This window comes from Caulobacter sp. FG7 (assembly GCF_057808875.1).
Window position 1 is genome coordinate 1 of the sequence record NZ_JBMDIW010000012.1, and the last position, 109,899, is coordinate 109,899.

At 69.4% G+C, this 109,899-nt stretch carries 105 protein-coding genes (1 of these 105 only partly in view); 47 read left to right on the forward strand and 58 right to left on the reverse strand.

Features of this window, described 5'->3' with window-relative positions:
• Window positions 1-119: 119 nt before the first annotated feature.
• Together ACODR1_RS11470 and ACODR1_RS11475 are read left to right on the forward strand one after the other, a co-directional pair.
• The gene (locus ACODR1_RS11470; protein WP_488880563.1) at window positions 120-863 is read left to right on the forward strand and encodes a hypothetical protein; all 744 of its coding nucleotides are present in this window, start codon (window positions 120-122) and stop codon (window positions 861-863) included.
• Window positions 864-892: 29 nt separating this feature from the next.
• Window positions 893-1,288, forward strand: a complete 396-nt coding sequence (locus tag ACODR1_RS11475) for an OsmC family protein (RefSeq protein ID WP_488880564.1) — start codon at window positions 893-895, stop codon at window positions 1,286-1,288.
• 214 nt (window positions 1,289-1,502) lie between these two features.
• On the opposite strand, the gene ACODR1_RS11480 is transcribed toward ACODR1_RS11475, so the two are convergent.
• Genes ACODR1_RS11480 through petA form a run of 3 tightly spaced genes read right to left on the reverse strand, consistent with a single transcriptional unit; the run spans window position 1,503 to window position 4,233 of the window.
• Entirely contained in the window at window positions 1,503-2,357 is an 855-nt protein-coding gene (locus tag ACODR1_RS11480; RefSeq protein ID WP_116487869.1) for a cytochrome c1, read from the reverse strand.
• 5 nt (window positions 2,358-2,362) lie between these two features.
• On the reverse strand, window positions 2,363-3,682 hold the full coding sequence (locus tag ACODR1_RS11485) for a cytochrome b (RefSeq protein ID WP_488880565.1): 1,320 nt from the start codon (window positions 3,680-3,682) through the stop codon (window positions 2,363-2,365).
• A gap of 5 nt (window positions 3,683-3,687) precedes the next feature.
• Window positions 3,688-4,233, reverse strand: coding sequence for a ubiquinol-cytochrome c reductase iron-sulfur subunit (petA, locus tag ACODR1_RS11490; protein WP_101718219.1), 546 nt, complete (start codon window positions 4,231-4,233; stop codon window positions 3,688-3,690).
• A 201-nt stretch (window positions 4,234-4,434) separates the two neighbouring features.
• On the opposite strand from petA, the gene ACODR1_RS11495 reads away from it, so the two are divergent.
• Window positions 4,435-4,911: a tRNA (cytidine(34)-2'-O)-methyltransferase gene (locus ACODR1_RS11495; RefSeq protein WP_101718220.1), complete on the forward strand. Its 477-nt coding sequence runs from the start codon at window positions 4,435-4,437 to the stop codon at window positions 4,909-4,911.
• A gap of 120 nt (window positions 4,912-5,031) precedes the next feature.
• Here the strand turns inward: ACODR1_RS11495 and ACODR1_RS11500 are convergent, their stop codons facing one another.
• From ACODR1_RS11500 to prmC, 8 genes are all read right to left on the reverse strand, one after another.
• Entirely contained in the window at window positions 5,032-5,610 is a 579-nt protein-coding gene (locus ACODR1_RS11500) for an OmpA family protein (protein WP_109099216.1), read from the reverse strand.
• A 429-nt stretch (window positions 5,611-6,039) separates the two neighbouring features.
• Window positions 6,040-8,625, reverse strand: coding sequence for an ATP-dependent chaperone ClpB (gene clpB, locus ACODR1_RS11505; protein WP_488880566.1), 2,586 nt, complete (start codon window positions 8,623-8,625; stop codon window positions 6,040-6,042).
• A 100-nt stretch (window positions 8,626-8,725) separates the two neighbouring features.
• Complete coding sequence (locus ACODR1_RS11510; protein ID WP_488880567.1) at window positions 8,726-9,475, reverse strand: M48 family metallopeptidase; 750 nt, start codon at window positions 9,473-9,475, stop codon at window positions 8,726-8,728.
• Window positions 9,476-9,680: 205 nt separating this feature from the next.
• A complete protein-coding gene (locus ACODR1_RS11515; RefSeq protein WP_488880568.1) occupies window positions 9,681-10,274 on the reverse strand; it encodes a DUF4893 domain-containing protein in 594 nt (197 codons plus the stop codon).
• Between the two features lie 62 nt (window positions 10,275-10,336).
• Window positions 10,337-10,675 carry a response regulator gene (locus tag ACODR1_RS11520; RefSeq protein WP_488880569.1) on the reverse strand — a complete coding sequence of 113 codons (339 nt, stop codon included), beginning with the start codon at window positions 10,673-10,675 and terminating at the stop codon, window positions 10,337-10,339.
• Window positions 10,675-11,706 carry a sensor histidine kinase gene (locus ACODR1_RS11525; protein ID WP_488880570.1) on the reverse strand — a complete coding sequence of 344 codons (1,032 nt, stop codon included), beginning with the start codon at window positions 11,704-11,706 and terminating at the stop codon, window positions 10,675-10,677. The genes ACODR1_RS11520 and ACODR1_RS11525 overlap by 1 nt, the downstream gene beginning before the upstream one ends.
• 86 nt (window positions 11,707-11,792) lie before the next feature.
• Entirely contained in the window at window positions 11,793-12,938 is a 1,146-nt protein-coding gene (locus tag ACODR1_RS11530) for a DUF4167 domain-containing protein (protein WP_488880571.1), read from the reverse strand.
• A gap of 252 nt (window positions 12,939-13,190) precedes the next feature.
• Window positions 13,191-14,060 carry a peptide chain release factor N(5)-glutamine methyltransferase gene (gene prmC, locus ACODR1_RS11535; RefSeq protein WP_488880572.1) on the reverse strand — a complete coding sequence of 290 codons (870 nt, stop codon included), beginning with the start codon at window positions 14,058-14,060 and terminating at the stop codon, window positions 13,191-13,193.
• 100 nt (window positions 14,061-14,160) lie between these two features.
• Between prmC and ACODR1_RS11540 the strand changes: the two genes are divergently transcribed.
• Together ACODR1_RS11540 and ACODR1_RS11545 are read left to right on the forward strand one after the other, a co-directional pair.
• Window positions 14,161-14,424, forward strand: a complete 264-nt coding sequence (locus ACODR1_RS11540; protein ID WP_488880573.1) for a type II toxin-antitoxin system ParD family antitoxin — start codon at window positions 14,161-14,163, stop codon at window positions 14,422-14,424.
• A complete protein-coding gene (locus ACODR1_RS11545; protein WP_488880574.1) occupies window positions 14,421-14,711 on the forward strand; it encodes a type II toxin-antitoxin system RelE/ParE family toxin in 291 nt (96 codons plus the stop codon). Before ACODR1_RS11540 ends, ACODR1_RS11545 begins: the two co-directional genes overlap by 4 nt.
• Here the strand turns inward: ACODR1_RS11545 and ACODR1_RS11550 are convergent.
• Window positions 14,708-15,472 (reverse strand): MOSC domain-containing protein, encoded by a 765-nt coding sequence (locus tag ACODR1_RS11550; RefSeq protein WP_488880575.1) that lies wholly within the window; start codon window positions 15,470-15,472, stop codon window positions 14,708-14,710. The two genes, ACODR1_RS11545 and ACODR1_RS11550, sit on opposite strands and share 4 nt — an antisense overlap.
• 86 nt (window positions 15,473-15,558) lie before the next feature.
• On the opposite strand from ACODR1_RS11550, the gene ACODR1_RS11555 reads away from it, so the two are divergent.
• Together ACODR1_RS11555 and ACODR1_RS11560 are read left to right on the forward strand one after the other, a co-directional pair.
• Window positions 15,559-16,803, forward strand: a complete 1,245-nt coding sequence (locus tag ACODR1_RS11555; RefSeq protein WP_488880576.1) for a YihY/virulence factor BrkB family protein — start codon at window positions 15,559-15,561, stop codon at window positions 16,801-16,803.
• 41 nt (window positions 16,804-16,844) lie between these two features.
• Window positions 16,845-17,369 (forward strand): GNAT family N-acetyltransferase, encoded by a 525-nt coding sequence (locus ACODR1_RS11560; protein WP_488880577.1) that lies wholly within the window; start codon window positions 16,845-16,847, stop codon window positions 17,367-17,369.
• Window positions 17,370-17,513: 144 nt separating this feature from the next.
• Here ACODR1_RS11560 and prfA read toward each other — a convergent pair whose 3' ends face one another.
• Window positions 17,514-18,575 (reverse strand): peptide chain release factor 1, encoded by a 1,062-nt coding sequence (prfA, locus tag ACODR1_RS11565; protein ID WP_488880578.1) that lies wholly within the window; start codon window positions 18,573-18,575, stop codon window positions 17,514-17,516.
• Between the two features lie 189 nt (window positions 18,576-18,764).
• Here prfA and ACODR1_RS11570 point away from each other — a divergent pair, with 189 nt between their 5' ends.
• Window positions 18,765-19,292: a DUF1993 domain-containing protein gene (locus tag ACODR1_RS11570; RefSeq protein ID WP_488880579.1), complete on the forward strand. Its 528-nt coding sequence runs from the start codon at window positions 18,765-18,767 to the stop codon at window positions 19,290-19,292.
• Window positions 19,293-19,343: 51 nt separating this feature from the next.
• Here the strand turns inward: ACODR1_RS11570 and ACODR1_RS11575 are convergent, their stop codons facing one another.
• Genes ACODR1_RS11575 through ACODR1_RS11585 form a run of 3 tightly spaced genes read right to left on the reverse strand, consistent with a single transcriptional unit; the run spans window position 19,344 to window position 21,447 of the window.
• Window positions 19,344-20,186, reverse strand: coding sequence for an alpha/beta hydrolase (locus ACODR1_RS11575; RefSeq protein WP_488880580.1), 843 nt, complete (start codon window positions 20,184-20,186; stop codon window positions 19,344-19,346).
• A gap of 59 nt (window positions 20,187-20,245) precedes the next feature.
• On the reverse strand, window positions 20,246-20,722 hold the full coding sequence (locus ACODR1_RS11580; protein WP_488880581.1) for a molybdopterin-dependent oxidoreductase: 477 nt from the start codon (window positions 20,720-20,722) through the stop codon (window positions 20,246-20,248).
• A 56-nt stretch (window positions 20,723-20,778) separates the two neighbouring features.
• Complete coding sequence (locus tag ACODR1_RS11585; protein WP_488880582.1) at window positions 20,779-21,447, reverse strand: LysE family translocator; 669 nt, start codon at window positions 21,445-21,447, stop codon at window positions 20,779-20,781.
• A gap of 96 nt (window positions 21,448-21,543) precedes the next feature.
• Between ACODR1_RS11585 and ACODR1_RS11590 the strand changes: the two genes are divergently transcribed.
• Window positions 21,544-22,926, forward strand: coding sequence for an aminotransferase-like domain-containing protein (locus ACODR1_RS11590; protein ID WP_488880583.1), 1,383 nt, complete (start codon window positions 21,544-21,546; stop codon window positions 22,924-22,926).
• 120 nt (window positions 22,927-23,046) lie between these two features.
• On the forward strand, window positions 23,047-23,529 hold the full coding sequence (locus tag ACODR1_RS11595) for a hypothetical protein (protein WP_488880584.1): 483 nt from the start codon (window positions 23,047-23,049) through the stop codon (window positions 23,527-23,529).
• Window positions 23,530-23,614: 85 nt separating this feature from the next.
• On the opposite strand, the gene ACODR1_RS11600 is transcribed toward ACODR1_RS11595, so the two are convergent.
• The 6 genes from ACODR1_RS11600 to ACODR1_RS11625 form a co-directional block, all read right to left on the reverse strand.
• Window positions 23,615-24,190 (reverse strand): YajG family lipoprotein, encoded by a 576-nt coding sequence (locus ACODR1_RS11600; RefSeq protein ID WP_488880585.1) that lies wholly within the window; start codon window positions 24,188-24,190, stop codon window positions 23,615-23,617.
• Between the two features lie 89 nt (window positions 24,191-24,279).
• Window positions 24,280-25,419 (reverse strand): flavodoxin-dependent (E)-4-hydroxy-3-methylbut-2-enyl-diphosphate synthase, encoded by a 1,140-nt coding sequence (ispG, locus tag ACODR1_RS11605; RefSeq protein ID WP_488880586.1) that lies wholly within the window; start codon window positions 25,417-25,419, stop codon window positions 24,280-24,282.
• A gap of 73 nt (window positions 25,420-25,492) precedes the next feature.
• Entirely contained in the window at window positions 25,493-26,575 is a 1,083-nt protein-coding gene (locus tag ACODR1_RS11610) for a helix-turn-helix domain-containing protein (protein ID WP_488880587.1), read from the reverse strand.
• Between the two features lie 156 nt (window positions 26,576-26,731).
• Complete coding sequence (ptsP, locus tag ACODR1_RS11615; protein WP_101715050.1) at window positions 26,732-28,996, reverse strand: phosphoenolpyruvate--protein phosphotransferase; 2,265 nt, start codon at window positions 28,994-28,996, stop codon at window positions 26,732-26,734.
• A 179-nt stretch (window positions 28,997-29,175) separates the two neighbouring features.
• Window positions 29,176-29,583, reverse strand: coding sequence for a hypothetical protein (locus ACODR1_RS11620; RefSeq protein WP_488880588.1), 408 nt, complete (start codon window positions 29,581-29,583; stop codon window positions 29,176-29,178).
• Window positions 29,584-29,825: 242 nt separating this feature from the next.
• The gene (locus tag ACODR1_RS11625) at window positions 29,826-30,782 is read right to left on the reverse strand and encodes a DMT family transporter (protein ID WP_488880589.1); all 957 of its coding nucleotides are present in this window, start codon (window positions 30,780-30,782) and stop codon (window positions 29,826-29,828) included.
• 130 nt (window positions 30,783-30,912) lie between these two features.
• On the opposite strand from ACODR1_RS11625, the gene ACODR1_RS11630 reads away from it, so the two are divergent.
• On the forward strand, window positions 30,913-31,188 hold the full coding sequence (locus ACODR1_RS11630; RefSeq protein WP_488880590.1) for a hypothetical protein: 276 nt from the start codon (window positions 30,913-30,915) through the stop codon (window positions 31,186-31,188).
• Here ACODR1_RS11630 and ACODR1_RS11635 read toward each other — a convergent pair.
• The 3 genes from ACODR1_RS11635 to ACODR1_RS11645 all read right to left on the reverse strand — a co-directional run bounded on the left by ACODR1_RS11635 (window position 31,185) and on the right by ACODR1_RS11645 (window position 33,830).
• A complete protein-coding gene (locus tag ACODR1_RS11635; protein WP_488880591.1) occupies window positions 31,185-31,922 on the reverse strand; it encodes a helix-turn-helix domain-containing protein in 738 nt (245 codons plus the stop codon). The genes ACODR1_RS11630 and ACODR1_RS11635 overlap by 4 nt on opposite strands.
• 18 nt (window positions 31,923-31,940) lie before the next feature.
• A complete protein-coding gene (locus tag ACODR1_RS11640) occupies window positions 31,941-32,405 on the reverse strand; it encodes a hypothetical protein (RefSeq protein ID WP_101718247.1) in 465 nt (154 codons plus the stop codon).
• A gap of 177 nt (window positions 32,406-32,582) precedes the next feature.
• Window positions 32,583-33,830, reverse strand: a complete 1,248-nt coding sequence (locus tag ACODR1_RS11645; RefSeq protein ID WP_101718248.1) for an aspartate kinase — start codon at window positions 33,828-33,830, stop codon at window positions 32,583-32,585.
• Window positions 33,831-34,002: 172 nt separating this feature from the next.
• Between ACODR1_RS11645 and ubiG the strand changes: the two genes are divergently transcribed.
• The 6 genes from ubiG to ACODR1_RS11675 all read left to right on the forward strand — a co-directional run bounded on the left by ubiG (window position 34,003) and on the right by ACODR1_RS11675 (window position 38,496).
• Entirely contained in the window at window positions 34,003-34,779 is a 777-nt protein-coding gene (ubiG, locus tag ACODR1_RS11650; protein WP_058348752.1) for a bifunctional 2-polyprenyl-6-hydroxyphenol methylase/3-demethylubiquinol 3-O-methyltransferase UbiG, read from the forward strand.
• 68 nt (window positions 34,780-34,847) lie between these two features.
• A complete protein-coding gene (locus tag ACODR1_RS11655) occupies window positions 34,848-35,225 on the forward strand; it encodes a hypothetical protein (RefSeq protein ID WP_488880592.1) in 378 nt (125 codons plus the stop codon).
• A 121-nt stretch (window positions 35,226-35,346) separates the two neighbouring features.
• Window positions 35,347-36,396 (forward strand): glycine zipper 2TM domain-containing protein, encoded by a 1,050-nt coding sequence (locus tag ACODR1_RS11660; protein WP_488880593.1) that lies wholly within the window; start codon window positions 35,347-35,349, stop codon window positions 36,394-36,396.
• 107 nt (window positions 36,397-36,503) lie between these two features.
• Window positions 36,504-36,815 carry a glycine zipper 2TM domain-containing protein gene (locus ACODR1_RS11665; protein WP_101718253.1) on the forward strand — a complete coding sequence of 104 codons (312 nt, stop codon included), beginning with the start codon at window positions 36,504-36,506 and terminating at the stop codon, window positions 36,813-36,815.
• 88 nt (window positions 36,816-36,903) lie between these two features.
• The gene (locus ACODR1_RS11670) at window positions 36,904-37,677 is read left to right on the forward strand and encodes a hypothetical protein (protein ID WP_488880594.1); all 774 of its coding nucleotides are present in this window, start codon (window positions 36,904-36,906) and stop codon (window positions 37,675-37,677) included.
• Between the two features lie 120 nt (window positions 37,678-37,797).
• Window positions 37,798-38,496: a dienelactone hydrolase family protein gene (locus tag ACODR1_RS11675; RefSeq protein WP_488880595.1), complete on the forward strand. Its 699-nt coding sequence runs from the start codon at window positions 37,798-37,800 to the stop codon at window positions 38,494-38,496.
• A 3-nt stretch (window positions 38,497-38,499) separates the two neighbouring features.
• Here ACODR1_RS11675 and ACODR1_RS11680 read toward each other — a convergent pair whose 3' ends face one another.
• Genes ACODR1_RS11680 through ACODR1_RS11700 form a run of 5 tightly spaced genes read right to left on the reverse strand, consistent with a single transcriptional unit; the run spans window position 38,500 to window position 41,427 of the window.
• Entirely contained in the window at window positions 38,500-39,018 is a 519-nt protein-coding gene (locus ACODR1_RS11680) for a hypothetical protein (RefSeq protein WP_488880596.1), read from the reverse strand.
• Window positions 39,019-39,062: 44 nt separating this feature from the next.
• A complete protein-coding gene (locus ACODR1_RS11685; protein WP_488880597.1) occupies window positions 39,063-39,497 on the reverse strand; it encodes a DUF1178 family protein in 435 nt (144 codons plus the stop codon).
• 18 nt (window positions 39,498-39,515) lie between these two features.
• Complete coding sequence (locus ACODR1_RS11690) at window positions 39,516-40,349, reverse strand: carbon-nitrogen hydrolase family protein (RefSeq protein ID WP_488880598.1); 834 nt, start codon at window positions 40,347-40,349, stop codon at window positions 39,516-39,518.
• Window positions 40,346-40,600 carry a glutaredoxin 3 gene (gene grxC / locus ACODR1_RS11695; protein WP_101718258.1) on the reverse strand — a complete coding sequence of 85 codons (255 nt, stop codon included), beginning with the start codon at window positions 40,598-40,600 and terminating at the stop codon, window positions 40,346-40,348. Before grxC ends, ACODR1_RS11690 begins: the two co-directional genes overlap by 4 nt.
• A gap of 29 nt (window positions 40,601-40,629) precedes the next feature.
• Complete coding sequence (locus ACODR1_RS11700) at window positions 40,630-41,427, reverse strand: ComF family protein (protein ID WP_488880599.1); 798 nt, start codon at window positions 41,425-41,427, stop codon at window positions 40,630-40,632.
• On the opposite strand from ACODR1_RS11700, the gene ACODR1_RS11705 reads away from it, so the two are divergent.
• On the forward strand, window positions 41,426-42,337 hold the full coding sequence (locus tag ACODR1_RS11705; protein WP_488880600.1) for a methyltransferase domain-containing protein: 912 nt from the start codon (window positions 41,426-41,428) through the stop codon (window positions 42,335-42,337). The genes ACODR1_RS11700 and ACODR1_RS11705 overlap by 2 nt on opposite strands.
• A gap of 216 nt (window positions 42,338-42,553) precedes the next feature.
• On the opposite strand, the gene ACODR1_RS11710 is transcribed toward ACODR1_RS11705, so the two are convergent.
• Both ACODR1_RS11710 and mutT read right to left on the reverse strand, forming a co-directional pair.
• Window positions 42,554-43,948: a family 43 glycosylhydrolase gene (locus tag ACODR1_RS11710; protein WP_488880601.1), complete on the reverse strand. Its 1,395-nt coding sequence runs from the start codon at window positions 43,946-43,948 to the stop codon at window positions 42,554-42,556.
• 45 nt (window positions 43,949-43,993) lie between these two features.
• Window positions 43,994-44,419 carry an 8-oxo-dGTP diphosphatase MutT gene (mutT, locus tag ACODR1_RS11715; RefSeq protein WP_488880602.1) on the reverse strand — a complete coding sequence of 142 codons (426 nt, stop codon included), beginning with the start codon at window positions 44,417-44,419 and terminating at the stop codon, window positions 43,994-43,996.
• 86 nt (window positions 44,420-44,505) lie between these two features.
• On the opposite strand from mutT, the gene ACODR1_RS11720 reads away from it, so the two are divergent.
• The gene (locus tag ACODR1_RS11720; RefSeq protein WP_488880603.1) at window positions 44,506-44,841 is read left to right on the forward strand and encodes a PRC-barrel domain-containing protein; all 336 of its coding nucleotides are present in this window, start codon (window positions 44,506-44,508) and stop codon (window positions 44,839-44,841) included.
• Between the two features lie 108 nt (window positions 44,842-44,949).
• On the opposite strand, the gene ACODR1_RS11725 is transcribed toward ACODR1_RS11720, so the two are convergent.
• The 3 genes from ACODR1_RS11725 to ACODR1_RS11735 are packed head-to-tail and all read right to left on the reverse strand — an operon-like array spanning window position 44,950 to window position 47,417.
• Window positions 44,950-45,990 (reverse strand): beta-eliminating lyase-related protein, encoded by a 1,041-nt coding sequence (locus ACODR1_RS11725; protein WP_488880604.1) that lies wholly within the window; start codon window positions 45,988-45,990, stop codon window positions 44,950-44,952.
• Window positions 45,991-46,044: 54 nt separating this feature from the next.
• On the reverse strand, window positions 46,045-46,461 hold the full coding sequence (locus tag ACODR1_RS11730) for an OmpA family protein (RefSeq protein ID WP_488880605.1): 417 nt from the start codon (window positions 46,459-46,461) through the stop codon (window positions 46,045-46,047).
• Window positions 46,462-46,520: 59 nt separating this feature from the next.
• On the reverse strand, window positions 46,521-47,417 hold the full coding sequence (locus ACODR1_RS11735; protein WP_488880606.1) for an EamA family transporter: 897 nt from the start codon (window positions 47,415-47,417) through the stop codon (window positions 46,521-46,523).
• 264 nt (window positions 47,418-47,681) lie between these two features.
• Between ACODR1_RS11735 and ACODR1_RS11740 the strand changes: the two genes are divergently transcribed.
• The 3 genes from ACODR1_RS11740 (at window position 47,682) to ACODR1_RS11750 (ending at window position 54,275) form a co-directional block, all read left to right on the forward strand.
• Window positions 47,682-49,901 carry a putative bifunctional diguanylate cyclase/phosphodiesterase gene (locus ACODR1_RS11740; RefSeq protein WP_488880607.1) on the forward strand — a complete coding sequence of 740 codons (2,220 nt, stop codon included), beginning with the start codon at window positions 47,682-47,684 and terminating at the stop codon, window positions 49,899-49,901.
• Between the two features lie 402 nt (window positions 49,902-50,303).
• Window positions 50,304-51,767, forward strand: a complete 1,464-nt coding sequence (locus ACODR1_RS11745; protein ID WP_488880608.1) for a DEAD/DEAH box helicase — start codon at window positions 50,304-50,306, stop codon at window positions 51,765-51,767.
• A gap of 267 nt (window positions 51,768-52,034) precedes the next feature.
• Window positions 52,035-54,275: a sensor histidine kinase gene (locus ACODR1_RS11750; RefSeq protein ID WP_488880609.1), complete on the forward strand. Its 2,241-nt coding sequence runs from the start codon at window positions 52,035-52,037 to the stop codon at window positions 54,273-54,275.
• Between the two features lie 157 nt (window positions 54,276-54,432).
• Here ACODR1_RS11750 and ACODR1_RS11755 read toward each other — a convergent pair whose 3' ends face one another.
• The 4 genes from ACODR1_RS11755 to ACODR1_RS11770 all read right to left on the reverse strand — a co-directional run bounded on the left by ACODR1_RS11755 (window position 54,433) and on the right by ACODR1_RS11770 (window position 57,553).
• Window positions 54,433-55,983 carry a hypothetical protein gene (locus ACODR1_RS11755; RefSeq protein WP_488880610.1) on the reverse strand — a complete coding sequence of 517 codons (1,551 nt, stop codon included), beginning with the start codon at window positions 55,981-55,983 and terminating at the stop codon, window positions 54,433-54,435.
• Window positions 55,980-56,738, reverse strand: a complete 759-nt coding sequence (locus ACODR1_RS11760) for an ABC transporter ATP-binding protein (RefSeq protein WP_488880611.1) — start codon at window positions 56,736-56,738, stop codon at window positions 55,980-55,982. The genes ACODR1_RS11755 and ACODR1_RS11760 overlap by 4 nt, the downstream gene beginning before the upstream one ends.
• 121 nt (window positions 56,739-56,859) lie before the next feature.
• Complete coding sequence (locus ACODR1_RS11765) at window positions 56,860-57,273, reverse strand: OsmC family protein (RefSeq protein WP_488880612.1); 414 nt, start codon at window positions 57,271-57,273, stop codon at window positions 56,860-56,862.
• 85 nt (window positions 57,274-57,358) lie between these two features.
• Window positions 57,359-57,553 (reverse strand): hypothetical protein, encoded by a 195-nt coding sequence (locus ACODR1_RS11770; protein WP_488880613.1) that lies wholly within the window; start codon window positions 57,551-57,553, stop codon window positions 57,359-57,361.
• 283 nt (window positions 57,554-57,836) lie between these two features.
• Between ACODR1_RS11770 and ACODR1_RS11775 the strand changes: the two genes are divergently transcribed.
• The 4 genes from ACODR1_RS11775 to ACODR1_RS11790 all read left to right on the forward strand — a co-directional run bounded on the left by ACODR1_RS11775 (window position 57,837) and on the right by ACODR1_RS11790 (window position 60,206).
• A complete protein-coding gene (locus ACODR1_RS11775) occupies window positions 57,837-58,799 on the forward strand; it encodes an acetyl-CoA carboxylase carboxyltransferase subunit alpha (protein ID WP_488880614.1) in 963 nt (320 codons plus the stop codon).
• Window positions 58,800-58,954: 155 nt separating this feature from the next.
• Window positions 58,955-59,386, forward strand: a complete 432-nt coding sequence (locus ACODR1_RS11780) for a carboxymuconolactone decarboxylase family protein (RefSeq protein WP_488880615.1) — start codon at window positions 58,955-58,957, stop codon at window positions 59,384-59,386.
• 65 nt (window positions 59,387-59,451) lie between these two features.
• Window positions 59,452-59,754, forward strand: coding sequence for a hypothetical protein (locus ACODR1_RS11785; RefSeq protein ID WP_488880616.1), 303 nt, complete (start codon window positions 59,452-59,454; stop codon window positions 59,752-59,754).
• 89 nt (window positions 59,755-59,843) lie between these two features.
• Window positions 59,844-60,206 carry a hypothetical protein gene (locus tag ACODR1_RS11790; RefSeq protein WP_488880617.1) on the forward strand — a complete coding sequence of 121 codons (363 nt, stop codon included), beginning with the start codon at window positions 59,844-59,846 and terminating at the stop codon, window positions 60,204-60,206.
• 119 nt (window positions 60,207-60,325) lie between these two features.
• Here ACODR1_RS11790 and secA read toward each other — a convergent pair whose 3' ends face one another.
• Window positions 60,326-63,091 carry a preprotein translocase subunit SecA gene (gene secA / locus ACODR1_RS11795; protein WP_488880618.1) on the reverse strand — a complete coding sequence of 922 codons (2,766 nt, stop codon included), beginning with the start codon at window positions 63,089-63,091 and terminating at the stop codon, window positions 60,326-60,328.
• A gap of 371 nt (window positions 63,092-63,462) precedes the next feature.
• On the opposite strand from secA, the gene ACODR1_RS11800 reads away from it, so the two are divergent.
• A complete protein-coding gene (locus ACODR1_RS11800) occupies window positions 63,463-64,449 on the forward strand; it encodes a peptidylprolyl isomerase (RefSeq protein WP_488880619.1) in 987 nt (328 codons plus the stop codon).
• 308 nt (window positions 64,450-64,757) lie between these two features.
• Entirely contained in the window at window positions 64,758-65,969 is a 1,212-nt protein-coding gene (argJ, locus tag ACODR1_RS11805; protein ID WP_488880684.1) for a bifunctional glutamate N-acetyltransferase/amino-acid acetyltransferase ArgJ, read from the forward strand.
• 193 nt (window positions 65,970-66,162) lie between these two features.
• Here the strand turns inward: argJ and ACODR1_RS11810 are convergent, their stop codons facing one another.
• A complete protein-coding gene (locus tag ACODR1_RS11810) occupies window positions 66,163-66,690 on the reverse strand; it encodes a hypothetical protein (RefSeq protein WP_488880620.1) in 528 nt (175 codons plus the stop codon).
• A 106-nt stretch (window positions 66,691-66,796) separates the two neighbouring features.
• On the opposite strand from ACODR1_RS11810, the gene ACODR1_RS11815 reads away from it, so the two are divergent.
• Window positions 66,797-67,483 carry a type 1 glutamine amidotransferase domain-containing protein gene (locus tag ACODR1_RS11815; protein WP_488880621.1) on the forward strand — a complete coding sequence of 229 codons (687 nt, stop codon included), beginning with the start codon at window positions 66,797-66,799 and terminating at the stop codon, window positions 67,481-67,483.
• Window positions 67,484-67,604: 121 nt separating this feature from the next.
• Here ACODR1_RS11815 and ACODR1_RS11820 read toward each other — a convergent pair whose 3' ends face one another.
• Entirely contained in the window at window positions 67,605-68,999 is a 1,395-nt protein-coding gene (locus tag ACODR1_RS11820) for a nicotinate phosphoribosyltransferase (protein ID WP_488880622.1), read from the reverse strand.
• A 201-nt stretch (window positions 69,000-69,200) separates the two neighbouring features.
• Between ACODR1_RS11820 and ACODR1_RS11825 the strand changes: the two genes are divergently transcribed.
• Window positions 69,201-69,629 (forward strand): hypothetical protein, encoded by a 429-nt coding sequence (locus ACODR1_RS11825; RefSeq protein ID WP_488880623.1) that lies wholly within the window; start codon window positions 69,201-69,203, stop codon window positions 69,627-69,629.
• On the opposite strand, the gene ACODR1_RS11830 is transcribed toward ACODR1_RS11825, so the two are convergent.
• From ACODR1_RS11830 to ACODR1_RS11845, 4 genes are all read right to left on the reverse strand, one after another.
• Window positions 69,617-70,666 (reverse strand): HpcH/HpaI aldolase/citrate lyase family protein, encoded by a 1,050-nt coding sequence (locus ACODR1_RS11830; protein WP_488880624.1) that lies wholly within the window; start codon window positions 70,664-70,666, stop codon window positions 69,617-69,619. The genes ACODR1_RS11825 and ACODR1_RS11830 overlap by 13 nt on opposite strands.
• Window positions 70,667-70,756: 90 nt before the next feature.
• Entirely contained in the window at window positions 70,757-71,011 is a 255-nt protein-coding gene (locus ACODR1_RS11835; protein ID WP_488880625.1) for a hypothetical protein, read from the reverse strand.
• Between the two features lie 2 nt (window positions 71,012-71,013).
• Window positions 71,014-72,033: a mechanosensitive ion channel family protein gene (locus ACODR1_RS11840; protein ID WP_488880626.1), complete on the reverse strand. Its 1,020-nt coding sequence runs from the start codon at window positions 72,031-72,033 to the stop codon at window positions 71,014-71,016.
• A gap of 206 nt (window positions 72,034-72,239) precedes the next feature.
• Window positions 72,240-73,238 carry an aldo/keto reductase gene (locus ACODR1_RS11845; protein WP_488880627.1) on the reverse strand — a complete coding sequence of 333 codons (999 nt, stop codon included), beginning with the start codon at window positions 73,236-73,238 and terminating at the stop codon, window positions 72,240-72,242.
• Between the two features lie 119 nt (window positions 73,239-73,357).
• On the opposite strand from ACODR1_RS11845, the gene ACODR1_RS11850 reads away from it, so the two are divergent.
• From ACODR1_RS11850 to ACODR1_RS11865, 4 genes are all read left to right on the forward strand, one after another.
• A complete protein-coding gene (locus ACODR1_RS11850; protein ID WP_116487802.1) occupies window positions 73,358-74,245 on the forward strand; it encodes a LysR family transcriptional regulator in 888 nt (295 codons plus the stop codon).
• 178 nt (window positions 74,246-74,423) lie between these two features.
• On the forward strand, window positions 74,424-74,909 hold the full coding sequence (locus ACODR1_RS11855) for a VOC family protein (protein WP_488880628.1): 486 nt from the start codon (window positions 74,424-74,426) through the stop codon (window positions 74,907-74,909).
• 103 nt (window positions 74,910-75,012) lie between these two features.
• Window positions 75,013-75,324, forward strand: a complete 312-nt coding sequence (locus ACODR1_RS11860) for a PadR family transcriptional regulator (protein ID WP_488880629.1) — start codon at window positions 75,013-75,015, stop codon at window positions 75,322-75,324.
• Window positions 75,321-75,977, forward strand: a complete 657-nt coding sequence (locus ACODR1_RS11865; RefSeq protein ID WP_488880630.1) for a hypothetical protein — start codon at window positions 75,321-75,323, stop codon at window positions 75,975-75,977. The genes ACODR1_RS11860 and ACODR1_RS11865 overlap by 4 nt, the downstream gene beginning before the upstream one ends.
• On the opposite strand, the gene ACODR1_RS11870 is transcribed toward ACODR1_RS11865, so the two are convergent.
• The 3 genes from ACODR1_RS11870 to ACODR1_RS11880 form a co-directional block, all read right to left on the reverse strand.
• On the reverse strand, window positions 75,974-78,043 hold the full coding sequence (locus tag ACODR1_RS11870) for an ATP-binding protein (protein ID WP_488880631.1): 2,070 nt from the start codon (window positions 78,041-78,043) through the stop codon (window positions 75,974-75,976). The genes ACODR1_RS11865 and ACODR1_RS11870 overlap by 4 nt on opposite strands.
• A gap of 107 nt (window positions 78,044-78,150) precedes the next feature.
• On the reverse strand, window positions 78,151-78,372 hold the full coding sequence (locus ACODR1_RS11875; protein WP_116487796.1) for an alkylphosphonate utilization protein: 222 nt from the start codon (window positions 78,370-78,372) through the stop codon (window positions 78,151-78,153).
• A gap of 91 nt (window positions 78,373-78,463) precedes the next feature.
• Window positions 78,464-79,885 carry a purple acid phosphatase family protein gene (locus ACODR1_RS11880; RefSeq protein ID WP_488880632.1) on the reverse strand — a complete coding sequence of 474 codons (1,422 nt, stop codon included), beginning with the start codon at window positions 79,883-79,885 and terminating at the stop codon, window positions 78,464-78,466.
• Window positions 79,886-80,088: 203 nt separating this feature from the next.
• Between ACODR1_RS11880 and ACODR1_RS11885 the strand changes: the two genes are divergently transcribed.
• Entirely contained in the window at window positions 80,089-80,427 is a 339-nt protein-coding gene (locus ACODR1_RS11885; RefSeq protein ID WP_488880633.1) for a hypothetical protein, read from the forward strand.
• Between the two features lie 9 nt (window positions 80,428-80,436).
• On the opposite strand, the gene ACODR1_RS11890 is transcribed toward ACODR1_RS11885, so the two are convergent.
• Together ACODR1_RS11890 and ACODR1_RS11895 are read right to left on the reverse strand one after the other, a co-directional pair.
• On the reverse strand, window positions 80,437-81,369 hold the full coding sequence (locus ACODR1_RS11890; RefSeq protein WP_488880634.1) for a site-specific tyrosine recombinase XerD: 933 nt from the start codon (window positions 81,367-81,369) through the stop codon (window positions 80,437-80,439).
• The gene (locus ACODR1_RS11895) at window positions 81,366-82,841 is read right to left on the reverse strand and encodes a hypothetical protein (protein ID WP_488880635.1); all 1,476 of its coding nucleotides are present in this window, start codon (window positions 82,839-82,841) and stop codon (window positions 81,366-81,368) included. The genes ACODR1_RS11890 and ACODR1_RS11895 overlap by 4 nt, the downstream gene beginning before the upstream one ends.
• Before the next feature lie 230 nt (window positions 82,842-83,071).
• Here ACODR1_RS11895 and ACODR1_RS11900 point away from each other — a divergent pair, with 230 nt between their 5' ends.
• The 6 genes from ACODR1_RS11900 (at window position 83,072) to ACODR1_RS11925 (ending at window position 90,733) form a co-directional block, all read left to right on the forward strand.
• Window positions 83,072-85,510, forward strand: coding sequence for a membrane-bound PQQ-dependent dehydrogenase, glucose/quinate/shikimate family (locus ACODR1_RS11900; RefSeq protein WP_488880636.1), 2,439 nt, complete (start codon window positions 83,072-83,074; stop codon window positions 85,508-85,510).
• Window positions 85,507-86,778: a carbohydrate porin gene (locus tag ACODR1_RS11905; RefSeq protein WP_488880637.1), complete on the forward strand. Its 1,272-nt coding sequence runs from the start codon at window positions 85,507-85,509 to the stop codon at window positions 86,776-86,778. Before ACODR1_RS11900 ends, ACODR1_RS11905 begins: the two co-directional genes overlap by 4 nt.
• Before the next feature lie 113 nt (window positions 86,779-86,891).
• The gene (locus tag ACODR1_RS11910; RefSeq protein WP_488880638.1) at window positions 86,892-87,467 is read left to right on the forward strand and encodes a shikimate kinase; all 576 of its coding nucleotides are present in this window, start codon (window positions 86,892-86,894) and stop codon (window positions 87,465-87,467) included.
• A 4-nt stretch (window positions 87,468-87,471) separates the two neighbouring features.
• A complete protein-coding gene (gene aroB / locus ACODR1_RS11915; RefSeq protein ID WP_488880639.1) occupies window positions 87,472-88,587 on the forward strand; it encodes a 3-dehydroquinate synthase in 1,116 nt (371 codons plus the stop codon).
• Window positions 88,588-88,778: 191 nt separating this feature from the next.
• Window positions 88,779-90,359, forward strand: coding sequence for a sensor histidine kinase (locus ACODR1_RS11920; RefSeq protein WP_488880640.1), 1,581 nt, complete (start codon window positions 88,779-88,781; stop codon window positions 90,357-90,359).
• Window positions 90,360-90,364: 5 nt separating this feature from the next.
• On the forward strand, window positions 90,365-90,733 hold the full coding sequence (locus ACODR1_RS11925) for a response regulator (protein ID WP_101714994.1): 369 nt from the start codon (window positions 90,365-90,367) through the stop codon (window positions 90,731-90,733).
• 175 nt (window positions 90,734-90,908) lie between these two features.
• Here the strand turns inward: ACODR1_RS11925 and ACODR1_RS11930 are convergent, their stop codons facing one another.
• A complete protein-coding gene (locus ACODR1_RS11930; RefSeq protein WP_488880641.1) occupies window positions 90,909-93,911 on the reverse strand; it encodes a TonB-dependent receptor plug domain-containing protein in 3,003 nt (1,000 codons plus the stop codon).
• Between the two features lie 411 nt (window positions 93,912-94,322).
• Here ACODR1_RS11930 and ACODR1_RS11935 point away from each other — a divergent pair, with 411 nt between their 5' ends.
• Window positions 94,323-96,338: an alpha/beta hydrolase family protein gene (locus ACODR1_RS11935; protein WP_488880642.1), complete on the forward strand. Its 2,016-nt coding sequence runs from the start codon at window positions 94,323-94,325 to the stop codon at window positions 96,336-96,338.
• A 58-nt stretch (window positions 96,339-96,396) separates the two neighbouring features.
• On the opposite strand, the gene ACODR1_RS11940 is transcribed toward ACODR1_RS11935, so the two are convergent.
• A complete protein-coding gene (locus ACODR1_RS11940; RefSeq protein ID WP_488880643.1) occupies window positions 96,397-96,969 on the reverse strand; it encodes a methylated-DNA--[protein]-cysteine S-methyltransferase in 573 nt (190 codons plus the stop codon).
• A gap of 79 nt (window positions 96,970-97,048) precedes the next feature.
• Here ACODR1_RS11940 and ACODR1_RS11945 point away from each other — a divergent pair, with 79 nt between their 5' ends.
• Entirely contained in the window at window positions 97,049-98,683 is a 1,635-nt protein-coding gene (locus ACODR1_RS11945) for an amidohydrolase (protein ID WP_488880644.1), read from the forward strand.
• Between the two features lie 7 nt (window positions 98,684-98,690).
• Here the strand turns inward: ACODR1_RS11945 and ACODR1_RS11950 are convergent, their stop codons facing one another.
• The 3 genes from ACODR1_RS11950 to ACODR1_RS11960 form a co-directional block, all read right to left on the reverse strand.
• Window positions 98,691-99,080, reverse strand: a complete 390-nt coding sequence (locus ACODR1_RS11950; protein ID WP_488880645.1) for a type II toxin-antitoxin system VapC family toxin — start codon at window positions 99,078-99,080, stop codon at window positions 98,691-98,693.
• A 3-nt stretch (window positions 99,081-99,083) separates the two neighbouring features.
• A complete protein-coding gene (locus ACODR1_RS11955) occupies window positions 99,084-99,323 on the reverse strand; it encodes an antitoxin (RefSeq protein ID WP_488880646.1) in 240 nt (79 codons plus the stop codon).
• A gap of 61 nt (window positions 99,324-99,384) precedes the next feature.
• Window positions 99,385-101,619, reverse strand: a complete 2,235-nt coding sequence (locus ACODR1_RS11960; RefSeq protein ID WP_488880647.1) for an ATP-binding protein — start codon at window positions 101,617-101,619, stop codon at window positions 99,385-99,387.
• 180 nt (window positions 101,620-101,799) lie between these two features.
• On the opposite strand from ACODR1_RS11960, the gene ACODR1_RS11965 reads away from it, so the two are divergent.
• Both ACODR1_RS11965 and ACODR1_RS11970 read left to right on the forward strand, forming a co-directional pair.
• Entirely contained in the window at window positions 101,800-104,364 is a 2,565-nt protein-coding gene (locus ACODR1_RS11965) for a helicase-related protein (RefSeq protein WP_488880648.1), read from the forward strand.
• Window positions 104,361-104,660, forward strand: coding sequence for an RNA-binding S4 domain-containing protein (locus tag ACODR1_RS11970; protein ID WP_488880649.1), 300 nt, complete (start codon window positions 104,361-104,363; stop codon window positions 104,658-104,660). Before ACODR1_RS11965 ends, ACODR1_RS11970 begins: the two co-directional genes overlap by 4 nt.
• Before the next feature lie 5 nt (window positions 104,661-104,665).
• Here the strand turns inward: ACODR1_RS11970 and ACODR1_RS11975 are convergent, their stop codons facing one another.
• The gene (locus ACODR1_RS11975; RefSeq protein WP_488880650.1) at window positions 104,666-105,268 is read right to left on the reverse strand and encodes a hypothetical protein; all 603 of its coding nucleotides are present in this window, start codon (window positions 105,266-105,268) and stop codon (window positions 104,666-104,668) included.
• 223 nt (window positions 105,269-105,491) lie between these two features.
• Here ACODR1_RS11975 and ACODR1_RS11980 point away from each other — a divergent pair, with 223 nt between their 5' ends.
• Together ACODR1_RS11980 and ACODR1_RS11985 are read left to right on the forward strand one after the other, a co-directional pair.
• Entirely contained in the window at window positions 105,492-106,331 is an 840-nt protein-coding gene (locus tag ACODR1_RS11980; protein ID WP_488880651.1) for a hypothetical protein, read from the forward strand.
• A 145-nt stretch (window positions 106,332-106,476) separates the two neighbouring features.
• Window positions 106,477-108,282: an FAD-dependent oxidoreductase gene (locus ACODR1_RS11985; protein ID WP_488880652.1), complete on the forward strand. Its 1,806-nt coding sequence runs from the start codon at window positions 106,477-106,479 to the stop codon at window positions 108,280-108,282.
• Here the strand turns inward: ACODR1_RS11985 and ACODR1_RS11990 are convergent.
• Window positions 108,279-109,899: the 3' portion of a putative bifunctional diguanylate cyclase/phosphodiesterase gene (locus ACODR1_RS11990; protein ID WP_488880653.1), read on the reverse strand. It continues 458 nt past the right edge of the window; 1,621 of the gene's 2,079 nt are visible here — the last part of the coding sequence; its start codon lies beyond the right edge, outside the window — the gene reads right to left on this strand; its stop codon occupies window positions 108,279-108,281. The genes ACODR1_RS11985 and ACODR1_RS11990 overlap by 4 nt on opposite strands.

Consider the following 109,899-nt stretch of genomic DNA (forward strand, 5'->3'; position numbering starts at 1 on the left):
CGCCGGACGCACCAGCGTCCGCCCCCTTTCCGTTCAAGCCATGCGCGATGCCAGGGGCTATGGCTGGGTCATCCACCCGACGCTTTCCACTCCGCCCCCACACGCTCTAGTCTGCTCCCATGCGCGCCCCGCTTCTCGCCCTGGCCCTGACGCTAGCGACCGCCGCCTCGGCGCGGGCCGGCGAGACCGCCTGCTGGTTCGAGAACGGCGCGGTCGTCGCGCCCGCCGCGATCGGCGACATGAGCGGCGACTTCGTCATCGACCTGTCGGCGCCCCACACCCTGCTGCACGACACCAAGGCCCAGGCCGGCGGCTTCGAGGCGACCGATCTTTCACTGCCCGTCCGCGTGGCCGGCCAGGCCCTGCCGGCCCAGCCGGTGACGGTGGTCGACCTCGACTATCGCGGCGTCGGCTTCGTGGCCCCGATCGCAGGCGTCATCGGCGCCGACATCCTGGCCCGCTACACGGTGGTGATCGACTTCGCCCCCTGCCGGCTGCGGCTGGAGCCCGCCGACGGCCTCTCGCGCCCCTCAGGGCCCTCCCTGCCGGTCGAGATGGTCGGCGGGGTGCCCACGGTGCGCGCCAGCGCCTCCGACGGCTTCTCGAGCGTCCAGGGGGCCTTCGCCCTCGACACCGCCTCCGGCGGCGCCCTGCGCGCCCGCGGACCGGCCGACGGACCGCGCCAGGCTCCGGCCGGCACGGTGGCGGGCCTGGCCTTCGACGGCCGGCTCTATCCCCGCGCCCGCGCGGTGAAAGCCGGCGACCTGCCGCCCGGCGTCGTCGGCGCCCTGGGCGTCGAGGTGCTGGCACGGGGCCGCCTGCGGCTGGACCCGGCCGCCCACGCCCTGTGGCTGACGCCCTAGATCAGATCATCCCTACACGGAGTTTACCCATGGCCTCGCGCGTTCACGCCGTCACCGTCGACCCGCGCCACACGATCGAGCTCGACGTCAACGGCCACAAGCTGGTCGGCGACGAGCCTCCGGCCCTGGGCGGACAGGACGCCGGCCCGCCGCCCTTCGGCTTCGTCCTGGCGGGCCTGGCGGCCTGCACCGCCACGACGCTGCGCATGTACGCCGACCGCAAGGGCTGGGGAGAGGTGACGATCACCGTCGACCTGGTGCTCGACAACAGCGGCGACAAGCCCCGCATCGATCGCAAGGTCTCAGCCACGGGCGACCTCGACGAAGCCGCCATCGCCCGCCTGCGCGACGTGGTCGAACGGACGCCGGTGACGCTGGCGCTGAAGAGCGGGTTTGGGATCGATACAGTGCTGGATCGGGGGTGAGCGACAAGATGCTCCCCCTGAAGGGGGAGCTGTCGCGGAGCGACTGAGGGGGAAGTGGCTGCGGCCCGTTGGGTGAACAGCCCTCATCAGGAACTCCCCCCTCCGGCCCTCCGGGCCACCTCCACCTTCACCTTCAGGGGGAGGATCTTGGAAAACAAAAAAGGGCCCGGCGTCGCCGCCGGGCCCTTCTTCATTTCCGGTCCGAACGCGCCGCTCAGTGCGACTCGTTCTTCCAGACCTTGCGGTAGCTCGCATAGAGCAGGCCGGCGAAGAGGATCAGGTAGATCATCACCGCGAAGCCCGTCTGCTTGCGCTCTTCCAGCTTGGGCTCGGCGGCCCACATCAGGAAGGCCGAAACGTCGCGGGCCTGCTGGTCGACAGTGGCCTTGGTCCCGTCGTCGAAGGTCACGCCGCCCTCGGTCAGCGGCGGGGCCATGGCGATGAAACCGCCCGGCGGAACGTGGGCGTGGTCGCCGCTCCAGTAAGCCGCCAGGTCGCCCGGCATGTACGGGTTGTAGTGCTGGCCCGGACCGACCTTCAGGCCCGCCGGCGGGTTCTTGTAGCCCGTGACGATGGCGTGGATGTAGTCGGGACCGCCGGTGCGGGCCTTGGCCAGCAGCGACATGTCCGGCGGGAACGCGCCGCCGTTGCTGGCGCGGGCCGCGGCCTCGTTCGGGAACGGCGAGGGGAAGCGGTCGGCGCTGGTGGCCGGACGCTTGATGGCGTCGCCGGTCTCGGAGTCGATGTCGGCGACCTCGAACTCCTTGGCGATCGCCTTGACCCACGGGTTGTCGTTCGAGTTCGGATACTTCTCGTTATAGAACGGGCCGCCCTTGTCGCCGAGGTTCCGGAAGCTGACCAGCTTCATGGAGTGGCACGACGAGCAGACCTCGCGATAGACCTTGTAGCCGCGTTGCAGCTGGGCCTGGTCGAACTTGCCGAACGGGCCGTTGAACGACCAGTGGATCTTTTCCGGTTCCAGCGGATGACCGGCGGCCAGGGCCGGGGCGGCGGCGAACGACGCCATCAGACCCGCGACCGCTGCGATGACGGAGAGTTTGCGCAGCATCGGGATCAGCCCTTCATTTCAGGCGCGGCGGTCGCTTGCTCCGGCGCGGACGCCGGGTGCGACAGGACGGGCGAGGCGATGGAGTCCGGAACCGGCAGGGTCTTCTCGACCAGGCCCAGCACCGGCAGGATCACCAGGAAGAACGCGAAGTAGTAGAGCGATGCGAACCGGCTCAGCCACACGAAGCTGTTCAGGTCGGAGTCGATCAGGATGAAGGTCTTGAAGTGACCCAGCACCGGATCGTCCGGCAGCTTGGCGCCGCAGAGGCCCAGGATGCAGCAGACCACCACGAAGATGATGAAATACAGCTTGGCGGTCGGGCGGTAGCGCATCGAGCGCACCTTCGAGGTGTCCAGCCACGGCAGGGCGAACAGGCAGGCGATGGCGCCGAACATGGCCAGCACGCCCGCCAGCTTGTCCGGAACGGCGCGCAGGATCGCGTAGAACGGCAGGAAGTACCATTCGGGCACGATGTGCGCCGGCGTCACCAGCGGGTTGGCCTCGACGTAGTTGTCGGCGTGGCCGAGGGCGTTGGGCAGATAGAAGACGAAGGTCGCGAAGAGGATCAGGAAGACGCTCATCGCAAAGCCGTCCTTCACCGTCGCGTACGGCGTGAAGGGCAGGGTGTCGGCCTTCGACTTGGGCTCGACGCCGGTCGGGTTGTTCTGGCCGACCACGTGCAGGGCCCAGATGTGCAGGATCACGACGCCCGCGATCATGAACGGCAGCAGGTAGTGCAGCGAGAAGAAGCGGTTCAGCGTGGCGTTGTCGACGGCGAAGCCGCCCCACAGCCAGGTGGTGATCGACGGGCCGACCAGCGGCAGGGCGCCGAACAGGTTGGTGATCACGACGGCGCCGTGGAAGCTCATCTGGCCCCAGGGCAGCACGTAGCCCATGAAGGCCGTGGCCATCATCAGCAGGTAGATCACGCAGCCCAGGATCCACAGCACCTCGCGGGGCGCCTTGTACGAGCCATAGTAGAGGCCGCGCAGCATGTGGACGTAGACGGCGATGAAGAACATCGACGCGCCGTTGGCGTGCATGTAGCGGATCAGCCAACCGTAGTTCACGTCGCGCATGATGTGCTCGACGCTGGCGAAGGCGTGGTCGGCGCTGGGGGTGTAGTGCATCACCAGGATGATGCCGGTGATCAGCTGGCTGGCCAGGCACAGCGACAGGATGCCGCCGAAGGTCCACCAGTAGTTCAGGTTACGCGGGGTGGGGTAGTCGACGAAGCTGTCGTAGCCCAGGCGCACGATCGGGAGACGGGCGTCGAGCCAGCGCTCGAAACCGGTCTTCGGCTGGTAGGTCGAATGTCCGCTCATCTGGCTTACCCGATCTTGACCTTGGTGTCGGACAGGAACTCGTACTCCGGAACCGCGAGGTTCAGCGGGGCCGGCCCCTTACGGATGCGGCCCGACGTGTCGTAGTGCGAGCCGTGGCACGGGCAGAACCAGCCGCCGTAGTCGCCGCCGCCGAAGGTGGGCACGCAGCCCAGGTGCGTGCACGAGCCGATCAGCACCAGCCATTGGGCCTTGCCCGGCTTCACGCGGTCGGCGTCCTTCTGGGGATCCTTCATCGACGCGCCGTCGTCGGCGACCGCCTTCTGGATCTCGGCCGGGGTGCGGTTGCGCACGAAGAGCGGCTTACCCCGCCACTTCAGCGTCACCTGCTGTCCGTCGGCGACCTTGGTCAGGTCGAACTCGGTCGAAGCCAGAGCCAGCGTATCGGCCGAAGGGTTCATCTGGTCGATGAACGGCCAGGCAAGCGCCGCTGCGCCGCCGGCTGCGGCGGTGATCGCGGCAATGTAAATGAAATCGCGTCGGCTGGGATCGGACCCAGGCCCTTTCGTTGCGCCCTCGGCGGTGTCGGCCACCTTGTTCCACCCTTTGAAATCCGTCCGACCGCGAACGGCCAGACCAGGAAATGCGCCATTCGGCGCGATATCTTTACCTCGACCCGCGAGCGGATCTTCGCCACAAGGGGCACGCTCCCTATCGGATGGGCGAACAGAGTTCGCAAGCCCTATTCGATGTGCAGCAATGCCCCTACTAGCCCCATGGTTGGTTTCGTTAGAATGCGTCTCGCGCTTTTTCAACCCGGCATTCCCCAGAACGTGGGCGCGGCGATTCGGCTTTCGGCTTGCCTGGATGTCGGGCTCGACGTCATCGAGCCCTGTAGTTTTCCCTTGGACGACAAGAGCTTGAAGCGCGCGGCCCTCGACTACGGCCCGCTCGCGCACCTCACGCGGCATGATTCGTGGGAGACCTTTCTGAAGGCGCCCGAGCGCGCCCACGGGCGCCTGGTGCTTTTCACGACCCGCGGCGAGCAAAGCTTCCACGACTTCGCCTTCCAGGCCGGCGACACCCTGCTGTTCGGCAACGAGAGTCGCGGCGCGCCGCAGGAGGTGCACGACGCCGTCGGCGCCCGTGTGGTGATCCCGCTGCGGTCGCAGGCCCGCTCGCTGAACGTCTCGGTGACCGCCGGCATGGCCCTGGCCGAGGCCCTGCGCCAGACGGGCGGGTTCCCGTCGCTGAGCACGCTGCAGACGTAAAAAAGGCGGCCCCGTTTCCGGGACCGCCCAAGTTGAACCATCGGCGCTCGGATGCGAGCGGCGGGCAAGGTGTGGAGTCTTCGCCCGCGCTCGGCGTCCGTAGCGGCCAAGCCTCGCGGCTTAGGCCAGCACCATGATCACGACCCGGCGGTTCTGCGCCCGGCCTTCCTTGGTCTCGTTCGGGGCCACGGGATCTTCCGCGCCGTACGAGATGGTCGCCATGCGGTTCAGGGCGACGCCCTGACGCGACAGGAACTTGCGCACCGCGTCGGCGCGACGTTGGCCCAGCTTTTCGTTGTAGCCTTCCTCGCCGGTGGCGTCGGTGTAGCCCTGGATTTCCAGGTACACGTTCTTGTTCTCTTCCTTCAGCTTCGCCGCGAAGTCCGCCAGGCGCTGTTCGGCCTCGGGAGACAGGGCGTCCTGGTCGGTCGGGAACTTCACGGAGTCGTCCGACAGAACCATCGAATACATGAACTTGCCTTCGGCGAGCTTGCCGGCGGCGGTGGCGCGATCGAGGGCTTCGCGGGACGTCTTGTCGAGTTCGGAGATCTGGGTGTCGTGACCGTCCACCCGCGTGTTCACCGCTCCGACCTGAGTGTTGACGTACTTCTTCGTCGCGCAGCCGCTGACCGCCAGGCCCCCAGCCACCAGCGCGACGACCGTCGCCATCTTCAAGCTGCCTTTGACTTGGCCGATCATTGTTCGCATCTTCTCCTATTGATCCAAAGAAAGCTTGACCTTGGACCTACACACTCATCCGGGTCGTTCAGCTTTCGCATTACGAAACCGTCAGGTGACAGAGGCGAAAAATAGGCGTGTTCTTGTCGCGATTGGCGCCGCTTGCAGCCTATGCTTATGGTCACTCTATTGACCGCGCGCGATCGCTCGAACCGCGATTTGGTTCCATAAATTATTTTCAGTTCGAAGAGGATTTTTGAGGGGGCCTGACGGCCTTGGAGCCCTCGACTCGGGCTCCGGGCGCGTCCTGCAAGAATCGAGGAAACAGCGCCGGCGGCCAGGAAACACGCCCGGCTCACCCTCCAGATGTAGGGAGCTTTCGCGCCACCGCAAACAAAAAACGCGCCCCGGAGGACCGGAGCGCGCTTCTCGTCGAATTCAGGCCGGAGCCTATTGCAGCGTCGCCTTGCCGAAGGACAGGCCGGCGTCGTCGGCCCCGACGGCTATGACGCCGCCGTCCTCCAGCTCACCCGCCAGCAGCCTGCGGGCGATCGGGTCGACCAGCTCCTTCTGGATCACGCGCTTGAGGGGGCGCGCGCCATAGACCGGGTCGTAGCCCTTGTCGGCCAGCCACTGCAGGGCCTCCGGCGCCAGAGCCAGGGTCATGCGGCGATCGGCCAGCAGCTTCTCGACCCGCCCGAGCTGGATACGGACGATGTCGCTCATGTTCGAGCGGTCCAGCCGCTTGAACAGGATGATCTCGTCGATCCGGTTCAGGAACTCCGGACGGAAGTGACCGCGCACCGTGGCCATGACCAGCGGGCGCACCTCCTCCACGTCGGCCCCGTCCTCCTGGTTGGCCAGGAACTCGGCGCCCAGGTTGGAGGTCATGATGATGAGGGTGTTGCGGAAGTCGACCGTCCGCCCCTGCCCGTCCGTCAGACGGCCGTCATCCAGCACCTGCAGCAGCACGTTGAAGACGTCCGGGTGGGCCTTCTCGATCTCGTCGAACAGCACGACCTGGTAGGGACGCCTGCGCACGGCCTCGGTCAGCGCCCCGCCCTCGTCGTAGCCGACATAGCCGGGAGGCGCGCCAATCAGGCGGCTGACCGAGTGCTTCTCCATGTATTCCGACATGTCCATGCGGGTGATCGCATGCTCGTCGGCGAACATGAACTCGGCCAGGGCCTTGGTCAGCTCGGTCTTGCCCACGCCGGTCGGGCCCAGGAACAGGAACGAGCCGATCGGGCGCGTGGGATCGTGCAGGCCGGCGCGGGCGCGGCGGACGGCGTCGGACACGGCCTCCAGGGCCTCGTCCTGGCCGACCACGCGCGAGCGCAGCGCGACCTCCATCTGCAAGAGTTTCTCGCGCTCGCCTTCCAGCATCTTCTCGACCGGCACGCCGGTCCAGCGGCTGACGACGGCGGCGATCTGCTCGGCGTCGACCACCTCGGGGGTCAGGGCCTTGTCGCCGTTCTCGCCGGCCTCGGCGTCGGCCAGGCGCTTTTCGAGCGCCGGGATCTCGCCGTACTGGATCTGGCCGGCGCGGGCGAAGTCGCCGGCGCGCTGGGCGTTGGCGAGGTCGGCCCGCAGGCGGTCGAGGGCTTCACGGGCTTGCGCCGCGCCGCCGACCTTGTCCTTCTCGGCCTTCCAGCGGGCGGTCATCTCGTCCGAGCGGAACTGCAGGTCGTCGATCTCGACCTCCAGGTTCTCCAGGCGCTGCTTGGAGGCGGCGTCGGTTTCCTTCGACAGGGCCTCGCGCTCGATCTTCAGCTGCACCAGGCGGCGGTCGATCTCGTCGAGCTCCTCGGGCTTTGAGTCGATCGCCATGCGCACGCGGCTGGCCGCCTCGTCCACCAGGTCGATGGCCTTGTCGGGCAGGAAGCGGTCGGCGATGTAGCGGTTGCTCAGCGTCGCGGCGGCCACGATGGCGCTGTCGCTGATACGCACCCCGTGGTGGACCTCGTACTTCTCCTTCAGGCCGCGCAGGATCGAGACGGTGTCTTCCACCGTCGGCTCCTGCACGAACACCGGCTGGAACCGGCGAGCCAGGGCCGCGTCCTTCTCGACGTGCTTGCGGTACTCGTCCAGCGTGGTGGCGCCCACGCAGTGCAGTTCGCCGCGCGCCAGGGCCGGCTTGAGCAGGTTGGAGGCGTCCATCGCCCCGTCGCCCTTGCCCGCGCCGACCAGCGTGTGCATCTCGTCGATGAACAGGATGATCGAACCTTCGGCCGCGGTCACCTCGGCCAGCACGGCCTTCAGGCGCTCCTCGAACTCGCCGCGATACTTCGCGCCGGCGATCAGGCTGCCCATGTCGAGCGACAGGAGCTTCTTGTCCTTCAGGCTCTCGGGCACGTCGCCGTTGACGATGCGCTGGGCCAGGCCTTCGACGATGGCGGTCTTGCCCACGCCGGGTTCGCCGATCAGCACCGGGTTGTTCTTGGTGCGGCGCGACAGGACCTGGATGGTGCGGCGGATCTCTTCGTCACGGCCGATCACAGGGTCGATCTTGCCGTCGCGGGCGGCCGCCGTCAGGTCGCGGGCGTAGCGCTTGAGGGCGTCATAGCCTTCCTCGGCGGTGGCGCTGTCGGCGGTGCGGCCCTTGCGCAGGGCCGCGGCGGCGGTCTCCAGGCTCTGGGCCGAGACACCGGCGTCCTTCAGCGCCTTGGCGCTCTCGGCGCCGTCCTTGGCAATGGCCACGAGCAGGCGCTCGGTGGTGACGAAGGCGTCGCCGGCCTTCTTGGCGCCGTCCTCGGCGGCCGCGAAGACCCGGGCGGTGTCGGGCTTCATGTAGAGCTGGCCGCCGGCACCGTCGACGCGCGGGTTCTTGGCCAGGATCGCGTCCACGGCGGCGTCGGCCGCGTCGGGGCGGCCGCCGGCGTTGGCGATGATGGTGCGCGAAAGCCCGTCCTTTTCTTCCAGCAGCACCTTCAGCAGGTGCTCGGGCCCAAGTTGCTGGTGACCGCGGGCCAGGGCCAGGCTCTGCGCGGATTGCACGGCCTGCTTGGCGCGGTCGGAATAGATGTCGATCTTCAAGTTGGCGTCCCCTTCACTAGGCGGATCAGATCGGGTCGCCTCAGATGAGCACGGCCCGACCTGTCAGGGGATGTAGTGTGGCCCTAGAGCCACACAAGGCTCACCAGCCCTGGCTCGCCAGATAGTTTTCCAGCGCCTGGATGCGCGTGGCGTCCGAGGGGTGGGTCGAGGCGAACTCGGGCCGGCCCGAGCCCCCCTGGGCCTGCATCTTGCGCCACAGGGCCACGGCCTCGCGCGGCCGGTAGCCGGCGCGCTGCATGATGTCGACGCCGATGCGGTCGGCCTCCAGTTCGTGCTTGCGCGAGAACGGCAGCAGGAAGCCCATCTGCGCGCCCGCCCCGCCCAGCGAGGCCACCGCCCGGCCGCCGTCGCTGCCTCCGCCGCCGGCCGCGGCCTGGGCGATGGCCAGGACCAGCTGGGTGCTCATCTGCTGCGAATAGCGCTCGGCGGCGTGGCGGCCCAGCACGTGGGCGGCCTCGTGGCCCAGCACGGCGGCCAACTGGTCGTCGTTGTCGACCAGGCGCACCAGACCCGAATTGACGCCGATATGGCCGCCCGGCAGCACGAAGGCGTTGGGGGTGTCGTTGTCGAACACCACGTAGTCCCACGGCCGGTTGGCCAGGCCCGCGGCCTCGATGATCCGCTGGCCCACGGTGGTGACCCGGGCGTTCATCCGCGCGTCCTTCGAAATCTTGCTGGTCCGCAGCGTCTGCTCCCAGGCCTGCTCACCAGACCGCGCCAGGCTGGCCTCGTCGACCATGGCGAACTGGTCGCGGCCGAGCTCGGCGTTATAGGCGCAGCCCGAAAGCATCAGGCCGGCGATCAGGACCAGCGACGGACGAAGGCGCATGAACGGCTCGCGTTATTGTTGTCGACGGCCCGACTTAAGGCGCGGCGACGGGGGCTGGCAACAAGATCCTCCCCCTCTGGGGGGAGGTGGCCCGGAGGGCCGGAGGGGGGAAGTTCTCAGCTTGCTGGACGCCGGAAGTTCATCAGCGCCCTCCCCTCTCCGTCCGCTTCGCGGACACCTCTCCGACAGGGAGAGGATCTTGAGGTCAGCGCTTCAGTTCGAGGATGTCGAGCTTCGACTCCTGCTTGGGCCAGGGCATGACCAGGCGATAGCGGTTGGGACCGATGCGCTCGAACACGCCGGCCTGGTCGCGCTCGGGATCGCGGCGGTAGGTCGCCCGGCCCTCGCGGTCGCCCCAGGCGACAGCGCCCAGGAACACGAGGCGCCGGTCGCTGTCGGGATAGAGGTTGCCGGCCTGGCGCTGCGAACCCGTGGTCTTTTCCAGCACGAGATCCCCACCCGGCGTCAGCTGCACCCGGCAGCGGAACCAGCCGTAGGCGACGTAGGGCAGCCCCCGGCCGCCCGGGCTGCCCAGCTTGATCGTGCGGCACTGATAGTTCCCAGGCGTCGGCTGCGGGCGCGGCAGGGCCGCGCGCGGTTCGACCAGCGCGCCCAGCGCCCGCAGGTCGCGGGCATGGCCGCCGCGCCGGGCCTCGGACAGCGCGCCTTCCCAGGCCGAGTTCAGCCGCTCGATCCGCTGCATGTCCTCGCGCGTCGCATCGCGCCGCCAGTCGCCGGAGGCGGCCAGCACGGGCGTTGCGGCGATGAGGGACAGGACGAGAGCGGTGGCGGCGCGCATGGGCGGCTCCTCGGGAACGTCGAAGGAGCACGGATAACTCGCCAGCGGCCGGAGGGTTCGCCTCAGCGGGCGGCGGCGATGGTGCGGGCCAGTTGCCGGGGATCGACCGGCTTGCTGAGGATCGGGGCGTCGCGCAGGTCGGGACGCACGCCCTGGTCGCCATAGCCGGTGACGAAGGCGAAGGGCACGCCGCGCTCGCGCAGCACGTCGGCGGCCGCGAAAGAGGTGCCGCCGTCGAGGTTCACGTCCAGCAGGGCGAAGTCCACGAGCTCTCGCCGGGCCGCCTCGACCGCCGACTCGGCGGATACCGCCGGGCCGGTGACGTCGCAGCCCAGGTCTGTCAGCAGGTCCTCGACCAGCATGGCGACCATGATCTCGTCCTCGACGATCAGCACGCGCATCAGGCGGCTCCCCTGGCCTGCGCCGGCTGGGCGGCCGGGCGGCGGCGGATGCGGGCGACGATGGTGCAGACCACGCCCTCGGGCGGGTAGTCCAGCGCCGCCTCGCCGTCGAGCTCCAGGGCCAGGCCCCGGGTGATCAGGCGGCTGCCGAAGCCCTGGCGCTCGGGCGGCAACACCGGCGGGCCGCCGGCCTCCTGCCAGAGCAGGCGCAGCCGCTCGTCGTCGCCCTCGCCTTCCCGGCTCCAGCCCACCCGCACCAGCCCCGTCGATTGCGACAGCGCCCCGTACTTGGCGGCGTTGGTGGTCAGTTCGTGCAGGGCCAGCGACAGCGACAGCGCGGTCTTTGGCGACAGCCGCACCGGCGGCCCGGCCAGTTCGAAGCGAGAGGCGTCGCCGTAGGAGTCCACCAGCCCCGCCATGATGTCGTGCAGGTCCGCGCCGTCCCAGCTCTCGCGGGTGAGGATGTCGTGGGTGCGGGCCAGGGCCAGCAGGCGGGTGGTCAGCGACTCGCGCGCGTCGCCCAGGTCGGCAGCGTTGCGCAGCGTCTGGCCGGCCACCGACTGCACGGTGGCCAGGGTGTTCTTGACCCGGTGATTGAGCTCGTTGACCAGCAGCCGTTGCAGCTCCTCGGTCCGCTTGCGCTCGGTGACGTCGCGCATCACGCCGGTGAAGAAACGCCGTCCGCCCGACCGCCATTCGGCGATGGAAAGCTCCAGGGGAAAGGTCGTGCCGTCCTGCCGCCGGCCGAACACCTCGCGGCCGATGCCGATGATCCGGCGCTCGCCGGTGCGGCGGTAGGTGTCGAGATAACCGTCGTGGGCCGCGTGATGCGGCTCGGGCATCAGGCCATTGACGTTGGATCCGATCATGTCGGACGCCGCATAGCCGAACAGGCGCTCGGCGGCGGGATTGAAGGCTTCGATACGGCCGTGCTCGTCGATGACGACGATGGCGTCCACCGCCGTGTCGACGATGGCGCGATAGCGGGCCTCTTCGCCCGCGCCGCCGGACTGTGCTCCACGCCCGCCCATGGCTGGCTCCCCTGTGGTCCAAGGGAGCCTAGCCTATGGGTTGATCCGACGCCAAGTCCTCGCGGCGGATGATCTCATGCAGAGCTTCAGGCGTCTTCCGACTCGGGCGCCGGGGAGTCGCCGCCTTCGAAGCTGCGCGGGGCGCGGCGACGACGGGGCTTCTTGACCTCTTCGCCGGCGGCCTCGGGGGCCGGAGCGGCAGGCGCCTCGGCCGCCGGAGCGGCTTCGGCCTTGGGTTCGGCCGCCGGCTTGGGCTCGGACTTGCGACCCAGGAACGCCGGCGCATGGCTGACGGCGCCATCCTGGCCGCGCAGCACCGGCGAGCTTTCGGTCGCCTGCGCCTCGCCGCCCAGCGGGGCGGCTTCCGGCTCGATCACGGCCAGCGGATCGCGGTCGCTGCGGTCGCGATCGCGGTTGCGGTCACGATCCCGGTCGCGGCGCGAGCGGCGGCCTTCGCGGGCCTCGCCCTGGAACTCGCCGCCTTCGGCCGCCGGGCGGTCCTCGCGCGGCTGGCGCTCTTCGCGCGGACGGTCGTCACGCGCCCGGTCGTCTCTGGGGCGGTCGTCCCTGGGGCGATCATCCCGGGGGCGATCATCCCGGGGGCGATCATCACGGTCGCGGAAGCGGTCTTCGCGCGGGCGATCATCACGAGGACGATCGTCGCGGGGACGGTCATCACGGTTGCGGTCGCGGTCGTCGCGGTCACGCCAGCGGTCACGGCGGCCTTCGCCCTGCTGACCATCGCGGTCACGATCGCGGTTGCGGTCGCGATCACGGTTCTCGAAGCGGTCGCGGTTGCGGTCGCGGCGTTGCTCGCCCTGACCTTCGCCGCCCTCGCCGCCTTCAGCGCCCTCGGCGGGCGTCTCGGCGGCCGGCGGGGCCTCGGGGGCCTCTTCCGGTTCGGCCTCGAAGTCGATCTCGTAGGCCGAGTAGGCGTCCTTGCCGATGATGTCGCTGACCGGACGATTCGGCTGGATGGCGCGCAGGACGCGGAAATAGTGCTCGGCGTGCTGCAGGTAGTTCTCGGCCAGCACCCGGTCGCCGGACGACGAGGCGTCGCGAGCCAGCTGCTGGTACTTTTCGTAGACGCTCTGGGCCGCGCCGCGGACCTTCACGCCGTCGGGACCGTTCGAATCGAAGGCCCGGTTGGCGTTGTGCTGCTGCGGCTTGCCACCACCGCCCCCGCGGTTGTTGCGGCCACGCTGGCGCTTCATGCCCTTGAAATCTCTCATCTTCTTCTAAACCTGTCCGATCTGGACACTTTAGCCCGATCGGTATTCGGTCTCTTGAGACTGGGTGCGCCCGTCTCGGGCTCGCCTTCGATGTTCTTGAGACCTGGGTTTCCGTAGAGTCTCCGTCCGGATCGGGCGCGGCTTTCGGCCTCGTCGGCCGTTCGCGCCTGCCGGATGCGTCTAGCGGCCGTCGAAACGACCGCTCTTCCCGTCACCCGGCGATTTGGAAGGAGACCCTTTCCGTCTACCGCCTCACGCCGGCGTTTCCAAGGGGTTTTTGAAGCCCGTGACAACACGGTCGTGGGTGGACAGATCCTTGACCGTCCGCACGTTCTGGGCGCCGGCCGCCTTGAACAGGATCTCGACGTCGGCCGACTGGTCGAAACCGATCTCGACGCAGAACAGGCCGCCGGGCTTGAGCACCCGCAGGATCTCCGGCGCCAGGGCGCGATAGGCGGTCAGGCCGTCGGCGCCGCCGTCCAGGGCCAGGCGCGGCTCGTGGTCGCGCACTTCCGGCTCCAGGGTGTCGATGTCGGCGGTGGGGATGTAGGGCGGGTTGGAGACCACCACGTCGAACGAGGCGTCGCCCAGGCCCGTCGTCCAGTCGCCGCGCATCAGCGCCAGGCGATTGTCGAGATCCAGGTTGGCGGCGTTCTCACGCGCGACGGCCAGCGCCTCTTCGGAGATGTCGATGCCCAGGCCCTTGGCGGCCGGACGCTCGGCCAGGATGGCCATCAGCATCGAGCCCGAGCCGACGCCCAGGTCCAGCATGTTGAAGGCCATGGTCTCGGGGAAGGCCTTGAGCACCTCGTCGACGATGACCTCGGTCTCCGGGCGCGGGGTCAGGACGTCCTTGGTCACCGACAGCAGGATCTTCCAGAAGCCCTTGCGGCCGATGATGTGGCTGACCGGCTCGCGGCGGGCGCGGCGCTCCAGGTACTCGTCCAGCGTGGCGACCTGCTCGGCGGTCAGCTCGCGATAGGGGTCGGTGATGATGTCGGTGCGGCTGACGCCGGCGGCGACTTCCAGCATCAGGCGCGCGTCGATGGCGGGCTGATCGATGCCGGCTTCCTTCAGGCGCTCCTTGGCGCCGTTCCAGGCTTTGACGAGAGTGAGGGTCATGGCGGCTCCAATAACGTGTCGCGGCCCGCAATGCGAGATCGGGGACGACATTGCAGATGGATACCAAGAATTGGTATGCTGGGTCTTGGAGGAGCCTGCTATGAGCAAGAACACCTCGGTAAGCCTCGGGCCTCACTTTCAGGACTTCATCGAAACACAGGTCGCCCAAGGCCGCTACGGCTCGGCCAGCGACGTGATCCGCGCCGGCCTGCGCTTGCTGGAAGAGCATGAGGCGAAGCTGGAGGCGCTGCGCAATGCGTTGGCCGAGGGCGAGGCCAGCGGCTTCGCCGAAGAGTTCGACGTCGAGGACTTCCTGTCGGACATCCATGACGAACAGACGCAAAGCGGCCGCCTGAAGCCATGACGCGCCTAACGATCCGTCCGCTGGCCCGGAAGGATCTTCGGGACATCTGGCTCTATTCTCACGACCATTGGGGCGCGAGACGCGCTGACGCCTATATTCGCGAACTGGACAGAGCCATGAAGCGGCTGGCGTCAGATCCTTCAACCGGAGAGGCTTGCGACCAGATCCGGAGCGGCTACAGGCGACGCGCTAGCGGATCGCACATGATCTACTACCGGCTCGTGGACCGGGGCATCGAAGTCGCGCGCGTCCTCCACCAGCAGATGGACGCTGCTTCGAACCTCTAGTCCTCGACCGCCACCGCATCGCCCTGCCCCACCGCGCCGCCGGCGGTGACGTTCAGATAGATGCCGCAGAAGGTGTGGCCGTAGTTGTCGAACAGGGCCTTCACCACCTCGATGTCGCGCTCGGCGGTGACCGGGTCGACGTGGGTGGCCGCGCAGCGGACGATGGGTTTCAGCACCTGCGCCGTCGCATCGCCAATCCGCACCGTCCTGCCCGTCCAGCCGTTCTCGACCCAGGCCGGCCAACCCTCGACATAGAGGTTGGCCCGGAAGCGCAGCGGATCGACCGGATGGCCGATCTTTTCGGCGAGGTCGCGCACGCTGGCCAGGTTCACGATCGAGACGAAGCCCTGCTTGCTGTCCATGAACCGGTGCGCGCCCTGCCCCTCCAGCACCCGCAACGGACCTTTCGCCTCTTCGCCGAGCAGGGCCGCCAGCCAGGCCTCGAAACCGCGCCGCCCCTCGTCGCTGGAAAGATCGCCTAAGAACGGCGCCAGCCCCTCGGCCGAGGCGGTCAGCACGCCGCTGGCCTCGTCATAGGCCGTGCGAGCCTTGGCGACCGCCGGGATCTTGGCCAGCACCGTGAACTTCATCTTCGACAGGTGCGACGGCGCGTCGGTGTCGAAGCCGCTGGGGCCGTCCTCGACCGCATAGAGACGGTCGCAGGGAAAGCAGGCGCCGGCCTCCAGCGTCGCCGTCGAAAGCCGCTCGGGCGTGAACCCCTTGACGGGATGGCGGTAGAGCGAGGCGACCTGGGCTTGCATGGCGGCAAGGTGGTCGCGGCAGGCGAGCTTGGCAAGGCGGGAACACCCTGCGAGCTGACGGATTTGACCTACAGGGAGGCCTGTTCATGACCGACACCACGCCGCGACGCCCTGTAAGGTCGTGGCTGGCCTCGCGGCCCTATCACCTGGCGCCCTGGATCCTGCTGCTGGCGGTCGCTCCCTTCGCCTTTCCCAAGCGCCTGGAGCCCCAGGTCGAACCGCACGCGCCGCCGCCCGGCCTGTCGGAAGACCGGACCATGCCGCCGCACGAGTTCGACCAGGCCGAGCCCCGCCGCGGCCGGGCCGCCCGCCATCCGCACGGCATCCCCCTGCTCGGTTGGCGCGACATCCTCTGGCGCACGGCGCGCGAGATCAGCGTCGACAAGCTGCCGTCGGTGGCCGGGGGCGTGACCTTCTACACCCTGCTGGCCCTGTTCCCCGCCATCGGCGCCTTCGTCTCGCTGTACGGCCTGTTCGCCGACGTGGCGGCGGTGGAAAAGCAGCTGCAGGAGATGGCCACGGTCTTTCCGGCCAGCGTAGTCCAGATCGTCGGCGAGCAGATGCTGCGCCTGGCCAGCCAGGAGGGCGGCAAGCTGGGCGTGGCGTTCGTGGTCAGCCTGCTGCTGTCGATCTGGAGCGCCAACGCCAGCATGAAGGCTCTCTTCGACGGGCTGAACGTCGCCTATGACGAGGACGAGAAGCGCAACTTCGTCGGCAAGACCCTGCTGACCTACGGCTTCACACTCTGCGCCCTGCTCTATGCGGTGTTCATCGCCGCGGTGCTGATCGCCATGCCGATCGTTCTGGAGCGGGTGGGCCTGGGCGCGATCTCGGCCTTCTGGATCCCGCTGCGCTGGCTGGCCGTCTGGCTGGTCACGGCGCTGGCTTTCGCCATGCTCTACCGCTTCGCCCCCTGCAGGGCCCGCCCGCGCTGGCGCTGGGTGGTGCTGGGGGCGCTGTTCGGCGCGGCGGCGTGGCTGGTCGGTTCCCTGGGCTTTTCGATCTACGTCAACCGCATCGCCCACTACGACGCCACCTACGGACCGCTGGGCGCGGTGATCGCCTTCATGGTCTGGGTGTGGTTCTCGATCATGACCGTGCTGGTCGGCGCCGAGCTCAACGCCGAGATCGAGCACCAGACCGCCCACGACTCCACCACCGGCCCCGAAAAGCCGATGGGCGCACGCGGCGCGGCCATGGCCGACACCGTGGGTCTCGCCTTCCATCCCTGGGAGATGATCAAGCGCGAGGCCGGCACGGTGAAGCGGATCGGCGGCCGCTACTGGGGGCATGCGACGCGGCTGGGCAAGAAGGCGCCGCCAGAAGCCTGACCGCTTGGCGCCGCGCGCGACGCATGGCTTAGCTCGCCGCCATGATCTTCGCTCCCGCCGCCCCGTCCGAACACGAAGCCCTCGTCGCCCTGGTCAATTCCGCCTATCGCGGCCAGGGCGCCCAGGCCGGCTGGACCACCGAGGCCGGCTATATCGACGGCCAGCGCATCGACCTTGAAAGCCTGCGCGCCGACCTGGCCGCAGCGCCCCAAGCGCTGATCCTGACCGCCCGCGACGATGCGGACGGCCCCATTCTCGGCTGCGTCTGGCTGGAACCGGCGAAGGCCGGCGTCTGGTACCTAGGCATGCTGACCATCCGCCCCGACCTGCAGGACCGGCAGATGGGCCGCACCCTGCTGGCGGCCGGCGAGGCCTATGCCCGCGAGAGCGGCGCAAGCCGCATGCAAATGACCGTGGTCCACATCCGCGACACCCTGATCGCCTGGTACGAACGCCGCGGCTACGCCCTGACCGGCGAGACCCGCCCCTTCCCCCACGGCGACGACCGCTTCGGCAAGCCGCTGCGGGAAGATCTGGCGTTCGTGGTGATGGAGAAGGCGCTCTGACAAGATCCTCCCCCTCTGGGGGAGGTGTCGCCGAAGGCGACGGAGGGGGGTGTGGTCGCGAGTCGGGAAACTTCAGCGAAAGCTGAAAACGTCCCCCCTCCGGCCCTTCGGGCCACCTCCCCCAGAGGGGGAGGATCTCAGACCTCAGTCTTCCAGGCTCGCAAGCCTCGCCGCCTGGTCCTCGGCGATCAGCGGGTTGATGACGTCGTCCAGGGCCTCGCCTTCGATCACCTTGGACAGGTTGTAGAGGGTCAGGTTGATCCGGTGGTCGGTGACCCGGCCCTGCGGGAAGTTGTAGGTGCGGATGCGCTCGGAACGGTCGCCGCTGCCGACCTGGCTCTTGCGGGCGTCGGAACGGGCGGTGTCCAGGGCCTCGCGCTGCATGTCGTAGAGCCGGGCCTTCAGGTTCTTCATCGCCCGGGCGCGGTTCTGGTGCTGGCTCTTTTCCGACGAGGTCACCACCACGCCCGTGGGCAAGTGGGTGATGCGCACGGCAGAGTCGGTCTTGTTGACGTGCTGGCCGCCGGCGCCCGACGAGCGGTAGGTGTCGATCCGCAGATCACTTTCCTTGATCTCGATCTCGACGTCCTCGGCCTCGGGCAGCACGGCCACGGTGGCGGCCGAGGTGTGGATGCGCCCCTGCGCCTCGGTTTCCGGCACGCGCTGCACGCGGTGCACGCCGCTCTCGAACTTCAGCCGGCCGAACACGCCGTCGCCGGTGATCGAGGCGATGATTTCCTTGAAGCCGCCCATCTCGCCCTCGGAGATGCTGTCGACCTCGACGCGCCAGCCCTGGTTCTGGGCGTAGCGCTGGTACATGCGGAAGAGGTCGCCGGCGAACAGGGCCGCCTCGTCGCCGCCCGTGCCGGCGCGCACTTCCAGGATGGCCGAGGCGTTCTCGTCCTTGTCCTTGGGGGCCAGCATCAGAGCCAGCTCGCGCTCCATGATGGGCAGCTTCTCGTCCAGGGCGACGATCTCGTCGCGGACCATGGCGGCCATCTCGGGATCGGCGGCCATCTCGTCCAGCTCGGCGCGCTCGGCGCTCAGCTTGGCCAGGCGCTCGACGGCCTCGGCGACGGGCCGCAGCTCGGCGTGCTCCTTGGAAAGCTTGACGATCTCGCCGCCATCGGTGGCCGCGCCCATGCGGGCCTCCACTTCGCGGAAACGATCGAGAACCTGGTCGAGGCGGGCCTGGGGCAGTCGCAAGGGAAGAGATCGCACGGCTGAAGGATGGGCCGGTCTCTCTATGCCTTTTCGGGGGGGAATGGAATGGACGCCCGGCCGAGCCGTCGACTGCTGACATCCACCGGCATCAGTATCGTTTGAAAACTTACAAGACCGCGACTAGCTATGGAGCGAACGGGTCGCGCGCCGCGGCCTGTCGAGGAAACATCCATGTCTCTTTCGATCCACCACGTCACGGCCACCGCCGTCACGCGCGGCCTCAACACGCTGGCCCTCCTGCTTCACAAGGCCAAGGCCCACGCGGAAGCCGTCGGGACCGACCCGGACGCCTTCGTCCAGGCCCGCCTGTACGACGACATGCTGCCGCTGGCCGGCCAGATCCATCGCGCCTCGGACGCGGCGCGCGGCGCCATGGCCCGCCTGAGCGGCGTCGCCGCGCCGCCCATGGCCGACGACGAGACCACCCTGGCCCAGCTTCAGGACCGCGTGGCCCGCACCCTCGACTACGTCCGCAGCGTTCCAGCCGAAGCCTTCGAGGGGGCCGAGACGCGCGAGGTGGTGTTCGCCGCCGGCCCGCTGACCCTGGGCTTCAGCGGCCTCGACTACCTGCTGGAGTTCGCCCTGCCGAACTTCCAGTTCCACGTCGTCACCGCCTACGACATCCTGCGCCACCACGGGGTGCCGCTGGGCAAGCGGGACTACCTGAACCTCGGCGCCGAGCGCGTGCGGACTGCCTGAACCGGCGAAAGCCGCCGTTCGCCCTCATCGGAGCGAACGGCGGCCGATAGGTCAGCGCGTCTTCCAGTCCGCCAGGGCCGTCGAGCCCTGCGCGGCCAGCACCGCCTCGGCGGCCTTGTCGCCCAGCACCTTGGCCTTCAGGAAGGCCACGCTGAGCGCCGAGGACTCGGCAAAGCCCGGGGCCTCGGGATGATAGGCCAGGCCATGGCCGATCCCCTTGCCGACCCACAGGTACTTTTCGCCGGGCGCGCTGGTCTCGAACGGATAGAGATGCTCGTGCCAGTCGGCGATCATGCCGGGCAGCACGTCCTGGTCGCCGGTGACCATCAGCACCGGCTTCTTGACGCTGGCGTACGAGGTCGGCCCGACCAGGCCCTTGATGACGCCCGGGCTGGAGAAGCACAGGGCGGCCTTGGTCCGCGGGTCCTGGGCGGGGATCATCCCCTCCATCGCACCCGCGCGGATCAGCGACATCAGCGAGCCGTAGGAGTGGCCGGCCGAGGCCATCGGCAGCCCCGGCGCGGCCTTCTCGGCATAGTCGGTGGCGGCCGCCAGGTCGGCCAGGCGCAGCGAGAAGGCCGCGCGCAGGTCGTAGTCGGCGCGCTTGGGGTGCTTCTGGGAATCGACGTGCAGCGGCGCGACGATCATGAAGCCCGCCCCCGTCCACAGCTCGAGCAGCGCCTTGTACGGCGCCGGCCAGCCGCCCGCCCCGTGCGAGAAAATGATGATCCCCCTGGGCGCGTCGGGACGCAGAATGGTCAGCTCGACATCGCGGTCGCCGACCTTGAGGGTGGTGGTCGAAATGGCCGTCGCGGCGCGGGCGAGCGCCGGCGCGGCGGCGAAGGCCAGGGTCGCGGCCAGCAGGCCGCGGCGGTTCAGGATAAGCTTGGTCACAAATAGCCCCACTATCGTTTGGCGCGCAGGCTTCTGCGGTTCGCCTCGATTGTCCAGGCTCAGAAGGCCGGTTTGACCTCGATGGTCGTCACCTGCCTCGCAGAGCGCGACGGCTTGAGGTCGCCGTCCACCACGACGCGGTAGGGACCCTCGCGGGCGTCCAGCGGCGCCCCGTCCTTGCGGTCGGCGATGACCACGGGGTTGGTCCGGTAGAATGGATCGGTCTCGGCCAGCGACAGGATCGAGACATAGCCGTCGACGGCCTTCACCAGCACCACCTGGTTCAGATAGCGGCCCATCAGCCGGTCGCCGTGCACCACCCCGGCCTGGACCAGGGCCGCGTTCAGCAAGGCGCCCTCGTAGACCGCGCTCTTGCCGCCCTCGACCATGGTCGCCTTGCCGCGCGGCAGGGCGGCTAGGTCGGCTGGGGTCAGGATGATGCTGTCGCGCCCCTGGACGACGACCTTCAGGTCCTGCGCAAAAGCGGCGGGGGCGATCGCCAGCACGGTTGCGGCGATGACGGCGGCGAGGCGCATGGCGGTCTCCTGAAAGATCGCGCGATGTGACGCTGCGGGCCTGGCCGGCGCAAGCCTCAACCGCGTCCGCCGAGCGCCAGCGGCTTCGACAGAAAGGCCAGGTCGCGCGCCGGAGGCTTGCCCGCATGGCCGCCGAACAGGGTCGGGTACAGCGACACGACCAGCAGCACGGCCATGGTCACGTTGAAGGTCCGCAGGATCGCGGGCCGGTCGAGGAACCGGCGCAGGGCGACGCCGAACCCGGCCCAGGCGGCGCTGCACGGCGCGCCGACCAGCATGAACAGGCCCGCCAGCAGCGGCACGACCATGACCCCGCCGCCTTCCGGCGCATAGGTGGTCACCGCGCCCAGCGCCATGGCCCAGGCCTTGGGGTTCACCCACTGGAAGGCCGCCGCCGCCCAGAAGCCCATGGGCTTGCTCGACGCCTCGCGGTCGGAGACTCCCTTGGACGTGCCGATCTTCCAGGCCAGCCACAGCATGTAGGCCGCGCCCGCCCAGCGCAGGATCTCGTGCAGCATCGGCCAGGCCTTGAACACGCCGCCCAGGCCAAAGCCCATGGCCAGCACCATCACGCCGAGGCCCAGGCTGATCCCCAGGATGTGCAGGATCGTGCGGCGGAAGCCGAAGTTCGCGCCCGACGCCAGCAGCATCATGTTGTTGGGGCCCGGCGTGCCGGCCGTGGCGAAGGCGAACAGCACGAAGGCGAGGATCAGTTGCGGCGTCATCGGGACCTCCCTGGCGGAATGTCACGGTGATGATTTCGATTGATCCATGAGTCAAAACTTATATTGATACAGTGACAATCTGGACGGATCGCGCCGATGAACGCTCCCTGGACCCCCGCCCTGCCCGACGGCGACGCCCCGATCTACGAGCGGCTGGTCGAGGCCCTGCGCGCCGACGTCGAGTCCGGCGCCCTGCCGGCGGGAACGCGCCTGCCGCCGCAGCGCGACCTGGCCCACCGCCTGGGCCTTGGCCTGGGCACGGTCACGCGGGCTTATGTCGAGGCCGAGAAGGCGGGCCTGGTCAGCGCCCATGTCGGCCGCGGCAGCTTCGTCAACGCGCCGGGCGCGATCGCCGGCCCGCGCCGGCGCGAGGGTCCGATCAACCTGGCCCAGAACGTCGCCCTCAACTGGCCGGCCGCCCGGGTGATCAGCGAGACGATGCAGCGCCTGCGCCGGCGGCCGGACCTCGCCGACCACCTGGACTACGCCCCCGCCGCCGGGCTGGAGCGCCACCGCCGCGCCGCCGCCGCCTGGCTGGCCCGCAGCGCCGGCTTCGAGACCGCCGACTGGACGCGCCTGGTGTGCTGCGCCGGCGCCCAGCAGGGCCTGGCCCTCGCCTTCGGCGCCGCCGTGCGCCCCGGCGAGACGGTGCTATGCGAGGCCTCGACCTTCCATGGCGTCAAGGCCCTGGCGACCCATGCCGGCTATCGCCTGCAAGGCGTGGCCATGGACGACGAGGGCGCGATCCCCGAAGCCATGGAAGACGCCGCCAAGCGCACCGGCGCCCGCGTCGTCGCCCTGCTGCCCACGCTGCAGAACCCCACGGGACGGATCATGTCGCTGGCCCGGCGCGAGGCGATCGTCGCCATCGCCCGGCGGCTGGACCTGACCCTGATCGAGGACGACATCTACGGCGCCTACGCTCCCGGCGCGCCGCCGCCCCTGGCCATGCTGGCCCCCGAGCGCACCTTCCACGTCTCGGGCGTATCCAAGACCCTGGCGCCGGGCCTGCGGGCGGGCTTCGTGATCGCCCCCGACGATGCGGCCCTGGAGCGGATCCTCGACACCATGCGCGCCATCGCCTACGCGCCGCCGGGCTTTGGCATGCTGATCGCCGGCCAGTGGATCGAGGACGGCGTGGCCGACAGCATACTGGCCGAGATCCTGGAGGAGACCGCCGCCCGCGTCGCCCTGGCGCGGTCGGTACTAGGGAACGCCCTGGCCAGCCCCGCCTCGCCCACCGTTCCGCACCTGTGGCTGCCGATGAACGAACTTGAGGCCGAGCGCCTGGCCGGCCGGGCCCTGCGCGGCGGCGCCGAAGTGACCCCGCCGGCCGCCCCGATCGTCTCGCCCGGCCTTGTCACCGGCGTGCGACTGGCGCTCGGCGCGGCCGCCGACCGCGTGGAACTGGAGACCGGCCTGCGGATCGTCGCCTCGGCCCTGGCCGACGTGGACGAGCGTTCGCGACCGGTGATCTGAACCGGTTTCGCCGGCTCAACTTTTTCACAGAACAAAGCTCTGCCATTCAACCCATGGCTTTGCTATGGCTCTGCACGTGGGGGCTGAGTTCCAGCCGGTTCACATCTCTATGGAGCCGAAATGCGTCGTATCTTCCTGGTGGCCGCCATGGCCGCGCTCACGACCGCCTGCGTCAGCACGAGCGGCGGCGACACTGTCACTCAGATCCCGTCCGACATCTCCAAGACCGCCTTCGTCAAGGACATCACGGTCAACACCCCGACCGGCGCCAGCCCCGAGTTCGAGACCGTGTTCAAGACCAAGGTCAACGAGAAGCTGGCCAAGTGCGCCAAGGGCGAAAAGCCCCTGCTGCTGAAGGTCGAGATCACCAACCTGAAGAAGGCCAACGCGGCCATGACCGTGCTGGTCGGCTCGTCGAACAACATGGTCGGCGTGGCCAAGCTGGTCGATCCGGACAGCGACAAGGTGGTCGCCGACTACGAGATCACCCGCTCGACGGGCGGCGGCGGCCTGATCGCCGCGGCGGCCATGTCGCAGGCCGAAGAGCAGCTGTCGTCGGGCTTCGGCGACGAGATCTGCAAGCGCGCCTTCGTCAAGCGCTGAGCCTGACCTGAAAAATGGAAGGGCGGGACCTGCCGGCCCCGCCCTTCTTTCTTGTCCGGACGGCTTCTTGCCCGAACGGCCGGCCTTACTTGGCGGCCAGCGCCTTGGTGAAGGCCTCGTCGGCGAACAGGGTCTTGAAGTCGTCGGCCAGGGCCGCGCTCAGGGTCGCGGCGGCGTTCTTGCCGCCCGCCAGTTGCACCGACTTGCTGGCCGCGCCCTTCAGTTCGCGGGTGTAGAGCGCCTCGCCGCCGGCAGAGGTGACGGTCACCGTCAGGTCGACAGTGGCCTCCGACTTGCCGGCCAGGATGCCGACGCCGAACTTGCTGTAGAAGGTCACGACCTTGGCCTCGACCTTCGGGCCGCCCGAGCCCAGACCGTAGCCGCGCTTCTTCAGCTCGGCCGAAAGGGCGTCGCGCACGACGTCGGCGACCTCTTCCTTCGAACGGATCGGCGCCATCTCCATGCCGTAGCCGTTGATCTTGGTGGAGATCCGCTGGCGGTTGGTGGTGCGGGCGTCGACGGCGACGACGGTGACCTGGATCGACTCGGCGCCCGGCACCGCGGCGGCCTCGGCCGGCGCGTACGGGATCGGCACGATCTCCTCGGTCGTGGCGCACGCCGTCAGGGTCGCGGCCAGCGCGACGATCGCAAGAATTCTCATGTGGTAAAGCCCCCAGACTCGTAACGGCGCTATCGCCGCAGCGCGAGATTTCCGGGGCCTCGCCTATAAGTCAAGCTTGCGGCCGAAAACTACTCGGCCGCGATCGCCTTGGCGTCCTTGGCGGCCTGCAGTTCGGCGGCCTTCTTCTCAACGAGCTCGACGATGTGGTCGATCATGCCGTCATTGGACTGCTTGTGGTCGGGCTTGCCGGCCATGTAGACCATGCCCGCCCCAGCCCCGCCGCCGGTGAAGCCGATATCGGTCATCAGGGCCTCGCCCGGACCGTTGACCACGCAGCCGATGATCGACAGCGACATGGGCGTCGAGATGTGAGCCAGGCGCTCTTCCAGCGTCTCCACCGTCTTGATGACGTTGAAGCCCTGGCGAGCGCAGGACGGACAGGCGATGATGTTGACGCCGCGGTGGCGCAGGCCCAGCGACTTCAGGATGTCGAAGCCGACCTTGATCTCTTCGACGGGATCGGCCGCGAGCGAGACCCGGATGGTGTCGCCGATGCCGGCCCACAGCATCGAGCCCATGCCGATGGCGCTCTTGACCGTGCCGGTGCGCAGGGCGCCGGCCTCGGTGACGCCCAGGTGCAGCGGGCAGTCGATGGCCTCGGCCAGCTGCTGATAGGCGGCCACGGTCAGGAACGGGTCGGACGCCTTCACCGAGATCTTGAACTCGTGGAAGTCGTGGTCCTGAAGGATCCTGGCGTGGTTGAGGGCGCTTTCGACCATCGCCTCGGGGCACGGCTCGCCGTAGCGCTCCAGCAGTTCGCGTTCGAGCGAGCCGGCGTTGACGCCGATGCGGATCGAGCAGCCGTGGTCCTTGGCGGCGTTGACCACGTCGCGCACGCGGTCGGGGCTGCCGATATTGCCCGGATTGATCCGCAGGCAGGCCGCGCCGGCCTTGGCCGCCTCGATGCCGCGCTTGTAGTGGAAGTGGATGTCGGCCACGAGCGGGACCTTCGCCTCGCGGGCGATGATCTTGAAGGCCTCGGTGCTTTCGACGTCGGGGCAGCTGACGCGCACGATGTCGGCGCCGGCCTCCTCCAGCTGGCGGATCTGGTTCAGCGTCGCGGCGGCGTCGCTGGTCAGGGTGTTGGTCATCGACTGCACCGAGATCGGCGCGTCACCGCCGACCTCCACACTGCCGACGCGGATCTTCCGCGACTTGCGACGCTCGATCATGCGCCAGGGACGGACGTGGGTGTGGTCTGCGGCCATGGCGCCAATCTAAGGGGTTTGGCGAAGGAACCCAAGGGCGTCACGCAAGCTTCGTGACGCCGCCCGGGAAGGATCAGCGGCGAGGCGTCGTCGCGGTCGCCGGGGCGACGGCGGGCCTGGCCTGTGCGGGCGCGGCGGCGGGAGCCGGCGCCAGCTTCGACAGCTGGGTCTGCGGGGCCGACAGACGGCCGGTCAGCACGCCATTGGTGAACACGTCGATCGAGGTCGGCTCGGAGACGTCGGCCACCAGGCCCGGCGTGCGCGGAATGCGGAAGGCGTCGCCGGTCGACAGCCAGCGCGTGAAATAGACGTTGCCGTCGGCGCCACGCACGGTCAGCGAGGTCGACTTGCGGGCCTGCAGGATCACGCCGGCCGAGTCGGCCGGGGCCGCGCCGTACATCGCGCCCTTGCCCTTGAACGGCGCGCCGAGGTTGGCGATCGCCTCCGGAGCGGCCTGGGCCTCGGCTTCCTTGCGGGCCTTGGCGGCGGCGGCCACGGCGTCGGCCGAACCGCCGGCGGCGGCCGCGGCTTCCAGGCCGGGGGTCACGTAGGGCGCGGGCGTCGTCGATTCGGCCGGGGCCGGCAGTGGCGCGCCGAGCGAGACGGCGCCGCCGGCCTGGGCCGGAACGGAGGTCGCCGGCGCGGCGGGCGCGGCCTGCGAGGCCACCTGGGCCTTGGGCTCGGCGTCGTGGGTCATGGCGCGCTGGGCGACGTTCCACAGCACGATGGCCCCGCCGACCAGCAGGCCTCCGGCCAGCAGCAGGCCAAGGCGCGGGTCGCGCTGGCGATGCACGCCGATCGGCGCGCGCAGCGGCTCGGCGTCGTCGTGGGCTTCCAGCTTGAAGCGGGCCACGGCCGCCTCGGGATCCAGGCGCAGCAGGCCGGCCACGGCCTTGATGTAGCCGATGGTGAACGGGCGCGACGGCAGTTCGTCCAGGCGCATGTCCTCCAGCGCCTCGACATAGGCCTGGCGGATGCGCGTGGCGTCGGCCACGTCCTGCAAGGTCATGCCATGAAACAGACGGGCGGCGCGCAGCGCCTCGCCCAGGTCGACGCCATGGTCGACCGACGGCTGCGCCGGCGGCGCGACCGTGTCGTCACGATCGCCTTCGGCGACCAGGCTCAAATGGCTCACCGTGCCCGTGTCGAGCGGCATGACGAACAGATCACCCCAGAAAATTCGCGTCGCACGAGAGTCCGACCGATTTACGCCGACGCTAGCCGGCATTCGTTAACATTCAATTGTGGATATCAAAGTAAGTGGCCGGATTCAATGAGCTAAACTTAGCCGCAAGGTTAACCGGCCATCAGTCTAGACGGCGACATAGAGCTTCCGGGCCAAGGTTTCGATCTCGCCCCGGAGAGACCCACCAGAGCCCTTCAGCAGGGCCTCGACATTGCGCCGGGCGGCCTCGCGATCGCACGACAGCACCATCTGCTTGACCGGCCCTATACCCGCCGGAGGCATGGAAAGACGGTCGAAACCCAAGGCCACCAAGGCGAAGGCCTCGAGCGGACGGCCCGCCATCTCGCCGCACACCGAGACCTGGGTGCCGGTGTCCTCGCAGGCCTGCTGGATGGTCTTCAACGCCCGCAGGGCCGCCGGCGACAACGGGTCGTAGCGGTCAGACACCCGCGGATTGCCCCGGTCGGCGGCGAACAGGTACTGCATCAGGTCGTTGGTGCCGACCGACACGAAGTCGGTCATCGGCAGCAGCGCGTCCAAATGCCACAGAAGCGACGGGGCCTCGACCATCGCCCCGACGTCGAGGCGCGCGGGCGCGGGCCGGCCGCGCTTCAGCGCCCAGGCCACTTCCTGGTCGACGAAGGCGCGGGCGGCGCGGAACTCGTCCACATTGGCCACCAGCGGGAACATGATCCGCAGCTCGCGGCCATTGGCGGCCTTGATCAGCGCGCGGATCTGCAGGCGCAGCAGGGCCGGACGGTCCAGGCCCATGCGCACGGCGCGCCAGCCCAGGGCCGGATTGTCCTCGCGCTCAAGCTCCATGTACGGCAGCAGCTTGTCGCCGCCCAGGTCGAGCGTGCGGAAGGTCACGGGCATGCCGTCGGCCGCCTCCAGCACCTTCTCGTACAGCGTCGTCTGGGCTTCCAGGCGCGGCATCTCCTCGGCGACCATGAACTGGAACTCGGTGCGGAACAGGCCGATGCCCTCCGCCCCGGTCTCGCCCAGGATGTCGAGGTCGACGGCCAGGCCCGCGTTCATCAGCAGGGTGATCTTGGAGCCGTCGCGGGTGAAGGCGGGCGTGTCGCGCAGGCGGGCGAACTCGGCCTTGCGCTGGGCGCGGACCTCCATCCGGGCCTTCAGCGCCTTGACCACGTCGGGGCGCGGCCGCAGCCAGGCCTCGGCCGTCTCGGCGTCGACCACCACGGGGTCGCCCTCGCTGACCCGGTCGCGCAGGCCAGCCAGGCGGCCCACGCACGGGATATCCAGCGCCCTGGCCACGATGCCGGCGTGGCTGGCGGCCGAGCCTTCCTCGAGCAGGATGCCCTTCAGCTTGGTGCGGTCGTATTCCAAGAGGTCGGCGGGGCCCAGGTTGCGGGCGATCAGGATCGCGTCCTCGGGCAGCTGGCGCACGGCGTGGACGTCGCCCGACAGGTGGCGCAGCAGCCGGTCGTTCAGGTCTTCCAGGTCGTGCAGCCGCTCGCGCAGATAGGGGTCCCGGGCCTGGCCCAGGCGCGCGCGGTGCTCCGAACGCACCCGCTCGACGGCCGCCTCGGCGGTCAGGCCCGAACGCACGGCCTCCTGCAGGCCGCGGTTCCAGCCCCGGTCGTGGGCGAACAGCCGATAGGTCTCGAGCACCTCGTACGAGGCGCCGACCAGGCCGTGCTGGCCCTCCAGCATCTCGTCGATCTGGGTCTGCAGGGCCTCGATGGCGTAGGAGAGCCGGGCCTCCTCGGCCAGGGCGTCGTCCGACAGCAACTGCTCGGGCGCCACCGGCTGCTCGTGCAGCACCGCCACGCCGTAGGCCAGGCCTTCGGCGAAGCGCGAGCCCTTCAGCCGCTCGGGCTTGTGCGGGGCCAGCTCGACGTCCTTGAGCTCGTCGGCGCCCAGCAGTTCGCTGGAACTGACCATCTCGGCCAGCACCATGGCGATGATCTGCAGATCCTCGACCTCCTCGTCCTCGTAGACCCGTTCGGTGCGGTTCTGGACGACGAGCACGCCGATCGCCCGGCCGCCGCGCAGCAGCGGCACGGCCAGGAAGGCGTGATAGGGGTCTTCCCCCGTTTCAGGACGATACGAGAACTGCGGATGGCTGGCGGCGTCCGACAGGTTCAGCGGCCGGCCCAGGCGCATGGTCTCGCCGACCAGGCCTTCGCCCGGCTTCATGCGGGTGACGTGGACGGCGTCGCGCGACAGGCCTTCGGTGGCGAACAGCTCAAGATCGCCCGAGGCGCGGCGCAGATAGATCGAGCAGACTTCGGCCACCATCGAGATGGCGATGGTGCGCACCACCATGTCGAGCTTGGCCTGGGCGGGACCGCCGCCGGCCATGGCCTCGCGAATCTGGCGAAGCAGGCTTCTGGGTCCTCGAACGGCGATGCCGGGGCCTGCCATGTCGCCTGTCGTGCGCTCCCTTGGTTCCGACGTGTCGAAGCACGTCGTCCTCATGGGCGCTATAGCAGATTTCGCGCGCCGCACAGTGCGCGAGCACGGTTTTCCTTTACCTGAGGACGCAAAAAACGCCGCCCCTTCGGAAAGGGGCGGCGCATTGCCTAGCTTGTCAGCGGCGAAGCTTAGCGGCGTTGACCGTAGTAGTCGTAACCGGTGTTGTAGCGATCGCCCTGGTAGCGGCGCCCATCCCGACGATCGTCGCGACGGTCGTAGCGATCATAGCCGTAGCGGTTGTCGCTGTAGTACGGGCGACGCTCGTTGTAGCGGCTGCTGTAGCGGTGATCGCGCTTGTCCTTGGCGGTGGCCGCGCCGATGGCGCCGCCGGCCAGGGCGCCGACGGCGATCGCGCCGCCATCGCCGTCGCCCAGCATGGCGCCGGCCGCGCCGCCCAGGACAGCGCCCAGGATAGCCCGCTCGGTCTTGTTGCTCTTGCCGCGATCGCCGGCGAAGGCGGCCGAGGCGGGCAGGACCAGAGCGCCGGCGATGGTGGCGCTGATGGCGATCTTGCTGAACTTACCGAAGGTCTTCATGGCATTTGCTCCTTGTTCCAGAAGCGTCGCCAATCCCGAGGGCGGCGCTGTTGATGGCCTTTATGAGCCTTGCCGTTTGAACCCGACCTGAACGCGGTTGTTCATGTTCGCGTCAGGTTTGCGGCGGGGCGAGAACGCGCTCCTCCTCCCGTAAAACCCCCGCGAAAGCGGGGGCCCAGGTGTTTTATCGTTGAGCACCGCGCGTTTCAGAAAAAGCCTGGGTCCCCGCTTTCGCGGGGATTTTACGGGTGAGAGGCTTCCGCCCCCGCCTGCGCCGCCGGGCGATGCAGCCGCACCGACCAGATCACGCCGGCCAGCATCAGCACGATCGCCGCGCCCTCCAGCAGGTGTGGCCAGCGGCCCTCGTGCAGGAAGCCGTAGAGCAGCGCGAACAGGGTCTCGAACACGATCAGCTGGCCAGACAGGCTCAGCGGCAGCACGCGGCTGGCGGCGTTCCACAGGCCGTTGCCGATCACCGACGCGCCGATGGCCACGGCAAAGCTGACCAGCCAAAACCAGGTCCAGGCGGCCGGCGGATGGCTTTTGCCGCCCAGCAGAAAGGCCGGGACGACCAGCACCAGCGACAGGAGGCCCGTGGCCAAGCCCGTCAGCAGCGACCATTCGTGGCTGTTGAACTTCGGCGTGGCGGCCAGTCGCCGGGCGTTCCAGACGGCGTAGGCGGTCCAGACCGCCAGGGCCAGGGTCGCGCCCAGCACGCCCAAAACGAGCTTGCCGGCCGGCGCGCCCGAGGGCGCGGTGAACACCGCCACGTTGATGCACACGCCGCCGGCGACGATCAGGGCCAAGGGCCCGGCCAGGGCCCGCAGAGGCGTGCCCTCGCCTTTCCGCGCGCCGGCCAGGGTGATGGTCACCGGCAGGAGGCCGATAATCAGCGAGGCCAGGGCCACGCCCGCCGTCTGCACGGCGACCGACAGGCCGACATAGTAGACAAGGTTGCCCAGCAGGCTCAGTCCGGCCAGGTCGCGCCAGTCGCGGCCGTCCATCCGCGCCATCACCGACTTCCAGGTCGGGGCCAGCAGCACGGCGGCGGCCAGGCCGTAGGCGATGTAGCGCCCCGCCGTCATCTGCAGCGGCGTGAAGGCGTCCAGCAGCTTGGGGGCCAGGAACACCCCGCCCCACAGCGCGCCGGCGACGAGGCCGTAGACAAGACCGAGCAGGAGGTTCCGGGGACTGATCATGGCCCGGACCTAGCAGGCGCGCGCGGCCATGGCTTTGGCGAAAGCTCTCTAAGATCGGGCGCGGGCTCTCGCGAACATTGATCGATCGGCGATACGAGCTAAGCTGCAGCGCACATCATTAAGAGGCAGCATGACCGACACCGCCAAACCGAGCCCCGACAAGGTCTGGGCCGCGCGGTTGAACGGGGTGATGCTGGCGGCGCTCGGCGCCTTCCTGCCCGCGACCTGCCTCTTCGCCGGCCTGCGCCTGCTGTGGATCTGGGCTTCGGGCGGCGCCGACTGGACCACGATCTTGGAGAGCGGCGCCAGCCGGGACTCCCTTATCGCACTGGCCTTGGTCGTGCCCAGCCTGGCTGTCCTGCGGCAGGGCATGCGCTTGCTGCGCGACAGCTATCGTCGCCGCTAGCGCTGCCGCCCCTTGCGCCAGGCCGCCGGCGTGACGCCCAGCACCGCCTTCATCCGCCGCGTCAGCGTGCTCTGGTCGCCGTGGCCGGTGCGGATGGCGATCTCGGCGATAGACAAGCTCGGATCGTCCAGCAGGTGCTGCGCCGCCCGCAGCCGCGCGTCGCTCAGCGCCGCGTGCGGGGTCGCGCCGTAGGCGGCGGCGAAGCGGTCGAAGAACCGGCTCTGGCTCATGCCGGCCTCGGCCGCCAGGTCGCGGACGGTCAGCGGCTGGTGGTAGCGGGCCTCGATCATCGCCGCGGCGCGGGCCAGGCGCGGGTCGACGGCTGACGGGCCGCTCGACAGGCCCCTCAGCAGGAGCGGCGTCCACAGGCCCGCGACGCCGTCGTCGATGCCGCCCGGCGCCTCGCCCGACAGGAACGACAGCAGGCCCCGCACCGGACTGGTCACCGAGGCGAACGGCCTGTCGCGCAGGCGCTCGAACGGCGCCATCAGGGAAGCGCCGATGTCGGCCACCACGAACAGGTTCTCGCCGTCGGCGGCGCAGACGTGGCGCGTGCCCGGCGGGATCACAGCGGCGCTGCCCGGATCGACCCGGCCGCCCTTGCCGTCGATCTCGATCTCCAGCACGCCGCGACGCGGCAGCACGATCTGGTCGAAGTCGTGGGCGTGCGAGATCGCCTCGACGCTGTAGCGGCGGAAGGAGAGCTCTGCGGGGGCGGTCAGGTCGTGGCCCATGACCTCACTATAGCGAACTCAGCCGTGCCCGGGCAGGGCCAGGGGCTCCTCGGCGTCCATGACCAGGCGGCGGGCCTGTTGCAGGGCCGCGTCGATGTCGCTCTCGATGAACTCGACCTGCAGGTCGGTCAGCGGATGGGGCGCGGCGATGACGTTGCGCAGGTAGTCGCGCTTTTCCGGCTCGGTCATGGTCCACCATCCGACCGTGTGGCCTTCCTCGATCACGGCGTCGCCCATGGCCAGGAGGTCGTCGGTGTCGAAGATCGGCTGGCCGGGCTTTTCCGGGAACCACTGGCCGTCGTCGGGCAGGGCCTGATCCAGCTGGCGCAGCAGCGCCGCCAGCCAGGGGCTGACCAGCAGCGGCTTCTCGTAGCCGTCGCCGAACTTGGCGCGAAGCAGCAGGTCGTAGAGCAGCTCGAGCCCGGCGTCGCCGTGGAAGGTCACCGTCTTGGCGGCGGGATCGAACTTGAAGACGTCGGGCATGGGACTCTCGAAGGCTGGTGCGCCTTCCATAACGTCAGAGCACGACGTTTAGGCAACGGTGGAACGCCCCCTCCGGCCCTCCGGGCCACCTCCCCCAGAGGGGGGAGGATCCCGAGCGCCCGATGCTCCCCCTCTGGGGGAGCTGTCGGCAAAGCCGACTGAGGGGGTCCTCTGCGCTTACAACTGGTCCAGGCCGTACACGGCGTGCAGGGCGCGGACGGCCAGTTCGGTGTAGGCCGCGTCGATCAGGACCGAGATCTTGATCTCCGAGGTCGAGATGACCTGGATGTTGATGTTCTTCTCGGCCAGGGCCGCGAACATCGACTGGGCGACGCCGGCGTGGCTGCGCATGCCCACGCCGATCACCGACACCTTGGCCACGTCCTCGTTGACGGCCACGTCCTCGAAGCCGATCTCGGCCTGGGCGCCGCGGACGATCTCCAGGGCGCGCGTGGCGTCACGCTTGCCGACGGTGAACTCCATGTTGGCGGTGTCGGCGCTGCGGGCGCGCGACTGCACGATCATGTCGACATTGACGTTGGCGTCGGCCAGGCGGCCGAAGATGGCCGAGGACACGCCCGGATGGTCGGGCAGGCCCAGCAGGGTGATCTTGGCTTCGTCGCGGCTGTAGGCGACGCCCGAGACGATGCGCTTTTCCATGATTTCTTCCTCGTCGCAGACGATCGTACCTTGGCCCGGGGCTTCGCCCGGCTCGACGAAACTCGACAGCACCCGCACCGGGACGCGATGGGCCATGGCCATCTCGACCGAACGGGTCTGCAGCACCTTGGCCCCCAGCGAGGCCATTTCCAGCATTTCTTCGTAGGAGATCTTGGCCAGGCGCTTGGCCTTGCTCTCGATCCGCGGGTCGGTGGTGTAGACCCCGTCCACGTCGGTGTAGATGTCGCAGGCGCCCTTCACCGCGGCGGCGATGGCCACGGCGCTGGTGTCCGATCCGCCACGGCCCAGCGTGGTGATGCGGCGCTTGGGCGTCACGCCCTGGAAGCCGGCGATGACGGCGATCTCGCCGGCCTCGAAGCACTCTTCCAGGTTCTCCGGCGGAATCTCTTCGATCCGCGCGCGGCCGTGGGCCTCGTCGGTGAGGATCGGAACCTGCCAGCCCAGGAACGAACGGGCCTTGTGGCCCATGTTGCGCAGGGTCATGGCCAGCAGGCCGGCGGTCACCTGCTCGCCCGACGCCACGACGGCGTCGTACTCGTCGTCAGACTCCGGCAGGCCCGCGGCGGCGCGGCCGGCTCCGTCCGTCCAGGCGACCAGTTCGTTGGTCTTGCCCGACATGGCGGAAACGACGACGGCGACCTGCTTGCCCGTGGCGACTTCCGCGGCGACCAGGCGCGCCACCCGGCGGATGCGCTCCAGGTCGGCCACCGAGGTGCCGCCGAACTTCATCACCAGACGTGACACGTCTCTAAATCCTCGAACCAAAGCGGTTTTTTCTTGCGCCTTCGCGGCCGGAACCCGTCCTTCCGCGCAAGCCCGCGCCTTCTAGCGGGGCCTCGGCGCAACGGCAATGTCGCGGATGTGTCTTTTTTCTCGCAGCATGGCGCGAAAAATTGGCCGTGCTAGATACCGGGCCATGACCAGCGCCGCCCCCGACACCGCAGGAAGCACGCCCAACTGGAGCATCGACCCCGCCGACGTGGCGCGGTTCTCGGCCATCGCCGCCGAGTGGTGGGACCCGAAAGGCAAGTTCGCGCCGCTGCACGTGTTCAATCCGTGCCGTCTGGCCTTCATCCGCGAACAGGCGCTGGAGCGCTTCGGCCGCGACGGCAACGACCGCGCGCCGTTCGAGGGCCTGTCCCTGATCGACATCGGCTGCGGCGGCGGACTGCTGAGCGAGCCGATGGCCCGCCTGGGCTTCTCGGTCACCGCCATCGACGCCTCGGAGAACAACATCAAGACCGCCGCGGCCCACGCCGCCGAGCAGGGCCTCTCCATCGGCTATCGCCCCGCCACCGCCGAACAGCTGCTGGCCGAGGGCGCGGGACCGTTCGACGTGGTGCTGACCATGGAGGTCATCGAGCACGTGGCCGATCCGGGCGCCTTCCTGCGCACCTGCTCGCAGCTGCTCAAGCCCGGCGGCCTGATGATCGTCGCCACCCTCAACCGCACGCTGAAAGCCCTGGCCCTGGCCAAGATCGGCGCCGAGTACGTGCTGCGCTGGGTGCCGCCCGGCACCCACGAGTGGAAGCAGTTCCTCAAGCCCGAGGAGCTTCGCGCCTTCCTGGCCGGCGAGCCGGTTCAGATGCACGGCCCGTTCGGCGTCGCCTACAATCCGCTGACCGGCCGCTGGAGCCGCTCCACCGACGTCGACATCAACTACATGATGACGGTCACCAAGCCGGCGGCGTGACACTGAAAGAGGCTTGACGGCGCACGGCCGAAAGCCAACCTCCGGCTGTAACCTTCGGAGTACCCGCCATGTCCGTCCTGCTGTTCGCCCTCGCCGCCGCCCTGCCCTCGCTGGCGGGGGATTTCGACGGCGACGGCAAGGCCGACCAGGCGCGGCTGGAGCCGCGCGGCGGGGCCCATGTGCTGGTGGTCGAGCGCGGCGCGGCGCCGGGCAAGCCCGAGACCGTCACCATGGTGGCCGACGCCGCCGGCTTCTTCATCGCCGCCCAGCCGCCGGGAACCTACCCCACCACCTGCGCCAAGGACGTGGGCGCGCCGTGCGCCGCGGACGAGCCGCGCAAGGTCGAGCTCAAGGCCCCCACCCTGTCGTTCGGAACCGAGGAAGCGTCGCTGGCCGTCGCCGTCTGGACCGGCGAGCGCTTCGCCGTCACCTGGCTGAACGACTGATCCCGCCGCTTTCGGGAACCTTGGCCTTCGCCAAGGCTTATTCCGCCGCAGGGACTTTGAACCCGAGCCGGCGTCTTGTGGGGCGGGATGTCGGTTCGTTCGTCGGAACGGAGACTTCCCCATGACTTCCCGCCGCATGGCTTGGCTGATGGCCGGCGCCGTCGCCATCAGCACGGCCGCGCCCGCGCTGGCTCAGGACGCCGGCTACCAGCAGCAGCTGCGCACCTACGAGGAGCAGCGCTCGTCCTACGAGGCCCGCCGGGCCGACTACGACAGCCGCCAGGCCCAGTACGACGCCGACCGCGCCGCCTATGAGCGGGCGCGCAGCGACTATGACCGCCGCTACGGCTCGGGCGCCTACGATCGTCGCTATCCCGACGAGGCCCGCCGCTGGCGCACGCCGGCCTACCCGACCAGCAACGACTATTACGGCGAGCAGCGCCAGTTCGAAGCCGATCGCGCGGCCTACGAGCGGGCCCGCGACCGCTACGACGCCCGCAACGGCCGCGGCGCCTACGACCGTCGCTATCCGGACGAGGCCCGCCGCTACGACACCAGCGGCTACGATAATCGCCAAGCCGACGACTACGACGCCCAGCGCCGCCAGTGGGAATCCGACCGCGCCGAGTATCAGCGCGCCCGCGACGACTACGACCGCCGCTACGGCCGTGGGTCCTATGATCGCCGCTATCCCAACGAAGCCGGCCGTTGGGACGATGGCCCGCCGCCCGCCTATGCCGGCGGCTCTGGCTTGTCGGGCGGCTATTCCGACCCGTGCCGCAACGACGCCAAGCGCAACGCCACGGCTGGCGGCGTGATCGGCGCCCTGGCCGGGGCGGTGATCGGCTCCAACGTCGCCGCGCGGAACGCCAAGACCGAGGGCGCGGTGCTCGGCGCCCTGGCCGGGGCCGGCGTCGGCGCGGCGATCGGCAACTCGGCCGCCAAGGCCCGCTGCGACACCCGCGGCCAGTATTGGTCGTACGAGGACACCGTGCCCTATCGCGAAAGCGCCGAGTATCGCGACCGGGCCGGCGGCTATTCGGAATGGAACCGCTATAGCGAGCGCAAGTGCCGCCTGGCGCCGGCCCAGACCGAGTACCAGGGCCGCAACGAGACCCGCTACGTCCGCGTCTGCCCAGACAGCGACAACCGCTACCGTCTCGAAGGCTGACGCGAAAACCGAGCTCCGCGTCGGGCGCCCGACATAGAACCGACACGGAGCTTCGGCGTTATCTCCCGCAAGGGACATAGAACACACGCTCTCAAACGGAGGTCGCCATGCGCGTCCAGATGAAAACCTTGATCGTCGCGGTAAGCCTCGCCTTCACCGCTTCCACGCTCGCCGTCACCGCCGCCGAGGCCCAGCAGCGCCGCGAACGCGTGCTCGTCTGCAAGAGCACCAAGAAGGCGCGCAACAAGGGCACCGTGATCGGCGGCCTGACCGGCGGCACGCTCGGCGCGGCCGTGGCCGGCAACGGCGCCAAGACCGAGGGCGCGATCCTCGGCGGCGTGGTCGGCGCGGTGGCCGGCAACCAGATCGCCAAGAAGAACTCCAAGAAGAACTGCCACTACGAGTACCGCTACCGCTAAGCGGAATGCCTCCGCTCGCCTCGGTCGGATCGAGGCGAGCGGAAATGCAACCCATGGACTTGGTTCCACCACGCGCTAAACCTAGGGCATGAGCCGCCGCTTAGCCGCCGTCTTCGCCATCCTCGTGGTGGGCCTCCCCGCCCAGGCCCAGCCCTTTCAAGCGCCGCTCCCGGTAGAGCAAAGCGCAGGGATCCAGGCCCTCCTTAACGATTTTGTCGCCGAGGTTCGTCCGGGGTTCACCCAGGAGGGGCAGCTTCGCAGGATCGGCGGCCAGACCCCGCCGAGAGCCGAGATGATCGGCGTCTGCGGGCTCGACAGCTTCTCCATCGCCGTCCGCGACATGCCCGAGGCAACCGCCGTGTGGCGGGTACGCAGCGTCAGGTCTCGCACCGAGTATCTGCTCGTCGACAAGCCCGCCGCCACGCTCGAAGAACAGGACGCCGACTGCGCGCGCCTGCCCTACGAGCCATCCGTCATCTGGTCCAACATTCCGGCGACGACCGACTTCTTCCTCTCGACGGATATTGACGCAGTCATGGCCGCAAAGGCGCTGGTGACGGCCCTTCGGACGGCGGACGCCGACCTCGTCGTCACCTGCGCCCAAGGCCGCTGCCCAGAGGCCGCGGTCAAGGAACGCCTGTTCCGCCCGCGATCGGTCAGCATGGCCGGCCGCCGCGACGATTGCCGTCGCGGCTTCAACTGCTACCGGGTCGATCTGCAGACATCCATGGCGCGGGAGCCCGGCTCGGCCAGAGGTCCGGATCAGGCCTGGACCGCCGTCTTTGATCTGCCGGCCGAACCCGGCGCACGGATCCGCAAGGTGACGCTCGTTCGCAGAGCCATCCTCCCACCGCTCGACTGAGCGCGCAGCGCGGGCTTGAACCAACCGCCCGCCATGTGCGCCAAGGAAGGTCGGCATCGTTCAAGCCTCCGTTCCGTGAGCCCGGCATGCTCGGCCTTCGTAGACGCGAGGAGCACGACCATGGCCGAGAGCCTGACCATCCAGACCGACGACGGAAGCTTCCAGGCCCTGGTGTTCCGCCCCGACACGCCCGGCCCGGCGCCGGTCGTCGTGGTCGTGCAGGAGATCTTCGGCGTCAACGCCGGCATCCGGCTGATCGCCGCCGAGTACGCCGTGCAGGGCTTCATCGCCGTCTGCCCCGATCTCTTCTGGCGGACGGAGCCTGGCCTCTCGATGTCGGAAAACAGCGAGGAGAACTGGAAGAAGGCCATCGACATCTACACCGCCTATGACTTCGACCAGGGCGCGGCCGACGTGCTCAAGACGGTCGAGGCCGCCCGCGGCATAGAGGGCGGCAACGACAAGGTCGGGCTGACCGGCTACTGTCTGGGCGGGCTGATGACCTTCCTCGGCGCGGCCCGCGGCGCGCCCGACGCGGCTGTGGCCTATTACGGCGGCGGCACCGAGCGTTATGTCGGCGAGGCGGACGGCGTGAAGGCCCCGCTGCTGATGCACCTGGCCGGCGAGGACGAATTCATCGGCCCCGAGGCCCGCGCCGCCATCGTCGAGGCCCTGGCCGGCCGCCCCAACGTCGAGGTCCACGTCTATCCGGGCCGCAACCACGCCTTCGCGCGGCCTGGCGGCAACCACTACGACAAGGCCGACGCCGAGACCGCCAACGGCCGCACCCTGGCGTTCTTCAAGGAAAAGCTGGGCTAGCGCTTAGCGGTCGGGGCAGAAGGACGTCTCCGAGGCGTCCTCCAGCGGCAGGAAGCGCCAGCGCAAGCCGAACCGTCCATGCGGCGGGTCGAAGCCGTTCGCCCAGTCGAAGCGCCCCAGGAAGCGCACGCCCTCCCGCCCGAAGGTGGCGCAGGGCGGACGCTTGCGGCAGCGCGCGGCGGTGACCATGACCGGGTCGAACTCGACGCACTCGATCGCCCCGATCAGGAAGAACCTGTCGCCATTGCCATAGAGGCTGAGCGTGCTGAGCTCGTTCGCACCGCCATTGGCGAGGGCCAGAGAGGTCGTCTTGCCGCCGGCCCCGCGCAGCACGAAGGTGCGGCGAGCGACCGGCCATTTCGTGGCGCGATAGTCCTCGCGCACGGTCACCCGCGCGCCGCTGAAACCCAGCTGGTGCGACGCCGAGAAAACCTTTGGGCGCGGGGCCGCGGTCGATGGACCGGCCGCGCCGAGCGCGCCGACGACCGCCAGGGGAATCAACCACAGCCTGAAATCTCGCATAAGCTCAAGCTGCGCCACGATCGCGGCGCGCACAACGGCGAGGTCTAGTTAACGTCCGTCTTCTTCGGCGGCGCGGGCGGCAGGGCGGCGATCCTGACGCCGTCCTCCAGCAGGCTCTCGACCTCCTTGGGCGAAGCCTCGCCATAGATGCCGCGCTCCTCGGACCTGCCCTCGTGGATGTCGCGGGCCTCCTTGGCGAAGCGGTCGCCAACATAGTCGAAGTTCTCTTCGACCTCGCGGCGCACCTCGCTCATGGCGGTCATCATCATCTCGCGCATGCGGGCGTCGGGCTGCGGCGCCGAGCGCTGCGCCTTCGTCCCCGCAACGGCGGGGGCCATGATCTGCTTGCGCACGCCGGTCGAGCCGCACACGGGACATTCGACGAGGCCACGGGCGGCCTGGTCGTCATAGTCGCTCGACGAGCCGAACCAGCCTTCGAACTCGTGCGCATGGTCACAGGCGAGCGCGTACTTGATCATGGCCTTACAGATATGGGGTCAGGGGCCCGTGAATGCACGGGCGTTGGCCAGGACCGGGATGGCCGCGCGGGCCTTGTCGGCGGCGGAAAGGTCGAGGTCGGCGATCAGCACGCCGGGTTCGTCGTGATCGAGCTTGCCGAGCACCTCGCCCCAAGGGCCGATGGCGATCGAGCGACCCCAGGTGCCGCGCCCGTCCTCGTGGAAACCACCTTGCGCGGCGGCGATCACGAACGAGCCGGTCTCGATGGCCCGGGCGCGCAGCAGCACCTCCCAATGGGCCTCGCCGGTGGGACGGGTGAAGGCGGCCGGCGCGGTGATCACCTTGGCCCCTGCCAGCGCCAGGGCCCGATGCAGGGCCGGAAAGCGCATGTCGTAGCAGATGGTCAGGCCGAAGGCGGCCAGCGGCGTGTCGACCACCACCGCCCGCTCGCCGGGGGTGTAGGTGGCCGATTCCTTCGCCGTCTCACCGTTGGGCAGCTGCACGTCGAACATGTACAGCTTGTCGTAGGTGGCGACGATCGCGCCGGTCGGGTCGATGACGGCCTGACGATTGGCGGCCTTGCCGTCCTCGCGCAGCACCAGGGCCGAGCCGACGTCGATCCAGGTTCCGGTCTCGGCGGCGATGACCCGCAGGCCGCTCACCACCGGATCGTCCTCCAGCGCCGTCAGGGTCGGCAGCAGCCTGGCGCGGTCCTTCTGCAGGACGTTGGTGCACTCCGGCGTCAGCACGAAGCGCGCGCCCTGCCCGATCGCCTCGCGAACCAGCGGGGCCACATGGGCCAGCGCCGCTTCGTGAGTCGCGGGCGTGCGGGTCTGGACCAGGCCGACGCGCAGAGGCGCGGACGGGCTCATGCGGCGAGAAGACCGTCCAGCTTGCCCTCGCGCTCGAGGGCCATCATGTCGTCGCAGCCGCCGATGTGCTGTTCGCCGACGAAGATCTGCGGGAAGGTGTTGCGGCCCGAGCGGTCCATCATTTCCTGGCGCAGCTTGGGGTCCATGCCGGCTTCGATCTCGGTGAAGTCGGCGCCCTTGTCGTTGAGCAGCTTCAGGGCGCGGGCGCAGTAGCCGCAGAAGGGACGGGTGTAGATGGTGACCTTGGCCATTTCGGTTCCAAAGGGTTGGATTCCCGCCCTCATATAGGACGGCTTCGCATTTCTGTAACGCGCGCGACGACAGTCAGGTCGACAGCCGAAGCTCCGGCCGCCAGCAGGGCCCGCGCGCAGCCCTCGGCGGTGGCCCCGGTGGTCAGCACGTCGTCGACCAGCAGCACCCGCTTTCCCTCGATGAGAGGCTGCTTGCGCCCAGGCACGGCGAAGGCGGCGGCGACGTTGCGACGGCGTCCGTCGGCCGACTTGCCGCCCTGGCTGGCGGTGTCGCGCCTGCGCACCAGGGCGTCGGCCAGGTAGGGCCGCCCCGCCGCGCGGGCCAGCGGCCGGGCGATCTCGGCGGCCTGGTTGTAGCGGCGGCGCAGCAGGCGCGCGGCATGGATCGGCACGGGGACCACCGCATCGGCCTCGTCCAGCAGGTCGGGCGCGGCGCGCGAGATCCAGCGCGCGAACAGGCCCGACAGGTCGGTGCGGTCGGCGTGCTTGAGCTTCAGCACCAAGTCGCGGGAATGTTCGTCATAGAGGCAGGCGGCCCTGGCCCGCGCGAAGGCCCTGGGCCGCGCCAGGCAAAGCGCGCACAGCGGCTCGCCCTGGTCGAACGGAAACGGCGCGCCGCAGCCGTCGCAGACCGGTCCGTCGAGAAAGACGATGCGGCTCCAGGCCCCGGCCGACAGTCCCGGCGTCAGGGCCGCCTCGCCATCGAAGGCGCGGGGCGGCAGGATCAGGTCGAGCAGGCCGCGTCCGAGCGCCGTGAAGCGTGGACCGGGTTTCCATCGCCCTGCTGCTTTCCATCGGGAGAAGGAATCGCCATGTTCCGCCCGCATGACCAGTTCGCCCCTCCTCTTCGACCGCGACCTCCTTCGGGCCCGCCTCGACCGCGCCGCGCCGCATTTCGGCCAGGCCGGCTTCCTCAAGGCGCGCGCCGCGGGTGACGCGGTCATGCGGCTGGAGGCGATCCTGCGGGAGTTTCCGGTCGCCGTCGATCTCGGAAGCCGAGACGGCGCTTTCCGCGCGGCGCTGTCGGAAAGCGACGCCGCCGGCAAGATCGGCCTCTTGATCGACACCGACCTGTCGGCCCGGATGCTGGCCGGGCGCAGCGGCGCGACCGTGGTCGCCGACGAGGAACGCCTGCCGTTCGGCGACGAGACGCTGGACCTCGTCGTCTCCACCCTGGCCCTGCACTGGACCAACGACCTGGTGGGCGCCCTGATCCAGATCCGCCGCGCGCTGCGCCCCGACGGCCTCTTCATCGGCGCCCTGTTCGGCGGCGCCACCCTGACCGAACTTCGCCAATCGCTGATGGCCGCCGAGGACGAGATTTCGGGCGGCGTCTCGATGCGCGTCTCGCCCTTCGCCGACACGGTGGACGCGGCGGGCCTTCTGCAACGCGCCGGCTTCACCCTGCCGGTGGCCGACATCGATCGGGTCAAGGTGCGCTACGCCCACCCGATCGCCCTGCTGCAGGACCTGCGCCGGATGGGCGAGACCAGCGTGCTGCTCGACCGCTCGCGCAAGCCCCTGACCCGCAAGCTGCTGTTCAGGGCGCTGGAGATCTATCAGGAGCGTTTCGCCGAGGCCGACGGCCGCGTGCCCGCCACCTTCGAGATCGTCACCGCCACCGGCTGGGCCCCGCACGACAGCCAGCAGAAGCCCCTGCGGCCTGGGTCGGCCAAGATGCGGCTGGCGGATGCGCTGGGAGTGAAGGAGCAGCCGGCCGGCGACAAGGCCGGCTGACGGAGATCCTCCCCCTGAAGGGGGAGGTGTCGCCGAAGGCGACGGAGGGGGAAGTCGGTGATGACCGACCACCACCTCGAAAGCTGAAAACGTCCCCCCTCCGGCCCTCCGGGCCACCTCCCCCAGGAGGGGGAGGATCTTGGACGCCGCCCCGCCAAGAAGATGCTCCCCCTCTGGGGGAGCTGTCGCGGAGCGACTGAGGGGGCCTCCCCTGCCTCAGCTCACCAAGAACGTCGCCGCTTTCCTAGCCTTCGCGTCCTTCGCCGGCCCGACCACCACCGCGCCGTCACGGTGCATCAGGTACCCGCCGCCCAGCGCCTGGAACGACACGCCCTTGCCGGCCAGGCCCTTCACGCGCCGGAAGCCCGTCGCCGCCTCGGCGACCACGACGCCGCCACCCTCGACCTTCAGCCCATGCCCCGGCCGCAGGATCGGCTCCAGTGTCACCAACCCGCCTGCCCCTACCTTCTGGCGCAGTTGAGTGGTCGCCAACGCCCCCTGGCCGACGCTCACTGCTTCCCCCTCGACGCGCAGGAACGCGCCCGGCCGGTCCAGCGGCGACAGGCGGTCGGGGATCTCGCCCCTCCCCGCCGGCACGCCGAAGTCCGGCGTCCCATCGGGCTTGTAGTAGAGCCGCTGCACCCGCGTGTGGCGGTTGGGGTCGAACAGCGGATTGCCCTTGATCACCTTGTAGTCGCGGCCGTGGAACACCAGGACGTCGCGCCCCTGCTCGTCGACGGTGAACGAGTTGTGGCCCGGGCCCCAGACGCCGGTTTCCTCCGACGAGACGAACACCGGGACCGGCGACTTGCTCCACGAGGCCTCCGACATCAGGTCGGCGTCCGCGTCGGCGGTCAAAAGGCCCAGGCAGTAGCGGTCATCGGTGGCGCTGGCCGAATAGGCGATGAAGACGCGGCCATTGCGGATCAGCACGGCCGGCGCCTCGGCTACCTTGAAGCCGCGCACCTCCCAGTCCAGCGTCGGCACGGTCAGGCGTACGGGCGGCCGGCCAAGGGTCAGCGGCGTGGCCAGCGGGGCGAGGTAGAGGTTGCTGTTGGTCTCGATCCCCGGCTCCTTCTGGGCCCAGCAGAACCAGCGCACGCCCTTGTGGTGGAAGATCGTGGAGTCGAGGTTGAAGCTGTCCCACGGGGTCTGCACCTCGCCCAGCAGGCTCCAGCTTCCGGTCAGGGCGTCCTTGCCCTGGCAGCGCAGCACGTAGGTGCGGATGCGGAACGGCTGGCCCTTGTCGCCGGCGGCGAAATACATGTGCCAGGCGCCGTCCAGCCAGTGCAGTTCGGGCGCCCAGATGTAGCCGCCCAGCTTGCCTTCGGTCGGCCGCCGCCAGATCACCGCCTCCTGCGCCGTGGCCAGGCCCGCCAGGGTGCGCGAGCGGCGCACGATCAGCCGGTCGTACTCGGGCACGGAACCCGTCAGATAGTAGTAGCCGTCCGTGTGCTTGAAGACCTGGGCGTCGGCCCGCTGCCGCACCACCGGATTAAGCAGCGGCGCGGCCTCCGCCGCCTGCGCGCCGCCCGCGACGCCGCTGAGACCCAGGGCGCCCGCGCCGGCCAGAAGGATGCGTCGCGAAGGCTGCGGGTCGAAAGTCGTCACGGTCGTTTCCTCAAACGCTTCGCGCCTTCGCGCGATTTGTCTGAGTTAAAGCACGTCCCGCAACCAGGCCACCAGGGGAATGTCGGCCGGCGGCATCTCGTAGTCCGACAACTTGTCGGGCTTCACCCAGGCCATGGCCTTGTGCTCCTTGGCCGTCACCAGCCCCTCCCAGCGCCGCAGCAGATAGAGCGGCATCAGCAGGTGGAACTTCTCGTAGGTGTGCGAGGCGAAGACGAAGGGCGCGAGGCACGCCTGAGCCACCGTGATGCCCAGCTCCTCGTGCAGTTCGCGGATCAGGCATTCCTCGGGCGTCTCACCCTTCTCGACCTTGCCGCCTGGAAACTCCCACAGGCCCGCCAGCGACTTGCCCTCGGGGCGCTGGCAGATCAGCACCCGCCCGTCGACGTCGATCAGGGCGGCGGCGGCGACCAGGACGATCGGACGGTCGGTGGACGGTGCGGCGATGTTCATGCCCGATCCATCGCGGGCTTTGCCAGCGCTGGCAACTCCCTCGACGCGACGGGCGTTGCCAAAGAAAGCTTCAAAGGAGGAACGCCATGTCGCTGGACGATCGGCTGGTGAAGAGCGGCGACCTGATCGGGGTTTCGGTCACCGATCCCAAGGGCCACAAGCTGGGCGTGATCCGCGAGGTCTTCGTCGACCGCGACGCCGGCGTCGGCCGCTATGTCGCCGTCGAGCCGGCCGGCCTGTTCACCGGCGGCAAGTACCATCCCCTGCCCTGGCGCATCCTGACCTTCGATGACAAGACCGAAGCCTACGCCACCGACCTGTCTAAGGACCGCTTCAAGGACAGCCCCGCCTACGATCGCGAGCAGCTGTCGAAGACGTCCTATGGCTGGGCCGAGCAGGTGGAGCGGTATTTCGAGGGGTAGGGCGAAGGCCCCCTCCGGCCCTCCGGGCCACCTTCCCCAAAGGGGGAGGATCTAGTCAGCAAGATGCTCCCCCTTTGGGGGAGCTGTCGGCGAAGCCGACTGAGGGGGTTACGCCCCCTCCACCGCCGCCACGCGCTGCAACGCCGCGCCCAGTTCCTCCACCATCTCGCTCGTCGTCGCCCACGAGCACATGAACCGGGCCGAACCGTCCAGGAAGCGATAGACAAACCAGCCCTCGCCGCGCAGCAGGTCCAGCGCCGCGTCGCTCATGGTCACGAAAATCCCGTTGGCCTCGACCGGATGGGCGATCGGATAGGGCATCAGGGCGGCCAGCTTTTGCGCCATGGCGTTGGCGTGCGCCGCGCGGGCGGCCCAGAGGCCGGTCCCGCCGTTCTCTTCCAGCAAGGCCAGCCACGGCGCGGCCAGGAAGCGGCCCTTGGAGACCAGCTGGCCGGCGTGCTTGATCCGTGCATCCAGGCGGCGGCGATGGGCGGGATCCAGGAACACCACCGCCTCGGTCGGGGTCGAGCCGGCCTTGGTGCCGCCCATGACCAGAATGTCGACGCCCAGGCGCTTGATCGCCTTCAGGTCGAAGCCCGCCGCCACGGCGTTGGCCAGCCGCGCGCCGTCCAGGTGCACGCCGTAGCCCTTGGCCTTGGTCGGATCGATCAGCGCCTTCAGGGCGGCTTCCGAATAGACCGTGCCGTACTCCGTGGCCGTGGTCAGCGACAGGGCCGCGGCCGGCTGGCGGTAGGAGACGTCGGGCTCACCCAGCGCCGCCTCGAGCGCGGCCTGCTCGATCTTGCCCGAGGCGCCGGGCAGGCCGATCAAGCCCACGCCCTGGCCGAAGAAGCCCGGCGCGCCGGTCTCGTCGGTGCAGATATGGGCGTGTTCGTGGGCCAGCACGGCCTCGTGCGGCGAGGCCAGCAGGGTCAGGGCGAAGGCGTTGGCCGCCGTGCCCGACGGCATGAACTTGACCTCGGCGTCGGCGTCCAGCGCGGCGCGGATGCGGTCGCCCGCCGCCTGGCTGACATGGTCGGTCCCATAGCCCGACGCCGTACCGGCGTTGGCGGAGAGCAGCGCCTCCATCACCTCGGGCATGGCCCCGGCGACGTTGTCGGAGGCGAAGTCGTAGCGGGCGCTGGTCATGGGCGGTCACTCGGGAAAAGAAGGCCGCCTCGATGCCGGGGCGCCGTCGCCTTTTCAAGAGGAGACCCGCCAGGACAGCAGGACGACGCGGTTTTCCGCCAGCGGGCCGGGTTTGTGCACCAAGAGGCCCGTTCCCTGCCGAGGCCTGGTCCGCCCCCGCGCGCCTTCCAGATCCTCGAAGGCCTGGGCGACGCCGTTCGCCCTTTGCAATGGCAGCTCCCTCAGGAACTGCGATCGCTCGGCCTGGTCCATGTAGCCGGTGACGCGGACCCAGTCGCCGTTGCGTGGGTTCGACCGCGCCTGAAAGGCCTTGACCGCCGCCTCCAGCTCGCCGTGCTGCGAAGCGCCAAGCTCGGCCGAACCCGACGCGAAGCGGATGGCCATCGGCTCGCTCCAGCCGGTCTCGGCCAACGCGATCGCCGGCGCCGCGGTCAGTCCGACCGTTCCGATGATGAATGTACGTCGCTGCATGTCGCCTCCCCCTCAAGCTGAAGGGTCGGGCGAGCGCAACCGTACGTCAAGTCATGGAGTTAGGCCGCGGGCGCGGCCCGCAGCGCCCGGATCTTCGGCCACAGCATGTTGACCGCCAAGCCGGCCAGAACGAGGCCCGCCGCCAGCAGCTTCCAGGCCGGCAGGCCCTCGCCCAGCAGCAGGGCCGAGGCGCTCATGCCGAACACCGGCACCAGCAGGGCCATCGGGGTGATGGTGGCGGCCGGATGGCGGGCCAGGAGCCAGCCCCAGGCGCCATAGCCGAACATGGTGTTGCCCACCGCCTGCCAGACCACCGCCACCCAGGTGCCGAGGTCGGCATGGGTCACGCCCTTGACCATGGCCGGCCAGCCTTCCAGCCACAGGGCCATGCCCAGCAGCGGCGGAATCGAGAACAGGCTGGCCCAGACCACGTAGCCCAGCATGTTCACTGGCCCGGCCTGGCGGGCGACGATGTTGCCGCAGCCCCAGCTCAGCGCCGCCAGCAGGCCAAGGCCCACGCCCAGCGGGGTAGCCGAGCCGCCGCCATGCAGGGCGATGATCGCGATCCCCGCGACCGCCAGCAGCAGGGCGACCACCTGGAAGCCCCGCACCCGCTCGCGGTTGATCTGCATGGCCAGGGCGATGGTGAAGAACACCTGGGTCTGCAGGATCAGCGAGGCCAGGCCCGGCGAGATGTGGCCCTTCATGGCCACGAACAGCAGGCCGAACTGCCCCGCCCCGATCAGCAGGCCATAGCCGGCGAGATTGAGCCACGACACCGCCGGCTTCTTGACGAAGAACACCAGCGGCAGCAGCACGAAGGTGAAGCGCAGGGTGGCGAAGGTCAGCGGCGGCAGGTGGTTCAGCGCCTGGCGGATGACCACGAAGTTGGTTCCCCACACCGCCACCACCGCCAAAGCCAGCAGGAAATGGCGAAGCGGCAGGGAACTGGGCATGACGGGTACTCCTCGGACGGGCCCTAACTAGGCCTTGGGGCCCAGGGAGGGAACCGTCTCCTGGCCCATTTTTGCCCAGGCGCTCCGGAAAGGTTACTTCGTCAGCCTACTGAGTATTCGACCTCCAAGGTCACAGTAAACGCGCCCGAAATCACTGTGACGCGGCCGTGAAGTTTTCGCGAAACCGATAGTCCTCACGGTCAAGTTTAGCACCTCGTTAGGCGTGAAACCGCCATTCAGCCTCGCGAGTGGAGGCGTATTTCGATGTTCACCCTGCGCGACACCGTTTCTTCCCTGGCCCCGGCGCGGGCGGAAGACCTCGGCAAGACGCTGTACGAGCGGTTCCGCGAGGAGCCCGACACCCTGATCATCCCGGTGCTGGACGCCGACGACCGCCCCGTGGGCCTGGTCGAGCGCAACGCCTTCTTCCTGCGCATGGCCGCCGAGTACGGCCGCGCTCTCTACGCCAACCGCCCCATCGAAGTGCTGATGGACCGCGAGCCGCTGGTCGTCGAGGCCGATGTCGAGCTGGCCGCCTTCACCAATGACAGCCTGTCCTACCGCGCCAGCGACCTGCTGCGGGGCTTCATCGTCACCGACGGCGGCCGCTATCTGGGCGTCGGCACCGTCATCGGCCTGCTGCAGGCCGCCAGCGAGACCAACCGCCGCAACCTCGACGCCTTGGCCGCTGCGAAGGCCGACGAGGAGCGCGCCCGCACCTTCATGACCGCCGTGGTCGAGTCCATCCCGTCGATGGTGTTCGTCAAGCGCGCTTCGGACCAGAGCTACGTCCTGCTCAACCGCGCCGGCGAGAAGATCCTGGGCTACAGCCGCGAAGAGATGATGGGCCGCACCGACGAGGCCTTCTTCGATCCGGTTCAGGCGGCGATCTATCACGCCCGCGACGCCGAGGTCGTGCGCTCGGGCGAGGTCAAGGTCATCGAGGAGGACCTGATCCCCCGCAAGGACGGCTCCACCGCCATCCTGCGCACCAAGAAGATCGCCATCCTCGACGCCGAGGGCCGCCCCGAATACCTGCTGGGCGTTTCGGAAGACATCGCCGAGCGCAAGCGGGCCGAGGCCCAGATCGCCCGCCTGGCGCACTATGATCCACTGACCGAACTGCCCAACCGCCTGTTGTTCCACAAGGACCTGTCGGACGCCCTGGCCCGCGCCGCGCGGCGCGAGGACCTGGTGGCCGTGCACTGCGTCGACCTGGATCGCTTCAAGGTGGTCAACGACACCCTGGGCCACCCGGTCGGCGACGCCCTGCTGAAGGCCGCCGCCGAGCGCCTGCGGGCCTGCGTCCGCGACGGCGACACCGTGGCCCGCCTGGGCGGCGACGAGTTCGCCGTGGTGCAGATGGGCCTGACCGACCTCTCCGGCGCCACGCGCCTGGCCGCCCGCATCGTCGAGGCCCTGGAGGCGCCGTTCGACCTTCTGGGACATCAGGTGGTGATCGGCGGCAGCGTCGGCGTCGCCGTCTCGCCCGACGACGGCCTGGACTGCGACGAGCTGCTCAAGAAGGCCGACATGGCCCTCTATCGCGCCAAGGCCGACGGCAAGGGCACCTTCCACTTCTTCGAACGGGCCATGGACGAGCAACTGCAGGCCCGCCGCGCCCTGGAACTGGACCTGCGCAAGGCGCTCAGCGAAGGCCAGTTCGAGCTGTTCTACCAGCCGCTGTTCGACCTGGAGGCCGACCGCGTCACCGGCTGCGAGGCCTTGCTGCGCTGGTTCCACCCCGAGCGCGGCATGGTCTCGCCCGGCGAGTTCATCCCGCTGGCCGAGGAAATCGGCCTGATCGGCGCCCTGGGCGACTGGGTGCTGCGCGCCGCCTGCGACGAGGCCGCCCGCTGGCCGCAGCACGTGCGCCTGGCGGTGAACCTGTCGCCCGCCCAGTTCCGCGACCGGCGCCTGGCCGCCACCGTGGTCCAGGCCCTGGCCGCCTCGGGCCTGGCCGCCGAGCGCCTGGAACTGGAGATCACCGAGAGCGTGCTCCTGCAGGACAGCGCCTCGAACATGGCCATTCTGCATGACCTGAAAGCCCTGGGCGTGCGCATCTCGATGGACGACTTCGGCACGGGCTACAGCTCGCTGAGCTATTTGCGCAGCTTCCCGTTCGACAAGATCAAGATCGACCAGACCTTCGTGCGCGACATCCTCGACGACGCCGACGCCCTGGCGATCATCAAGGCCGTGCTCGACCTGGGCGCCAGCCTGGGCATCACCACCACCGCCGAGGGCGTGGAGTCCGAGGAACAGCTGCACGAACTGCGCCGCCAGGGCTGCGGCGAGATCCAGGGCTACTTCATCAGCCGCCCCAAGCCGGCGGTCGAGATCGCCGCGCTGCTGGGCGTGGAGACGGCCACGCCGCGCGGGCTGTCGGAGGTGGTGGCGTTCTCGACGGCGGCGACACCCCCTCAGTCGGCTTCGCCGACAGCTCCCCCAGCGGGGGAGCATCTCGAAGAGCGTCGCGCCTAGAAAATCCTCCCCCTCTGGGGGAGGTGGCCCGAAGGGCCGGAGGGGGGCCGTTTTCCGCTTCCGAGGCGGCGGCCAATTTCTCACCAACTCCCCCCACCGATCGCTGCGCGATCGCCTCCCCCAGAGGGGGAGGTTCCTTTGCCCAACTCCCCGCAACCCCTTGCGCCCCAAGCCTCTCCCTTGACTTCGCACCTGCGATATACGATATGAGCCCCGCGCCAGTCGGCGCTATCGGTGCTCCAGCCGCGTGACGAACCCCACTGGGTTCAGCCTGTCGAGCGCCCTGAAAGCTTCTCATAGACCGCCCGTATCACGCGGGGCGCTCCCCACCGACCCGCCGCCAGGCGAGCCGTGCGAGGACCGCGCGCGCCGTCTTGCGACCGCATGAAAGATACGTCCGTAGTGACTCAATTCACCGACCTCGGCCTCGCCAAGCCCATCCTCAAGGCGCTGGCCGACAAGGGCTACACCCAGCCCACCCCGATCCAGGCCCAGGCCATTCCGATCGTCATGAAGGGCCGCGACCTCCTGGGCATCGCCCAGACCGGCACCGGCAAGACGGCCGCCTTCGCCCTGCCGATCCTGCACCGCCTGGCCGAGGACCGCCGTCCGGCCCCGCGCCGCGGCTTCCGCTGCCTGGTGCTGTCGCCGACCCGCGAACTGGCGACCCAGATCGCCGACAACTTCAAGGCCTACGCCGCGCACCTGGGCCTGTCGGTCGCCACCATCTTCGGCGGCGTCAAGTACGGCCCGCAGATGCGCGCCCTGGCCGCCGGCGTCGACGTGGTCGTCGCCACGCCCGGTCGCCTGATGGACCACCTGGGCGAAAAGAGCGCCACCCTGGGCGGCGTCGAGATCTTCGTGCTCGACGAGGCCGACCAGATGCTCGACCTGGGCTTCGTGGTGCCGATCCGCAAGATCGCCAGCCAGCTGCCGAAGGACCGCCAGAACCTGTTCTTCTCGGCCACCATGCCGGGCGAGATCGGCAAGCTGGCCGGCGAGCTGCTGAAGAACCCGGCCTCGGTGTCGATCACCCCGCAAGCCACCACGGTCGAGCGCATCGAGCAGTCGCTGATCTACATCGAGGCCCAGCGCAAGCGTCCGCTACTGGCGGAACTGCTGGCCGACCGCAGCGTCGAGCGCTCGATCGTCTTCACCCGCACCAAGCGCGGCGCCGACCGCGTGGCCAAGTACCTGACCGCCGCCGGCATCGAGAGCGCCTCGATCCACGGCGACAAGACGCAGGGCCAGCGCGAGCGCGCCCTGGCGGCCTTCAAGGCGGGCGAGGTCAAGGCCCTGGTGGCGACCGACATCGCCGCCCGCGGCATCGACGTCAACGACATCAGCCACGTCTTCAACTACGAACTGCCCAACGTGCCGGAGGCCTATGTCCACCGGATCGGCCGCACCGCCCGCAAGGGCAAGGACGGCGTGGCCATCAGCTTCTGCTCGGACGACGAGCGCAGCCTGCTGAAGGACATCGAGAAGGCCACCCGCCAGAAGATCCCGTCCTTCGACCGCCGCAACGACAAGGCCCTGGCGGCCGCCGCGGCCGTCGCCGACAAGCTGGCCCCGGCCGAGAAGTACGTCGACCCGCGCAAGGCCGATCCGCGCAACAACGTGCCGTCGGAACTGCGCCGCAAGCGCAACCGCAACGGCGGCGGCCAGGGCAAGAGCGCCCAGGGCAAGGGCGGCCAAGGCGGCGGCCAGCAGGCCCAGGGTCGTGGCGAGGGTCGTAACGGCGGCCGCGGCAAGGGCGGCGCTCAGGGCCAAGGCCAGGGCAAGGCGGCCGCTGGCGGCGGCGACTTCCGCGGCCCCAAGCGCGGCGTGCAGCAGGTCGAGACCCGCTGGAGCCCTATCGACTAAGGAGCCCGGCTCCCAGGAAAGGCCGCCTCGTCCGAGGCGGCCTTTTTTCTGCGCGCTGCCAAGGATCGGCGCTCCCCAGGGTCGAGCCCGCTCGCCCGCGCCGCGAAAACCACACCCCTGGGCCGAACCGACTGCGACGCTTGCGCGCAGGGGTCGCGTCCCGCCCTTGCAACCCGTCAGGCCGTCTGGCCATTGTTCGCCCGGACCCGGCTTTAGGGGAGCCGGTGGGAGGGACAAAACGCCATGCCGCAGGGCGAAGGGCGGAGCTTGCCTGCGTTCACGCGCCTGGCCGGCGGGGAAATGGCCGAGCGCGTGAAGGCTTTCGACTGGTCGAAGACCCCCCTGGGTCCACGTGACGCGTGGTCGCCCAGCCTGGCGCTCGCCGTCGACATGCTGATGGCCACCAACTTCCCCATGGCCCTGCGCTGGGGTCCTGAGCTGATCCTGATCTACAACGACGCCTACGCGCCCTCGCTGCGCGAGCGTCATCCCGACGCGCTGGGCCGGCCCTTCACGCAGCATTCGGACGCCTTCCGCGCCACCCTCCTGGGCATCCACCAGGACATCCTGTCGGGCGAGAGCGGCGGCTACGCCCTCGAACGCATGCCGCTTCAGGTCGAGCGCGAGGCCGGCGAGGCGCGGCTGGCCCATTTCGCCGTGAGCTATAGCCCCGTGCCCGACCAGACCGCGCCCACCGGCGTCGGCGGCGTGCTGATCTCGGCCGTCGAGATCACCGGCGCGGTCGAGACCGAGAAGGAACTGCGCACCACCCGGGCCCGCTACGACATGGCCCTGGACGCCGCCGGCGGCGTCGGCGCCTGGGAGTGGGACATCAAGGCCAACCGGGTCTATTGCGACGCCCGCTACGCCCAACTGCACCAGGTGGACCCCGCCTTCGCCGCGCAGGGCCTGCCGGCTCAGCGCTTCACCCCGGCCGTCCACGACGAGGACCGCGAGCGGGTGCGAGACATCGCCCTGGCGGCGATGCAGACCGGCGGCGATTTCGCCGACGAATACCGCCTGGTGCAGGCCGACGGCTCGGTGCGCTGGGTGGCGGCCAGCGGCCACTGCTATCTCGACGCCGACGGCCAGGCCGACCGCAACGCCGGCGTCGTCTTCGACATCACCGAGCGCAAGCGGATGGAAGGCCAGCTCCTGGAGGCCCGCCTCGACCGCGACATCGCCATGGAGGCGGCCGGCATGGGCCGCTGGGACCACAATCCCAGCACCGGCCAGCGCTACTGGGACAAGCGATCCTGCGAGATGTTCGGCGTGGCCGAGCCCGGTCCGCAGGATTTCGACAGCTTTCTGGCCCTGGTGCATCCCGACGATGTCGACGGCGTGCTGGCGGCCGTGGGCTCGGCCACCGACCCGGGCGGCGACGGGCTGATCAATGTCGAGTACCGCATCGTGCGCCCGTCCGACGGCGCCCTGCGCTGGATCGAGGTGTTCGGGCGGGCCTATTTCGAGCGTGGCGCCTGCGTGCGCTTCGTCGGCGTCGGCTCCGACGTCACCGAGCGCAAGGAGGCCGCCCGCAGGCTGGTTTCGCAGGAAGAGACGCTGCGCCTGGCCATCGAGGCCGCCGACGTCGGCACCTGGGACCTCGACATCAGGAACGACGTCCTGACGTGGTCGGACCGTTGCTACGCCATGTTCGGCGTGGCGCCGGGCACGCCCGTCGTGCGCGACGACTTCTACACCAACCTGCACCGCGCCGACCGCGACGACGTGCGCGAGGCGCTGCGCCGCACGCTGGATGGCCGCATCCGCGCCGACTACGACGTCGAGTTCCGGGTGATCGGCCGGGAGGACGGGGTCGAGCGCTGGCTGTCGGCCAAGGGCAAGGCCTTCTTCGACGCGCAGGGCAAGCCGATCCGCATGATCGGCACCACCGTCAACATCACCGACCGCAAGCGGGCCGAGCTGCACCTGCGGCTGCTGGTCAACGAGCTGAACCACCGCGTGAAGAACTCGCTGGCCACCATCCAGGCCATCGCCGGCCAGACCTTCCACGCCGCGCGCTCGCTGCCGGCCGCGCAGGAAGCCTTCACCGCCCGCATCATCGCCCTGTCCGAAGCCCACGACGTCTTGACCCGAGAGAACTGGGAAGGCGCCGACCTGCTGGACATCGTCGATCGCCTGGTGGCCGTGCACGGCGGCGAGGGCCGTTTCGTGCTGGACGGGCCGTCGGTGCGCCTGTCGCCCCGACCGGCCCTGTCGCTGTCGATGGCGCTGCACGAACTGGCCACCAACGCGGTGAAGTACGGCGCCCTGTCACGCCAGGGCGGACAGGTGACGATCAGCTGGAGCGTGGACTACAGCGGCGTGCCGCGCCTTTCCCTGCGCTGGCGCGAAAGCGGCGGACCGCCGGTGATCGCCCCCACCCGCCGCGGCTTCGGCTCGCGCCTGATCGAGCGCGGCCTGGCCTCGGAGCTGTCCGGCGAAGCGAGGATCGACTTCAAGCCCGAGGGCTTGGAGTGCGCGATCACGGCGCTGCTGGACTGCTGACCAAGGGTCCTCTCCCGAAATCGGCCACCTCTATAGCCGCTGAAAACGTCCCCCCTCCGGCCCACCTCCCCCAGAGGGGGAGGATCTATTGGCGCCGGCTCAAAGATGCTCCCCTCTGGGGGAGCTGTCGGCGAAGCCGACTGAGGGGGTCAGGCCCTCACGCCATCCGCAGCACCTTGGCGATCTGCTCGTCGCTGCGGCGCAAGGCCAGCATGGCCAGGCCCGCGCAGGCCAGCGGGATCGTCGCCCAGGGCGAGAGGCCCGCCACCGCGAGGCCGGTCGCGCCGGCCAGCAGGGCCGAGACCACCACCTCGGCCAAGGTGGCGAACCACGAGGCGCCCCGGCGGCGCTTGAAGTCGGCCCGTTTGCCCGGCTTCTGATGCCAGACGTTGATCAGGCCGCAGGCCCAGGCCGACAGCCCCGCGCCCAGCGTCGTCCACAGCGCCGTGACCGGGGCCAGCCACAGCAGAAGGCCCAGGGGAACCGCCAGCAGCAGCGCCACCGGCAGCAGGGCGGCGGCCAGCTTGGCCCGGCGCAGGCTGCGCGTGGCGGCCGGCGACACGGCCAGCAGGTCGGGGCTCTCCTCGGCCGACAGGGTGATCCAGGCCAGGCTCCCGGCCACCTGCCCGGCCAGGAACACCACCACGCCCGCGCCGCCGGCCAGGGCCGCGCCGCCGTCGCCGTGACCAGCGTTGCGGCTGAGGATCACCGCGGTCGGCACCAGGTAGAGCACCCGCAGCAGCACCTGCGACAAGAGGCTCGCATCGCGCAGGATCAGCCGCAGCTCCTTGGCCAGGGTGGCGGCGAACACCCCGCCCGCGAAGGCCCGGTCGCGCCCCTTGGCGGGCCTGGCGGCCGAGGCTTCGGCCCCTTGCGTGGCCGCCGCGGCGTCGGCGAAGCGCTTGCCCAGAGACAGCGCCGCCAGGACGAAGGCTCCTGCCCCGATCGCCAGCATGACCAGCAGCGGCAGGGGCTCGCCCAGCATCGCCTTCAGCGGCCAGTAGCCGATCGGCGGAATCTTCATGCGGCCTTCGGCGGCCTCGCGCGCCAGCGACTGGAACAGACTCTCGCTGGCCCGCTCGCCCATCAGCGTGCGGATCTGGCTGACCAGGAAGAAGGCCGCGCCCGTCAACGCCGCCAGCACCTGGGCCACGGTGCGCGTGCGGCGCGGGCCGATCAGCCGGAACAGGAACATGGCGAGCGTCAGGCCCGTGGCGGTGGCCAGCAGGGCCAAGGCCGCCAGCACCCCGAACAGGCCCAGCCACTTCGGATGCCCGAGGATGATCGCCGGTCCCAACAAGGGTGTGACGAAGATCAGGAACACCGTCAGCACGCCGGTCGCCACGCCCAGGGCCCGGACCAGCAGCACGGTGCGCGGCGCGATCGGCGAGGAAAACAGCAGGTCAAGATCGCCGCGCTCGTACAGGGCCTCGCTGGCCGCCGCCAGGGTCTGGGACAGCATCAGGGTGAAGGCCGTGGCGCAGCAGGCCAGGGCAATGGCGGCCGACAGCGGGACCACCGGCACGTCCAGCTTGCGCAAGGCCAGGCCGATGACCACCCCGCCGCTCAGCATCACCAAAGCCAGGATCGCAAGGCCGATCATCGCCCCGACGCCGCCCATGGCCCGCTTGCCCATCAGGGCGCGAAAGCTCAGCCGCATCTCGTGGGCGAGCAGCCAGGGAACCCCGCCGGGACGCAGCAGGCTCACGCGGGCGCTCCATCGGCGGTCAGTTGCAGGAAGACGTCTTCCAGGGTGTCGCCGCCGCCCTGCCCAGCCTGGGCTCGCAGGGCGTCCAGCGTGCCCTCGGCCAGCAGGCGGCCGCCGGCGATGATGCCGATGCGGTCGGCCATGCGCTCGGCGACCTCGAGAATGTGGGTGGTCAGGATCACCGTGCCGCCGGCGTCGACGCGGGCCTGCAGCATGTCCTTGACCAGGCGCGCCGAGGCCGCGTCCAGGCCCGTCAGCGGCTCGTCGAGGATCAGCAGGCGGGGATCGTGGATCAGGGCGCCGGCCAGGGCCACCTTCTGCTTCATCCCGCGCGAGAAGCCCTCGCACCGCCGCCGCGCCTCGCTCGCCAGGCCCAAGGTCTCCAGCAGTTCCACCGCCCTGGCCTTGGCGTGCCTGGGCTCGACGTTCCACAGGCCGGCGACGAACTCCAGGTATTCCAGCGGGGTCAGGCGGTCGTAGATCATCGCCTCGTCCGGCGCCCAGGCCGTCACCGCCTTGGCCGCCGCCGGATCGGCCAGGGCGTCGATGCCGAAGATGCTGATCGAGCCCTTGTCGGGCTTGGTCAGGCCCGCCACCATCCGCAGCGTCGTGGTCTTGCCCGCGCCGTTGGGCCCCAGCAGCGCATAGAGCTCGCCCGGGTGCACCGTCAGGTCCAGCTCGCGTACGGCGGGCTTGGAGAAGGTCTTGTCCAGCCCCCGGACGATCAAGGCTTCGGTCACGCTGGCTGCCCCCATGCAATCACGGCGGGCATGTGATCGCGATTGGGCGGGTGGCGCAAGGCGGCGGGGGCGGGTTGGGGCGAGCGGGCCAAATCCTCCCCCAGAGGAAGAGCATCTAGTGGCGATAGACCACCCCCTACGCCACCCGCGTCTCGACCTTCACGCCGGTGGTCAGCATCTTGTGCACCGGGCAGGCCTCGGCGATCTCCAGCAGGCGCTGGCGCTGCTCGGCGTCGAGGTCGCCCGATAGGCTGATGATCCGATCGAAGACGTCGGCCGGGACCTGGCCGGGCAGGCGCCGCCAGGTGGTCTCCACCCGCACCGCGCCCAGGGCCCAGCCCTTGCGCCTGGCGTAGAGGCGCAGCGTCTGGGTCGTGCAGGCCGCTAGGCCCGCGGCGATCAGGTCATGCGGATTGGGGCCGGTGTCGAGCCCGCCCTCGGAGGGCTTGAGGTCGCCGGCCAGGCGCGAAGGCCCGGCCGTGACCAGGATCTGCACGCCGCCGTGGCCGCTGTCCTCGGCGATGGCGGAAGGGCGGGCGATGTCTGTCATGGCGAGGATCCTGCGTGCGTCGAGAACGCCAATGTGGCGCCTTGCCCGATCATGCGCTTGGTCGAATCCGCGCGAACGTGAAGGTTCAGGCCGCCGCGCCGGCCCCGACCTTGAACAGGTGCGTGGCGCCGCGCCAGACCTCGACCTCGTTGCAGCCGCGATGCATGTCGAACAGCTCGCCGGCGCGCACGCGCGCGGCATGGTCGTCGGCGCAGGCCGTGACGTCGAAACGGGGAACCGAGCCGTCGCGCTCGACGCAGAAGAAGGTGAACACCTGCATGGGAACCATCGTCCTCATCAGGCGGGCCGTGTCCATGTTCGATGGGCGGGGCCGCAGCGCCAGCTGACTTCCGCAGCCGGCTCTTGAGAACCCAATATAATGATCGGCGTTCGATTCACCATAGGGGTTCGGTTTCTTAACAGGACTCAGTTGGGGAGGAATCCCGTGACCAGGGAATCCGTCGCCGAGACGGTGGTTCCAATTCCGCGTGAATGCGCTTTCCCTGGGCGTCATCACGCACTAGGTTCGCCAACCTTTCGCAAACGGCGACGTTAAGAGACTCATGGCCGCGCACTATCTCGATTTCGAGCGACCCATCGCCGACCTGGAAGCCAAGATCGAAGAGCTTTCAAAGCTTTCCGAGACGGCTGGTCCTGGCGCGTTCGACAGCGAGATCGGCGCCCTGCGCGAGCGCGTGCAGGTCCTTCGCAAGGAAGCCTATGCCGGCCTCGACGCCTGGCAGAAGACGATGGTCGCCCGCCATCCGCAGCGTCCGCACCTGCGTGATTATGTCGCGGGCCTGATCGACGAGTTCGTCGAGCTGCGCGGCGACCGCAAGTTCGCCGACGACCAGGCGATCGTCGGGGGCCTTGGCCGCTTCCGCGGCATGCCCGTGGTCGTGATGGGCCACGAGAAGGGCTACGACACCACCACCCGCCTGAAGCACAACTTCGGCATGGCCCGCCCCGAGGGCTACCGCAAGGCCGTGCGCCTGATGGACATGGCCGAGCGCTTCAACCTGCCGGTCGTCACCTTCGTCGACACCGCCGGCGCCTATCCGGGCCTCGGCGCCGAAGAGCGCGGCCAGGCCGAGGCCATCGCCCGCTCGACCGAGCGCTGCCTGACCCTGGGCACGCCGATGGTCGCCACGGTCACCGGCGAAGGCGGCTCGGGCGGGGCGATCGCGCTGGCCGGCGCCAACCGCGTGCTGATCCTCGAGCACTCGATCTATTCGGTGATCTCGCCGGAAGGCGCGGCCTCGATCCTGTGGCGCGACGGCGCCCGGGCCAAGGACGCGGCCACCAACATGAAGATCACCGCCCAGGATCTGATTAAGCTGCGCATCGTCGACCGCATCGTCGACGAGCCGGCCGGCGGCGCTCATTCGGATCCGGAAGCCGCCATCAAGGCCGTCGGCGACGCGGTCGAGGACGAACTGAAGAAGCTGTCGCTGCTTACGCCCGCCGAGCTGAAGCGCCAGCGCGCCGAACGCTTCTACGCCATCGGCCGCGAGGGGCTGCAGTAGCCCCCACTCCGGTAAGCTCCCCGCTTTCGCGGGGGTTTTACGGTTTCGGGGCGGTGGCGCTCCGCAAAATCTTCGGGCGCCATGTCACAAGACGGGCGCCCGTCTCGTCCTGATCTTCGAAGCCCCTTCCCAGGGCAGCAACGAGGACCAGGACCATGAGCGACACCGCCGCCTTCCGCCACGACAAGAACGTTCCCGCCGTCTACCAGGCCTTCATCGCCGCCGAGCAGGCGGTGGCCGCGGCTGGCGTCGCCCCTCGCCTCCTCCACCTGCTCAAGCTGCGCGCCTCGCAACTCAACGACTGCGCCTTCTGCGTGAAGATGCATTCCAAGGAGGCCCGCGACGACGGCGAGACCAACGAGCGACTGGATCGCCTGACCATCTGGCGGCACGTGGCCGACTACACCCCCGCCGAGAAGGCCGCCCTGGCCTGGACCGAGGCCCTGACCCAGCTCCCGGCCAAGGTCGACCTGGCCCCACTGCGCGCCGATCTGCGGGTCCACTACAGCGAGGTCGAGGCCAGCGCCCTGACCGCCCTGGTGGCGATGATCAACCTGTGGAACCGCCTGGGCGTCTCGGCCCACTGAACCGGCATTGAACAACCCGCCATGCGGGGCGTTGCCCAAGCTCCCCCGCTAGAGGAGACGCCCGCATGGCCCAGACCTTCGAAGACGCGCTCGAGACCGTGCTGGCCTGGCTGGAAGCGCCGCCGCCATCAGGCACGGCCGAGGAAGCCCACTTCCTGGCGGCGATCGAGCGCGTGCTGGCCGAACCCGACGGTTCGGAGGCCGACGCCGAGCAGGCCGCCGCCATCGAGGACATTGTCCGCGTCGACGACGATCTGCGCCAGCGCCTCGCCAAGCTCGCGAACGCCCACCGCAACCCCTTCGGCGACCACCCCGACGGCATCGGCCCGACGCTGGGCATGGACCTGGGGACGCGTAGCAAGGATTAGCCGGCCCGCCCCACGCTTACAGCTTGACCGTACCGAACGCGGCGCTGCATCTGCCCTCATGCGCAACTTCCGCGCGATTGGGGGCTGACATGCCATTCTCGAAACTTTCCGGACGCCGCCTGATCGCCGCGTTGACCAGCGCTGCGTTCGCCGCCGGCCTCGCCTCGCCCGCCGCGGCCAGCAGTAGCCAGTCCGGCACGATCAGCACCATCCTGCCGCTGCGCAACGGCATCGTGCTGTTCAACCACAGCGGCGCGCGCTCAGCCACACCGGCCTGCCACACCATCGCCGGCCGCTGGGCCCTCGACGCCAGCACGACCGCGGGCCAGGCGTCGCTCTCGGTCCTGATGTCGGCCTATCTGGCCGGCAAGCGGATCGCCATTCTCGGGCAGGGCAACTGCAGCAGCCACAGCGACACCGAGGCGGTGGAACACTTCGTCATCAACGACTGACCCGCGCAGGGGACCCCGATCCAGATCCGCAAATCTGGCGGCCCAGCCCCTCCGTCCACGAAAAAGCCCGCCCCGGTCTCCCGGGGCGGGCTTCGCATTTCGACCTCAGCCGCCGGTCGTCAGACCAGCGAGCCGTGGCACTGCTTGAACTTCTTGCCCGAACCGCAGGGGCAGGCGCCATTACGGTTGGTGCGTTCCCAGCCTTCCGGCAGGGACGAGACCGGCAGGGCCTCGCGCTGCTCGGGCGACAGGCCTTCGGGGATGGCGCCGGCCACGGCGGCGTTCTCGCCGGTCAGCGGATCCAGGTGCACCGGGATCAGGTTTTCCGGCGCGTGCAGCGGCTCGGGCTCGGCATAGGCGATCTCGACCGTCATCAGCCAGCGGGTGGTGTTGGTGCGCAGATCCCCCAGCAGCTTCTCGAACAGGCTGAAGGCTTCGGTCTTGTATTCGTTCAGCGGATCGCGCTGGCCGTAGCCGCGCAGGCCGATGACGTTGCGCAGGTGGTCCAGGTGCATCAGGTGCTCGCGCCACTGCAGATCGATCATCTGCAGCAGGAAGCTCTTTTCCACCTGGCGCATCTGCTCGGGCGTGATGATCACTTCACGCTGGGCGGCGTACTCGTCGGCGGCCTTGGTGATGCGCTCGCGGAAGGCTTCGTCGTCGACGCCCTCTTCGGCGGCCCAGTCCTTCAGCGGCAGGTCCATGCCCAGCACCGCCTGGACGCGCTCGTGCAGGCCCTCGATGTCCCACTGCTCGGCATAGGCCTTGGGCGGCACGTGGCGGGCGACCAGGTCGTCGATCACGTCGTGGCGCATCTCGTGGATGACTTCCGACAGATCGCTCGATTCCATGAACTCCTGGCGCTGCTCGAACACGGCCTTGCGCTGGTCGTTGACGACGTCGTCGTACTTCAGGAGGTTCTTGCGGATCTCGTAGTTGCGCTGCTCGACGCGGGTCTGGGCCTTGGCGATGGCCGCGTTCAGCCAACGGTGGGTGATCGCCTCGCCGTCCTGGACGCCGAAGGTCCGCATGATCGCGTCCAGGCGCTCGCCGGCGAAGATGCGCAGCAGGTCGTCTTCGCACGACAGGAAGAACTTCGAGCGGCCCGGGTCGCCCTGACGGCCGGTACGGCCGCGCAGCTGGTTGTCGATGCGGCGGCTTTCGTGGCGCTCGGTGCCCAGAACGAACAGGCCGCCGGCGGCCAGGGCCGCCTTCTTGGCGTCGGCGATCTCGGCCTCGACCTCGGCGCGGTGGGCGGCCTCGTCTTCCGGCGAGACCTCGATGCCCAGGCCGCGCTGCTCGATCTTCCACTTGGACAGGCGCATGTCGATGCTGCCGCCCAGCTGGATGTCGGTGCCGCGGCCGGCCATGTTGGTGGCGATGGTCACCGCCCCGGGCACGCCGGCGTCGGCGACGATGCCGGCTTCCTGCTCGTGGAAGCGGGCGTTCAGCACCTGGTGCGGGATGCCCTTGCGCTTCTTGCCGTCGACGTCCCACTCGTAGGCGTCGAGCAGCTTGGACAGTTCCTCGGACTTCTCGATCGACACGGTGCCGACCAGGATCGGCTGGCCGCGCTCGTGGCAGTCGGCGATCTGCACCAGGATGGCGCGGTTCTTCTCGGCCTCGGTGCGGTAGACCTCGTCATCGTCGTCGATGCGCTGGATGACGCGGTTGGTCGGGATCTCGCTGACGCCCATCTTGTAGATGTCGTCGAATTCCTGCGCCTCGGTCGAAGCCGTGCCGGTCATGCCCGACAGCTTGGTGTAGAGACGGAAGTAGTTCTGGATGGTCACCGAGGCCAGGGTCTGGTTCTCGGGCTGGATGTCGGCGCCTTCCTTGGCCTCGATGGCCTGGTGCAGGCCTTCCGACAGCCGGCGGCCGGTCATCATGCGGCCGGTGAACTCGTCGATCAGGACGACTTCGCCGCCCTTGACGATATAATCCTTGTCGCGCGTGTAGAGCACATTGGCCCGCAGGGCCTGGTTGACGTGGTGCACGATCGAGATGTTGGCCGCGTCGTAGAGGCCGGCGGTGTCTTCCGCCAGGTGGCCGCCCGAGGTCAGAACCTCTTCGATCCGCTCCTGGCCTTCCTCGGTGAGGATGACCTGCTTCTGCTTCTCGTCGTGGTCGTAGTTGGTCTTGTCCTTGATGAGTTCCTTCACCAGGACGTCGATGGTCTTGTAAAGCTCGCTACGGTCCTCGGTCGGGCCCGAGATGATCAGCGGGGTGCGGGCTTCGTCGATCAGGATCGAGTCGACTTCGTCGACGATCACGTAGTGGTGGCCGCGCTGGACCATCTCGTTGACGTCATAGACGAGGTTGTCGCGCAGGTAGTCGAAGCCGAACTCGTTGTTGGTGCCGTAGGTGATGTCGGCGCGGTAGGCGCGCTGGCGGTCGCCTTGGCTCAGGCCGTTGACGATGATGCCGTAGGACAGGCCCAGGAAGTTGTAGAGCTGACCCATCCACTCGGCGTCGCGGGTGGCCAGGTAGTCGTTGACGGTGATGACGTGCACGCCCTTGCCGGCCAGCGCGTTCAGATAGGTCGGCAGGGTGGCGACCAGCGTCTTGCCTTCACCGGTGCGCATTTCGGAGATGCCACCGAAGTGCAGCACCATGCCGCCGATCATCTGCACGTCGAAGTGGCGCATGCCCAGGGCGCGCTTGGAGCCCTCGCGCACGACGGCGAAGGCTTCGTCGAGGATGTCGTCGAGGGTCGCGCCCTTTTCCAGGCGGTCCTTGAATTCCTGGGTCTTGGCCTTCAGCGCCTCGTCCGACAGCGCGGCCATCTGGGGCTCGAGCGCGTTGATCTTGGCGACGCGACCGTGAAGCGACTTCACCTTGCGTTCGTTGGAGGAACCGAAGAGCTTTTTGGCGAAGCCGAGCATGCAGAAAGGATCCGGAGCGAGAACTTAGTGTGGCCGGCGCTAAGGCTTTATCGGCCTTCACTACGGTAATGACGGTGCGCCGAGATCGCAGAACCCCTGAAAACGGCGCGCGCGCGAGACTTAAGCACCGCCCCCCCCAGTGTCAACGCGAGGCCTGGCCCGGCGGGGCGTCGAAAAGCCCGATAGGCCAAGCTTTCACCCGCTGCGCGAAACCCGCTCGGCGGCGATGCAAACCCTCGCCACGCCGCCAGGTTCCGAGAACCATGTCCTCGCGCGCGAAGTTTAGAGGCCCGAGCCTTCCGAAACGGCTTTCCCTTTGGCCTGACGCGCTCTAGAGCGCATTTCATATGACCAGCGGAGATCCGCGCCCGATGAACCCTGTCCGTAATCCCCGCTCGCTCTTGACCGCCGCCGTGCTCGGCCTGGCGCTGCTGGTCGCCGCCTGCGGCCGCGGCGGCGTCGACGAGCGTCCGCCGGAACCGGGCGACACGGCCGTGGCGCGGGTCGACGGCCACGCCGTCTGGGCCTCCGACGTCAAGCGCGAGGCGGTCGCCCAGGGGCTGATCGGCGAGGGCGAACCGCTGGACGTCTCGTCCGACCTCTTCCGCCGCGTCCTCGACGAGGTCATCGACCAGAAGCTGCTGGCCGCCGAGGCCATCGAGCGCAAGCTCGACAAGGATCCCGTCGCCCAGCGCCGCCTGGCCGCCGCCCGCGAGCGCATCCTGGGCGACATGCTGGTCGAGGGCATGGTCGAGAAGGCCGTCACCGAAGACAACATCCGCGGCCTCTACGGCGAGCAGCAGAAGCTGACCAAGCAGTCGGAAGAGATCCGCGCCCGCCAGATCCTTGTGCCCACCCAAGCGGAAGCGGAAAGCGTCAAGAAGCTCTTGGCGACCGGCGCCTCGTTCGACGCCCTGGCCATGGAACGCTCCAAGGACGAGGCCACCCGCTTCAAGGGCGGCGACCTCGACTACTTCACCATCGACATCATGCCCGAGCCCTACGCCGTGGCCCTGAAGGACGCCAAGAAGGGCGACCTCGTCGGTCCGTTCGCGATCAGCGGCGGCTGGGTGGTGATGCGCGTCGAGGACAAGCGCCAGGAAGCGCCGATGAGCCTCGAGGAAGCCCGCCCGCAGATCGTGCGTTTCCTTACCTACGACCAGGTGCGCGACCTGCTGGAAAAACTGCGCGGCGGCGCCAAGGTGGAGATGCTGGTCGGCAAGGGCCAGGATATCCCCGGCGCCCCGCAGGAGCCGGCCTCGGCGCCGCCCGGAGGCGGCGACGCCGCCCCCAGCTCCGACCTCGACAACGCCCCGCCCGCCTCGGCTCCGGCCCAGAACTCGGCCCAGAAGAAATGACCCGCAAGCCCACCACGACCTCGACCGACAAGGCCGCCGACACCGCCAAGACCAAAGCCAAGGCCGCGCCGAAAGCCGCCGAGAAGGCCCCGGCCGCCGCCACGCCCGCCGAGATCGTCGGCCAGGTCGGCGCCACGGTCGGCCACGCGCTGGACCGCGCCCTCGACCCCCTGGCCTCGGCCCTGAAGCGGGCCGGCCTGCGCCGCGCCCAGAAGTCGGCCGGCGAAACGCCCGCGCAGGCAGCGCCCGTCGTCGCCCCGCCGCCGGTCGCCCCGGGCAAGCCGGGCCTGGCCGTCTCGCCGCTGGCCGTGCCGTTCCCGGTCATCCCGCCGATCGCCGGGGTCGAGATCGCCACCGGCCGCGCCGGCTTCTACAAGCACGAACGCCCCGACCTGCTGCTGATGCGCTTTGCCGAAGGCACCTCGGGCGCCGGCGTCTTCACCCGCCACGGCGTGGGCTCGGCCCCGGTCGACTGGTGCAAGCGTCAGCTGGCCGCGACCGGCGGCGCGGACGTGCGCGCCCTGGTGGTCAACGCCGGCTGCGCCAACAGCTTCACCGGCAAGCCCGGCGCCGACGCCGTGCGCCGCGTGGCCACCGCCGTGGGCAAGCGCTTCGACTGCCGCCAGCGCGACGTGATGATGGCCTCGACCGGGGTGATCGGCGTCATCCTCGACGACAGCAAGATCACCTCCAATCTGCGCGAGGTGGAAACCCGCCTCACCGCCGACGGCTGGGCCGCGGCGGCCTCGGCGATCATGACCACCGACACCTTCCCGAAGGGGGCCTACGCGACCGCCACGATCGACGGCCACGAGGTCAAGATCGCCGGCATCGCCAAGGGCTCGGGCATGATCGCGCCGGACATGGCCACCATGCTGGCCTTCGTGGCCACCGACGCGGCCATCGCGCCCGCCGCCCTGCAGACCCTGGTCTCGCTCTACACCCGCACCACCTTCAACTGCGTGACGGTCGACGGCGACCGCTCGACCAACGACACCCTGCTCCTCTTCGCCACCGGCCAGTCGGGCGCGCCCAAGATCAGCCGCGCCGGCGACAAGCGCCTGGCCGACTTCAGGGAAAAGCTGGAAGGCGTGCTGCTGGATCTCGCCATGCAGCTGGTCCGCGATGGCGAGGGCGCCACCAAGTTCGTCAAGATCACCGTCAACGGCGCCGAGAGCCCGCTGTCGGCCCGCAAGATCGCCCGCACCATCGCCGAGAGCCCGCTGGTCAAGACCGCCTTCGCCGGCGAGGACGCCAACTGGGGCCGCATCGTCATGGCCGTCGGCCGCGCCGACGAGCCGGTCAACCGTGAGAAGATCAGCGTCAAGTTCGGCGAGCTCTACGCCGCTCGCGACGGCCTGGTCTCGGCCGAGTACGACGAGGCGGCCATGAGCGCCTACATGAAGAACCAGGAACTGGAGGTCACCGTCGAGGTCGGCGTCGGCAAGGGCAGCTCCACGGTGTGGACCTGCGACCTGACCAAGCAGTACGTGGCCATCAACGGCGACTACCGGTCGTAGGGCTGGGCCTTCGCGCGCATCCCCAACCGTAAAACCCCGCGCAAGCGGGGGCCCAGGCTTTTCTGAAGCTCTGGATGCTCAACGATAGAACACCTGGGTCCCCGCTTCCGCGGGGATTTTACGGGATGTTTGACGCAGCGGAGCAACGCCCGAGATTGGCCGGCGCCTTCTTCACTCTCCGCGCGCCCTCATCTCAGACCTCGATAGACCAGACCTGAACACCGTCGCGCTCCAAGGCCGGCTGACGCCGGGCGCCCGGATAGCGTGGCGACATGAAGAACACATAGCGATGGGTCTCCGAACGGGCGGCCAGCTTGCCCAGGTCCATCGCGAGCTTTCGGTTATTGCGTGGATCCACGGCGGCGAAGGTCTCCGCGCCCACCAACCCAGGCTTCTCGCCCATGATATCCAGCGGAAGGGACATATGAGCGCCCGGCGCGACCTTGAAGCCGCCGGCTTCCGGATGCAGGTCCAGCAGGAGGCGCGTTGCCGACAGTGCAACGGCATAGGTCCAGGTCTGATTGATCTGCTCGATGACGTTGAGGCCCCGGTCCTCGATGGGATGAAAACCAACCGGCTCGAACTTCATGTTGCGAAGAAGGTCGAGGGCATCGCCCGTCTGCGCCGCTATCCATAGTCGGGCTCGTTCGGCCGACGCACGGATGGCCGCCAGATGCCGATCCACGTCGTCGGCTGTCCTGACCTCCAGGTAGCGCTCCATGCCGCCCTCCTTTCCAAGCGTGGGCGAGCTCCAAGATAATCACGGCGCCCCGCGTCCGCGCACCCCATATGCCGGCAAGACCGCCGCCTGCAGCAAAGAGCCCGCCATGAAAATCCTCATCGTCCTGACCTCGCACGACACCCTCGGCGACACCGGCAAGAAGACCGGCTTCTGGCTCGAGGAGCTGGCCGCGCCCTACTACGTGTTCAAGGACGCCGGCGCCGACCTCGTCCTGGCCTCGCCCAAGGGCGGCCAGCCGCCGCTCGATCCCAAGAGCGACCTGCCCGACTTCCAGACCGACATGACCCGCCGCTTCCAGGCCGACGAGGCCGCGCTGGCGGCCCTGGCCCAGACCACGCCGCTGGCCGACGTGAACGCCGCCGACTTCGACGCGGTGTTCTATCCCGGCGGTCACGGCCCGCTGTGGGACCTGGCGGAGTCGCCCGTCTCGGTCGCCCTGATCGAGGCCTTCGACCGCGCCGGCAAGCCCCAGGCCCTGGTCTGCCACGCCCCCGGCGCCCTGCGCCACGTCAAGGCCGCCGACGGCCGTCCGCTGGTGGCCGGCCGAAAGGTCACCGGCTTCACCAACGGCGAGGAGGACGCTGTCGAGCTGACCGCCATCGTGCCGTTCCTGGTCGAGGACATGCTGAAGGCCAATGGCGGCCTCTACGAGAAGGGCCCCGACTGGGCGCCCCACGTCGTCGAGGACGGCGACCTGATCACCGGCCAGAACCCCGCCAGCAGCGACGCCGTCGCCCACGCCCTGGTCAAGCGCCTGGCGGCCCAGGCCTGAGACCGTACCAAATCCGTAAAACCCCCGCGAAAGCGGGGGCCCAGGCTCTTTATCGTCGAGCGCTGCGCGTTTGCGAAAACACCTGGGTCCCCGCTTTCGCGGGGATTGTACGGGAGAGAGGTCACCCCCTCAGTTCGCTGCGCGCCCGCACCTGCGCCAGAGTGTGATCAACCAGCAGGGCGCCATCCTCCCACACCGTGACCATGGCGTCGGTCCAGCCGGCTTCCACCGTCTCGTCCTCGCCGACCGCCACCGTGCGGTACTCGCCCGCAGCGTTGCGCTGCAGCATCAGCCGCCCGGCCTTGGAGCGCTTGCCCGGATCGGTGACCGGGTTCTTGCTGACGTCGATCCAAGCGCCGTCGACCTTGGCCGCCGAGCACTTCAACGCAAAGCGCTGGGTGTCGCGGTCGAGCTGCTGCAACAGGCCGCCGCCCATGCCGAAGGCCAGGTTCTCGGCGCTGAAGCCGTCGGCGATCACCCGGTCGAGGATGGCGGCGATGCTGACCGGATTGACCCCGTCGCCCTGGATCACCCGCACGTGGTTCAGCACCTTGTAGCCCTTGGCGTTCAGCGTGCTTCCGAACGCCTCGTCGAGGCGCCTCAGGGCCTCGGCGACGATCTCGACCGGCTCGCCGGAGTCGGGGCGCACCACCAGGGTCGCGCCGCTGGCGATCACCTCGTCCCGCAGTTCCTGGCCCCAGATGCGGCTCACCGCGTCGAACAGGTCGTAGCTGTCGGACACCACCGAGAACAGGCCGCCGGGCTTGCCGAAGCTCGTCAGCATGTTGCGATAGGCGTCGGCCTCGCGATCGCGGCCCCAGCTGGTGATGGTGCTGTGTTCGGCCGCCGGGATCGAGAAGGCCGCCATCGGCTCGTTGTACCAGGCCCGGCCCGCCTGCACGGCGGCCAGGGTGTCGCTGCCCAGGAAGTTGACCAGGTGGGCCAGGCCCCCGATCGCCGCGCTCTCCTTGCTGGAGACGCCCCGCGCCCCGAAGTCGTGCAGCTTGAACGGCAACTGCCCCTCGGGATCGTCGCAGGTCTTTTCCAGCGCAGCGCGGAGGGTCTGCTTGACGCCCCAGCTGGTGGTGGCGACGGTCACCGGATACCAGACCCGCAGCAGCAGGGTCTCAAGGTACGACGGCAGCCAGAAGCACTCCGGGTCGGTGTTCTCGATGGTCATCAGCGCCTGGTGCGTCGGAACCACCGTCCCTTCCGGCACGGCCCGGATACGCACCGGCAGGCGGCCGCCATGCATGTCGACGATCCGCCGCCAGCCGGCTTCGTTGAAGGGCTCGCCGTGCGCGGCCAGAAGCTGCGCCGCCTCGTCGACCATGGCGTGGGTGACGGGCCTGGCCAGCGCCGTCTTCAGGATCGCCTGCAGGCCGAAGAAGACCGTGCGGTCGTAGCGCCCGCCCCGGCTCTCCACGTAGAAGAACGCGCCGGTCGTGGCGGGCGGGTACTGCAGCCAGTGGCTGGCCTTGTAGCTGTCGGTGTCGAGGATCAGGTTGTCGAACATTGGGGCGCCTCGCACCGTCGGCGCAGGCCCGACCCCGCCATGCTAGTTGCGCGCGTCATGCGTTGTCAGCCCCCGCGTGCAGCCCGGGTGCAGGACCCGAGGATTGTCGGCGCACGCTTCCTTTCCCCCTGGACCGACGCGCAGGGCTCGCCCAGCCTCGGGCTCGTCTTCGGGGGAGCGTCCATGGGCAGGCGAAGCTACATGCTGGTGCAGGGCGGCGCGGCGGTCGTGACCGGCTGGCAAACGGCGGCAGGCGTCATCTCGTGCATTGCGCCCTACTTCGACGAGTTCGAGGAGGACCCGAGCGAGATGGCCAGCACACTTGGCGCGGTGCTGATCATCCTTAGCGCGCCGACCCTGGGCTACGTGCTCAACGCCTTCTCCCGGCGCGACAAGAACCGCCCGCTACGGATCGCCGCCAACATCGCCAGCGGCATTGGCCTGCTGCTGGCGGCATGGTTCCTGCTCGTGCTGCTTCGGTTCACGCATGAGCCCGGAACCCTCGCGCCGCTCGTGATCCTCGGGGCCCTGGCGATGCACGGCGTGCTCGGCCGTCCCCTGTCGCGCGAGGGCGAGCGGAGGATGGCGCGTCAACCACCCCTCAGCCTGGCCGATCCTCAGAACCCGTAGAGCGCCGCGTATTCCGCATCCTTGGCGGCGATCTGCTTGGCGCAGTCGACCATCACCTTGGCCTGTTTCCAGGTGGCGTCGTCCTGCATCTTGCCGTCGATCATCGCCACGCCCGAACCGTCTGGCATGGCCTCCAGGATGCGCCTGGCGAAAGCCACCTCGGCAGGGTCGGGACTGAACACTTTCTTGGCGATGGCGATCTGGCTGGGGTGCAGGCTCCAGGCCCCGGCGCAGCCCATCAGGAAGGCGTTGCGGAACTGCTGCTCGCAGGCGACCGGATCGTCGATCGCCCCGAACGGACCGTAGAACGGTTTGATGCCGTGGGCCGCGCAGGCGTCCACCATCTTGGCGAAGGTGTAGTGCCAGAGGTCCTGTTGCACGCTGGCGCGGGCCGAACCATCCGTATACGGATCTTCTATCACCCGATAGCCCGGATGGCCGCCGCCGACCCGGGTGGTCTTCATCGCCCGGCTGGCGGCCAGGTCGGCCGGGCCCAGCGAAATCCCCTGCATGCGCGGGCTGGCGCCGGCGATCTGCTCGACGTTCATCACCCCTTCGGCCGTCTCCAGGATGGCGTGCAGCAGGATGGGGCGGGTCACCCCGTGCTTGGCTTCCAGCGAGGCCAGCAGCTGGTCGATGTAGAAGATGTCCCACGGCCCCTCGACCTTGGGGACCATGATGACGTCGATCCTGTCGCCCGCCTTCTCGACCAGGGTCGCCACCTCGTCGAGGTGCCAGGGCGAGTTGAGGCAATTGATCCGCACCCACAGCCCCACGCCGAGGGCCGCAAAGTCGACCTCGCGCGACAGGGCGATGGTCCCGGCCAGGGCCGCGCCCTTGGCGTCGGCGGGGATCGCGTCCTCCAGATTGGCCAGGATCACGTCGACGGTGGGCGCGATCTCGCCGACCTTGGCCCGCACCTTGTCCAGATGCGGCGGCACGAAGTGGATCATCCGCTCGACGCGGGCGGGCAACTCGCGCCACGGCGCCGGGGCGCCGATGGCCAGGGGTTTGAAGAAGCCTCGGGCGGTCTTCATGCGCGTCTTCCCTAGGTGCTTATTTCGCAGTTGCGAGAAGACTGCGGCGCGCGCGTCAGGGGGTCAAGGGTGGCGTGGGGGAAGGTCCGCTCAGCGCTCGCCGTCGAGTCGATCCAGCATCGCGGCCCGCCCCTCGGCCGCGGCGATCTCGGCCGAGGCGTAAATTCCCTCCGGCGCCAGACTATGCCATCCCTCGGCGATCACCTCGCCATCGTGCTCGGACACGTAGTGATATTGCTCGGCCCAGGCGAAGAGGCCGTCATCGCGCAACAGCACGACGACGCGGCGACGGGGATGCAGGGCCGACGGGATCCCGACCTCTTCCAACGTTTCGACCGTTCGCATGATCACCCCTGCGCCGGCCTCGGCGGCGGCGCCTCGTCCGGATCCTCGCGGCCCAGTTCGTCGGCGGCGTCGTTCTGCGAGACGTGGGTCGCCGCCTTGCCACGGCCCTTGCGCGCCGCCTTCGGCTCCAGGCGCAGGGCGGCGCGGGCGTCCTCGCCCTCTTCTCCGAAGAGACCACGCAGGCGCACGTCGCGCTGCGGATAGGGGATCTCGATTCCGGCCTCGCGCAGGGCGTCGTCGATGGCCCAGGTATAGGCCGCGAAGATCGCCGCCGGCCGTCGCACCGCCTCCACGGTCGGCCAGACGATCAGTTCGAACTTCAGGGCGTGCTCGCCATAGCCGACCAGCCACACCTGGGTGCGGCGCACGGCGTCGTCGGCGCTGGTGAAGGGCACGCTGCGGGCGGCCTTCAGAACCGCCTCGCGCACCGCTTCCTTGTCGACCCCGAAGGCGGTGACGAACGGCACCCGGATGCGGCGGGTGGTGTTGCGCAGGGTCCAGTTGACCACCTGGTCGTTGACCAGCACCGAGTTGGGCACGATGACGTCCGTGGCGTCGTTGGTGCGGATGCGCGTGGCGCGGGGGCCGATCTCGTGGACGACGCCCCGCGAACCGTTCGACAGCTCGACGAAATCGCCCACGGCGATCAGCCGCTCGAACACCAGGCTGACGCCCGAGGCGAAGTCCTTGATCACCCCCTGCAGGCCAAGGCCGACACCCACGCCGACGGCCCCGGCGAACACCGTCAGCGAGGTCAGGTCGATGCCCATCGTCGACAGGCCGGCCAGCAGGCCCACCAGCACCAGGCCGTAGGTCGTCAGCTTCTCGACCACATAGAGCGAAGGCCCGCTGTCGGCCGCCCGCGCCCGCAGCCGCCGAAGCCCCGCCGCCGCCAGCCGCGCGGCCAGCAAAGCGGCGATGACGATGACGATCCCGGCCCCCAGCCCGCCTACCGTGATCGCCGACTTGCCGAGCTTGACCAGCTCGAGGGCGTCCAGGCGCTGCAGGGGATTGTCAGTCATGGGCGGGAGTTTGAGCGCGGCGAAGGCCGTCGTTCAAGACCTGGCGGAAAAGGGACCGCCGCTCAGAGATCCTCCCCCCGAAGGGGGAGGTGGCCCGGAGGGCCGGAGGGGGAAGTATCTGTCGAAGTCGACGCGACCGCCGGGGGAAGCAGGAACGTCCCCCTCCGTCGGCTTCGCCGACACCTCCCCCTTCAGGGGGAGGATCTTTATCGCCCCACCATCGCCAGGCCGGCCTCGGCATACCGCGCGCCCTCGACTTCCGTCTCCGGCACCGCCGCGGCGATCCTGGCCAGATCCTCGGAGCTCAGGGTCACGTCGACCGCGCCGATGTTCTCCTGCAGACGCGACACCTTGGTCGTGCCCGGGATCGGCGCGATGTCGGGTCCCTGCGCCAGCAGCCAGGCCAGGGCCAGCTGCGCCGGCGTCACGCCCTTCTCGCCGGCCAGCTGCGTCAGGGCCTCGACCAGCGACTGGTTCTTGGCGATGGCCTCGCCCTGGAAGCGCGGCAGGGTCGAGCGGAAATCGTCCTTGCCGAAGCCGTCGCCGGCCTTGATCGCGCCGGTCAGGAAGCCGCGGCCCAGCGGGCTGTAGGGCACCAGGCCGATGCCCAGCTCGCGGATCGTCGGCAGCACTTCGACTTCGATCCCCCGCGTCCACAGCGAATACTCGCTCTGCAGAGCCGCCACCGGCTGCACCGCCTGGGCCTTGCGGATGGTGGCCGCGCCGGCTTCCGACAGGCCGAAGTGCTTGACCTTGCCCTCGGCGATCAGGTCCTTGACCGTTCCCGCCACGTCCTCGATCGGCACGTTCGGGTCGACGCGGTGCTGGTAGAGGAGGTCGATCACCTCGACGCCCAGGCGCTTGAGCGACGCCTCGGCCACGGCGCGGATGTTGTCGGGCCGCGAGTTGACGCCGCGCATGCGCGGAACGCCGGCCTCGTCGGGGGCGATGTCGAAGCCGAACTTCGTCGCGATAACGAGCTTGTCGCGGAATGGCTTCAGCCCCTCGCCGACCAGCTCCTCGTTCACATAGGGACCATAGACCTCGGCCGTGTCGAAGAAGGTGACGCCCAGGTCGACGGCCTTGGCCATCAGGTCGAACATCGCCTGCTTGTCGGGCGCGGGACCATAGGCCCAGCTCATGCCCATGCAGCCGAGACCGAGGGCCGAGACCTCCAGGCCGTCGCCGAGTTTGCGCGTCTTCATGGGCAGCTCCTTTTGCGGAATTTCGGTCGCGGTCCGGCCGCGACGACGCAGAGATGGGTCCAGGCGGGCCGCACGATAACCGCTTGCGGTCTCAACGCACTCCTGAGCATCTCTCAGCAATGTCGACCCGTCCCCTGCCCGACCTCGCCGTCTTCGCCCTGGTCGCCGAGCGCCGCAGCTTCCGCGCCGCCGCCCAGGTGCTGGGCGTCACCGCCTCGGCCCTCAGCCACACGATCCGCAACCTCGAGGCCCGTCTCGACGTGCGCCTGCTCAACCGCACCACCCGCAGCGTGGCTCCCACCGAGGCCGGCGAGCGGCTTCTCGCCAGGCTCGGCCCCGCCCTGGCCGACATCGATGCGGCCCTGGACGAGGTGGCGATGTTCCGCGACCGCCCGGCCGGCCGCCTGCGGGTCAATGTCGCCAGCACGGCCGCGCGGATGCTGCTGGCGCCGCGCCTGGGCGGCTTCATGAACGCCTATCCAGACGTGCGGGTCGAGATCGTCTGCGAGGACGCCCTGGCCGACATCGTCGCCGGCGGCTTCGATTGCGGCGTGCGGCTGGGCGAGCGGCTGCAGGCCGACATGATCGCCGTGCCCCTGGGCGGCGAGCTCTCCCAGGCCCTGGTCGCCACCCCCGACTACATCGAGCGCCACGGCGCTCCGACCAAGCCGGAAGACCTGATGAGCGGCCACCGCTGCCTCCTGGTGCGCCGCGCCTCGGGCCAGCCCTATCCATGGGAGTTCGAGCGCAAGGGCCGCCTGGTGGTCGTCACCCCGCCGCCGGCCCTGCTGACCGACAACGGCGTCGTCATGCTGGAAGCCTGCCGCGCCGGCGCGGGCCTGGCCTTCCCGTTCCGCGAGGCCGTCGCCGACGACATCGCCGCCGGCCGGCTGGTCTCGCTGCTGGAGGACTGGTGCGAGCCCTTCCCCGGCTTCTTCCTCTACTATCCCAGCCGCCGCCAGCTCTCCCCGGCCCTGCGGGCCTTCATCGACTGGATGCGGGGGTAGCCCCCTCCTCCGAGGGGGAGGATCTACTGCGCCAAGATGCGCCCCCTCTGGGGAGCCGTCGGCGAAGCCGACCGAGGGGGCCCTCAGCAAAAAATCTCCTCGACCCTGTCGGCATGGCGGGCGTTCCTTCGTCCTCGGGAAGACGCGACCGCCGAGGTCGCGCAGGAGGAGCAACGCCATGCCGAAGATCTCGCCGTTCCTGTGGTTCGATACCCAGGCCCTGGAGGCCGCCGAGTTCTACGTCTCGATCTTTCCCAATTCGAGGATCGTGTCGGTGAACCGCTATCCCGACGACGTGCCGCCGCCGGCCGGGCCCGGCGGTTCGGTGTCGACGGTCTATTTCGAGCTCGACGGCCAGCCGCACGTGGCGCTGAACGGCGGGCCCCACTTCAAGTTCACCGAGGCGATCTCGCTGTCGATCGACTGCGACGGCCAGGCGCAGGTCGACCACTACTGGGACGGCCTGCTGGCCGGCGGCGGTCAGCCTTCGCAATGCGGCTGGCTGAAGGACCGCTACGGCCTGTCCTGGCAGGTCACCCCGCGCCAACTGATCGAGCTGACCACCGGACCCGACAAGGCCGTCGCCGGCCGGGTGTTCGCGGCGATGATGACCATGAGCAAGATCGACGTGCCGACGCTGGAAAAAGCCGCGCGCGGCGGTTGAGACGCGACTTTCACGCGGTCGCCGCCGCTGCTAACGGCGACGACCGCCAAATTGCCGAACGATGATACTTGACTTAAACTCTACATATATCGTTAATGACGACATGACCCGCGCACCCAACATCTCGCGCCAGACGGTCGGCGTGCTGGCCGCCCTGCTGGCCCAGCCCCAGGCCTGGCGCTACGGCTACGACCTGTCCAAGGAAACGGGCCTGAAGTCGGGCACGCTCTATCCGCTGCTGATGCGGCTGTCGGACCAGGGCTACCTGGAGGCCGAGTGGCGCCAGCCGCTGCAGCCCGGCCGCCCCGCCCGTCACGCCTATCGCCTGACAGCCAACGGCGTCGCCTTGGCCCGACAGCGCGCGCAGGCCACGCCCGACGCGGCGCCGCTCCAGCCCTCGGCGGTGCGCCCATGAGCCTCGCCGAGCGCCTGCTCGACCACGCCGCCGCCGTCCTGCCCACCGCCCAGCGCGACTGGGCCGCCGGCATGAAAGCCGAGCTTTCCGCCATCGACGCGCCGGGCGAGGCCCTGGCCTTCGCCGCCGGCTGCGTGCTGGCCGCCTATCGCCGCAGGATCAATCCGATGCGCATCGCGCTTGTCTCGGCTCGCCTGTTCGTGGCCGCAGTCACCCTGCTGACCGCCGTCTTCCACGCCTTCATGCCGGCCTACATGCTGGCGATCCTGGCCGACCTGAAGCTGAACGGCATGAATGGCTTCGCCGGCCGGTTCCGGATGTTCAAGGGCCGCACCGCCGACGAGGCGATCTCCGGCGTGCTGATGATGCCGCTCTGGCATGTGGGCCTGATGCTGGTCATGGCGCTCTCTTTCGGCGCCTGCGCCTGGTTCATGGCCAAGGGCGACATGCGGCGGCTGTTCGTCGCCATTCTCGCCGGCGTCGCGGCCCACACCGCCAATACCCTCACCCAGCTGGCCCTGTGGCCGACGCCCTATTTCGTGCACCCCAAGGTCGCGGGCCTGAACTACGTCGCCTTCGGCCTGCTGCTTTTCGCGGGGCTCTTCTTCTTCGGCCTGGACCGCTGGACCCGGCCGAAGCCGGCCACGGCCTAGGCCGCCTCGCGCGCGCCCAACCAGCTCTCGACCGTCGCGTAGAGCACGTCCTTCTGGATCGGCTTGGCCACGTGGTCGACCATGCCGGCCTCGCGGCACTGGGCGATCTGCTGGGGCAGCGCGTCGGCGCTCATGGCGATGATCGGCACGGCCGAGACGGGCCCGGGCAGGGCCCGGATCGCGCGAGTGGCCGAAAGGCCATCCATGCCCGGCATGTGGATGTCCATCAGCACGACGTCGAAGCCGCCGCTCGCGGCCATCTCCACGGCCTCCTGGCCGTTCTCGGCGGTGACCACCTCGCAGCCGGCCAGGGCCAGGAAGGCGCCGCCGATCTCGCGGTTCATCGGATGGTCGTCGACCAGCAGCACGCGAGCCGAGGCGATCCGGCCGCCGCCGGCGATCACCGGCGGCGGCGCGGCCTGGCAAGCCTGCGCCGCCAGCTCGATCCAGAAGGTCGAGCCCTGATCCGGGTTGGCGGTCATGCCGATACGCCCGCCCATCAGCTCGACCAGCGCCTTGCTGATCGCCAGGCCCAGCCCCGCCCCGCCGAAAGCCCGCGTCACCGAGCTGTCGCCCTGGCTGAAGCGCTGGAACAGGCGATCGCGCAGTTGCGGCGGCACGCCGATGCCGGTGTCGACGATCTCGATCCGCAAGAGGTCGGCGTCCCTGCCGGGCGTCACCGCAAGTCGCGCGGTCACCCGGCCGGCCGGCGTGAACTTCACGGCGTTGTTGAGCAGGTTCAGCAGCACCTGGCGCAGGCGATCGGCGTCCAGCGCATGGTGGCGGCCGGTCTCGCCCTCGGCCTCGACATCCAGCGCCAGGCCCTTGGCGCGAGCCTCCTGAGCGACGATGGCGACGGCGTCGCGCAGCACCGTCTCGGCGCGCGCGGGCTCGACCTGCAACTCCACCCGGCCGGCCTCGACCCGCGAGAAGTCCAGCACGTCGTTGACCAGGGTCAGCAGCGCCCCGCCAGCCCCGTCGATCAGGCTCACGTGACGGCGGGCCTCGGGGGCCAGGTCGTCGCGGTCGGCCAGCAGGCGGGTAAAGCCCAGCACGCTGTTCAGCGGCGTGCGGATCTCGTGGCTCATGGTGGCCAGAAACTCGGTCTTGGCCTGGCTGGCGGCCTGGGCGCGGGCCTGGGCCTTTCGGGCCAGGGCCTGGCGCCGCACCAGGAGCTGCTTGAGGCGCTGCTGGTTGGCCAGCGCCAGGGCGGCGGCCAGGCAGGTGAACAGCAGCGCGCTGACCAGGAACTGCAGGGCGTGCATCCGCTCCGAAGCCTGGGCGCGGGTCGCGGCTTCGGCGACGATGCCCAGCACGCTCAGCGGCGCGGCGATGGCCGCGACGATCACCGTCGTCCAGGCCGCACCCTTGGGACCCAACCGGAAGGCCACCAGCACCCCGGCCGGAAACACCAGGAACGGCAGTGTGTGGCCGGGTCGGCCGAACGCGATCAAGGCGGCGACCGCCACCATCACGTAGCAGGCGATCTTTTCCCAGACCGGCCGCTCGAAGCCGCGCTGGATGCGCGGGTCGAACAGGATCAGGGCGATCGGCAGGCCGGCCGTCATGCCCAGGGCGTTGACGAACAGCCAGTTCTTGACCAGCACCGGCAGCGAGACGTGCAGCATCGGGGCGCTGGCGAAGGCCCCGATCACGGCCAGCACGGCGGTGATCGGCAGGGCCAGCCCCACGACCCTCAGGGCCTGGGTCAGGTTCTTCATCCTTGGCGGCCCACCGAAGGCCTTGCGCAGCACCACCGCGATCACCGCCGCCTCGATGGTGTCGAGCACCGTGAACAGCGCCGTCATCGCCGGCGCCGTACCGCCCAGGCGATCCAGAAGCACGTGGCAGATGGTGGTGACCACCAGCAGGATCAGGCTGCGGCGCGGGGTCAGCAGGACGAGGCCGCCGGCCAACAGGCCGTTGCACGGCCACAGGGTGGCCATGCCAGACGGCCCCCTTGTCAGCAGGTCGCAATAGGCGATGGTCACGGCGTAGGCGAAGATCAACGCCAGCAGCAGGCGCGTCTGCCGCCCATCGCCCTCGAACCGTTTGAAAGCCACCATACGCGTACTCGCGATCCCCTCGTCCCCCGACGAAATCGCCGGCAGGATCGCGCCCAACCCCGGCTAAACGGTTAAGACGAGACGGGAATTTCTCGCGATGAGCGCGATTACGCCTTCTTGACGAACTCGGTGCGCAGCACGAGGCCTCTCACCTTGTCGACATTGGCCTCGATCTCGTCGGGATCGCCGGTCAGGCGGATCTTCTTGACCAGGGTCCCGCGCTTGAGGGTCACCCCGCCCGAGCCCTTGACCTTCAGGTCCTTGATGAGGGTGACGTTGTCGCCGTCGGCCAGGATCGCGCCGTTGGAATCGCGGGTTTCGTCGGACATGGAGGTCTCCCTGGGCCTCAAGCGAAGCCCGCACAAAAAGTACGGGCTTCTTAGAGCGCGTCGGGGAAAAGTCTAAGCGGTTTCGCCGTCTCTACTTCGCGCGGCCCAGGCACGGCGCCCCGTCCGGCCCCGTGGCGCCGGTGCAGACCCGCTGGGCCAGCATCGACTCGGTGCTCTCGACCAGGGTCTTGGCGCCGTCCTTGCCGCGCTGCAGGGTGAAGGCGTCGTAGAGCTTGCCGCTGGCGGTGTAGGCGGCGAACCCGAGCTTGTCGGCCGCCACGTCGATCACCTGGTAGAACTCGGTGTCGGCGGCGACCTTGTCGGGCTGGGTCAGGGCCCGGTCGTTCAGGGCGTACATCTTCGAGCCGACCACCGAAACCACATAGACCGGCCCCTGCGGCTGGCCTGCCTTGTGGCGGCGCGCGGCGTCGGCCTTGCCGGCCTCGCTGGTCAGGCGCGCATAGCAGTGGTCATGGCCCTGAAGCACCAGATCGACCTTGCGGGCCTCGAACACCGGCTTCCAGGCGGCTTTCAGCTTTTCGGTGTCCTGCGGGCGGGCGCAGGTGAAGATCGGCTGGTGGAAGGTGACGATGTTCCAACTGGCCTTGCTGGCGGCCAGGGTCTGGTCCAGCCAGCGGGTCTGGGCCTCCAGCGCGCCGAGATCCAGCGCGGCCGTGCCGTCCAGGATGATGAACCGCACGCCCTGATAGTCGACGTAATAGGTCGTCGCCTTCACCGGCTCGGCCCCGTTGTCCGGCAGCGCGAACTGCAGCGGCCAGTAGGGGCCAAGCTTGCGGCTTTCAGTCCCGTCGGCCTTGGTCACGTCGACATATTCGTGGTTGCCGGTGGCCGGCAGCTGCGGAACGGTCGAGAAGTTATAGGCGCCGGCCGCCGTCCACTCGCCCCACTCGTCGTCGTGGTCGAGGTCGTCGCGCTGGGCCACGAGGTCGCCGGCGTGCAGCACCAGGGCCGGCGCGGCGGTCGACTGGAAGCCCTGGCGGATCACCCGCGAGCCGATCGGCAGGATGCCGTTCTGGGTGTCGCCCAGATAGAGGAAGCGGAACGGTCGGAACGTCGCCGCGGCGGTGTGGAACTGCAGCCACTCGCTCCAGCCGTCGGCGCCCTTCACGCGGTAGACATAGGCCGTATCGGGCGACAGGCCCGTCAGCCGCGCCTGGTGATAGAGCGCCGGGCCGTTGGCGCTGTCGATGGCCTTGCTGGTTCCGGCCAGGGTCTTGGCGTGGAACTCAAGGCTCGGACCGTCGATGGCCGGGGCCAGCTGGATCTCGGCGCTCGCCTGGCGCGGATCTGTGCGCCAGGCCACGGCCATCTCGCGCGAGGGATCCGCGCCCGCGGTCAGCACGATGCGGTCGGGCAGGCCCTTGGGCTTGAACGGCAGGCCCGGCGAGCGCGGAACAGGCTGGGCGGCCTCCTGGGCCGTCGCCAGCGTCGAGACGCCGGCCGCCGCCAGGCCGAGCGCCGCTGCTCCGACCACGAGTTTCCGCAGGTTCATGACCTTCCCTCCGCCGACTGACGAACCAAGCGCGACCAAGGCCGCGCGGCGGTACCTGCCTGGGTTCCGTGACAGATTGACGAAGACCGCGGGCGTTTCCGACCCAAAGTTGCAGCCTTTGCCATACACACACTATAGCTGCGCCATAGCTCACTCACCCACGGTTCGTGGCCATCCGTCCGGCTTTCACTCACAGGTTTACGATGAAGCGTCTTCTCACTGCTTTGGTCACGACGGCCGCCATATTGGCGGCGTCATCCGCCCACGCCTCCAACACTGGCGCGGGCACGGTGAGCAACATTCACGTGCTGGAAGGCGGCGTCGTCCTTTTCACCCATAACGGCACGCGCTCCGCCGTCCCCGGCTGCGCCACCGTCTCCGTCCGCTGGGCGTTCGACAGCACCACCCCTGCCGGCCAGTCCAAGCTGGCGATGCTGCTCACGGCCTACTCGACCAAGCAGCCGATCGTCGTCCATGGCAAGGGCTCCTGCGTCGTCTGGGGCGACACCGAGACCATGGACTTCCTCTACACGGTAGACTGAGGCTCGGTCCTAGTCCTTGCGGCCCAGCGGGTGCTTGGTCCTGACCACCTCGGCCAGGTGCTCGCCGGCCACGTGGGTGTAGATCTGGGTGGTGCCGATGTCGGCGTGGCCCAGCAGGGTCTGGATCACCCTCAGGTCGGCGCCGCCCTCCAGCAGGTGGGTGGCGAAGGCGTGGCGCAACACGTGCGGGCTGACCTTCTCTCGGTCGATGCCGGCGGCGATCGCCGCGTCTTCCAGCAGTTGCGACACCCGCCGCGCCGTCAGCCGCCCGCCCTTGCCGCGTGAGGGAAAAAGCCACGGGCTGTCCTTGCGGCCCTTTGGCAGGAATTGCACCCTTCCCGCGATATAGGCCTTCACCGCCGAGCGGGCCGCGTCGTTCAGCGGCGCCAGCCGTTCCTTGCCGCCCTTGCCCTTGACCATCAGGAAGGCGGGGTCCCGCGCCAAGGCCGACAACGGCAGGGCCAGCAGTTCGCTGATCCGCAGGCCCGAGGCGTAGAGCAGCTCGATGATGCACGACAGGCGCAGGCCCTGGGCCCCGTCCTTGGCCGAAGCGGCGGCCAGCAGGGCGTCGATCTCGGCCCGCGACAGCACCTTGGGCAGCGGCCGGCCGGCCTTGGGCGCGACCACCCGGCGCGACGGATCGTCGGTCCGCCAGCCCTCGCCCAGGGCGAAGCGATAGAACTGCCGCACGGCCGAGCGCCGCCGCGCCGCCGTGGCCGGCGAAAGACCGCGCGCCCCCAGGTCCTGGAAATAGGCCTCGATGGTCTCGGCGTCTGCCGTGTCGAGATCGTCGCCCTTGCCGCTCAGAAAGCCCCGGGCGTCCTCGAGGTCCTTCTCGTAGGCGCGCAAGGTGTTGGCGGCGGCCGCGCGCTCGACGGCCATCATCTCCAGGAAGGCCTCGACCCAGCCCTCGGCCTTTCCACCCGCTTTGGGGCCGCTCATTTCTTCTTCGGGGTCGGCTTGGCGGCGGGCTTGGCGGCCGGCGGGGCCGGCGGCCCGGGCAGCAGGCCCTCGACGGCCAGCGCCCGGGCGTCGGCGGCAAGGCCCACACGGTTCAACGCCGCGACGATGCGGGCGCGATCGGCGGCCGTAGGTCCGGCGACACCAGCGTCGGCGGCGACCGACAGGGCCAGCACGGCGGCTTCGCCCTTGCGGCCGGCGGCGGCCGCGCTGTCCAGCAGCGCCAGTCGCGCGGCCGAGGCGTTCGACTTACCCGCCTCGAAGCCGGCGAAGGTGGCTCGGTCCTCGGGGCTCAGCGCCCCGCCCAGGGCCTGCAGCACCACGGCGGCCGGCTGGGCCGGCGACTTGGTTCCGCCATTGGCGCCCAGCTCCACCAGCCGGTCCAGCGCCTGGTCGGTCGAGCCGCCCGAACTGGCGGCCAGGGCGGCGTCGAACAGGGCCAGGTCCTGGTTGCCGACGCCGGGGATGGCGTCGCTCGTCATCTTGCCCCGGATCGCCTGGGCGGTCTTGACGTCGCCGGCGGTCAGGACCGCACGCAGGAAGAGACCCGGATCGGTAAGCGGCGCGTCGGCGGCGACCAGGGCCGCGATCAGCGGGGCGGCGGCGCGGGCGGCGGCGGCGAAGTCCGCCCCGGGCTTGGCCGACTTCAGGAACGCCCAATCGGAGCTTTGCGCGGCCGCCAGGTCGGCCGCCGGCGGGGCCAGCAGCGGGCGGGTGGCCGGGGTCGCGGTGGCCGAAGCCGCCTGGATGTCCAGCCCCAGCTTCTTCGACAGGGCGTAGTTGATCCCGGTGCGCAGGTTGGCGCCGCCGGTCGGCGCCGCGCCCGACAGCAGGGCCGGCATCAGCCGGGCGTAGTCGGCGTCCTTGCCCTGCTGCTGGGCGAGATTGAAGGTCAGTTGGGCCTCGGCGGTCTGGCCGGCCCTAGCCTGACAGAAGGCGCGCAGCCGCAGCCAGTAGCCGGTCCCGCGATCGGCGCTCAGGACGTCGGCCACGGCGCAGGCGCGGTCGTCGTCGCCGGCGATCAGGTTGGCCTCGGCCGCGGCCATGGCCAGGGCGGCGTTCTGGTCGAGCCCCGGCGTGCGGTCCATCACCCGCTTGGCGCCGGCCGCCTCGCCCAGGGCGATCAGGGCCAGGGCCCGCGCCCCGCCCATCTCGGGATCGTCGCCCACGCCGGCCGGCGCGCGTGCGCCGGTGGCCAGCACCCGCCGCGCGAAGTCGGCGAAGGCCGGCGACAGCGGCTTGGCGCCCAGCTTGGGCAGGGTCTCGCGCATCAGGCCCGGCGAGGCGTCCTTCCAAAGGTCGCCCGGCAGGCCGGTGTCGGCGGCCGGATTCGAGAACAGGTCCGGCGGCGCCAGCGTGCTGACGGCCACCTCCTGAGCGTGGACGGACGCCGCGACGGCGAGAACGGAAACGGCGGCGGCGAGCGCCAGCGGGGAACGCGGGGAGAAAGCCATGAGCCCTACTATGGCAAGGAAGCGCGGCAGGCAGAAGACGGTTGGACGGCGATTGCGCGGCCAAAGGGCGTAACCGCGGTCGGCCAGAAAAGCTTGCAGGCGGCCGGGTTTGGGTTCACAGCGCGAATGTGCCGCTTACCTAGCGTGAGCTTGAGCCCGTGGGGGGCTCCATACGTCCATCTGTTCGGACGGGAGTGGTCGAGCCGCGTCGATCATCCACGGGAGACCCCATGCCCTCCACCCTGTCCGACACCCGTAAAGCCGTCAGTCCGCTGGCGCGGCTATGGCTGCTGCTGCTCGGCGCGGTCATCGTCGCCGCGGGCCTGTTCTTCCTGATCGGCGGCGGCAAGCTGCTGGCCCTGGGCGGCAGCCCCTACTTCCTGGCCGCCGGCGTGGTGCTGGCCGCTTCGGGCGTGCAGATCGCGCGGGCCAGGACGGCCGGCGCCCTGCTGTTCGGGGCGGTGTTCGTGCTGACGGTGATCTGGGCGCTGTGGGAGTCGGGCGTCTCGTTCTGGCCGCTGATCTCGCGCCTCCTGGCCCTGAGCGTCGGCGCGGCCGTGGTCGCCTTCTCCTATCCGCTGATGGCGCGGGCCAGCGGCAAGCCCTCGGCCCTGGTCCCCGCCCTGGCGACCGGCGCGGTGCTGGCCCTGGGCGCGGGCGCGGGCTTCACCGCCATGTTCTTTCCCCACCCCACCGTCGCCTTCACCGGCGCGGCCGGCGGCCTCGTCCCTGTCGATCCGGCCAAGGCCCAGAAGAACTGGGAGGCCTACGGCAACACCCCCGGCGCCAGCCGCTTCGTGGCGCTGGACGAGATCACCCGCGACAACGTGCAGGGTCTGAAGGTCGCCTGGACCTACCGCACCGGCGACGTGGCGGTCAGCGACGGCAACGGCGCCGAGGACCAGGACACCCCGCTGCAGGTCGGCGACACCGTCTACATCTGCACCCCGCACAACAACGTCATCGCGCTGGACGCCGACACCGGCCGCGAAAAGTGGAAGACGATCGTCGACGCCAAGGCCTCGGTCTGGATGCGCTGTCGGGGCCTGGCCTATTTCGACGCCGGCGCGCCGCTGCTGCAGCCGACCGCCGCCGGCGCCACGCCCGTCCTGACGGCGACCGTCCCCGAGGGCGCGCCCTGCCGTCGCCGCATCCTGATGAACACCATCAACGCCGTGCTGATGGCCTTCGACGCCGACACCGGCAAGGCCTGCCAGGACTTCGGGACCGCCGGCCGCGTCGACCTGAAGGCGGGCCTGGGCGACGCGCCCGACCCGCAGTACCAGCTGACCGCCGCCCCCACCCTGGCCGGCACGACCATCGTGGTCGGCGGCCGCATCGCCGACAACGTCCAGGTCGACATGCCCGGCGGCGTGGTGCGCGGCTTCGACGTCATCACCGGCGCCCTGCGCTGGGCCTTCGATCCCGGCGATCCGTCGATCACCGGCGCGCCACCGGCCGGCAAGACCTACGCCCGCTCGACCCCCAACGTCTGGTCGTCGATGTCGTACGACGCCGCCTCCAACACCGTGTTCATGCCGGTGGGCAGCGCCTCGGTCGACCTCTACGGCAAGACCCGCAGCGCGCTCGACCACCGCTACGGCGCCTCGATGCTGGCGCTGGACGCCACCACGGGCCGCGAGAAGTGGGTGTTCCAGACGGTCCATAACGACCTTTGGGACTTCGACGTGCCGATGCAGCCCAGCTTCATCGACTTCCCCAAGGCTGGCGGCGGCACGACCCCCGCCCTGGTCTTCGGCACCAAGGCCGGCCAGCTCTACGTGCTCGACCGCGCCACGGGCCAGCCGCTGACCAAGGTCGAGAACGTGCCGGTCAAGGCCGCCGACATCCCCGGCGAGCCCTACGCTCTCAGCCAGCCGCGCTCGACCGGCATGCCGCAGATCGGCGCCCAGACGCTGAAGGAAGCCGACATGTGGGGCGCCACGCCCTTCGACCAGCTTCTGTGCCGCATCGCCTTCAAGGGCATGCGCTACGAGGGCCTCTACACCGCCCCGGGCACCGACAAGTCGCTGAGCTTCCCCGGCTCGCTGGGCGGCATGAATTGGGGCGGGCTGTCGACCGACCCGACCACCAACACGATCTTCGTCAACGACATGCGCCTTGGCCTGTGGGTGCGGATGATCCCGCAGGACACCAGCAAGGCCGCGGCCGCGGGCGGCGGCGAAGCGGTCAACACCGGCATGGGCGCCGTGCCGCTGAAGGGCACGCCCTATTCGGTCGACAAGAACCGCTTCCTGTCGGTGCTGGGCATCCCCTGCCAGGCCCCGCCCTACGGCACGATGACCGCCGTCGACATGACGACCCAGAAGATCAAGTGGCAGGTCCCGGTCGGCACCGTGCGCGACACCGGTCCGCTGGGGATCAAGATGGGCCTGCCGATGCCGATCGGCCTGCCTACCCTGGGCGGCAGCCTGGCCACGCAAGGCGGCCTCGTCTTCTTCGCCGGCACGCAGGACTACTATCTGCGCGCCTTCGACTCGGGCACCGGCAAGGAAGTCTGGAAGGCCCGCCTGCCGGTGGGCAGCCAGGGCGGCCCGATGAGCTACCGCTCGCCCAAGACCGGCAAGCAGTACGTGGTGATCACCGCCGGCGGCGCGCGCCAGTCGCCCGATCGCGGCGACTACGTGATCGCCTACGCGCTGAAATGAGCAGGCCGATCGAACGGCTGGGCGCCGCCGCCGGACTGGCGGCGGCCCTGGCCTGCGCCTCGCCCGCCCTCGCCGGCGAACGCACAACCCTGACCGGAGACTGGGGCGGTCTGCGCACCGACCTGGCCGAAGGCGGGATCGCCCTCCGCGGCGACTATGTCTCGGAGACCTTCAGCGTGCTGGACGGCGGCCTGCGGCGCGGCGGCGGCTACACCCAGCAGATCCGGGTCGGCGCCGACTTCGACCTCGACAAGCTGGCCGGCTGGTCGGGGGGTATCCTGCACCTGACCTTCAACGACCGACGCGGCAAGGGCGTGTCGTCCGACGTGGTCGGCAACCGCCTGCCGATCCAGGAAGCCTATGGCGGCCAGTATACGCGCCTGACCGAGCTCTCCATCGAGCAGCAGCTGGACGGCGGCCGGCTGGACCTGCGGGCCGGCTTCTTCGCCATGGGCAACGACCTGGGCGGCATGGCCATCGGCTGCAACCTGGTCAACGCGGCCTTCTGCGCCCACCCGCTGTCGATGTCGGGCGACAGCGGCTGGTACAACTATCCCAACGCCCGCTGGGGCGTGGCGGCGCGCTACGCCGTGCGGCCGGACCTGCTGGTGCGCACCGGCGTCTACCAGGTGAACCCGGCGCTGAACGACAAGGCCAACGCCTGGCGTCCGTTCGCCTCAGGCTCGACCGGGGTGATGCTGCCGCTGGAGGTGGAGTACGACCGCGGCGCGGCCTCCCGCAATTCCGGGGGCGGCCTGCCGGGCCACTACAAGCTGGGCGCCTACTACGACAGCTCGCGCGTCACCCGCCAGGGCGAGACCGGAACCGTGAAGGGCCGCTACGGCGTCTACCTGCTGGCCGACCAGATGATCTGGCGCGAGGGCAGCGGAAACCGGGGCCTGTCGCTGTTTGGCCAGTTCACCAGCAACCCCAAGGCCTCGGCCCCGATCACCCGCTGGTACGAGGCGGGCCTGGTCAAGACCGGAACCTTCCGCGGCCGCGACGCCGACACCATCGCGCTGGGCATCATCCACGCCCGGCTCAATCCGCGCCTGCGGCAGGCCTATGCCGACACCGCCGCCCCGCCGGTCGACTACGGCGCCCTGCCGGCGGGCGAGACCGCGATAGAGCTGAGCTACGGCTGGCAGGCCACCCGCTGGCTGACCGTGCGGCCCGACGTACAATACATCCTCGACCCCGGCGCCTTCGACTATCGCGACACTCCCAACGCCCTGGCCGTCGGGGCGCAGGTGAAGGCGCAGTTCTAAGGGGGAACCTCCACGCAAGCTCCCCCTCCCCCAAAACTAACGCCCGCCCCAGGAATAACCGCAGTCCCAAGCGTGGCGGCAGGGGCGCGGGTCGTGTATCGGGGGAGCCGACCATGACCGCCGAACTCGCTCCGCCCCGCTATCCAGACCTCCGTGACCGGACCATCGTGCTGGTCGGGCTGATGGGCGTGGGCAAGTCCAGCGTCGGCCGGCGCCTGGCCAACACGCTGGACCTGCCGTTCCGCGACGCGGACAACGAGGTCGAGCGCGCCGCCGGCCGCTCGATCCCCGAGATCTTCGCCGAAATGGGCGAGGACGCCTTCCGCGACGGCGAGCGCCGGGTCATCGCCCGCCTGCTGGACGAGCCGCCGCACGTGCTGGCCACCGGCGGCGGGGCCTTCGTCAACGCCGAGACCCGCGCCCTGATCAAGGACAAGGCCATCGCCATCTGGCTGAAGGCCGATCTGGAGCTGCTGGCCCGCCGCGTCGGCCGCAAGGACGGCCGCCCGCTGCTGAAGAATCGCGACCCGATGGACGTCCTGCGCGAGCAGGCCGTGACCCGCTACCCCGCCTATGGCGAGGCCCACCTGACCGTCGAGACCGGCGACACGCCCCACATGGTGGCCGTCGAAGCCGTGATCGCCGCCCTGCAGGGCCGCCTCGCCGCCGCGTCCGCTACCGGAGAGTAAGACCGTGATCCGCACCGTTCCCGTGGGCCTGGGCGACCGCGCCTATGACGTCGTCATCGGTACGGGCCTGATCGACAAGGCCGGCGAGCACGTCCTGCCGTTCCTGTCCAAGCGCAAGCGCTGCGCCGTGGTCACCGACGCCAATGTCGGCGAACACCATGTGGAGCGCCTGTCGGTGTCGCTGGAAAAGGCCGGCGCCTCGGTCGACGTCATCGTGCTGCCGCCAGGCGAGGAGACCAAGAGCTTCGAGGGCCTGGCTCACCTGTCGGACCAGCTGCTGGCGCTGAACCTGGAGCGCGGCGACATGATCGTGGCCTTCGGCGGCGGCGTGATCGGCGACCTCGCCGGCTTCGCGGCGGCGATCTACAAGCGCGGCGTCGACTTCATCCAGATCCCGACCTCCCTCCTGGCCCAGGTCGACAGCTCGGTCGGCGGCAAGACCGCCATCGACACTCCGCGCGGCAAGAACCTGATCGGCGCCTTCCACCAGCCGCGCCTCGTCCTGGCCGACCTCGACGTGCTGGCCACCCTGCCCGCCCGCGAACTGGCCTGCGGCTATGCCGAGGTCATCAAGTACGGCCTGCTGGGCGACTTCGACTTCTTCGAGTGGCTGGAAAAGAACGTTCACGCCGTGCTTGAGCGCGACACCCAAGCCCTGGTCCGCGCCGTCGGCCGCAGCGTCGAGATGAAGGCCGAGATCGTCGCCGAGGACGAGAAGGAGGCCGGTCGCCGCGCGCTCCTCAACCTCGGCCACACCTTCGGCCACGCGATCGAGGCCGAGATGGGATTCGGCGACGCCCTCAAGCACGGCGAGGCCGTCGGCGTGGGCATGGCCCAGGCCTTCCGCTTCTCGGCCGCGCAAGGCCTGTGTTCGGCCCAGGACGCCGTCCGCGCCGTGGCCGCCATCAAGGCCTCGGGCCTGCCCAACACCCTGGCCGAGGTGCGCAGCCAGCCCTTCGGCGCCGACGCCCTGATCGCCCACATGGGCCAGGACAAGAAGGCCGAGGGCGGCGCCCTGACCTTCGTTCTCGTGCGCAGGATCGGCGAGGCCTTCGTCGCCAAGGGCGTCGATCCGGCCCCGCTGCGCGCCTTCCTGCTGACCGAGGGCGCGACCGGCTGAAGGCAGCCGCCTCCGGGGCGAGACAGGCGTTTCACGTCACCGCTTCCCTAAAAGCCAAGCTTGTTTACGATCGGCGGAACCGCACCGTTTCCGGCGCGTTCAGGTCGACGCGCCGTGTTGTCGGCGTTGGGGTCTAGGGGGGAGCCTAGGTGACCGTTTTGGAGGCCGACGCGGTGTCAGCGACGGAGGAGATGGCCGATCTCCGCCGGCGGCTGGCCGAAGCGCAGGCCGCTCATGCCGACGAGGTGCGCCGCAACCAGGCGTTCAGCCGCATCGCCGCGGCCATCGGCGCGCACCAGAGCCCGGGCGAGACCGTCCAGGCGGTGATCGACGGCGGCGTCGAGCTGATCGGCGCCCAGTTCGGCGCGTTCTTCTACAACGTCACCGACGAGGCCGGAGAGAGCTACATGCTCTATGGCCTCGCCGGCGCGCCGCCCGAGGCGTTCGCCGACTTTCCCATGCCGCGCAAGACGGCGATCTTCGCCCCCACCTTCAACGGCGTGGGCGTGGTCCGTTCGGACGACATCCTGGCCGATCCGCGCTATGGCCAGAACGCGCCGCGCCGGGGCATGCCCGAGGGACATCTGCCCGTGCGCAGCTACCTGGCCGCTCCGGTGACCACAGTCGACGACGTGGTGCTGGGCGGCCTGTTCTTCGGCCATCGCGAGACCGGCAAGTTCGACGCCCGCGCCGAAACCCTGATCATTGGCCTCGCCGCCCAGGCCGCCGTCGCCATCGAGCGCAGCCGCGCGGGCGAAGCCGGACACCGCGAGCTGACCGAGCGTCGCCGCACCGAGGAGCGCCTGAAGTTCGCCCTCGATTCCGGGCGCCTGGGCTCCTGGGAGCTGGACGTCGAGACCCGCGCCTACGACGCTTCGGACATCTGCAAGTCGAACTACGGGCGCACGGCCGACCAGGATTTCGGCTTCGACGACCTGGTGGCCACCATTCACCCGAGCGATCGCGCACGGATGCTGGCGGCTATGGACGAGGCCATCCGCACCGGCGGCGACTACGACATCGAGTACCGCGTGGTGATCCCCAGCGGCGAAACGCGCTGGGTGCACGCCCGCGGCCGCGCGGCGGTGCGCGACGAGACGCCGGTGATCGGCGGAAGCGTGCGACGCATGGCCGGCGTGTCGCTGGACGTCACCGAGCGCAAGCGGGCCGAGGAGCGCCAGCGCCTGCTGCTCAACGAACTCAATCACCGGGTCAAGAACACCCTGGTCACCGTCCAGTCGATGGCCGCCCAGACCCTGCGCGCCGCAGACGGCCTTCCCGCCTTCCGCGAGGCCTTCGAAGCCCGGCTGATCGCCCTCTCCCAGACCCACAACCTGCTGACCGAGCAGAACTGGGAAAGCGCCAGCCTGCGCGAGATCGTCGACGCCGAACTGGAGGCCTTCGCCGGCCGCGAGCGGCTGGACTTCGACTATGCCCGCGACCTGCGCCTCAACCCCAAGGCCACCGTCGCCATCGGCATGGCCGTGCACGAACTGGCCACCAACGCCGCCAAGTACGGCGCCCTGTCGACGCCCGAGGGGCGCGTGACGGTGGCCTGGTCCACCGAACCGCCGCAGGCCCCCGCCCGCCTGGTCCTGACCTGGACCGAGCGCGACGGCCCCAGCGTCACTCCGCCGACCCGTCGTGGCTTCGGCGCTCGCCTTCTGGAGAAGGGCCTCGCCGGCGAGTTGTCCGGCGTGGTCCGTCTCGCCTATGATCAATCAGGCCTGGTCTGCGCCATGACGCTGCCCCTCGCCGCCCTGGAGCCGTGAAACAGATGAAGACCCTCGCCGCCCTGAAGGTTCTGGTGGTCGAAGACGAAGCCCTCGTCTCGATGCTGGTCGAGGACATGCTCGGCGATCTCGGCTGCGAGGTCGTGGGCCCGGCCGCCGAGATCGAGGAGGCCCTGCGCCTGGCCGGATCGGCCGAGATCGACGCGGCCCTGCTCGACGTCAACCTGGGCGGACGGCCGATCTTCCCGGTCGCCGACGCCCTGAAGGCGCGCGGCGTGCCCTTCGCCTTCGCCAGCGGCTATGGCGAGGCGGGCCTGACCGAGCCGCACAAGGGCTCTGCGGTGCTGCAGAAGCCGTTCCGCGAGGCCGACCTGCGCCGCGTGCTCGAAGGCCTCGCCGCCCAGGTCGCGTGAGGCTGCGGGCTTCGCGCCCGCTCCATCCTCGGATCATCGACAGCCGCCCCGGTCGCCCGGGGCGGCTGTTTTCGTTTTGGGCCGGGCCGCCGGCCAAGCCGGGAACGAGACCAAAGAAAAAGGGCGGCGAGGTTGCCCTCGCCGCCCTTCCCAGCCCCCTAGAGGGTTGGTTTTCTTACCACTTCTTGCTGACGTTCACGAACATACGACGGCCGAGGATGTCGTAGGACGAGGCCAGACGCATGTTCGAGAAGCGGCTCGCCGACGACGACGAGTAGAACGGCGGCTGCTCGTCGAACACGTTGTTGATGCCGGCGATCACGGTGATGTCGTCGAACTTGCGACGGACCGAGATGTCGTGCGTGGCGTTGAACTCGATGTGACGCTTCACGTAGGCGGTTTGGTCACGGTAGGTGATGATGTCCGTGCCGTAGCCGCTGTAGCTGTCGTCGACGTCCGAGGTCTTGCCGACCATCTGGGTGGCCCAGGTGACGGTCCAGTCGCCTTGGTTATACGAGACGCCCGTGCGGCCCGCGAAGTCCGGATAGGCCGTGAAGCCTTGGTTCTTCACCGGATCCGCGCCGTTGCTCAGCTGGGTGTACCAGTCGAGGGTCCAGGTGAACTGGCCCGAAACGGTCAGGGTGCCGTGCGGCAGCTCGTGACGGTACACCGCGCTCAGGTCGAGGGCGTTGTTCCACTGCTTGGCCACGTTCAGGTACGCGTCCGACACGGTCAGAACGGCGCCGAAGGTCGCCGACGAGGTGTCGGTGTTGCGGGTGATCAGGCTGCAGTACGGGCTGGTCGGGAAGTCAGGCGCATCCAGGCACGAGTCCAGGATGTTGGCGGCGCCGTAGCGCTGCACCTGATTGTTGACCGTCAGCTCCGAGTAGTCGAGCGAGACGTTCAGGTCGATGAAGCTCGGCGAGAAGACGATGCCGATCGACTTGTTGTCCGACTCTTCGGCTTCCAGGTAACCAACGCCGCCCTTGGCGAAGATGGTGTAGGAGCCGGCGCCGCCGTGGGTCGAGTTGCCCGCGATGCCCAGGGCCGCGCAGTTGGCGCGCTGACGGTCGGTCACGCCGGCCGTGGTCGCGTACTGGTAGCAGGGGTCGCTGGTCTGAGCCAGGAAGCTGGACGACGAACCGAGGTACAGTTCGTACAGCGCCGGAGCGCGGAACGAGGTGCCCTTGTTGGCGCGCAGAGCCCAGGTGGAGTTGATGTTCCACTTCAGGCCGGCCTTGTAGGTGCTGCTCGAGCCGTACGACTTGTAGTCCGAGTAGCGCGCCGAGTAGTTCAGCGTCAGCTTGTCGATCAGCGGCAGGTCCTTCAGCAGCGGAACTTCAAGTTCGCCGAAGAGCTCCTTCACTTCGTCCGAGCCGTGGGTTTCAGCCGAGGCGGCCGAACCGTTGTAGTTGCTGTTGCGGCTGTTGTAGCCCGGAACGTCGTCCAGCTGTTCCTTGCGCAGCTGGAAGCCGACGGCCGCGCCCACCGGACCGGCCGGCAGGGTGAACAGGTCGCCGCTGATCGAGCCTTCCACGTACTGGTAGACGTACTCGGTGTGGCCTTGCTCGTAGCCGTTCAGGAAGGCGTACTCTTCCGGCGTCAGGTAGCTGCCGCCGACGGTCGAGACCTTGGCCAGGTTGATGTTGGTCGGGCAGGTCGCGTTCGGCATGTTGGCCGAGATCGTCACGAGCGCCTGGTTGCATCGGGCGGCGCCCGACACGGCCAGCATGCGGTCGTTGTAGATGAAGTCCTGACCGTAATCGCCCGACGACTTCGAATACTGGCCGTAGATGTCCCAGTCCCAGTTGCCGAGGATCGGCAGCGATTCCGGCAGCACGCCGCGGGCGCCGAGGACGACGCGGGCGTAGTCGACGGTCTGGTCGCGGGTGATCGGCAGCACGAAGATCGGCGAGAACGACGAGGCCGCCAGGGCCGCGCCGGTCGGACCGACGTAGCTCGGGTTGTTGGCGAAGTTGAAGGGGTTGGTCGGGTTGTTCGCGTTGATCGTCGGACCCAGCTGGCGGATGCTGCGCTGTTCCGATTCACGACGGTTCAGCAGCAGTTCGCCGTAGAGTTCCGTCTTTTCGGTCAGGTCGAAGCCGCCCGAGACGAACACCGACTTGCGGGTCACCGGCGACACGGCGTGGCGGTAGCCTTGCAGCGGCGAGTCGGTGGTCTGCAGCGCCTGGTTGGAGCGGGCGAAGGCCAGCGGGCTCGCGCAGTTGCCGGTCGTGCTGCTGCCGCAGTAGATCGTGTAGGCCGATTGCGTGCCGGCCAGATCGGTGCGCAGGTCGGCCGTGACGGCGGCCAGGCTGCCGTTGACGCGGCGGAAGCCGTTCAGGTCCCAGCCGTTCGAGACGGCGGTGGCGTCCGGGATGTAGCGGGAGGTGCCGCGGATGTAGATGCCCGTCAGGGTGTTCAGGCACTTGTACGAACCGTCGGGCATGACGAGGTCGCGACGGGCGCCGGTCGCCGGATCGAAGGTGTAGTCCTGCGGGCAGTTCAGGTAGTCGCGGTCTTTGAAGCGCAGGCCGTTCGACTGGTAGTAGTCGGCGGCGACGTTCACGTAGCCGCGGCTGAAGGTCCAGCCCTTCGAGAGGTTGGCGCGGTAGACTTCACCGCCCTTGCTGAACGGCACGTTGGCGTAGACGGCCATTTCGCCGTCGTCGCTGTTGCGCTTCGTCATGATGTTCACGACGCCGGCGATGGCGTCCGAACCGTAGATCGACGAGGCGCCGCCGGTCAGAATTTCGGTGCGGTCGACGACCGAGCTCGGAATGACGTTCAGGTCGAACGGGCCGACGGTGCCGCCGATGCCGGCGGGACCGGCGCGGCGGCCATTGATCAGGGTCAGGCTGCGCTGGGCGCCCAGGCCGCGCAGCGACAGGGTGTTGGCGCCGTTGCCGCCGGTGGTGACGAAACCGGTGAAGTTGTTGTTGATCTGCTGGCTGGTGGCGCCGAGGATCGAGCTCTGCAGGATCGAGGCGGTGTCGACCTGGCCTTGCAGTTCGGCGCTTTCGCTGGTGATCACGGTCACCGGCGAGGCGCTGTTGAATTCCGAGCGCTTGATGCGCGAACCGGTGACGACCAGTTCTTCAACTTCGTTGGCGGCGGCTTCTTCCTTCGGAGCCGGCTTGGCGGTCTGAGCCGAAGCGGCCGACACGACGCCAAGCATCGCGATACCCGCGATAACCGTCGTCGCGAGCAGATTTCTCTTATCAAACGTCATCAATGAAATTCCCCCGCGGGGTCCCCCGCACTGCATTTCGCCAGCGGCACATCCCATACCGCCAGCGCGGCGAAACGTAACAGGTTTGCGACCGGCCTCAACGCACTTGGCCAAATTGTGACGCGGATGTCCGAGATCGTAGCAAATACGACACAGTTTTGCCCACGGGGCGGCGGAAGCGACCTCCAAGAACGTTGATCCTTGGATGAAACTGCTGGTCGCCCTAAGCAATGGCGGGGGTTGAGGGAAACGCAGGGACGCTGCAATCATCAACCCCACGCTGCGCGCATGTCTTGTGCGCGCTCATGCAGATTCGGGGGAATCCTGTTGCTTTCCAAGCGTTTGATAAGCTCTACCGTGGCCGTCCTGCTGGCGGCCTCGGCCCTGTCCGCCGTCCCAGCAGCGGCGCTCGCCGCGCCCGCGCCGGTTCCCGCCGACGCTCCGAGCGCGAAAGATCTTACCCGTTACGCGATGATATCCAACGTCGTCGTCTCGCCCGACGGCAAGCATATCGCCGCGCTCACGTCCGGTGACGGCGCCAGGGTCAACATCAGCGTCTGGCGTACGGATGCGCTGGAAAAGCCGCCGACGATCATCGGCTCGACCTCCATGGTCTTCAAGAGCGTGAGCTTCGTGAAGAACGACCGTCTGCGCGTCGCGGCCATGCAGCCCCTGACGATCGGCTCGTGGAAAGGGCACGTTCAGAAGGTCTATTTCACCGACCTCGAGGGCAAGACCTGGAACTCGCCGCTGGCCGATACCGGCGCGGCCAAGACCGAAGACGAGGCCCGCGAGCGCGCCCTGGCCAATCCGTTGGTGGTCGACAACCTTCCCAACGATCCCAAGAACGTGCTGGTCGTCGATCAACGCCGCGGCGGCGAAGGCGACGTCTACAGGGTCAATGTCTACACCAATTCGGCCGAACGCATCGATCGCATGGCGGGACGCTACGGCGGCTTCGTCACCGACGCCAAGGGCGAGATCCGCGGCCGCACCGACGTCGGCTACGAGGACGGCAAGGCCTACTTCGTCCAGCAGATCAAGAACGCCAAGACCGGCGCCTGGGAGGACCACTTCCGGTCCTATGCCCGAGATCGCAACTTCACGAACCTCGAAGGCTTCAGCAGCGACCCCAACATCGCCTACGTGTCGATGGTCAAGACCAATGGCAAGCGGGGCATCTACGTCTACGACATCGCCGCCAAGCAGGTGGTCGAGCCGCTGTTCGAGCACAAGCTGTTCGACGCTCAGGGGATCTATCTCGACGACAACGACGACGTTCTGGCCGTCGGTTACAATGACGCGCGCGGCAGCGCCTACTGGATCGACGAGCAGCTCGGCGCGCGCTTCAAGGCGGTCCGCACCGCCCTGGGCGTCAAGACCGAGCCCCTGGCCTGGACCGATCCCGACACCGAGGCCAAGACCCGCTTCAACGTCACGACCGATTTCGACGTTTCGGTCGTAGACTGGTCGAGCGACCGCGGCACCGTGATCGTCGAGAAATCAGGCCCGAAGCTGCCGGCCGAATACTATCTGCTGGACCAGGCCGGAAAGCTGACCCTGCTGGGCAATTCGCGACCCTGGATCAAGACCGCCTCCCTGGGCCAGACCAAGCTGGTGCAATACACCGCCCGTGACGGCCTGCCGGTGCCCGGCTTCCTGACGACCCCGCCGGCCAGTTTCGGCCCCGGCCCGCACCCGACCATCATCCTGCCGCACGGCGGCCCCTGGGCCCGTGACCACCTCGGCTGGGACGTCGCCGGTTGGGTGCAATACTTCGCCTCACGGGGCTATGTCGTGCTGCAACCCCAGTACCGCGGCTCGATGGGCTGGGGCGAAAAGCTCTGGCGCGCCGGCGACGGAGAATGGGGCGGCAAGATGCAGGACGACAAGGACGACGGCGCCAAGTGGCTGATCGACCAGAAGCTGGCCGATCCCAGCCGCATCGCCATGTTCGGCTATTCCTACGGCGGCTATGCGGCTCTGGCCGCGACGATCCGGCCGAATGGCCTCTACCAGTGCGCGGTATCGGGCGCTGGCGGCAGCCTGTCGGACATGCGCAAGGCCACCAGTAACAGCCGCATCCTGCGCGAACGCCAGGCGCCGTCGGTGGGCGGCCTCGACGCCATCCAGAACGCCGGCGACGCCAAGATCCCGGTCTTCCTGTATCATGGCGACCGCGACACCAATGTCGACATCAAGGACTCGCTGCGCTTCATCAACGGCCTGAAGAACGCCGGCAAGCCCTACAAGTGGCTTGAGATCAAGGACATGGGTCACGGCTATGCGACCATGACCCCCGAGATGATGGAGACCCAGCTGGTCGAGATCGACAAGTTCTTCCAGAACGAGTGCAAGCCCGGCGGCCTCTGAGCCGCGATGGCGAAAACGGAAAAGGGCGGCTCGAGAGGGCCGCCCTTCTTCGTCGTCCTCAGCGCCCCTTGGGCGGGGCGACCGAGAAGTCCATGTCGAACAGGGTCGGAACGTCGGTGACCCGGGCCCGCTCGATGGTCAGCAGACGGGCCTTGGTGGCCGCCCCGCCGTCGGCGCTGAAACCGCCCATCTTGCCGTCGGCGCCCAGCACCCGGTGGCAGGGCACGACGATCGGCCAGGGGTTCTCGCCCAGCGCCTTGCCCACCGCCCGCATGGCCCCCGGCTCGCCCATGGCTTTCGCCACCTGGCCGTAGGTCGAAGTCTCACCGGGCCGGATGGCGCGAGCGATCTCGTAGACCCGGCGGTTGAACGGTTGCACAACCGTCAGGTCCAGCGCCACGTCGGAAAGGTCGTCACGGCCTCCGGCCAGCAGGTCGATGATGCGGTCGGCCGCCTCGTCCACCTCGGACGGCGGAGCGGTCTCCTTGGCGTCGGGATAGCGCTTGCGCAGTCGCGCCCAGGCCGCGCCCGGCGCGGTCTCGGGCAGTTGCACGCCGACCAGCCCGCCAGCGCCCCACGCCAGGCCGCAGCGACCGATCGCCGTCTCGAAAAGCATGAAGCCCTGTCCCATCGCCGATAGATTAACACCCTTGTTGCAGGAGGCGAGGCCGGGCCTCTACCTTTCGACGCTGAAGTTCGGAGACCGCCCCTTGCGCCGCATCGCCCTGCTCGCCGCCGCCCTTTCCATCGTTGCCTGCCCCGCCGTGGCCGGCGACATCCTGGTCCACGGCGGGCCGATCCATACCGGCGTGGCCGGCGCCCCGCCCGCCGAGGCGGTTCTGATCCGCGACAAGGCCATCGCCTTCGTCGGCCCGCTGGCCGCCGCCCGCGCCAAGGCCGCTAAGGACGCCCGCGACATCGACCTGAAGGGCGGCGCGGCCTATCCGGGCTTCGTCGACGCCCACGCCCACCTGACCGGCATCGGCCTGCGCGAACTGACCCTCAATCTCGACAAGACCGACTCCGTCGAGGCCCTGGTCGCCGCCGTTCGCGCCTACGCCCAGGCCCATCCGAGCGACGCGCCGATCTACGGCCGGGGCTGGATCGAGACCCACTGGCCCGAGAAGCGCTTTCCCACCCGCGCCGACCTCGACCGCGCCGCGCCGGACCGCATCATCGTGCTGGGCCGCGCCGACGGCCACGCCGTGGTCGCCTCCAGCGCCGCGTTGGCCAAGGCCGGCCTGACCCGCGACACCAAGGCGCCCGACGGCGGCCAGATCCTCAAAGACGAGACGGGCGAGCCCACCGGCATGCTGGTCGACCACGCCCAGGCCCTGGTCGAAGGGGTCATCCCGCCGCCCTCCCCCGCCCTCAAGCGCCAGGCGCTGGAGACGGCCGGCAAGCTCTACGCCTCGCGGGGCTGGACGGGCCTTGGCAACATGAGCGTCGAGGCGGCCGATCTCGACCAGCTGCGCCAGCTGGCCGCCGAGGGCCGTTTCTCCCTGCGCGTCGACAACTACATGGACCCGTCCGGCGCGACCGAGGTGCTGAAGACCGGCCCCAGCGCCGACCCGACCGGCCTGATCCGCCTGCGCGGGATCAAGCTCTACATGGACGGCGCCCTGGGCTCGCGCGGCGCGGCCCTGCTGTCGCCCTACAGCGACGCCGAGGGTCTGGGCCTGGTGCTCACCGAGCACGACCAGGGCTTGATCCTGATGCAAAAGGCGCGGGCCGTGAACGCCCAGGTCGCCATGCACGCCATCGGCGATCGCGGCAACCGCATGGTGCTGGACTGGTTTGGCGAAGCGCTCGGTTCGGACACCGGCCGCCGCTGGCGCATCGAGCACGCCCAGGTCGTCGACGCCGCCGACCTGCCGCGCTTTTCCCGGATGGGCGTCGTGGCCTCGATGCAGCCCAGCCACGCCATCGGCGACCTCTATTTCGCGCCTGCGCGCCTGGGCAAGGACCGCCTGAAGGGCGCCTATGCCTGGGCCGACATGCTGAAAAGCGGTGCGGTCGTGGCCGCCGGCTCCGACGCCCCGGTCGAGGTGGGCGACCCGCGCATCGAGTTCTACGCCGCCGTCGCCCGCAAGAGCCTGACGGGCTTCTCGAACGCCGACTGGCATCCCGAAGAGGCCGTAACCCGCCAGCAGGCCCTGCGCATGCTGACCTGGGCGCCGGCCTACGCCGCCTTCGCCGAGCAGCAGCGCGGCACGCTGGAACCCGGCAAGGCCGCCGACCTCACCGCCTTCGACCGCGACCTGATGACCGTGCCCCAAGCCGAGATCCTGAAGGCCCAGCCGATCCTGACGGTGGTCGACGGCAAGGTGGCGTTCGCGCGGTAGGAGAAGACTACCAGGCCAGCAGCGCCAGGCCCGGGACATCCTGGAAGTCGGCCGGGTTGCAGGTGACGAGGGTGGCGCGGTGGGTCAGCGCCTGAGCCGCGATCATCCGATCCAGGATCTTGCGACGCGAGTAGCCGGTCGCCTGCACGATCGCCCGATAGGCGTCGGCCGCCTCGGCGCCGAAATCCAGCACCGGCAGGATGTCGAGCATGGCGTCCAACCGAGCCCGCCGCGCGGCCGTGTCCGCCAGTTCGCGATAGACGCCGCCTTCGAGCTCGACGCGTGAGACGATCGACAGCAGCACCGCGCCATCCAACGCCGCGATCTTGGCTGAAATGACCGGATCGCCATCACGCAGGTGGATCGCCACGTTGGTGTCGAGGATGAAGGCCGCCACGCTCTAGAGGCCAGGCCGCTCGGGCAGGTCCTCATCGTCGCGCACCTCTACGGCGCTCGGCTTGGGCAGTTCGGCCAGCCGCGCGACCAGGTCCTGAACCGTGCCGCGCGCTGGATAGATCGTCAGCACGTCGCCAGAGCGCACCAGGGTGAGCTCGGTCTCCTCCGCGAACGCCACCTCCTTGGGCAGGCGCACGGCCTGGCTGTTGCCGCTGCGAAAGGTTCGAGTGCTGGACCTCGTCATCCGCGCCTCCAAGTATGCACTTGTATATACGCCCGAAAGAGGCCCGTTTCCAGGCGCCCCCTTACGCCGCGTCCGCTTTCGGGCTCGTCGCCCCTTCGATCGCCGCCAGCAGGTCGGCGAGGTTCAGCGGCTTGGCGACGAAGCCGGTCATGCCGGCGGCGAAATAGGTCTCGACCTGGTGGGGCATGGCGTTGGCGGTCACCGCGATGATCGGCACGGCCGCCAGGGCGTGCGCAGCCTCGAACGCGCGGATGCCCTGGGCGGCGGCCAGGCCGTTCAGCTCGGGCATCTGGATGTCCATCAGGATCAGGTCGATGGCCGGGTCGGCCTCGTAGGCGGCGATCGCCTGGCGGCCGTCGGCGACCAGGGCCAGTTCGACCTCGAACGGCGCCAGCAGGGCCTGCAGCACGGTCTGGTTCACCGGGTTGTCCTCGGCCGCCAGGATGCGCAGCGCGCCCCGCGGGATCGCCGCGGCGGCCGGCGAGACGACTTTCCTCGCCGCCTCCTGGGCCAGCGGGACCAGCGGCAGGTCGACGCCGAAGGTCGCCCCCTCGCCCTCTCGGCTCTCCAGCCACAGCCTGCCGCCCATCCGCTCGGCCAGGCTGCGCGAGATGGTCAGGCCAAGCCCGGTGCCGCCGTGACGCCGGGTGGCCGAGGCGTCGGCCTGGGTGAAGGCCTTGAATATCCGCTCGCGGTCGGCCTCCGACACCCCTTCGCCGGTGTCGGCCACGATGAAGCGCAGGCCCGCCTCGCGCCGCTCGACAGACACGGCCACGCCGCCCTGGTCGGTGAACTTCACCGCATTGACCACCAGGTTGCCAAGGATCTGACGAAGCCGGGGCGCATCGCCCAACCACGCGCCCGCCGCTGCATCGTCCACGGTCAGGGTCAGCGCGAGGTCCTTCTCGGCGACCAGCGGCGCATAGGGCGCCAGCGCCAGGCGCACCGTCTCCTCCAGGTCGAACGCGGCCTCGTTCAGCTCCATCCGGCCCGCCTCGATCTTGGACAGGTCCAGAACGTCGTTGAGGATTTCCAGCAGCGCCGCTCCCGAGGCGCCGATGATCTCCAGCCGCTCGCGCTGGTCGTCGTCCAGGGCCTCGCGCGACATCACCTGGGTCATGCCCAGTATGCCGTTCAGCGGCGTGCGGATCTCGTGGCTCATATTGGCCAGGAACTCGCTCTTGGCGCGGCTGGCGCCTTCGGCCAGGCGCCGGGCCTCGATCTCGCGCTCGGTCACCGTCACGTGCTCGGTGATGTCGGTGATGATCAGCAGGAAGCCGCCGTCCTCGGCCGGCGTCAGCTTCAGCGACTGGAAGCGGCCGTCGGGCGAACTGAAAGTGTCGGGCGACACCCACTCGCCCACCTGGTCGTCGACGGCGTCGAGCACCGCCTTGGCCGCCTGCCGGGCCTTGGCGTCCATCGCCGTACGTTCGGCGATTTCGGAGAGGCTCATGCCGCGCGCCAGGGTCAGGCCGTAGGGCCGGGCGAAGTCGGCCAGGGTGGCGTTCCACACCTGCAGCAGGTTGTTGCGGTCGAAATAGCCCAGGCCGATCGGCGCCCGGTTCAGCGCCGAGCGCAGGGTGGCGAAGGCCGAGCGATGGGCCAGGCGATGGGTCAGCAGCATGCCGCAGCCGGCCAGGACGATCATCGACACCATGGCGATGACCGACCGCGCCAGCTCGCCGCGCGTGAACCGGCCCGCGGCCTCGAGGTCGGCGACCGGCAGCAGGGTGACCGCGCCCATGCCCACGAAGTGCAGGCCGCAGACGGCGGCCGCCAGCAGCAGGATCGACGCCATGCGTCCCCGCAGGCCGCTCTCGCGCCGCAGGTCGGCGAAGGCCAGGGCGGAAAGCCCGGCGGCGATCAGGATCGCGGCGACCACCAGGTCGGCCCGCCAGATCATCAGGGCCGGCAGCCGCATGGCCGAGACGCCGACGAAGTGCATGGCCGCGATGCTTCCCCCGCAGAGCGCCCCGCCGATGATCCGCCTCGTCCGTCCGGTCGCGGTCATGGCCAGGCCCGCGCCGCCCGCCAGGCCGGTCAGCGCCACGACGAAGGACAGGGCCGTCATCGGCTCGTCGAAGCTGAGCCGCAGCCCGGGCTGGAAGCCCAGCATGGCGATGAAGTGGGTGGCCCAGACGCCGCTGCCCAGCACCAGGCCGGTCAGCAGGATCCACGCCACGCGGGCCGGCCCCACCGCCGTCGCGCCGCGGTGATAGGCGTGCACGCCCACCGCCATCGACGCCAGGCAGACGAGCAGCGCCCAGATCACCAGCGTCGGGTCGTGCTGATCCAAACACCGAAGCGTGGCGAACATGGGTCCTTGGCCGGGATAAGCGCGAGCGGGAGGAACTCTGCTGTCCTCATAGCCGGTCATGCCGTCCAGCATGGTTTACGACCCGGGCGGCGGATCGTCGCATCCGGGACCAAGCCCCCGCTTGCCTCGCCACGATTCCCGCCCCACTTTCGGAGGGTCATGAGCGACCGTTCCACCGGCCTCGCCCCGTCGCGGCTCACCGCGGTCCTGGGGCCCACCAACACCGGCAAGACCCACCTGGCCGTCGAGCGGATGCTCGGCCACGGCTCGGGCATGATCGGCCTGCCGCTGCGCCTCTTGGCGCGCGAGATCTACGACCGCATCGTCAAGCTGCGCGGCAAGGCCGCCGTGGCCTTGATCACCGGCGAGGAAAAGATCGTCCCGCCGCGCGCGGCCTATTTCGTCTGCACGGTCGAGGCCATGCCGCTGGGCCGCGAGGTCGACTTCGTGGCCATCGACGAGATCCAGCTGTGCGCCGATCCCGAGCGGGGGCACATCTTCACCCACCGCCTGCTGCACGCCCGCGGCCGGTTCGAGACCATGCTGCTGGGCGCCGCGACGATGGCCCCGCTGGTCCGCCGCCTGCTGCCGGACGCCGAGATCGTCGGGCGCGAGCGGTTTTCCAACCTGTCCTACGCCGGCTCCAAGAAGCTGACCCGCCTGCCCCGGCGCACGGCCATCGTCGCCTTCTCCACCGACGCGGTCTACGCCATCGCCGAACTGATCCGCCGCCAGCGGGGCGGCGCGGCCGTGGTCATGGGGTCCTTGAGCCCCCGCACCCGCAACGCCCAGGTCGCCCTCTACCAGAGCGGCGAGGTCGACTTCCTGGTCGCCACCGACGCCATCGGCATGGGCCTGAACATGGACGTCGACCACGTGGCCTTCGCCGGTCTTCGCAAGTTCGACGGCCGCCGCACCCGCTGGCTGCATCCGCAGGAGGTGGGCCAGATCGCCGGCCGCGCCGGCCGCTACACCCGCGACGGCACCTTTGGCGTCACCGGCGACTGCGAGGAGATGGACGAGGACCTGGTCCAGGCCGTCGAGGAGCACGCCTTCCAGCCGATCCTGGCGGCCGAATGGCGCAACGCCCGGCTCGACTTCGGCTCGCTGCAGGGCCTGCTGCGCTCGCTGTCCGAACCGCCTAACCGCACGGGCCTGACCCTGTCGCAGGAGGCGCTGGACGAGCGCACCCTGCGCAAGCTGGCCGCTCACGAGGACGTCGTCGCCCGCTGCAAGACCGACCGTTCGGCCTTGCTGAAGCTGTGGGACGTCTGCCAGACCCCCGACTTCCGCAAGACCACCGACGACGATCACCAGCGGATGGTCCGCACCCTGTTCGACGACTTGACCACGGGCCGCAAGCGCCTGCCGGAAGACTGGATCAACGGCCAGTTCAAGGCGCTGGACCGCACCGACGGCGAGATCGACAGCCTGGCCGCGCGCCTGTCGGGGGTGCGCACCCTGTCCTACATCGCCAACCGTCCCGACTGGCTGGCCAATCCCGTCCACTGGCAGGGCCGCACCCGCGAGCTCGAAGACAAGATCAGCGACACCCTGCACGAAAAGCTGATGGCCCGGTTCATCGACCGCCGCACCAGCGTGCTGATGAAGCAGCTGGGCGAGCGCGAGGTGCTGCTGGCGGGCGTGGCCCAGGACGGCGAGGTCAGCGTCGAGGGCCAGGTCGTCGGCCGCCTGACCGGCGTCACCTTCACGCCCGAGAAAGCCGCCACCCCGCTGGAGGAGCGAGCCTTGCGCAACGCCGCCCAGCGCGCCGTCGGACCCGAGATCGCCCGCCGCCTGGGCCAGCTGGCCGCCGAACCGGACGACGCCTTCGCCCTGACGCCCGACGGCGCTATCCTGTGGCGCGGCGAGGCGGCCGGGGCCGTGCGCTCGGGCGGCGACCTGCTGTCGCCGCGTGCCCGCCTGCTGGGGGAACTGGGCCCCGCCCCCGCCCGCGAGCGGGCCGAGCGCCGGCTCGACGCCTTCCTGGCCTCCGAGGTCGACCGCCATCTGGCTCCACTGCGCAAGCTGCAAGCGGCCTTGGCCGGCAGCGAACTGCGCGGCCTGCCGCGCGGCGTCGCCCATCGCCTGCTCGAGGCCGGCGGCGTGCTCGACAAGCGCCCGCTCGAACCGGAACTGAAGGCGCTCAGCCAGGCCGAGCGCCGGGCGCTGAAGAGCCTGGGCGTGCGCATCGGCGCTTTCTCGCTCTATTGCCCGGGCGTGCTGAAGTCCGAGGCCATCGCCTGCGCCCGCGCGCTGGATCCCGGCGGCTGGCGCGGCCCGCTGGTCGGCCTCTGCCCCCTGCCCTCGCCGCCGCCCTCGCCCCGCGCCCTGGTCGCCAGCGGCCTGCGCGTCGCCGGCAAGCATCTCGTCCAGGTCGAGACCCTGGAAAAGCTCGACGCCCTGCTGCGCGCCGAGCAGCGCCCCGGCGGCGTGGTGCTGACTCCCGCGGCGCTGGAGGCCCTGGGCTGGACCCCGCCCGAGGCTTCCTCGATCCTTCGCTCGCTCGACTACACCCCGGCCGTGCGCGCCAAGCCCGACGCGCCGATCATCTGGAAACGCCGCGGCGCCCAGCGGCTGGAGCCCAAGCCCGTCAAGGCGCGCCCGGACTCGCCGTTCGCGGCCCTGGCCAAGCTGACCGAGCCGCCGCCCCCGCCCGCGCGCCGCAGGAAGCCCCGCCGCCGCAAGCCGGCCGCCGCCGGACCCGAAAAGGCCGCCTCATGAGCGACGAGGCGCATCACAACGACGAACACTGCCGCGCCGACGTCTGGCTGTGGCGCGCCCGCTTCTTCAAGACCCGCTCGATGGCCGCCCGCTTCGTCGACGAGGGCCGCATCCGCCTGACCCGCGCCGGCGCTCCCGACAGCCGCATCGACAAGCCCTCGCGCTCGCTGAAAGCCGGCGACGTGCTGGTCTTCGCCATCGGCGGCCGGCTGGTGAACGTGCGCATCCTCGACTGCGGCGAACGCCGGGGCCCCGCCACCGAGGCGCGGGGGCTGTACGAGGCGCTGGAGGGTTAGGCGCTTCAGGTTTGCTCGCCCTCAGCCATCAAACCTTCAGGAGCTGGGAAGATTTTTAGAATTTTCCGCTGCAACCAAGCGGGTGTCCCCTGGTCCGGCGTTACGAGCTGCTTAGCAAGCAGGAACGCCCACCAATCACTCAACAATTTATGGAACTGATTGGCGGCTAGACCGCCGCCCAATTCATCGCTGCCATGAGGCCCAATGTACCGCAATACATAGCCCTCCGGCGCCCACTCATCAGCCTCCTCCCAGTCGAGAGAAACGCTACCGCCCCAACGCCCGTCCGAATGGGCGGAGTGCTTGGAGGTGTTGGCGATCGCCTCGCACATGGCTTGCAGAGGAACCGCAGCCGCTAGATCTTCGTCGAACGTATCTCGTTCTTTTTTAGGAATGGCTCTTTTAGCCCAATCTTCAAGGCTACTCGCTGCTATGCAAACATTGATCGCTGCATAGGCAAGAGGCTCAGCCTCGTCAGGGTATTTCACCTGAAAATCCCGAAAGACTTCAGCATCCCACCGTAGCTTTGACCACATCCCAGGCACATCGCCGATGATTGCCGTGTGGTCGGTTGCAGACTTTCCAGATGCGGAAGAATGCCGGCTCATTGGCTCGCCCCCTCAGACATAGCCCAGCTCTAATTTGCCAAGCGCAGATCTCAATCCAGATACCATGCTGTCCGAATGGAGCCCTTCCTTAGCATCCGTGAACACTCAAGAAACAGCCTCCGACGCCTCGGCGCACAGAGAACGGAACCTTATTCTTTCCCCATGGACGTCTGCGCGCCAATCGCTACCTTGGGATGAGTTGCATCCTGGGGGGAGTACCTACGTGGCGTCGTTCCGTCCGGCCATGGCCGTCAGCCTGGCCCTTCTGCTTTCCGGCGTCGCGCACGCCCAGCCCTCCGCCGGGACCGCCGCCACGACCGGCAAGGCTCCGGCCAAGCCTGTCGCGCCGATCACGGCCTACGACCTGCCGCAGATCGAGGCGTTCGGGAACGCCATCTACCGCCAGGACATCGCCGCCTGGCTGGCCAGCGACGCCCTGGCCGCCAAGGTTCCCGATCTACAGGGCGCCGGCCTCAAGGGCTGGCTTGTGCAGGACGACGGCAAGACCGCCAAGGTCCGCTTCCTGCGCGACAAGGGCAGCGGGCTGGAGATCGGCTACGACGTCGTGGTCGACGGCAAGGGCGCCGGCCCGGTCACCGAGCCGACCGACCGCAAGCTGACCGACGAAGAGCGCCTGGCCTTCTCGGCCCGGCAGGCGGCTGCCACGACCGGCGCCAGCACCTGCCGCGCCGGCTATAACACCGCCATGGTCAAGAACCCCGACGGCGACGGCTGGATCGTCTGGCTGCTGGCCCCCGCCCCGGCCGCCGGCGCCATTCCGGTCGGCGGCCACTACCGGATCTTCGTCGCCGCCGACGGCAAGACGGTCAGGCGCGTCGACGCCCTGTCGGCCTCGTGCCTGCTGATCGAAAAACCCAAGGCCGCCGACGGCAGGCCGGCCGTGGCCTTCGCCAGTCACATCGTCTCGCCCACCCCGGTCGAGACCCACGTGTTCCTCAGCACCCTCTACAAGCTGCCCCTGGCTGTCGGCGTCAACGGCGGCAAGGACATTTGGCTCGTCGACAAGGGCAGGATCGGCAAGCTCGACATGAGCAAGAAGTAGGGCCGGCGGCCAGACGGATTACAACCCTGCGACACACCGCAATGCGCCGTTTACGGCGCCGGTTGTGCAGCGTGGAGCTTCACCGTAACGGCGGTTAGTAACGCTGCTCTTTCGCGCGGTCGCATCCGGCCGCCCTGGGGGCTGCATGATCGATCGTCGCCTGTTGCTCGGGGGAGCGCTGTCGCTCGCCTCGACCTCTCTCGCCGGCTGCTATCAAGGCAAGATCGCCACGGCGGCGGACGGCCCGCGCCGCCTCTACGAGCACGAAGGCCAGGCGATCTCGGCCGATGTCGTCGTCTACGGCGCGACCCCGGCCGGCGTCATGGCGGCCCTGGAGGTCGCGGAGTCCCGCGCCTCGGTGGTGATCGTCGGCGGCTGGCGCGAAGCCCATGTCGGCGGGATGATGAGCGGCGGCCTGGGCTGGACCGACTTCCTGGACGCCAAGGCCTTCGGCGGCGCAGCCCTGCGCACGATCAAGGCGGTGTCGCGCGGCGGCGGCGAGGCGAGCAACCGCTTCAGCTTCAAGCCCAGCGCGGCCGAGGCCTATTTCGAATACATGCTGGCCCTCAAGCAGGTCTCGGTCGTCTATTCGCGCGGCGTCGTCGCCGTGGCCAAGTCCGACCGCCGCATCACCGGCTTCGAGACCGCCGACGGCCTGCGCGTCAAGGGACGGGTGTTCATCGACGCCTCCTACGAGGGCGACCTGCTGGCCGCCGCGGGCATCGGCTTCCAGGTCGGCCGCGAGGCCGCCTCTCCCCTGAACAACCTGGGCGGCTATCGCGGCGCGACCCGCGAGGGCGAGACCAGCACGCACCAGTTCCAGATCCGCGGCCGGCCGATCGTCGTCGACCCGTTCCTGCGCCAGGGTGATCCGGCCAGCGGCCTGCTGCGCGGCGTCGCGCCGGGCGACCAGAAGCCGATCGGCGCGCCCGACAAGGCCGTGCAGGCCTACAATTTCCGCCTGACCATGAGCAACAAGCCCGGACTGCGCATCGACCTGCCGTCGACGCCGCCGCCCGGCTACGAACGCGCCGACTACGAGGTGCTGTTCCGCTACGTGGCCGCCATCGGCCAGGCCGGCCTCAAGCACGGCGCCGACTGGTCGTTCACCGACGACCTGATCTACGCCAACGACCTGGGCGACGGCTATTTCGACGTCAACGCCCGCGGCGGCTTCTCGACCGACCCTGTGCTGCTCAGCTGGGCCTATCCCACCGCCGGCTACGCCGAGCGCGAGGTCATCTGGAAGCGGCACGAGAACTTCATTCGCGGCTTCTTCTACGCCCTGGCCTGGGAGAAGGACGAGCGCCTGCCCGCCTCGCTGCAGCAGGAAGTCCGCCAGTGGGGCCTGGCCAAGGACCACTACGCCCGGCCGCACGCCAACGACTCGGCCGGCTGGCCCTATCAGCTGTATGTCCGCGAGGCCCGCCGCCTCGACAACGGCGCCATGTGGTCGGCGGCCGACCTCGACAAGGACGGCGCCCCGCGCCTGTCGCGCGCCGTGGCCCTGGCCTCCTACCGCCAGGACAGCCACCTGGTGCAGCGCATCGCCGTGAAGGGCGAACGCGGCTGGACGATCTGGAACGAGGGCAATTTCGAGCAGAACTCCGGCGGTCGTGACCAGCGCTCGATCCTGCCGCTCGACATCATGCTGCCGCATCGCGACCAGGCCACCAACCTGCTGACGCCGTTCGCCGTTGCGGCCTCGCACCAGGCCTTCTCGGCCATCCGCATGGAGATGACCTCGATGACGCTGGGCCAGGCGGCCGGCGCGGCGGCGGCCATGCTGTGCGCCCCCACCCGCCAGGCCGACGTGCAGGACGTCGACTACCGCACGCTGCGCGAGATCCTGGTCGCCGACGGGGTGGTGCTCGACGAACGCAACGCCATCGGCATGGCCGAGCTGCGCGGCGAGCAGTTGGTGCGCAGGATCAAGCGCCGCCTGGGCTAGCCGGCGAACTCGTCGACGAAGCCCGGCACCTTTTCTGGCGGCATCGGGCGGCTGAAGTGGTAGCCCTGCACCTGGTCGCAGCCATAGGCGGCCAGGGCTTCCAGCTGCTCGCGGTCCTCGACGCCCTCGGCGACCACCTTCATGCCCATCGAGCCGCCCAGGGTGATCACCGCCTTGACGATGGCGGCGTCCTCGGCGTTCTGGACGAAGCCCTTGTCGATCTTCAGCCGGTCGATCGGGAACTGCCGCAGGTTGGCCAGGCTGGCGTAGCCGGTGCCGAAGTCGTCCAGCGCGATCATCACCCCCGCCGCGTGCAGCTTGCGCACCGTGTCGCTGACCACGTCCGAGGCCCAGCCCATATAGACCGTCTCGGTGACCTCGATGGTCAGGCGGTCGCACGGCACGCCCCAGCGGGCCAGGCGCTCCTGCACCTCCTCGGCCAGCCGCCCGGAGCGGAACTGGGCGGCCGAGATGTTGACCGCCACCCGGCCGAACTCGACCCCGGCGTCCAGCCAGGCCCGCATCTGCTTCAGCGCCGTCTCGAAGGCCACGTCGCCCAGCTTCAGCGAGAGGTCCTGATCCTCGAAGGCGGCCATGAACCGGTCGGGCGTCAGCACGCCCTGCTCGGGATGGGCCCAGCGCATCAGCGCCTCGAACCCCGCCACCGAGCCGCTCTCCAGGTCGATCACCGGCTGATAGTAGAGAATGAACTCATCGGCCTCGATCGCCGCGCGCACGTCGCGCAGCAGTTCCAGCCGCTGCTCCAGGGCCGAGCGCATCGACGGATCGAACAGGATCGAGCGGTTGCGGCCCTCGTCCTTGGCCCGATAGAGGGCGATGTCGGCGTTCTTGAAGATGTGGTGCGGGTCGGCGTCGGGATCGCCGTGCAGGGCAGCCCCGATGCTGGCGCTGACCGAGAAGCTGCGGCCGCCGTGCTGGATCGGCTGTCGCAGAAGGTCCTGCAGCGACTTGATCGGCCGCAGCATGTCGCCCTCGCTGTGCAGGCCTCGCAGGATAACCGCAAACTCGTCGCCGCCCAGCCGGGCCACCGTGTCGCCCGAGCGGAAGGCGTGACGCAGCACGTCGGCCAGCCGCCGCAGCAGGGCGTCGCCGGCGTCGTGGCCCAGGGTGTCGTTGATGTCCTTGAAGTGATCGACGTCGATCATGATCAGGCCGAAGATCTCGCCGACCATCTCCGAGGCGTCGACCGCCTCCTGGAACTTGCGCTGGAAGTAGGCGCGGTTGGGCAGGCCCGTCAGCGGGTCGCGGAACGCCAGGTTCTCGACCGCTTCGGTCTGCCGGCGGCGGTCGGTGATGTCCTTGAACAGGTTGACCAGCCGCTCGGGCTTGCCGTCGGCACCCAGGAACCGCTTGCCCACCGAGCGCACCCAGGTCTCGACCCCGTCGTCGCGGTTGAGGCGGAACTCGAACACCGCGGCCTCGCCGTCGCGGCGGGCGCGCATGATCTGGGCCATGCGCTCGCGGTCGTCCTCGTGCACGATCTCCAGCGGATCGCGGTCGAACAGGCACCACTTCTCGAGCTCGAGGCAGGTGCCCGAGACATAGACCTCGCCGGTCTTCAGATCGACCTCGCGCACCATCAGGTCGTCTAGCTCC

What these genes read in the sequence shown, in the direction of transcription:
- ACODR1_RS11470 (WP_488880563.1), top strand. Translation starts at nt 120, where the DNA reads ATGCGCGCCCCGCTTCTCGCCCTGGCCCTGACGCTAGCGACCGCCGCC.
- ACODR1_RS11475 (WP_488880564.1), top strand. Translation starts at nt 893, where the DNA reads ATGGCCTCGCGCGTTCACGCCGTCACCGTCGACCCGCGCCACACGATC.
- ACODR1_RS11480 (WP_116487869.1), bottom strand. Translation starts at nt 2,357, where the DNA reads ATGCTGCGCAAACTCTCCGTCATCGCAGCGGTCGCGGGTCTGATGGCG.
- ACODR1_RS11485 (WP_488880565.1), bottom strand. Translation starts at nt 3,682, where the DNA reads ATGAGCGGACATTCGACCTACCAGCCGAAGACCGGTTTCGAGCGCTGG.
- ACODR1_RS11495 (WP_101718220.1), top strand. Translation starts at nt 4,435, where the DNA reads ATGCGTCTCGCGCTTTTTCAACCCGGCATTCCCCAGAACGTGGGCGCG.
- ACODR1_RS11500 (WP_109099216.1), bottom strand. Translation starts at nt 5,610, where the DNA reads ATGATCGGCCAAGTCAAAGGCAGCTTGAAGATGGCGACGGTCGTCGCG.
- ACODR1_RS11510 (WP_488880567.1), bottom strand. Translation starts at nt 9,475, where the DNA reads ATGCGCCTTCGTCCGTCGCTGGTCCTGATCGCCGGCCTGATGCTTTCG.
- ACODR1_RS11515 (WP_488880568.1), bottom strand. Translation starts at nt 10,274, where the DNA reads ATGCGCGCCGCCACCGCTCTCGTCCTGTCCCTCATCGCCGCAACGCCC.
- ACODR1_RS11520 (WP_488880569.1), bottom strand. Translation starts at nt 10,675, where the DNA reads ATGCGCGTGCTGATCGTCGAGGACGAGATCATGGTCGCCATGCTGGTC.
- ACODR1_RS11525 (WP_488880570.1), bottom strand. Translation starts at nt 11,706, where the DNA reads ATGGGCGGGCGTGGAGCACAGTCCGGCGGCGCGGGCGAAGAGGCCCGC.
- ACODR1_RS11530 (WP_488880571.1), bottom strand. Translation starts at nt 12,938, where the DNA reads ATGAGAGATTTCAAGGGCATGAAGCGCCAGCGTGGCCGCAACAACCGC.
- prmC (WP_488880572.1), bottom strand. Translation starts at nt 14,060, where the DNA reads ATGACCCTCACTCTCGTCAAAGCCTGGAACGGCGCCAAGGAGCGCCTG.
- ACODR1_RS11540 (WP_488880573.1), top strand. Translation starts at nt 14,161, where the DNA reads ATGAGCAAGAACACCTCGGTAAGCCTCGGGCCTCACTTTCAGGACTTC.
- ACODR1_RS11545 (WP_488880574.1), top strand. Translation starts at nt 14,421, where the DNA reads ATGACGCGCCTAACGATCCGTCCGCTGGCCCGGAAGGATCTTCGGGAC.
- ACODR1_RS11550 (WP_488880575.1), bottom strand. Translation starts at nt 15,472, where the DNA reads ATGCAAGCCCAGGTCGCCTCGCTCTACCGCCATCCCGTCAAGGGGTTC.
- ACODR1_RS11555 (WP_488880576.1), top strand. Translation starts at nt 15,559, where the DNA reads ATGACCGACACCACGCCGCGACGCCCTGTAAGGTCGTGGCTGGCCTCG.
- ACODR1_RS11560 (WP_488880577.1), top strand. Translation starts at nt 16,845, where the DNA reads ATGATCTTCGCTCCCGCCGCCCCGTCCGAACACGAAGCCCTCGTCGCC.
- ACODR1_RS11570 (WP_488880579.1), top strand. Translation starts at nt 18,765, where the DNA reads ATGTCTCTTTCGATCCACCACGTCACGGCCACCGCCGTCACGCGCGGC.
- ACODR1_RS11580 (WP_488880581.1), bottom strand. Translation starts at nt 20,722, where the DNA reads ATGCGCCTCGCCGCCGTCATCGCCGCAACCGTGCTGGCGATCGCCCCC.
- ACODR1_RS11585 (WP_488880582.1), bottom strand. Translation starts at nt 21,447, where the DNA reads ATGACGCCGCAACTGATCCTCGCCTTCGTGCTGTTCGCCTTCGCCACG.
- ACODR1_RS11590 (WP_488880583.1), top strand. Translation starts at nt 21,544, where the DNA reads ATGAACGCTCCCTGGACCCCCGCCCTGCCCGACGGCGACGCCCCGATC.
- ACODR1_RS11595 (WP_488880584.1), top strand. Translation starts at nt 23,047, where the DNA reads ATGCGTCGTATCTTCCTGGTGGCCGCCATGGCCGCGCTCACGACCGCC.
- ACODR1_RS11600 (WP_488880585.1), bottom strand. Translation starts at nt 24,190, where the DNA reads ATGAGAATTCTTGCGATCGTCGCGCTGGCCGCGACCCTGACGGCGTGC.
- ispG (WP_488880586.1), bottom strand. Translation starts at nt 25,419, where the DNA reads ATGGCCGCAGACCACACCCACGTCCGTCCCTGGCGCATGATCGAGCGT.
- ACODR1_RS11610 (WP_488880587.1), bottom strand. Translation starts at nt 26,575, where the DNA reads ATGCCGCTCGACACGGGCACGGTGAGCCATTTGAGCCTGGTCGCCGAA.
- ptsP (WP_101715050.1), bottom strand. Translation starts at nt 28,996, where the DNA reads ATGGCAGGCCCCGGCATCGCCGTTCGAGGACCCAGAAGCCTGCTTCGC.
- ACODR1_RS11620 (WP_488880588.1), bottom strand. Translation starts at nt 29,583, where the DNA reads ATGAAGACCTTCGGTAAGTTCAGCAAGATCGCCATCAGCGCCACCATC.
- ACODR1_RS11625 (WP_488880589.1), bottom strand. Translation starts at nt 30,782, where the DNA reads ATGATCAGTCCCCGGAACCTCCTGCTCGGTCTTGTCTACGGCCTCGTC.
- ACODR1_RS11630 (WP_488880590.1), top strand. Translation starts at nt 30,913, where the DNA reads ATGACCGACACCGCCAAACCGAGCCCCGACAAGGTCTGGGCCGCGCGG.
- ACODR1_RS11635 (WP_488880591.1), bottom strand. Translation starts at nt 31,922, where the DNA reads ATGGGCCACGACCTGACCGCCCCCGCAGAGCTCTCCTTCCGCCGCTAC.
- ACODR1_RS11640 (WP_101718247.1), bottom strand. Translation starts at nt 32,405, where the DNA reads ATGCCCGACGTCTTCAAGTTCGATCCCGCCGCCAAGACGGTGACCTTC.
- ubiG (WP_058348752.1), top strand. Translation starts at nt 34,003, where the DNA reads ATGACCAGCGCCGCCCCCGACACCGCAGGAAGCACGCCCAACTGGAGC.
- ACODR1_RS11655 (WP_488880592.1), top strand. Translation starts at nt 34,848, where the DNA reads ATGTCCGTCCTGCTGTTCGCCCTCGCCGCCGCCCTGCCCTCGCTGGCG.
- ACODR1_RS11660 (WP_488880593.1), top strand. Translation starts at nt 35,347, where the DNA reads ATGACTTCCCGCCGCATGGCTTGGCTGATGGCCGGCGCCGTCGCCATC.
- ACODR1_RS11665 (WP_101718253.1), top strand. Translation starts at nt 36,504, where the DNA reads ATGCGCGTCCAGATGAAAACCTTGATCGTCGCGGTAAGCCTCGCCTTC.
- ACODR1_RS11670 (WP_488880594.1), top strand. Translation starts at nt 36,904, where the DNA reads ATGAGCCGCCGCTTAGCCGCCGTCTTCGCCATCCTCGTGGTGGGCCTC.
- ACODR1_RS11675 (WP_488880595.1), top strand. Translation starts at nt 37,798, where the DNA reads ATGGCCGAGAGCCTGACCATCCAGACCGACGACGGAAGCTTCCAGGCC.
- ACODR1_RS11680 (WP_488880596.1), bottom strand. Translation starts at nt 39,018, where the DNA reads ATGCGAGATTTCAGGCTGTGGTTGATTCCCCTGGCGGTCGTCGGCGCG.
- ACODR1_RS11685 (WP_488880597.1), bottom strand. Translation starts at nt 39,497, where the DNA reads ATGATCAAGTACGCGCTCGCCTGTGACCATGCGCACGAGTTCGAAGGC.
- ACODR1_RS11690 (WP_488880598.1), bottom strand. Translation starts at nt 40,349, where the DNA reads ATGAGCCCGTCCGCGCCTCTGCGCGTCGGCCTGGTCCAGACCCGCACG.
- grxC (WP_101718258.1), bottom strand. Translation starts at nt 40,600, where the DNA reads ATGGCCAAGGTCACCATCTACACCCGTCCCTTCTGCGGCTACTGCGCC.
- ACODR1_RS11705 (WP_488880600.1), top strand. Translation starts at nt 41,426, where the DNA reads ATGACCAGTTCGCCCCTCCTCTTCGACCGCGACCTCCTTCGGGCCCGC.
- ACODR1_RS11700 (WP_488880599.1), bottom strand. Translation starts at nt 41,427, where the DNA reads ATGCGGGCGGAACATGGCGATTCCTTCTCCCGATGGAAAGCAGCAGGG.
- mutT (WP_488880602.1), bottom strand. Translation starts at nt 44,419, where the DNA reads ATGAACATCGCCGCACCGTCCACCGACCGTCCGATCGTCCTGGTCGCC.
- ACODR1_RS11720 (WP_488880603.1), top strand. Translation starts at nt 44,506, where the DNA reads ATGTCGCTGGACGATCGGCTGGTGAAGAGCGGCGACCTGATCGGGGTT.
- ACODR1_RS11725 (WP_488880604.1), bottom strand. Translation starts at nt 45,990, where the DNA reads ATGACCAGCGCCCGCTACGACTTCGCCTCCGACAACGTCGCCGGGGCC.
- ACODR1_RS11730 (WP_488880605.1), bottom strand. Translation starts at nt 46,461, where the DNA reads ATGCAGCGACGTACATTCATCATCGGAACGGTCGGACTGACCGCGGCG.
- ACODR1_RS11735 (WP_488880606.1), bottom strand. Translation starts at nt 47,417, where the DNA reads ATGCCCAGTTCCCTGCCGCTTCGCCATTTCCTGCTGGCTTTGGCGGTG.
- ACODR1_RS11740 (WP_488880607.1), top strand. Translation starts at nt 47,682, where the DNA reads ATGTTCACCCTGCGCGACACCGTTTCTTCCCTGGCCCCGGCGCGGGCG.
- ACODR1_RS11760 (WP_488880611.1), bottom strand. Translation starts at nt 56,738, where the DNA reads ATGGGGGCAGCCAGCGTGACCGAAGCCTTGATCGTCCGGGGGCTGGAC.
- ACODR1_RS11765 (WP_488880612.1), bottom strand. Translation starts at nt 57,273, where the DNA reads ATGACAGACATCGCCCGCCCTTCCGCCATCGCCGAGGACAGCGGCCAC.
- ACODR1_RS11770 (WP_488880613.1), bottom strand. Translation starts at nt 57,553, where the DNA reads ATGCAGGTGTTCACCTTCTTCTGCGTCGAGCGCGACGGCTCGGTTCCC.
- ACODR1_RS11775 (WP_488880614.1), top strand. Translation starts at nt 57,837, where the DNA reads ATGGCCGCGCACTATCTCGATTTCGAGCGACCCATCGCCGACCTGGAA.
- ACODR1_RS11780 (WP_488880615.1), top strand. Translation starts at nt 58,955, where the DNA reads ATGAGCGACACCGCCGCCTTCCGCCACGACAAGAACGTTCCCGCCGTC.
- ACODR1_RS11785 (WP_488880616.1), top strand. Translation starts at nt 59,452, where the DNA reads ATGGCCCAGACCTTCGAAGACGCGCTCGAGACCGTGCTGGCCTGGCTG.
- ACODR1_RS11790 (WP_488880617.1), top strand. Translation starts at nt 59,844, where the DNA reads ATGCCATTCTCGAAACTTTCCGGACGCCGCCTGATCGCCGCGTTGACC.
- secA (WP_488880618.1), bottom strand. Translation starts at nt 63,091, where the DNA reads ATGCTCGGCTTCGCCAAAAAGCTCTTCGGTTCCTCCAACGAACGCAAG.
- ACODR1_RS11800 (WP_488880619.1), top strand. Translation starts at nt 63,463, where the DNA reads ATGAACCCTGTCCGTAATCCCCGCTCGCTCTTGACCGCCGCCGTGCTC.
- ACODR1_RS11810 (WP_488880620.1), bottom strand. Translation starts at nt 66,690, where the DNA reads ATGGAGCGCTACCTGGAGGTCAGGACAGCCGACGACGTGGATCGGCAT.
- ACODR1_RS11815 (WP_488880621.1), top strand. Translation starts at nt 66,797, where the DNA reads ATGAAAATCCTCATCGTCCTGACCTCGCACGACACCCTCGGCGACACC.
- ACODR1_RS11820 (WP_488880622.1), bottom strand. Translation starts at nt 68,999, where the DNA reads ATGTTCGACAACCTGATCCTCGACACCGACAGCTACAAGGCCAGCCAC.
- ACODR1_RS11825 (WP_488880623.1), top strand. Translation starts at nt 69,201, where the DNA reads ATGCTGGTGCAGGGCGGCGCGGCGGTCGTGACCGGCTGGCAAACGGCG.
- ACODR1_RS11830 (WP_488880624.1), bottom strand. Translation starts at nt 70,666, where the DNA reads ATGAAGACCGCCCGAGGCTTCTTCAAACCCCTGGCCATCGGCGCCCCG.
- ACODR1_RS11835 (WP_488880625.1), bottom strand. Translation starts at nt 71,011, where the DNA reads ATGCGAACGGTCGAAACGTTGGAAGAGGTCGGGATCCCGTCGGCCCTG.
- ACODR1_RS11840 (WP_488880626.1), bottom strand. Translation starts at nt 72,033, where the DNA reads ATGACTGACAATCCCCTGCAGCGCCTGGACGCCCTCGAGCTGGTCAAG.
- ACODR1_RS11845 (WP_488880627.1), bottom strand. Translation starts at nt 73,238, where the DNA reads ATGAAGACGCGCAAACTCGGCGACGGCCTGGAGGTCTCGGCCCTCGGT.
- ACODR1_RS11850 (WP_116487802.1), top strand. Translation starts at nt 73,358, where the DNA reads ATGTCGACCCGTCCCCTGCCCGACCTCGCCGTCTTCGCCCTGGTCGCC.
- ACODR1_RS11855 (WP_488880628.1), top strand. Translation starts at nt 74,424, where the DNA reads ATGCCGAAGATCTCGCCGTTCCTGTGGTTCGATACCCAGGCCCTGGAG.
- ACODR1_RS11860 (WP_488880629.1), top strand. Translation starts at nt 75,013, where the DNA reads ATGACCCGCGCACCCAACATCTCGCGCCAGACGGTCGGCGTGCTGGCC.
- ACODR1_RS11865 (WP_488880630.1), top strand. Translation starts at nt 75,321, where the DNA reads ATGAGCCTCGCCGAGCGCCTGCTCGACCACGCCGCCGCCGTCCTGCCC.
- ACODR1_RS11870 (WP_488880631.1), bottom strand. Translation starts at nt 78,043, where the DNA reads ATGGTGGCTTTCAAACGGTTCGAGGGCGATGGGCGGCAGACGCGCCTG.
- ACODR1_RS11875 (WP_116487796.1), bottom strand. Translation starts at nt 78,372, where the DNA reads ATGTCCGACGAAACCCGCGATTCCAACGGCGCGATCCTGGCCGACGGC.
- ACODR1_RS11880 (WP_488880632.1), bottom strand. Translation starts at nt 79,885, where the DNA reads ATGAACCTGCGGAAACTCGTGGTCGGAGCAGCGGCGCTCGGCCTGGCG.
- ACODR1_RS11885 (WP_488880633.1), top strand. Translation starts at nt 80,089, where the DNA reads ATGAAGCGTCTTCTCACTGCTTTGGTCACGACGGCCGCCATATTGGCG.
- ACODR1_RS11890 (WP_488880634.1), bottom strand. Translation starts at nt 81,369, where the DNA reads ATGAGCGGCCCCAAAGCGGGTGGAAAGGCCGAGGGCTGGGTCGAGGCC.
- ACODR1_RS11895 (WP_488880635.1), bottom strand. Translation starts at nt 82,841, where the DNA reads ATGGCTTTCTCCCCGCGTTCCCCGCTGGCGCTCGCCGCCGCCGTTTCC.
- ACODR1_RS11900 (WP_488880636.1), top strand. Translation starts at nt 83,072, where the DNA reads ATGCCCTCCACCCTGTCCGACACCCGTAAAGCCGTCAGTCCGCTGGCG.
- ACODR1_RS11905 (WP_488880637.1), top strand. Translation starts at nt 85,507, where the DNA reads ATGAGCAGGCCGATCGAACGGCTGGGCGCCGCCGCCGGACTGGCGGCG.
- ACODR1_RS11910 (WP_488880638.1), top strand. Translation starts at nt 86,892, where the DNA reads ATGACCGCCGAACTCGCTCCGCCCCGCTATCCAGACCTCCGTGACCGG.
- ACODR1_RS11920 (WP_488880640.1), top strand. Translation starts at nt 88,779, where the DNA reads ATGGCCGATCTCCGCCGGCGGCTGGCCGAAGCGCAGGCCGCTCATGCC.
- ACODR1_RS11925 (WP_101714994.1), top strand. Translation starts at nt 90,365, where the DNA reads ATGAAGACCCTCGCCGCCCTGAAGGTTCTGGTGGTCGAAGACGAAGCC.
- ACODR1_RS11930 (WP_488880641.1), bottom strand. Translation starts at nt 93,911, where the DNA reads ATGCTTGGCGTCGTGTCGGCCGCTTCGGCTCAGACCGCCAAGCCGGCT.
- ACODR1_RS11940 (WP_488880643.1), bottom strand. Translation starts at nt 96,969, where the DNA reads ATGGGACAGGGCTTCATGCTTTTCGAGACGGCGATCGGTCGCTGCGGC.
- ACODR1_RS11955 (WP_488880646.1), bottom strand. Translation starts at nt 99,323, where the DNA reads ATGACGAGGTCCAGCACTCGAACCTTTCGCAGCGGCAACAGCCAGGCC.
- ACODR1_RS11965 (WP_488880648.1), top strand. Translation starts at nt 101,800, where the DNA reads ATGAGCGACCGTTCCACCGGCCTCGCCCCGTCGCGGCTCACCGCGGTC.
- ACODR1_RS11970 (WP_488880649.1), top strand. Translation starts at nt 104,361, where the DNA reads ATGAGCGACGAGGCGCATCACAACGACGAACACTGCCGCGCCGACGTC.
- ACODR1_RS11975 (WP_488880650.1), bottom strand. Translation starts at nt 105,268, where the DNA reads ATGAGCCGGCATTCTTCCGCATCTGGAAAGTCTGCAACCGACCACACG.
- ACODR1_RS11985 (WP_488880652.1), top strand. Translation starts at nt 106,477, where the DNA reads ATGATCGATCGTCGCCTGTTGCTCGGGGGAGCGCTGTCGCTCGCCTCG.